This is a genomic window from Staphylococcus epidermidis (genome assembly GCF_006742205.1).
GTDB lineage: Bacteria > Bacillota > Bacilli > Staphylococcales > Staphylococcaceae > Staphylococcus > Staphylococcus epidermidis.
Window position 1 is genome coordinate 57,672 of sequence record NZ_AP019721.1, and the last position, 115,343, is coordinate 173,014.

104 protein-coding genes and 2 pseudogenes (2 of these 106 cut by a window edge) are annotated in these 115,343 nt (G+C 32.8%); 69 read left to right on the forward strand and 37 right to left on the reverse strand.

Going from position 1 to position 115,343, the window contains the following annotated elements; translation table 11 throughout:
* Both lpdA and FNL83_RS00280 read left to right on the forward strand, forming a co-directional pair.
* Window positions 1-773, forward strand: partial view of a dihydrolipoyl dehydrogenase gene (gene lpdA / locus FNL83_RS00275; protein ID WP_049374229.1) — the 3' portion only. The gene continues 649 nt to the left of window position 1, outside the view; the window shows 773 of its 1,422 coding nt (coding positions 650-1,422); its start codon lies beyond the left edge, outside the window; the stop codon is at window positions 771-773.
* Between the two features lie 227 nt (window positions 774-1,000).
* On the forward strand, window positions 1,001-1,663 hold the full coding sequence (locus FNL83_RS00280; RefSeq protein ID WP_057504655.1) for a CadD family cadmium resistance transporter: 663 nt from the start codon (window positions 1,001-1,003) through the stop codon (window positions 1,661-1,663).
* Window positions 1,664-2,170: 507 nt separating this feature from the next.
* Here FNL83_RS00280 and FNL83_RS00285 read toward each other — a convergent pair.
* Window positions 2,171-2,845, reverse strand: a complete 675-nt coding sequence (locus FNL83_RS00285; RefSeq protein ID WP_001105987.1) for an IS6-like element IS257 family transposase — start codon at window positions 2,843-2,845, stop codon at window positions 2,171-2,173.
* 282 nt (window positions 2,846-3,127) lie between these two features.
* On the opposite strand from FNL83_RS00285, the gene FNL83_RS00290 reads away from it, so the two are divergent.
* The 7 genes from FNL83_RS00290 (at window position 3,128) to merB (ending at window position 9,134) form a co-directional block, all read left to right on the forward strand.
* Window positions 3,128-4,474, forward strand: coding sequence for a dihydrolipoyl dehydrogenase family protein (locus tag FNL83_RS00290; protein ID WP_000163428.1), 1,347 nt, complete (start codon window positions 3,128-3,130; stop codon window positions 4,472-4,474).
* Window positions 4,475-4,773: 299 nt separating this feature from the next.
* The gene (merR, locus tag FNL83_RS00295; RefSeq protein WP_000425271.1) at window positions 4,774-5,181 is read left to right on the forward strand and encodes an Hg(II)-responsive transcriptional regulator MerR; all 408 of its coding nucleotides are present in this window, start codon (window positions 4,774-4,776) and stop codon (window positions 5,179-5,181) included.
* Window positions 5,182-5,197: 16 nt separating this feature from the next.
* Window positions 5,198-5,551 carry a TlpA family protein disulfide reductase gene (locus FNL83_RS00300; RefSeq protein WP_000746201.1) on the forward strand — a complete coding sequence of 118 codons (354 nt, stop codon included), beginning with the start codon at window positions 5,198-5,200 and terminating at the stop codon, window positions 5,549-5,551.
* Complete coding sequence (locus FNL83_RS00305) at window positions 5,548-6,228, forward strand: cytochrome c biogenesis CcdA family protein (RefSeq protein ID WP_000010351.1); 681 nt, start codon at window positions 5,548-5,550, stop codon at window positions 6,226-6,228. The genes FNL83_RS00300 and FNL83_RS00305 overlap by 4 nt, the downstream gene beginning before the upstream one ends.
* A 134-nt stretch (window positions 6,229-6,362) precedes the next feature.
* Window positions 6,363-6,701 carry a hypothetical protein gene (locus FNL83_RS00310; RefSeq protein ID WP_000968575.1) on the forward strand — a complete coding sequence of 113 codons (339 nt, stop codon included), beginning with the start codon at window positions 6,363-6,365 and terminating at the stop codon, window positions 6,699-6,701.
* A gap of 57 nt (window positions 6,702-6,758) precedes the next feature.
* Window positions 6,759-8,402 (forward strand): mercury(II) reductase, encoded by a 1,644-nt coding sequence (gene merA / locus FNL83_RS00315; RefSeq protein WP_057504652.1) that lies wholly within the window; start codon window positions 6,759-6,761, stop codon window positions 8,400-8,402.
* Window positions 8,403-8,483: 81 nt separating this feature from the next.
* Window positions 8,484-9,134: an organomercurial lyase MerB gene (merB, locus tag FNL83_RS00320; RefSeq protein WP_000790334.1), complete on the forward strand. Its 651-nt coding sequence runs from the start codon at window positions 8,484-8,486 to the stop codon at window positions 9,132-9,134.
* Between the two features lie 194 nt (window positions 9,135-9,328).
* Here merB and FNL83_RS00330 read toward each other — a convergent pair whose 3' ends face one another.
* Window positions 9,329-9,844: a hypothetical protein gene (locus FNL83_RS00330; protein WP_000377077.1), complete on the reverse strand. Its 516-nt coding sequence runs from the start codon at window positions 9,842-9,844 to the stop codon at window positions 9,329-9,331.
* Window positions 9,845-10,031: 187 nt separating this feature from the next.
* Between FNL83_RS00330 and FNL83_RS12155 the strand changes: the two genes are divergently transcribed.
* Both FNL83_RS12155 and FNL83_RS00340 read left to right on the forward strand, forming a co-directional pair.
* The gene (locus FNL83_RS12155; protein WP_001802814.1) at window positions 10,032-10,289 is read left to right on the forward strand and encodes a hypothetical protein; all 258 of its coding nucleotides are present in this window, start codon (window positions 10,032-10,034) and stop codon (window positions 10,287-10,289) included.
* Between the two features lie 111 nt (window positions 10,290-10,400).
* Window positions 10,401-10,595, forward strand: a complete 195-nt coding sequence (locus tag FNL83_RS00340; RefSeq protein ID WP_000261373.1) for a hypothetical protein — start codon at window positions 10,401-10,403, stop codon at window positions 10,593-10,595.
* A gap of 65 nt (window positions 10,596-10,660) precedes the next feature.
* On the opposite strand, the gene FNL83_RS00345 is transcribed toward FNL83_RS00340, so the two are convergent.
* On the reverse strand, window positions 10,661-11,335 hold the full coding sequence (locus FNL83_RS00345) for an IS6-like element IS257 family transposase (protein WP_002409346.1): 675 nt from the start codon (window positions 11,333-11,335) through the stop codon (window positions 10,661-10,663).
* A 199-nt stretch (window positions 11,336-11,534) separates the two neighbouring features.
* Between FNL83_RS00345 and FNL83_RS00350 the strand changes: the two genes are divergently transcribed.
* The 3 genes from FNL83_RS00350 (at window position 11,535) to FNL83_RS00360 (ending at window position 13,671) form a co-directional block, all read left to right on the forward strand.
* Window positions 11,535-12,164, forward strand: a complete 630-nt coding sequence (locus FNL83_RS00350; protein ID WP_001053439.1) for a hypothetical protein — start codon at window positions 11,535-11,537, stop codon at window positions 12,162-12,164.
* A 14-nt stretch (window positions 12,165-12,178) separates the two neighbouring features.
* Window positions 12,179-12,421 (forward strand): hypothetical protein, encoded by a 243-nt coding sequence (locus FNL83_RS00355; protein ID WP_000931963.1) that lies wholly within the window; start codon window positions 12,179-12,181, stop codon window positions 12,419-12,421.
* 398 nt (window positions 12,422-12,819) lie between these two features.
* Window positions 12,820-13,671 (forward strand): IS3 family transposase, encoded by an 852-nt coding sequence (locus FNL83_RS00360; RefSeq protein WP_000832687.1) that lies wholly within the window; start codon window positions 12,820-12,822, stop codon window positions 13,669-13,671.
* Window positions 13,672-13,770: 99 nt separating this feature from the next.
* Here FNL83_RS00360 and arcC read toward each other — a convergent pair whose 3' ends face one another.
* The 6 genes from arcC to FNL83_RS00390 form a co-directional block, all read right to left on the reverse strand.
* Window positions 13,771-14,700 (reverse strand): carbamate kinase, encoded by a 930-nt coding sequence (arcC, locus tag FNL83_RS00365; protein WP_000036756.1) that lies wholly within the window; start codon window positions 14,698-14,700, stop codon window positions 13,771-13,773.
* Between the two features lie 19 nt (window positions 14,701-14,719).
* Window positions 14,720-15,718, reverse strand: coding sequence for an ornithine carbamoyltransferase (gene argF / locus FNL83_RS00370; RefSeq protein ID WP_000793596.1), 999 nt, complete (start codon window positions 15,716-15,718; stop codon window positions 14,720-14,722).
* A gap of 37 nt (window positions 15,719-15,755) precedes the next feature.
* The gene (locus FNL83_RS00375; RefSeq protein ID WP_000272781.1) at window positions 15,756-16,445 is read right to left on the reverse strand and encodes a Crp/Fnr family transcriptional regulator; all 690 of its coding nucleotides are present in this window, start codon (window positions 16,443-16,445) and stop codon (window positions 15,756-15,758) included.
* 41 nt (window positions 16,446-16,486) lie between these two features.
* Window positions 16,487-17,908 (reverse strand): arginine-ornithine antiporter, encoded by a 1,422-nt coding sequence (gene arcD / locus FNL83_RS00380; protein ID WP_000344142.1) that lies wholly within the window; start codon window positions 17,906-17,908, stop codon window positions 16,487-16,489.
* A gap of 85 nt (window positions 17,909-17,993) precedes the next feature.
* Window positions 17,994-19,229 carry an arginine deiminase gene (arcA, locus tag FNL83_RS00385; protein WP_000249804.1) on the reverse strand — a complete coding sequence of 412 codons (1,236 nt, stop codon included), beginning with the start codon at window positions 19,227-19,229 and terminating at the stop codon, window positions 17,994-17,996.
* A 268-nt stretch (window positions 19,230-19,497) separates the two neighbouring features.
* Entirely contained in the window at window positions 19,498-19,944 is a 447-nt protein-coding gene (locus FNL83_RS00390; protein ID WP_000711815.1) for an arginine repressor, read from the reverse strand.
* Between the two features lie 571 nt (window positions 19,945-20,515).
* On the opposite strand from FNL83_RS00390, the pseudogene FNL83_RS12160 reads away from it, so the two are divergent.
* Window positions 20,516-21,198, forward strand: a pseudogene (locus FNL83_RS12160) (type I restriction enzyme endonuclease domain-containing protein); the annotation flags it as partial.
* Between the two features lie 270 nt (window positions 21,199-21,468).
* Here FNL83_RS12160 and FNL83_RS00410 read toward each other — a convergent pair.
* Both FNL83_RS00410 and FNL83_RS00415 read right to left on the reverse strand, forming a co-directional pair.
* Window positions 21,469-21,900, reverse strand: a complete 432-nt coding sequence (locus FNL83_RS00410; protein ID WP_000475804.1) for a universal stress protein — start codon at window positions 21,898-21,900, stop codon at window positions 21,469-21,471.
* A gap of 881 nt (window positions 21,901-22,781) precedes the next feature.
* Window positions 22,782-23,108: a hypothetical protein gene (locus tag FNL83_RS00415; protein WP_000916431.1), complete on the reverse strand. Its 327-nt coding sequence runs from the start codon at window positions 23,106-23,108 to the stop codon at window positions 22,782-22,784.
* Window positions 23,109-23,123: 15 nt separating this feature from the next.
* Between FNL83_RS00415 and FNL83_RS00420 the strand changes: the two genes are divergently transcribed.
* Both FNL83_RS00420 and FNL83_RS00425 read left to right on the forward strand, forming a co-directional pair.
* On the forward strand, window positions 23,124-23,798 hold the full coding sequence (locus FNL83_RS00420) for an IS6 family transposase (RefSeq protein WP_001106065.1): 675 nt from the start codon (window positions 23,124-23,126) through the stop codon (window positions 23,796-23,798).
* A gap of 419 nt (window positions 23,799-24,217) precedes the next feature.
* A complete protein-coding gene (locus FNL83_RS00425) occupies window positions 24,218-24,991 on the forward strand; it encodes a tandem-type lipoprotein (protein WP_002505142.1) in 774 nt (257 codons plus the stop codon).
* Window positions 24,992-25,251: 260 nt separating this feature from the next.
* On the opposite strand, the gene FNL83_RS00435 is transcribed toward FNL83_RS00425, so the two are convergent.
* Together FNL83_RS00435 and FNL83_RS00440 are read right to left on the reverse strand one after the other, a co-directional pair.
* Complete coding sequence (locus FNL83_RS00435; RefSeq protein ID WP_002437584.1) at window positions 25,252-25,647, reverse strand: radical SAM protein; 396 nt, start codon at window positions 25,645-25,647, stop codon at window positions 25,252-25,254.
* 12 nt (window positions 25,648-25,659) lie between these two features.
* Window positions 25,660-25,797: a hypothetical protein gene (locus tag FNL83_RS00440; RefSeq protein WP_002437588.1), complete on the reverse strand. Its 138-nt coding sequence runs from the start codon at window positions 25,795-25,797 to the stop codon at window positions 25,660-25,662.
* A 160-nt stretch (window positions 25,798-25,957) separates the two neighbouring features.
* On the opposite strand from FNL83_RS00440, the gene FNL83_RS00445 reads away from it, so the two are divergent.
* From FNL83_RS00445 to FNL83_RS00500, 11 genes are all read left to right on the forward strand, one after another.
* On the forward strand, window positions 25,958-26,863 hold the full coding sequence (locus FNL83_RS00445) for an ABC transporter ATP-binding protein (RefSeq protein WP_002437590.1): 906 nt from the start codon (window positions 25,958-25,960) through the stop codon (window positions 26,861-26,863).
* Entirely contained in the window at window positions 26,838-27,959 is a 1,122-nt protein-coding gene (locus FNL83_RS00450; protein ID WP_002437591.1) for an ABC-2 family transporter permease, read from the forward strand. The genes FNL83_RS00445 and FNL83_RS00450 overlap by 26 nt, the downstream gene beginning before the upstream one ends.
* Complete coding sequence (locus FNL83_RS00455; RefSeq protein ID WP_001830486.1) at window positions 27,925-28,536, forward strand: hypothetical protein; 612 nt, start codon at window positions 27,925-27,927, stop codon at window positions 28,534-28,536. Before FNL83_RS00450 ends, FNL83_RS00455 begins: the two co-directional genes overlap by 35 nt.
* Before the next feature lie 80 nt (window positions 28,537-28,616).
* The gene (locus tag FNL83_RS00460; protein ID WP_002455935.1) at window positions 28,617-29,282 is read left to right on the forward strand and encodes a response regulator transcription factor; all 666 of its coding nucleotides are present in this window, start codon (window positions 28,617-28,619) and stop codon (window positions 29,280-29,282) included.
* Window positions 29,270-30,361 carry a sensor histidine kinase gene (locus FNL83_RS00465; RefSeq protein ID WP_002455936.1) on the forward strand — a complete coding sequence of 364 codons (1,092 nt, stop codon included), beginning with the start codon at window positions 29,270-29,272 and terminating at the stop codon, window positions 30,359-30,361. The genes FNL83_RS00460 and FNL83_RS00465 overlap by 13 nt, the downstream gene beginning before the upstream one ends.
* Before the next feature lie 507 nt (window positions 30,362-30,868).
* Complete coding sequence (locus FNL83_RS12165) at window positions 30,869-31,009, forward strand: hypothetical protein (protein ID WP_002437594.1); 141 nt, start codon at window positions 30,869-30,871, stop codon at window positions 31,007-31,009.
* A 275-nt stretch (window positions 31,010-31,284) separates the two neighbouring features.
* Window positions 31,285-32,646, forward strand: coding sequence for an SLC45 family MFS transporter (locus tag FNL83_RS00475; protein ID WP_001830488.1), 1,362 nt, complete (start codon window positions 31,285-31,287; stop codon window positions 32,644-32,646).
* 545 nt (window positions 32,647-33,191) lie between these two features.
* Window positions 33,192-33,677: an immunodominant staphylococcal antigen IsaB family protein gene (gene isaB, locus FNL83_RS00485; protein ID WP_002455937.1), complete on the forward strand. Its 486-nt coding sequence runs from the start codon at window positions 33,192-33,194 to the stop codon at window positions 33,675-33,677.
* A gap of 422 nt (window positions 33,678-34,099) precedes the next feature.
* Window positions 34,100-36,163, forward strand: coding sequence for a heavy metal translocating P-type ATPase (locus FNL83_RS00490; RefSeq protein ID WP_002437601.1), 2,064 nt, complete (start codon window positions 34,100-34,102; stop codon window positions 36,161-36,163).
* A gap of 14 nt (window positions 36,164-36,177) precedes the next feature.
* On the forward strand, window positions 36,178-37,611 hold the full coding sequence (locus tag FNL83_RS00495) for a multicopper oxidase family protein (RefSeq protein ID WP_002437604.1): 1,434 nt from the start codon (window positions 36,178-36,180) through the stop codon (window positions 37,609-37,611).
* A 19-nt stretch (window positions 37,612-37,630) separates the two neighbouring features.
* Window positions 37,631-38,113, forward strand: coding sequence for a YdhK family protein (locus tag FNL83_RS00500; RefSeq protein WP_001830525.1), 483 nt, complete (start codon window positions 37,631-37,633; stop codon window positions 38,111-38,113).
* Between the two features lie 471 nt (window positions 38,114-38,584).
* Here FNL83_RS00500 and cstB read toward each other — a convergent pair whose 3' ends face one another.
* Together cstB and FNL83_RS00510 are read right to left on the reverse strand one after the other, a co-directional pair.
* On the reverse strand, window positions 38,585-39,913 hold the full coding sequence (gene cstB / locus FNL83_RS00505) for a persulfide dioxygenase-sulfurtransferase CstB (RefSeq protein ID WP_002485357.1): 1,329 nt from the start codon (window positions 39,911-39,913) through the stop codon (window positions 38,585-38,587).
* 18 nt (window positions 39,914-39,931) lie between these two features.
* Window positions 39,932-41,002 carry a DsrE/DsrF/DrsH-like family protein gene (locus tag FNL83_RS00510; protein ID WP_001830526.1) on the reverse strand — a complete coding sequence of 357 codons (1,071 nt, stop codon included), beginning with the start codon at window positions 41,000-41,002 and terminating at the stop codon, window positions 39,932-39,934.
* Window positions 41,003-41,140: 138 nt separating this feature from the next.
* Between FNL83_RS00510 and cstR the strand changes: the two genes are divergently transcribed.
* Together cstR and FNL83_RS00520 are read left to right on the forward strand one after the other, a co-directional pair.
* Window positions 41,141-41,401, forward strand: a complete 261-nt coding sequence (cstR, locus tag FNL83_RS00515; protein WP_000456194.1) for a persulfide-sensing transcriptional repressor CstR — start codon at window positions 41,141-41,143, stop codon at window positions 41,399-41,401.
* A gap of 14 nt (window positions 41,402-41,415) precedes the next feature.
* A complete protein-coding gene (locus FNL83_RS00520; RefSeq protein ID WP_002455948.1) occupies window positions 41,416-42,156 on the forward strand; it encodes a sulfite exporter TauE/SafE family protein in 741 nt (246 codons plus the stop codon).
* A 60-nt stretch (window positions 42,157-42,216) separates the two neighbouring features.
* On the opposite strand, the gene arsC is transcribed toward FNL83_RS00520, so the two are convergent.
* The 5 genes from arsC to arsD form a co-directional block, all read right to left on the reverse strand.
* Entirely contained in the window at window positions 42,217-42,612 is a 396-nt protein-coding gene (gene arsC, locus FNL83_RS00525) for an arsenate reductase (thioredoxin) (protein ID WP_001830465.1), read from the reverse strand.
* 18 nt (window positions 42,613-42,630) lie between these two features.
* On the reverse strand, window positions 42,631-43,920 hold the full coding sequence (gene arsB / locus FNL83_RS00530) for an arsenite efflux transporter membrane subunit ArsB (protein ID WP_002455949.1): 1,290 nt from the start codon (window positions 43,918-43,920) through the stop codon (window positions 42,631-42,633).
* Between the two features lie 2 nt (window positions 43,921-43,922).
* Complete coding sequence (locus FNL83_RS00535; RefSeq protein ID WP_002437624.1) at window positions 43,923-44,237, reverse strand: ArsR/SmtB family transcription factor; 315 nt, start codon at window positions 44,235-44,237, stop codon at window positions 43,923-43,925.
* A 149-nt stretch (window positions 44,238-44,386) separates the two neighbouring features.
* Window positions 44,387-46,111: an arsenical pump-driving ATPase gene (gene arsA / locus FNL83_RS00540; RefSeq protein ID WP_002494543.1), complete on the reverse strand. Its 1,725-nt coding sequence runs from the start codon at window positions 46,109-46,111 to the stop codon at window positions 44,387-44,389.
* Window positions 46,098-46,445, reverse strand: a complete 348-nt coding sequence (gene arsD, locus FNL83_RS00545; RefSeq protein WP_002455950.1) for an arsenite efflux transporter metallochaperone ArsD — start codon at window positions 46,443-46,445, stop codon at window positions 46,098-46,100. Before arsD ends, arsA begins: the two co-directional genes overlap by 14 nt.
* 520 nt (window positions 46,446-46,965) lie before the next feature.
* Here arsD and FNL83_RS00550 point away from each other — a divergent pair.
* The 8 genes from FNL83_RS00550 to FNL83_RS00585 all read left to right on the forward strand — a co-directional run bounded on the left by FNL83_RS00550 (window position 46,966) and on the right by FNL83_RS00585 (window position 54,137).
* Complete coding sequence (locus tag FNL83_RS00550) at window positions 46,966-47,286, forward strand: ArsR/SmtB family transcription factor (RefSeq protein WP_002437630.1); 321 nt, start codon at window positions 46,966-46,968, stop codon at window positions 47,284-47,286.
* An 87-nt stretch (window positions 47,287-47,373) separates the two neighbouring features.
* Window positions 47,374-48,258, forward strand: coding sequence for a permease (locus tag FNL83_RS00555; protein ID WP_002455951.1), 885 nt, complete (start codon window positions 47,374-47,376; stop codon window positions 48,256-48,258).
* A 13-nt stretch (window positions 48,259-48,271) separates the two neighbouring features.
* On the forward strand, window positions 48,272-48,400 hold the full coding sequence (locus FNL83_RS12285; RefSeq protein ID WP_002437634.1) for a hypothetical protein: 129 nt from the start codon (window positions 48,272-48,274) through the stop codon (window positions 48,398-48,400).
* Window positions 48,401-48,752: 352 nt separating this feature from the next.
* Window positions 48,753-49,538, forward strand: coding sequence for a tandem-type lipoprotein (locus tag FNL83_RS00565; RefSeq protein ID WP_002437636.1), 786 nt, complete (start codon window positions 48,753-48,755; stop codon window positions 49,536-49,538).
* 317 nt (window positions 49,539-49,855) lie between these two features.
* Window positions 49,856-50,611: a tandem-type lipoprotein gene (locus tag FNL83_RS00570; protein WP_002455952.1), complete on the forward strand. Its 756-nt coding sequence runs from the start codon at window positions 49,856-49,858 to the stop codon at window positions 50,609-50,611.
* 343 nt (window positions 50,612-50,954) lie between these two features.
* Window positions 50,955-51,716 (forward strand): tandem-type lipoprotein, encoded by a 762-nt coding sequence (locus FNL83_RS00575; protein ID WP_002437638.1) that lies wholly within the window; start codon window positions 50,955-50,957, stop codon window positions 51,714-51,716.
* Between the two features lie 356 nt (window positions 51,717-52,072).
* Complete coding sequence (locus FNL83_RS00580; RefSeq protein WP_002455953.1) at window positions 52,073-52,960, forward strand: mechanosensitive ion channel family protein; 888 nt, start codon at window positions 52,073-52,075, stop codon at window positions 52,958-52,960.
* 364 nt (window positions 52,961-53,324) lie between these two features.
* The gene (locus FNL83_RS00585) at window positions 53,325-54,137 is read left to right on the forward strand and encodes an HAD-IIB family hydrolase (protein ID WP_002437642.1); all 813 of its coding nucleotides are present in this window, start codon (window positions 53,325-53,327) and stop codon (window positions 54,135-54,137) included.
* Window positions 54,138-54,400: 263 nt separating this feature from the next.
* On the opposite strand, the gene FNL83_RS00590 is transcribed toward FNL83_RS00585, so the two are convergent.
* Entirely contained in the window at window positions 54,401-54,985 is a 585-nt protein-coding gene (locus tag FNL83_RS00590; protein ID WP_049387528.1) for an EF-hand domain-containing protein, read from the reverse strand.
* Between the two features lie 385 nt (window positions 54,986-55,370).
* On the opposite strand from FNL83_RS00590, the gene FNL83_RS00595 reads away from it, so the two are divergent.
* Complete coding sequence (locus FNL83_RS00595; protein ID WP_002455955.1) at window positions 55,371-56,273, forward strand: hypothetical protein; 903 nt, start codon at window positions 55,371-55,373, stop codon at window positions 56,271-56,273.
* 311 nt (window positions 56,274-56,584) lie between these two features.
* Window positions 56,585-56,770, forward strand: a complete 186-nt coding sequence (locus FNL83_RS00605; RefSeq protein WP_002437650.1) for a hypothetical protein — start codon at window positions 56,585-56,587, stop codon at window positions 56,768-56,770.
* A gap of 244 nt (window positions 56,771-57,014) precedes the next feature.
* On the opposite strand, the gene FNL83_RS00610 is transcribed toward FNL83_RS00605, so the two are convergent.
* The 3 genes from FNL83_RS00610 to FNL83_RS00625 form a co-directional block, all read right to left on the reverse strand.
* Window positions 57,015-57,425: a DUF1433 domain-containing protein gene (locus FNL83_RS00610; RefSeq protein WP_002437653.1), complete on the reverse strand. Its 411-nt coding sequence runs from the start codon at window positions 57,423-57,425 to the stop codon at window positions 57,015-57,017.
* A 539-nt stretch (window positions 57,426-57,964) separates the two neighbouring features.
* A complete protein-coding gene (locus tag FNL83_RS00620) occupies window positions 57,965-58,324 on the reverse strand; it encodes a hypothetical protein (protein ID WP_001830474.1) in 360 nt (119 codons plus the stop codon).
* 317 nt (window positions 58,325-58,641) lie between these two features.
* The gene (locus FNL83_RS00625; RefSeq protein WP_049387527.1) at window positions 58,642-59,622 is read right to left on the reverse strand and encodes a tRNA dihydrouridine synthase; all 981 of its coding nucleotides are present in this window, start codon (window positions 59,620-59,622) and stop codon (window positions 58,642-58,644) included.
* A 198-nt stretch (window positions 59,623-59,820) separates the two neighbouring features.
* Between FNL83_RS00625 and lqo the strand changes: the two genes are divergently transcribed.
* Both lqo and FNL83_RS00645 read left to right on the forward strand, forming a co-directional pair.
* A complete protein-coding gene (gene lqo / locus FNL83_RS00630; RefSeq protein WP_002455958.1) occupies window positions 59,821-61,305 on the forward strand; it encodes an L-lactate dehydrogenase (quinone) in 1,485 nt (494 codons plus the stop codon).
* Window positions 61,306-62,077: 772 nt separating this feature from the next.
* On the forward strand, window positions 62,078-62,845 hold the full coding sequence (locus FNL83_RS00645) for an SDR family NAD(P)-dependent oxidoreductase (protein WP_002437663.1): 768 nt from the start codon (window positions 62,078-62,080) through the stop codon (window positions 62,843-62,845).
* 582 nt (window positions 62,846-63,427) lie between these two features.
* Here the strand turns inward: FNL83_RS00645 and FNL83_RS00650 are convergent.
* Both FNL83_RS00650 and FNL83_RS00655 read right to left on the reverse strand, forming a co-directional pair.
* Window positions 63,428-64,569 (reverse strand): IS3 family transposase gene (locus FNL83_RS00650; protein ID WP_099835063.1). Its coding sequence is split into 2 segments (ribosomal slippage): window positions 63,428-64,299 and window positions 64,299-64,569, totalling 1,143 coding nucleotides; the frame shifts between segments, so codons are not numbered across the junction.
* Window positions 64,570-64,685: 116 nt separating this feature from the next.
* Window positions 64,686-65,180 carry an isoprenylcysteine carboxyl methyltransferase family protein gene (locus FNL83_RS00655; RefSeq protein ID WP_002437668.1) on the reverse strand — a complete coding sequence of 165 codons (495 nt, stop codon included), beginning with the start codon at window positions 65,178-65,180 and terminating at the stop codon, window positions 64,686-64,688.
* A 237-nt stretch (window positions 65,181-65,417) separates the two neighbouring features.
* Between FNL83_RS00655 and uhpT the strand changes: the two genes are divergently transcribed.
* Window positions 65,418-66,797 (forward strand): hexose-6-phosphate:phosphate antiporter UhpT, encoded by a 1,380-nt coding sequence (gene uhpT, locus FNL83_RS00660; protein ID WP_002455961.1) that lies wholly within the window; start codon window positions 65,418-65,420, stop codon window positions 66,795-66,797.
* Window positions 66,798-66,875: 78 nt separating this feature from the next.
* On the opposite strand, the gene FNL83_RS00665 is transcribed toward uhpT, so the two are convergent.
* From FNL83_RS00665 to FNL83_RS00680, 4 genes are all read right to left on the reverse strand, one after another.
* Window positions 66,876-67,631 (reverse strand): response regulator transcription factor HptR, encoded by a 756-nt coding sequence (locus tag FNL83_RS00665; RefSeq protein WP_002455962.1) that lies wholly within the window; start codon window positions 67,629-67,631, stop codon window positions 66,876-66,878.
* A gap of 11 nt (window positions 67,632-67,642) precedes the next feature.
* Window positions 67,643-69,181, reverse strand: a complete 1,539-nt coding sequence (locus tag FNL83_RS00670; RefSeq protein ID WP_002437672.1) for a sensor histidine kinase — start codon at window positions 69,179-69,181, stop codon at window positions 67,643-67,645.
* Window positions 69,178-70,152: a hexose phosphate-binding lipoprotein HptA gene (locus FNL83_RS00675; RefSeq protein WP_002437673.1), complete on the reverse strand. Its 975-nt coding sequence runs from the start codon at window positions 70,150-70,152 to the stop codon at window positions 69,178-69,180. Before FNL83_RS00675 ends, FNL83_RS00670 begins: the two co-directional genes overlap by 4 nt.
* Window positions 70,153-70,344: 192 nt before the next feature.
* Window positions 70,345-70,686 carry a hypothetical protein gene (locus FNL83_RS00680; RefSeq protein ID WP_002437674.1) on the reverse strand — a complete coding sequence of 114 codons (342 nt, stop codon included), beginning with the start codon at window positions 70,684-70,686 and terminating at the stop codon, window positions 70,345-70,347.
* Window positions 70,687-71,249: 563 nt separating this feature from the next.
* Here FNL83_RS00680 and FNL83_RS00685 point away from each other — a divergent pair.
* The 8 genes from FNL83_RS00685 (at window position 71,250) to FNL83_RS00755 (ending at window position 84,835) form a co-directional block, all read left to right on the forward strand.
* On the forward strand, window positions 71,250-72,101 hold the full coding sequence (locus FNL83_RS00685) for a trypsin-like serine peptidase (protein ID WP_002455963.1): 852 nt from the start codon (window positions 71,250-71,252) through the stop codon (window positions 72,099-72,101).
* Window positions 72,102-72,306: 205 nt separating this feature from the next.
* Window positions 72,307-72,459, forward strand: coding sequence for a beta-class phenol-soluble modulin (locus FNL83_RS00690; RefSeq protein ID WP_002437676.1), 153 nt, complete (start codon window positions 72,307-72,309; stop codon window positions 72,457-72,459).
* A 418-nt stretch (window positions 72,460-72,877) separates the two neighbouring features.
* Entirely contained in the window at window positions 72,878-80,245 is a 7,368-nt protein-coding gene (gene aap, locus FNL83_RS12140) for an accumulation-associated protein Aap (protein WP_232045699.1), read from the forward strand.
* A 256-nt stretch (window positions 80,246-80,501) separates the two neighbouring features.
* Window positions 80,502-80,654 (forward strand): beta-class phenol-soluble modulin, encoded by a 153-nt coding sequence (locus tag FNL83_RS00730; protein WP_002437688.1) that lies wholly within the window; start codon window positions 80,502-80,504, stop codon window positions 80,652-80,654.
* A gap of 338 nt (window positions 80,655-80,992) precedes the next feature.
* Window positions 80,993-81,664: a dethiobiotin synthase gene (gene bioD, locus FNL83_RS00740; RefSeq protein WP_002437691.1), complete on the forward strand. Its 672-nt coding sequence runs from the start codon at window positions 80,993-80,995 to the stop codon at window positions 81,662-81,664.
* Window positions 81,657-83,012 (forward strand): adenosylmethionine--8-amino-7-oxononanoate transaminase, encoded by a 1,356-nt coding sequence (gene bioA / locus FNL83_RS00745; protein WP_002437694.1) that lies wholly within the window; start codon window positions 81,657-81,659, stop codon window positions 83,010-83,012. The genes bioD and bioA overlap by 8 nt, the downstream gene beginning before the upstream one ends.
* A 10-nt stretch (window positions 83,013-83,022) precedes the next feature.
* A complete protein-coding gene (locus tag FNL83_RS00750) occupies window positions 83,023-84,156 on the forward strand; it encodes an aminotransferase class I/II-fold pyridoxal phosphate-dependent enzyme (RefSeq protein WP_002437695.1) in 1,134 nt (377 codons plus the stop codon).
* Entirely contained in the window at window positions 84,149-84,835 is a 687-nt protein-coding gene (locus tag FNL83_RS00755; protein ID WP_002484649.1) for a 6-carboxyhexanoate--CoA ligase, read from the forward strand. The genes FNL83_RS00750 and FNL83_RS00755 overlap by 8 nt, the downstream gene beginning before the upstream one ends.
* A gap of 107 nt (window positions 84,836-84,942) precedes the next feature.
* Here the strand turns inward: FNL83_RS00755 and FNL83_RS00760 are convergent, their stop codons facing one another.
* Together FNL83_RS00760 and FNL83_RS00765 are read right to left on the reverse strand one after the other, a co-directional pair.
* Window positions 84,943-85,260 (reverse strand): staphostatin A, encoded by a 318-nt coding sequence (locus FNL83_RS00760; protein WP_001830557.1) that lies wholly within the window; start codon window positions 85,258-85,260, stop codon window positions 84,943-84,945.
* A 17-nt stretch (window positions 85,261-85,277) separates the two neighbouring features.
* The gene (locus FNL83_RS00765) at window positions 85,278-86,465 is read right to left on the reverse strand and encodes a cysteine protease staphopain (protein WP_002437704.1); all 1,188 of its coding nucleotides are present in this window, start codon (window positions 86,463-86,465) and stop codon (window positions 85,278-85,280) included.
* Window positions 86,466-86,957: 492 nt separating this feature from the next.
* Here FNL83_RS00765 and gehD point away from each other — a divergent pair, with 492 nt between their 5' ends.
* Together gehD and FNL83_RS00775 are read left to right on the forward strand one after the other, a co-directional pair.
* Window positions 86,958-88,889, forward strand: coding sequence for a YSIRK domain-containing triacylglycerol lipase GehD (gene gehD / locus FNL83_RS00770; RefSeq protein WP_025987120.1), 1,932 nt, complete (start codon window positions 86,958-86,960; stop codon window positions 88,887-88,889).
* A 141-nt stretch (window positions 88,890-89,030) separates the two neighbouring features.
* Window positions 89,031-89,815: pseudogene (locus FNL83_RS00775) on the forward strand (tandem-type lipoprotein).
* 144 nt (window positions 89,816-89,959) lie between these two features.
* On the opposite strand, the gene FNL83_RS00780 reads toward FNL83_RS00775, so the two are convergent.
* Genes FNL83_RS00780 through FNL83_RS00790 form a run of 3 tightly spaced genes read right to left on the reverse strand, consistent with a single transcriptional unit; the run spans window position 89,960 to window position 93,293 of the window.
* Window positions 89,960-90,841, reverse strand: a complete 882-nt coding sequence (locus tag FNL83_RS00780) for a CobW family GTP-binding protein (RefSeq protein WP_002437714.1) — start codon at window positions 90,839-90,841, stop codon at window positions 89,960-89,962.
* Window positions 90,811-92,193: a nucleoside recognition domain-containing protein gene (locus FNL83_RS00785; protein ID WP_002437716.1), complete on the reverse strand. Its 1,383-nt coding sequence runs from the start codon at window positions 92,191-92,193 to the stop codon at window positions 90,811-90,813. Before FNL83_RS00785 ends, FNL83_RS00780 begins: the two co-directional genes overlap by 31 nt.
* The gene (locus FNL83_RS00790) at window positions 92,187-93,293 is read right to left on the reverse strand and encodes an NAD(P)/FAD-dependent oxidoreductase (protein WP_002437717.1); all 1,107 of its coding nucleotides are present in this window, start codon (window positions 93,291-93,293) and stop codon (window positions 92,187-92,189) included. The genes FNL83_RS00785 and FNL83_RS00790 overlap by 7 nt, the downstream gene beginning before the upstream one ends.
* Before the next feature lie 256 nt (window positions 93,294-93,549).
* On the opposite strand from FNL83_RS00790, the gene FNL83_RS00795 reads away from it, so the two are divergent.
* The 5 genes from FNL83_RS00795 (at window position 93,550) to FNL83_RS00815 (ending at window position 101,311) form a co-directional block, all read left to right on the forward strand.
* A complete protein-coding gene (locus tag FNL83_RS00795) occupies window positions 93,550-94,545 on the forward strand; it encodes a metal ABC transporter solute-binding protein, Zn/Mn family (RefSeq protein ID WP_002437720.1) in 996 nt (331 codons plus the stop codon).
* A 413-nt stretch (window positions 94,546-94,958) separates the two neighbouring features.
* A complete protein-coding gene (locus tag FNL83_RS00800) occupies window positions 94,959-95,864 on the forward strand; it encodes an FAD:protein FMN transferase (protein WP_002456311.1) in 906 nt (301 codons plus the stop codon).
* Between the two features lie 82 nt (window positions 95,865-95,946).
* A complete protein-coding gene (locus FNL83_RS00805; protein WP_002437728.1) occupies window positions 95,947-98,964 on the forward strand; it encodes an NADH-dependent flavin oxidoreductase in 3,018 nt (1,005 codons plus the stop codon).
* A gap of 28 nt (window positions 98,965-98,992) precedes the next feature.
* Window positions 98,993-100,369, forward strand: a complete 1,377-nt coding sequence (locus FNL83_RS00810) for an MFS transporter (protein WP_002437731.1) — start codon at window positions 98,993-98,995, stop codon at window positions 100,367-100,369.
* 168 nt (window positions 100,370-100,537) lie between these two features.
* Window positions 100,538-101,311: an acetoin reductase gene (locus tag FNL83_RS00815; RefSeq protein WP_001830577.1), complete on the forward strand. Its 774-nt coding sequence runs from the start codon at window positions 100,538-100,540 to the stop codon at window positions 101,309-101,311.
* Between the two features lie 127 nt (window positions 101,312-101,438).
* Here the strand turns inward: FNL83_RS00815 and FNL83_RS00820 are convergent, their stop codons facing one another.
* Window positions 101,439-102,128 (reverse strand): ABC transporter ATP-binding protein, encoded by a 690-nt coding sequence (locus FNL83_RS00820; protein WP_001830566.1) that lies wholly within the window; start codon window positions 102,126-102,128, stop codon window positions 101,439-101,441.
* A 14-nt stretch (window positions 102,129-102,142) separates the two neighbouring features.
* A complete protein-coding gene (locus FNL83_RS00825) occupies window positions 102,143-102,589 on the reverse strand; it encodes a hypothetical protein (protein WP_001832584.1) in 447 nt (148 codons plus the stop codon).
* 187 nt (window positions 102,590-102,776) lie between these two features.
* Between FNL83_RS00825 and cntK the strand changes: the two genes are divergently transcribed.
* The 11 genes from cntK to pflA all read left to right on the forward strand — a co-directional run.
* On the forward strand, window positions 102,777-103,616 hold the full coding sequence (cntK, locus tag FNL83_RS00835; protein WP_001830571.1) for a histidine racemase CntK: 840 nt from the start codon (window positions 102,777-102,779) through the stop codon (window positions 103,614-103,616).
* A complete protein-coding gene (cntL, locus tag FNL83_RS00840; protein WP_001830574.1) occupies window positions 103,613-104,428 on the forward strand; it encodes a staphylopine biosynthesis enzyme CntL in 816 nt (271 codons plus the stop codon). The genes cntK and cntL overlap by 4 nt, the downstream gene beginning before the upstream one ends.
* Complete coding sequence (gene cntM, locus FNL83_RS00845) at window positions 104,421-105,713, forward strand: staphylopine biosynthesis dehydrogenase (RefSeq protein WP_002437743.1); 1,293 nt, start codon at window positions 104,421-104,423, stop codon at window positions 105,711-105,713. The genes cntL and cntM overlap by 8 nt, the downstream gene beginning before the upstream one ends.
* A 50-nt stretch (window positions 105,714-105,763) precedes the next feature.
* A complete protein-coding gene (cntA, locus tag FNL83_RS00850) occupies window positions 105,764-107,362 on the forward strand; it encodes a staphylopine-dependent metal ABC transporter substrate-binding lipoprotein CntA (RefSeq protein ID WP_001830462.1) in 1,599 nt (532 codons plus the stop codon).
* Between the two features lie 12 nt (window positions 107,363-107,374).
* On the forward strand, window positions 107,375-108,310 hold the full coding sequence (gene opp1B, locus FNL83_RS00855; RefSeq protein WP_001830582.1) for a nickel/cobalt ABC transporter permease: 936 nt from the start codon (window positions 107,375-107,377) through the stop codon (window positions 108,308-108,310).
* Window positions 108,307-109,185, forward strand: coding sequence for a staphylopine uptake ABC transporter permease subunit CntC (gene cntC / locus FNL83_RS00860; RefSeq protein WP_002437750.1), 879 nt, complete (start codon window positions 108,307-108,309; stop codon window positions 109,183-109,185). The genes opp1B and cntC overlap by 4 nt, the downstream gene beginning before the upstream one ends.
* Window positions 109,172-109,987 carry a staphylopine uptake ABC transporter ATP-binding protein CntD gene (cntD, locus tag FNL83_RS00865; protein WP_001830532.1) on the forward strand — a complete coding sequence of 272 codons (816 nt, stop codon included), beginning with the start codon at window positions 109,172-109,174 and terminating at the stop codon, window positions 109,985-109,987. Before cntC ends, cntD begins: the two co-directional genes overlap by 14 nt.
* Window positions 109,980-110,729: an ABC transporter ATP-binding protein gene (locus tag FNL83_RS00870; protein WP_001830579.1), complete on the forward strand. Its 750-nt coding sequence runs from the start codon at window positions 109,980-109,982 to the stop codon at window positions 110,727-110,729. The genes cntD and FNL83_RS00870 overlap by 8 nt, the downstream gene beginning before the upstream one ends.
* A gap of 11 nt (window positions 110,730-110,740) precedes the next feature.
* Window positions 110,741-111,931 carry a staphylopine family metallophore export MFS transporter CntE gene (gene cntE, locus FNL83_RS00875; protein WP_001830562.1) on the forward strand — a complete coding sequence of 397 codons (1,191 nt, stop codon included), beginning with the start codon at window positions 110,741-110,743 and terminating at the stop codon, window positions 111,929-111,931.
* A 740-nt stretch (window positions 111,932-112,671) separates the two neighbouring features.
* Window positions 112,672-114,918, forward strand: a complete 2,247-nt coding sequence (gene pflB / locus FNL83_RS00880) for a formate C-acetyltransferase (RefSeq protein ID WP_001830559.1) — start codon at window positions 112,672-112,674, stop codon at window positions 114,916-114,918.
* A 21-nt stretch (window positions 114,919-114,939) separates the two neighbouring features.
* Window positions 114,940-115,343, forward strand: partial view of a pyruvate formate-lyase-activating protein gene (pflA, locus tag FNL83_RS00885; RefSeq protein WP_001830511.1) — the 5' portion only. The gene runs 352 nt beyond the window's last position; the window shows 404 of its 756 coding nt (coding positions 1-404); it begins with the start codon at window positions 114,940-114,942; the stop codon falls past the right edge of the window.

Consider the following 115,343-nt stretch of genomic DNA (forward strand, 5'->3'; position numbering starts at 1 on the left):
ATCCTATCCTAACAAAAACAGTAAAACGTCATTTAAAGGAAATTGGAATCACTGTTATAACGGATGCCCTTGTTCAAGGTGGAGAAAATACAGGCGATGAAGTTAACGTCCATGTTCAAGTTGATGGAAAGGAAGAAATTATTCAAGGTGATTATTGCTTAGTTTCTATTGGGAGAAAACCAAACACAGGTAAAATTGGTCTGGAAAATATCGGAGTAGTATTAGACGACCAAGGATTTATTAAGATAAATAACAAATGTCAAACAAACATTGAACATGTTTATGCAATAGGGGATTGTGCTGGTGGTGACCTCCTCGCTCATAAAGCTAGTTATGAAGCAAAGATAGCAGCCGAAGTGATCAGTGGTCAAAATAGTGTGATTGATTTTCAAGCGATGCCTTTTGTTATCTTCAGCGATCCTGAAGTAGCCTATACAGGTTTAACAGAGAAGGAAGCAAAGGAAAAAGGATACGAAACAGTATCCAGTCGTTTTCCATTCCAAGCAAATGCTAGGGCGTTATCTGTCTCGGATGCAGATGGCTTTGTACAAGTTGTAGCCGAAAAGAATACGAAAAGAGTGTTAGGAGTACAGATGGTTGGACCAGAGGTATCCTCTCTGATTGCAGAGGCTGTTTTTGCGATTGAGGCTGGGGCAAATGCGGAAGATCTTAGCCTTACGATTCATGCTCATCCTACCTTACCAGAACCACTTATGGAAGCAGCAGAAGGTGTGATGGGACATGCTATACATACGTTGAATAAAAAGCAATAATGTGAATGCAGGCCAACCTGCACTTTTTCATAAGTGCAGGTTGAATTTTTATTAATGGATGGAGACTCATGCACATTTTGTATTGATAGATGTATTACTGTATAAAATTCCTGATGGTATGGATTAATCACTATTCATGAATTTCTAATGAACTGGGTTAATACAAATTATGAAATATATCCAATCGTTTTTCTGACTGTTTATGAACGATGAAGGAGTTGATATAAATGAATTTAATTTTAACTATTCTCTCTGCTTTAGGTTCTTTTATAGTAACCAATGTCGATGATATTTTTGTCTTGATGTTACTGTTCTCTCAAGCAAGGTCACAAGCTAAAACGGGTAACAGTGGAATAGTTAGCATGGAGTCGAAAGGAAACCGTATTTATCCAAGAGATATAGTCATTGGCCAATATCTTGGTTTTGCACTTTTAGTTTTAATCAGTCTTTTAGCAACATTTGGAGTAACACTCATTCCTGATCAGTGGGTAGGTTTGCTAGGATTAATACCGATATATCTAGGAGTAAAACTCTTTATAAAGGGTGAAGAAGAGGATGAAGGTAACATTCTTTCCAGCTTAAACAAATTTAATAAGTTCTATTTAAGTGTAGCCTTTATCACATTCGCCAATGGCGGAGACAATATTGGAATTTATGTTCCATTCTTTTCTACCTTAAATAACAACCAACTGATAATTACAGTTGTTACTTTCTTTATAATGGTTGCTGTCTGGTGTTTAATTGGCTATCGTCTAGCAAGGTTCAGATATGTTTCTGAAACACTTGAGAAATACGGCCGCTGGATTATCCCAATTGTGTTTATAGGATTAGGAATATATATTATGGTGGAGAACGAAACTTTCCGCGCCATTTTGAGTTTAGTGAATTAAAAATTTCTCAAAAGTACCTCTGATTTACAGTAGGACTTTGATATTTAGAGTAAATATTTATCCTCTGACAAATAATTCTATGGATACGCTCATCTATATTTTGCTTAGCGTACAAAATTTCCGAAATGTTGGCTGTACCCCAATAAGCAATTAGAATATTATCAAAATTGTTAATTAAGAATAGCCCTCGAAAAAATCGGGGGCTTTGCTTTTGGCATAAGACGGCCAAAACAAAGCCGAACCAAAAGGAGTGAATGTGATGTGCATAACGCATACACATCACATTCACATTAAAACTAAATTCAAAATGGAGGGAAAGTGAAGATTCACTTTCCCTTTATTTTCATTTTTAGAATTTATTTTTTTGTGTTGAAACGCTCACACGTACAATCAAAGATTGTACTTTTAACAAGCCTACTCAATCTTACAAGGGGCAATAAAACTTTTTAGGTTCTGTTGCAAAGTAAAAAATATAGCTAACCACTAATTTATCATGTCAGTGTTCGCTTAACTTGCTAGCATGATGCTAATTTCGTGGCATGGCGAAAATCCGTAGATCTGAAGAGACCTGCGGTTCTTTTTATATAGAGCGTAAATACATTCAATACCTTTTAAAGTATTCTTTGCTGTATTGATACTTTGATACCTTGTCTTTCTTACTTTAATATGACGGTGATCTTGCTCAATGAGGTTATTCAGATATTTCGATGTACAATGACAGTCAGGTTTAAGTTTAAAAGCTTTAATTACTTTAGCCATTGCTACCTTCGTTGAAGGCGCCTGATCTGTAATTACCTTTTGAGGTTTACCAAATTGTTTAATGAGACGTTTGATAAACGCATATGCTGAATGATTATCTCGTTGCTTACGCAACCAAATATCTAATGTATGTCCCTCTGCATCAATGGCACGATATAAATAGCTCCATTTTCCTTTTATTTTGATGTACGTCTCATCAATACGCCATTTGTAATAAGCTTTTTTATGCTTTTTCTTCCAAATTTGATACAAAATTGGGGCATATTCTTGAACCCAACGGTAGACCGTTGAATGATGAACGTTTACACCACGTTCCCTTAATATTTCAGATATATCACGATAACTCAATGCATATCTTAGATAGTAGCCAACGGCTACAGTGATAACATCCTTGTTAAATTGTTTATATCTGAAATAGTTCATACAGAAGGCTCCTTTTTGTTAAAATTATACTATAAATTCAACTTTGCAACAGAACCATTTGCGATACAACGAGGCGACATTAGCCGTTAATTTGCTTAACTGTAGAAGATTTAAAAGAACCCCTTGCCATATATTTAACAATGTTGTCCGGGATAACAACACAGTGAATCCACCGTTTAGTTAAGATGATGGATTTTTTCAAACTGTGGATGAGGTACAGAGTTTCATTAGATAAAAACAGGGAAAACTTATTAAAGAGTGATTTCTGTGAGGAGGATAATGATGACAAAGAAATACGATCTTATTGTGATTGGTACAGGTTCTGCGGGGTCAATCACAGCAGCAAAATGTAATAAAGCCGGCTGGAATGTAGCTATGGTAGATGACAGGCCGTTTGGAGGCACGTGTGCACTACGTGGATGTGACCCAAAAAAGGTTCTACATGGTGCTGCCGAGCTTATTGATTGGAACAAACGGATGGTTAAGAATGGAGTACCGTCTGAAGTCTCCATCAACTGGAAAGATCTTATGAATTTTAAAAGAACCTTTACAGATGATGTCCCGGAAAAAAAAGAGGAAGCATTGAATAAACAGGGAATCGATACGTATCATGGCAATGCATCTTTCGTGAGTGAGGACAAACTTGAAGTGAATAAAGAAGTGCTCGAGGGGAGTCATTTCTTGATCGCTAGTGGTGCGAAACCTACCCCTTTACCCATAAAAGGAGAAGAACATCTTACTTATAGTGATGAGTTTTTGGAGTTGGATGAATTACCACAAAGAATCGTCTTTGTTGGTGGTGGGTATATTTCGTTTGAATTTGCTCATATCGCGGCACGTGCTGGATCAGAAGTTCATATTATCCATCGAGGTCAAAGACCTTTGGAGAATTTTGATATAGATCTTGTAGATATCCTTTTAGAAAAGTCGAAAGAGATTGGCATACAGGTACATCTTCAACATTCCGTTGAATCCATTGAAAAAGAACAAGGAAAGTTTCATGTGTACGCTCGAAAAAAAGAGGATATAACGCGGTTTGAAGCAGACATTGTTATTCATGGTGCTGGACGGGTCCCTGCCTTAGATATGAATCTTGAAAAAGGGAATATAGAAAGGAAAAAACATGGTGTCCATGTTAATGAGTATTTGCAAAGTGTAAGTAACCCGAATGTCTATGCAGCTGGAGATGCTGCAGCAACGGATGGCTTGCCCCTCACACCTGTAGCCAGTGCAGATTCTCATGTCGTAGCATCTAATTTATTGAAAGGGAACAGCAAAAAAATTGAATATCCCGTGATTCCATCTGCTGTATTTACCGTACCTAAAATGGCATCGGTAGGTATGAGCGAGGAGGAAGCCAAAAACTCTGGCCGGAATATTAAAGTAAAGCAGAAAAACATCTCCGACTGGTTTACGTATAAACGGACAAATGAGGACTTTGCTGCGTTTAAAGTGCTAATTGACGAGGATAGTGATCAAGTTGTCGGTGCTCATTTGATTAGTAATGAAGCCGATGAACTAATTAACCACTTTGCAACAGCCATTCGCTTTGGAATTTCAACCAAAGAATTGAAACAAATGATATTTGCCTATCCAACGGCAGCTTCGGACATTGCACACATGTTGTAAGTTTGCGTTTTGTGAGATGTTTATAAACCACTTTATCGTCTAATCTTGTTATATGATCTTAGAATCAAAAAGAAAATAACTTTTTTGACAGCCACATTTTTCAACGGAAGAATGTGGCTTCTTGGCGTGAAGAGCAGATATCTTTATTCTTAAACTTCTAAAAAAGCTTATGTGAACACTTGATAAATAAGGTTTTTTATCTGACCTATTTTATAAGATTATTCTATAAAAGAAAAAATAATGTATGACTTGACCGTGTACTATGGTACAGGGTTTATACTTTTTATTGAGGTGACAATATGGAGATGAAAATCAGTGAATTGGCTAAAGCGTGTGATGTGAATAAAGAAACCGTTCGGTATTACGAGCGGAAAGGATTGATAGCCGGGCCTCCCAGAAACGAATCAGGGTATCGAATATATTCAGAGGAAACAGCAGATCGGGTACGGTTTATTAAACGAATGAAGGAATTGGATTTCTCGCTAAAGGAAATCCACCTGTTGTTTGGTGTGGTTGATCAAGATGGGGAGAGATGTAAAGATATGTACGCCTTTACCGTTCAAAAAACCAAAGAAATCGAGCGGAAAGTGCAGGATTTGTTACGAATCCAACGGTTATTAGAGGAATTAAAAGAAAAGTGTCCAGATGAAAAGGCGATATATACCTGTCCTATTATTGAAACGTTAATGGGAGGGCCTGATAAATAAATGGGGGAAGATTTGAATGAAAAAACGCATTTCCTTCACCGCTATAATGACGGTGTTGTTAATCGGTTTAACAGCTTGTGGAGCAGAATCTGATACCGCGAATGAATCAAAGGTTCAAGACATTCAAGGAAATCCAGTCAGCCTACCTAATGAGAAACCCACACTCATTTATTTTATGGCAACCTGGTGTCCATCTTGTATATACAATGAGGAAATCTTTAAGGAAATTCATCAACTAAACCCGAACGATGTTCAATTGATCACAGTTAGTTTAGACCCTAACACAGATACAAAAGAAAGCTTTGCGAAATTTAAACAGGATTATGGCGGGGATTGGCCCCATGTTTTAAAGATAGGAGTGGAATTATGAGTTTTTCGTTTCTCTTCATTCTGACCGCTGGAATGGTTGCGGCCTTTAATCCTTGTGGTATCGCCTTGCTTCCTTCTTATATCTCCTATTTAATTGGAGGCGAAACAAAGGATCATTCGTTCCGCTATGCAATTTTTAAAGGATTAGGGCTTGGTGGAGCGATGACCACGGGGTTTTTAACGATTTTTGTATTGGCTGGTTTGTTGATAGGAGGATTGGGAAGCGCACTAACAGGGATTTTTCCGATTCTTTCATTGGTTATGGGTATACTCATTGCTTTATTGGGGTTGGGCATGCTATTTGGGAAGCATTTGCCGATTAAAATAGGATCTTTTCAAGTCAAGCCAGGGAAATGGTCTATCTATTTTTACGGAATAGCCTATGCCGTGACATCACTTGGTTGTACCTTGCCAGCCTTTATGTTGGTGGTCTCTGCATCGCTGAATGACAATAGCGTAACGGCCGTGATCATCAAGTTCATCATCTACTCCCTTGGTATGGGAATTGTGGTGACAGCGATCACGATGGTCTCATTGATTTCACGACAATTGGTACAGAAGTTTCTGCACAACTATATGGGTTCTATCCAAAAAATAGCAGCTGTTGTGATTTTCCTCTCCGGTTTGTACATGGCTTATTACTGGTATTTCGGTTCTGGTGGCATTTGTACATTTTAAAATCCAACCGATCAGGTGTAACAAAAAATAGATGAAAGATGTAAAAAAGCTAAACGAACAAATTTCAAGTTAGGCTATAGGCCATGTATGTACCTTAACCAAAGAATAAAATTTTTTTAGAAAGAGTGGTGAGAATGATGGATGAGAATCGCTCGAAAGGTAACCGCTGGGGTGTTTGGGCCTTTTTCGGAATATTATTGGTTCCTTTATTGGTTCCTTTACTTTGTTGCGCAGGACCGATTCTCCTTGTTGCATTAGGGAGCACAGGTATTGGTGCCCTCTTTGCTGGTGCGACAGGAAATTGGTGGTTGACCGGCATTTTTGCAGCATTGGCCATTGTTATGATTGCTCTGATCCTCAGCAAGTTGTTGAAGAACAAATACAATTCTCCTGAAGGCAATGGAAAAACAAAAAATAAAACGGATTGCTGTACGCCTCCAGAGAGCGTGGATCGGAAACATGAGACAAGATAAATATGAGATAAATGTACAGAACTGTCTATCAAACTTTAAATAGAAAGAGGGATTCAAATGACTCAAAATTCATATAAAATACCCATTCAAGGCATGACATGCACAGGCTGTGAAGAACATGTAACCGAAGCATTGGAACAAGCCGGAGCTAAAGGTGTTTCGGCCGATTTCCGACGCGGTGAGGCCATTTTTGAACTCAGCGATGATCAGATCGAAAAGGCTAAGCAAAATATTTCGGCAGCCGGCTATCAACCCGGAGAGGAAGAAAGCCAGCCCTCTGAAAACAGTGTAGATTTCAATCGGGATGGCGATTACGATCTTCTGATTATTGGTTCCGGCGGTGCGGCGTTTTCTGCAGCTATCAAGGCCAATGAAAACGGGGCGAAAGTGGCCATGGTAGAACGGGGAACCGTCGGGGGGACCTGCGTTAACATCGGTTGTGTACCGTCAAAAACCATGCTTCGTGCCGGTGAAATAAACGGTCTCGCCCAAAACAATCCGTTTACCGGACTTCAAACGAGTACCGGTGCTGCGGACCTTGCCCAATTGACCGAACAAAAAGATGGATTAGTCAGTCAAATGCGTCAAGAAAAATATATAGACTTGATCGAAGAATATGGATTTGATCTCATTCGTGGCGAGGCCTCGTTTATCGACGATAAGACGATACAAGTGAATGGACAAAACATCACGTCTAAAAGCTTTTTAATCGCAACGGGGGCTTCTCCGGCTGTTCCGGAAATCCCGGGAATGAATGAGGTTGATTATTTAACAAGTACATCCGCACTCGAATTAAAAGAGGTTCCACAACGATTGGCAGTGATCGGTTCTGGCTATATCGCAGCGGAATTAGGTCAAATGTTTCACAACCTCGGAACAGAAGTGACTCTCATGCAAAGAAGCGAGCGTCTGTTTAAAACCTACGATCCTGAAATTTCCGAAGCCATCGATGAATCCTTAACTGAGCAAGGACTTAACCTGATCACTGGGGTCACTTATCAAAAGGTTGAGCAAAACGGTAAGTCGACAAGCATTTATATTGAAGTGAACGGTCAAGAACAAGTCATCGAAGCCGATCAAGTCCTCGTGGCAACAGGAAGAAAGCCGAACACAGAGACTTTAAACCTTGAATCAGCAGGTGTGAAAACAGGGAAAAAAGGCGAAGTGCTGACCAATGAATATTTGCAAACGTCGAATAACCGAATATATGCCGCGGGCGATGTGACCCTCGGTCCGCAATTCGTTTATGTTGCAGCTTATGAAGGCGGGATTGTGGCAAATAATGCGTTGGGTCTAGCGAAACGCAAAATCGATCTTCGCTTTGTTCCCGGCGTAACCTTCACCAATCCATCGATCGCCACAGTCGGCTTGACTGAACAACAGGCAAAAGAAAAAGGTTACGATGTCAAAACATCGGTCCTTCCGTTGGACGCTGTACCGCGGGCCTTAGTCAATCACGAAACAACAGGGGTCTATAAACTTGTAGTCAACGCCCAAACCCAGAAATTGATCGGGGCGCACATTGTGAGTGAAAATGCTGGAGATGTGATTTATGCGGCAACGTTAGCGGTTCAATTTGGATTGACCATTGAAGACCTTACGGATAGCTTTGCGCCTTATTTAACGATGGCTGAAGGATTAAAGCTTGCAGCCTTGACGTTTGATAAAGACGTATCGAAATTATCTTGTTGTGCAGGCTAATGGTTCCTTTTGATTCTAATGCTATGTTGCAGGAGGCACTTAAAACAATGAAGTGGAGAAAATATAAGGAGGAATAAGCTTATGAAAAATATTTCAGAATTCTCAGCCCAACTTAATCAAACTTTTGATCAAGGGGAAGCCGTCTCTATGGAGTGGTTATTCCGTCCGTTGCTAAAAATGCTGGCGGAGGGCGATCCAGTCCCCGTTGAGGACATCGCGGCGGAGACCGGGAAGCCCGTCGAGGAAGTTAAGCAAGTCCTACAGACTCTACCTAGTGTGGAACTTGATGAGCAGGGCCGTGTCGTCGGTTATGGCCTCACACTGGTCCCTACCCCCCATCGCTTCGAGGTTGATGGGAAGCAACTATATGCATGGTGCGCCCTTGACACACTTATGTTCCCAGCACTCATCGGCCGGACGGTCCACATCGCTTCGCCTTGTCACGGCACCGGTAAGTCCGTACGGTTGACGGTGGAACCGGACCGCGTTGTAAGCGTCGAGCCTTCAACAGCCGTTGTCTCGATTGTTACACCAGATGAAATGGCCTCGGTTCGGTCGGCCTTCTGTAACAACGTTCACTTTTTCAGTTCACCGAGTGCAGCCCAAGACTGGCTTAACCAACACCCTGAGTCGAGCGTTTTGCCCGTTGAAGATGCCTTTGAACTGGGTCGCCATTTGGGAGCGCGTTATGAGGAGTCAGGACCTACTAATGGGTCCTGTTGTAACATTTAATCTTAGGCAATTACGCCTGCGTCAATCTTGGCCTTACGATGATGTCCTGTAACCGAAGCTCTATCTAGTGAAACCAATTTTATGGGAAACCAAATAAATAAAAAGATCAATTGCTTGTGCCTATATCGGGGAGTTAATAAAGCGAGAAAGTGGATTCTTGAATATAGGAGTAAATAAGGTGCCAAAATGGCACCTTATTTAAAATATGTAACGCCAAGGTCTGCCGTATTATATTGCATTGGAAAAAGAAAACCTTCTGTATAAGGAGATGTTATATGATATTTGGTAAACTGTTCGGCAGTTTGGGCGTAGAAAGCTTTTGCTCCTTGAACATCACGTTTGCCAGTTACAATGTCATTTAACAAGTTTAAAGATAAAAAATTCATCGCTTCCTCATGACACTTTGCTGATGCCTCACCTGTAGTTCGATCTAAGTAGACACTTCCATCAAAAGCGGCAATCGCATCATATAAGTGTACGGGCACTTTATAATCGATGGTCTGCTTAAGGAAATCAAGGTGAGGGGTAGGGAAGTTATGAGGGACTGGATCCTTATATACTATCGTGCGTTTCCATGGCCCGCTATTGTACCAAATTAATCGTCTCATTGTTGCTTCCTGGGGATATCCATACTTACTAATTATGGTTTTTGCCCCTTCCAACGGTGGTCCCTGCCAATAGGACAAAATGTGATTTAAATGACTATCCATTGCCATACCTCCTAAACATTTGCCTAAAAGCATTGTATGCCCAATAAATGAATTTTAGGTAAATGTATATTTAATGATCGGCAGATTGCAGTAAATAACGAATGCCTGCAATGCAATTAACATGGGATTTAACACTGGACAGTAATTTTTTTGCTGGGATTTTGCTATCAGATAGCTTTTCTTAGTGATGATAGGATATGTTGACCAAATTGGCCGTGAGATTGGAGGGGTGGTTTTTATGGTTAGTTGTTGTTCAATCGATCCATACACTGAATTCGAAGTCATTATTATTGGTGCCGGGGTGCCGGAGGTTTCTCTTGCCTTTCATTTGACTTCATACGGCATAAGGACGGCACTTGCGGATGAACAGAACGTGGATAACAGATTAAAGGACTTTTTAAGAACTTTTCAAGAATTGATTGAGCGCGATTCGGGTATGCCGTGAACGTTACAGGCAATAAAAGAAGATATGCACCTCATCCTTTTTGACGGTACCATTACCCTTGAAGGTGAACATGCTGTCCGTATTGATGAACACAAAATTCGGGGGGATCGTATGGTCGTACCATTTGATACGTTTAAACAAATAGGAAAACCTAGAAACCAAAACGACATCCATTTTAAAAACGATCCTTTTCAAAGAGTTACGAATGATTTATGGATCACGAATCCCTCATTGTCAGAAGTGGATCAAGAACAAATATGGCAGACTGGAGACTATTTTTCAAAACACCTTCAGAACATTGAATAAATGAAGGGTTCTGTTGCAAAGTAAAAAAATATAGCTAACCACTAATTTATCATGTCAGTGTTCGCTTAACTTGCTAGCATGATGCTAATTTCGTGGCATGGCGAAAATCCGTAGATCTGAAGAGACCTGCGGTTCTTTTTATATAGAGCGTAAATACATTCAATACCTTTTAAAGTATTCTTTGCTGTATTGATACTTTGATACCTTGTCTTTCTTACTTTAATATGACGGTGATCTTGCTCAATGAGGTTATTCAGATATTTCGATGTACAATGACAGTCAGGTTTAAGTTTAAAAGCTTTAATTACTTTAGCCATTGCTACCTTCGTTGAAGGCGCCTGATCTGTAATTACCTTTTGAGGTTTACCAAATTGTTTAATGAGACGTTTGATAAACGCATATGCTGAATGATTATCTCGTTGCTTACGCAACCAAATATCTAATGTATGTCCCTCTGCATCAATGGCACGATATAAATAGCTCCATTTTCCTTTTATTTTGATGTACGTCTCATCAATACGCCATTTGTAATAAGCTTTTTTATGCTTTTTCTTCCAAATTTGATACAAAATTGGGGCATATTCTTGAACCCAACGGTAGACCGTTGAATGATGAACGTTTACACCACGTTCCCTTAATATTTCAGATATATCATGATAACTCAATGCATATCTTAGATAGTAGCCAACGGCTACAGTGATAACATCCTTGTTAAATTGTTTATATCTGAAATAGTTCATACAGAAGACTCCTTTTTGTTAAAATTATACTATAAATTCAACTTTGCAACAGAACCTTATTGCATATCTTTTTAGCCATATCACTGATAGGGTGAAGCGTATCATAAGTGATGGTAAAAAATATGAGTAAGTAGATGAAGAGTGAAAATCAGATTAATTAATAATAATGTATCAAATTTAAATAAAGGGGTTTTTAAGTATGAATTTAAGAGGTCATGAAAATAGACTTAAATTTCATGCGAAATATGATGTGACACCTATATCACATTTAAAATTATTAGAAGGTCAAAAGAAAGACGGTGAAGGCGGCATACTGACAGATAGCTATTACTGTTTTTCATACAGCTTAAAAGGTAATTCTAAAAAAGTTTTAGGTACGTTTAATTGTGGTTATCATATTGCTGAAGATTTACTAAAATTATCAAATCAAGATAAATTACCTTTATTTAACCCGTTTAAAGTAATTAATGAAGGTAATCAATTGCAGGGCGTAACGAATAAAGGTAATTTAAATATTAATAGGCAAAGAAAACAGTATAATGAAGTGGCTTTACAGCTTTCAAATGCTATTAATTTAATCATAATTTGTTATGAGGATAATATTAAAGAACCACTTTCAACGATAAAATACGAAACCGATAAATATTATTATAGTGAACCATATGATAGTAAAATAAAAGCAGTAAATACTATTATAGGTAATTTGTTTGATAAGAAATTAGTTGAGAAGATATCTGAAATTAATGTAAATCAGAAAATTAGAAAATTTGATTTTTCATTACTCACTAATAAAATTAAAAAATATAAGATACAAAATAATTTTGAATAAGTGGATGTAAGCAAATGTTAAATATAGAAGTTAGTATTAAGGATACTCAAGATATTATAAATTATTTTATTGAATGTGACGTTAATGATAACTATTATGAAAGTGAGCAAAGAAGCAGTCTCGGAAAGTTAGCTTTAGAATTGGACAAAGTAAGTAATCAGTTAAACAATGAAAATATTGAAGATATGAAAAAGATAATTGAAAAAGTAGCAGAAGCAAATAGAGTTATCGCTAAATCTTCTTTAAGAAAAAATTGAGTGTTTTAGTAAGATGATTGAAGTTGATAATAAAATCTACTAATCAAAAGAAATTTTAAATATATATTGAGTTAAAACTTGAAAAACTTATGTCTAAATGAAGAAACATCGCTTATACAGGGTATCGCATATTTTGCCTTAAGTTCAAAACTGTCAAACCTATAAATCCTCAAAGCCCCCCCTTTAAGTTCAAATACTATACATATAATAGAATCACAACGAAAAGCACGTCATAACTGTACTGTTTATTCTGTACAGTAGGTATTAAACTATTAAATAAGTATAAAATTAAACGAAAGCCAAGCAATAATGTAGACTGACCCCAATTAGTGGGAATTATATAAAAACATTTTCGTTGAATTCATATTAAAATGAATCATACGGAGGTGTTTTTTTCTATGAAAAGAGTTTCTTATTCAGTAGAAACAAAGTATAAAGCAGTTGAAATGAAAGCAGCAGGATTTTCAAAAAAAGAAATTATGAAAGAATTAAATATTAGAAATAGAACACAAGTGAAAACTTGGTGGCGATGGTATCGAAATGGGGAAAGTTATAGATTTTTACAACATGTTGGTAAACAATATACCTACGGTTATCGTAAGATTACAGCATTGATTAATCAATGTTATACATCACCAATTAATCATAAGAGAGTACAGAGAATAATGCAGAAGCATCATTTAAACTGCCGAGTTAGACCTAAAAAGACGACAAGAATAGGTAAACCGTATTATAAAACGGACAATTTATTACAAAGACAATTTAAAGCGAGTTGTCCAATGGAAGTATTAACAACCGATATTACTTATTTACCATTTGGTCATTCTATGTTGTATTTATCTTCGATAATGGATATTTATAACGGAGAAATTGTGGCGTATAAAATAGATGATAAACAAGACCAAAGTTTAGTTAATGATACATTAAATCAAATCGATATACCTGAGAGTTGTATATTACATAGTGATCAAGGCAGCGTTTATACATCTTATGCTTATTATCAATTGTGCGAAGAAAAAGGCATTATCAGAAGTATGTCCCGAAAGGGAACACCTGCCGATAACGCCCCGATAGAAAGTTTCCATTCCTCGCTAAAGTCTGAAACTTTTTACATCAATAATGAGCTTAATCGCTCTAATCATATTGTAATAGATATTGTCGAAAAGTACATTAAAAACTATAATAATAATCGAATTCAACAAAAACTAGGCTACTTATCCTCTGTAAAATACAGAGAATTAATAGCCTAGAACATGGTGTTTTTATTAAGTTCCCGTTTTAAGGGTTCAGTGCCCTAGGATTATAGGCTCTTTTGTTTATAAAGGTAATTGAACTAAAGTATTATAATTTCAATTCTTAATTAATGTTCCTATTTTACCGTCTAAAGCGTCCCCTAATCCTGCTAGAGATGTAATCAAAACACTGCCTTTAGTATTTTTTTCAAGAAATTGAAGTGCAGCTTCAACTTTTGGGAGCATACTTCCTTTAGCAAATTGACCATCAGAGATATGTTTTTTCATTTCATCCACAGACACTTCATCGAGACCTCTTTGGTTTTCTTTTCCATAGTTAATGTAAACATGGTCCACAGCAGTTAATATGATTAATTGATCAGATTGTAAATGTGCTGCTAATAAAGCACTCGTTTTATCTTTATCAATAACTGCATCAACACCTGTATAAACTTCATTTTCCTTAATTACTGGAATTCCACCACCGCCGGCAGCGATAACTAGTGTTCCATGAGTGATTAATGTTTCTATACTATCTAACTCAACTATACTTATAGGTTGTGGGGAAGGGACAACGCGACGATAGCCGCGTCCAGAATCTTCTACAAAAGTATAACCTTTTTCTTTCGTAAATTTATCAGCCTGCTCTTTTGTATAAAATAATCCAATTGGTTTAGTAGGGTTATTGAAAGCAGAATCATCGCTTGCAACTTGAACTTGTGTTACTAGCGTAACAACTTCTTTATCTATGCCCATTGAATGAAGTTCGTTTTGTAAACTTTCTTGCATCTGATAGCCAATATAAGCTTGACTCATAGCACCACATTCAGGGAAAGGAAAAGGAGGACCTTGTTTGTGTTCCGCCGCATAATTTAAACCTAAGTTAATACTTCCAACTTGTGGACCATTACCATGACTAATTACAATTTCGTATCCTTTATCGATTAAACTTACTAGAGATTTAGATGTACTTTTTAATAAATCTAATTGTTCTTTAGGCGATTGTCCTAAAGCGTTACCACCCAAAGCTACGACGATTTTAGACATATTTATATCCTCCTTTCATTTACTCTCCTAATGTTGCTACCATGACTGCTTTTATTGTATGTGCTCTATTTTCTGCTTCTTGGAAAACAACTGATTGTTCACTTTCAAATACTTCATTTGTTACTTCCATTTCAGTTAGACCATATTTTTCTTGAATTTGTTTACCGATTATTGTTTCAGTATCATGGAATGATGGTAAGCAATGTTCAAAAATTGTATGTGGATTACCTGTTTTTTTCATTAATTCTTTAGTTACACGGTATGGTTCTAATAATTTGATACGTTTTTCCCAAACTTCATCAGGTTCACCCATAGATACCCAAACATCTGTGTAAATTACATCAGATCCTTTGACACCTTCATCAATATCGTCAGTTATAAGGATTTCACCACCGTTTTTGTCAGCTATATCATTACAACGATTTAATAATTCATCAGTTGGATTTAGTTCTTTAGGACATACAAGATGGAAAGTCATGCCCATGATTGCTGCTCCTTGCATTAAGGCATTTGCAACGTTATTACGTCCATCTCCAACATATGTGAAGTTAATTTCATTATATGGTTTTTTCAATACTTCTTTAGCTGTTAAAAAATCAGCAAGTACTTGTGTAGGATGATCTTCATCTGTTAAACCATTCCATACGGGAACGCCAGAATATTTTGCCAAATCCTCAACTACTCTTTGTGAGAATCCACGATATTCTATGCCATCATACATTCCACCTAAAACACGAGCAGTATCTTTGGTAGACTCTTTTTTACCCATTTGAGAACCTGTTGGCCCAAGGTATGTTACATGTGCACCTTGATCATAAGCCGCTGTTTCAAATGCACATCGAGTGCGTGTTGAATCTTTTTCAAAAAGTAGAGCGATATTTTTACCTTTCATTTTTTGTTGTTCTATTCCTGCATATTTTGCGCGTTTAAGATCTTCAGATAAATTAAGTAAAAATTCCATTTCTTTTTGTGTGAAGTCTAACAAAGTTAAAAAGTTTCTATTTCTTAAATTTTTCATTTTGAATATCTCCTTTTCAATTAATATTTTATTCATGTTATTTTTTTATAATCCAATTTCTTTTATCTTGATATATAATATTTTCTATTTTTAATTCTCTGATTATTTCACCAGTAGTTTTTCTGTTAAGTCCAGATAAATTACTTATTAATTGAACAGTCATAATTTGTTTTAATTCATAGAATTCTCCATTATCATCCCCAATTGAAAGGCATAAAATTTGTAGTATTCTTTCAATTCTTTCTTTAGCTGAATTAGCTCTTAACGCCATAATATATTCTACTTGAAATTGAATAGTCTCATTAAGTTTCTTGAAGAGACTTTCAAATATTTCATTATGCTTTCTACATAAATACTCAAGTAAATCTTTCGGTAAAGTTAATATTTTACAATCTGTCAAAGCTGTACATATTTCATATGGTGCAGGGGTTTCATTAAATATGAAGTTCATTGGAAATATATTTTCGTCTTTACTTAATCTTAAATAATTGTCACCAGTAATATTAGAAGATTCATGTAAAATACAACCATTTACTAAAAAGTATACAAATTTTATTTGATCAGTTGAATGATATATGACTTGTCCTTTTTTATATTGATAAAGTGTTAAATCCTCTTTATAAGGTCTAACAATACTAACAGGAATATTTAAGTATGATGCTAATTGTTTAAGATTATTATCAAATTCATATTCTGAATTTTTAATATAAATATTTTCTTCATACATAACTATAAACCCCTTAAAAATTACTTAGTTTAAATCATAACTTAAAATACAGAAATATTACCTGTAATCAAACGAACTATTCCTATTATTGCAAGTACAATGATGAATATGAATAACGTATAATCCAATTTTGTCAAATGTTTGTTATTATCCCTTTGTACGTAGCTGTATACGAGTAATCCAGGTATATATAACAACATCGTTAATAGTAAATAATCTAATCCAGCTGCATAAACCAACCAAATTGTGTAAATAGATGCAATAATTCCTATTATCCATTGTTTTAAATTAGCTTTAGATTTATTTTGAATAGTATATTTAACCTGGTAAAAAGCACTGAGTGTATATGGAATTAAGATTGCACTTGATGCAAGTGAAAACGCAAACTGATAGGCACTATCTGTAAACAACATACTAATTAAAAATAACTGAACTAATATATTAGTAATAATTAAAGCGTTGACCGGAGCTTTATTCTTATTTTCTTTAGCAAACCATTTCGGGAAAAGTCCATCTTTAGCTACAATGAATGGTAATTCACCAGCTAGTAATGTCCATCCTAACCAAGCTCCTAAAACAGAGATAATTAAGCCTATATTAACTAACACTGAACCCCAATGACCTACAATATGTTCTAATACTTGTGCCATTGATGGATTAGCAAGTTTTGAAATTTGGTTCTGCTGAATGACACCTTGGGCTAGTACAGTCATTAAGAAATAAATGACTAGCACAGAAATCAAACCAATAACGGTAGCAGTTCCTACATCTTTTTTAGACTTTGCACGTCCAGAAAAGACAACGGCTCCTTCAATCCCTGTGAATACCCATACAGTTACTAACATAGTACTTTTTACTTGTGCCATTGTATCTCCCCAACTAAAAACGCCAACACTTCCACTAGTCATACCATAAAAACCGGATTTAAAAGTACTGAAGTTGAATACAACTATCATGCATATAATAACTAGAAATATAGGTATTAATTTAGCTACTGTAACAATACTATTTATAAACGCTGCAGTTTCTACACCTCTAAGTATTAAAAAATGTACACCCCATAATAAAATTGATGCTATGATAATACTTGGAAGTGTGTTACCTCCTTTAAATATAGGGAAAAAGTTACCCACAGCTGACATTAATAGGGTTGCATAAGCCACATTACCTAGAAATGCTGCAAACCAATATCCCCAAGCACTTGAAAAACCAATAAAATCTCCAAACCCTGTTTGAGCATAACTATAAATTCCTCCATCAAGATCTGGTCGCTCATTTGTTAAATTTTGAAATACGAAAGCAAGAGAAATCATACCAATAGCAGTTATTATCCAACCGATAATTATTGCAAGTCCACCAGCTTGGCCACCCATATCTGAGATGATATTGAATGCACCACCGCCTATCATAGAGCCTATGACTAAACCAATTAAGGAAGTTTTACCTAATTTATTTTCATCCATATTAATCTCCCCTAATAAAGGTGGTAAAAATCTTGTTATTTGATTTAATGAATGAATTACTTGTGACTTTTACCACCTTTCAAATTTAAATATCTTCTCTAAATAACGGCTGACTCATACATCTTGGGCCTCCGCGTCCACGTACAAGTTCACTACCAGTAATTTCAATCACTTTAATTCCTTTGTCGCGTAAAAGTTGGTTTGATACATAGTTGCGATCGTATGTCACCACAACCCCTGGTCGAATACATAATGTGTTTGAGCCATCATTCCATTGTTCACGTGCACCATCAATAACGTCGCCATTACCTGTTGGAATAAAGTCCACTTTTTCTACTTCTAAAACTTCAGCAAGTGTTTCACGTAACTTGCTAGAACGAGTAATTTTTATATCGTCCTTACCATCATTTTGTTCTATGGTAAATATATTCATATTATTTTCTTCTTTAAATATTGCTGCATGTACTGTAAACTTATCGTAGTCAATCATAGTTAGTACTGTATCTAGGTGCATAAATGTACGTGTATTAGGTATTTCAATAGCTACGATTTTTTTAAAACTTGTGTTTGCATCTTTGAAAATATTACGTGCTAACTTTTCTATTGCTTGAGCTGATGTACGTTCTGATATACCAATAGCTAAAACATCTTTCGATAATACTAATTCATCTCCACCTTCAATATTAAATGGTGAGTTACGATCTAACCATACTGGTACATCTTTATCTTTAAATCTTGGATGATGTTTCAGTATATATGTCATAAAAATAGATTCTCTACGTCGTGCTCTCCAATACATTCTGTTAATTGTCATTCCTCTACCAATTGAAGCTTGGGGATCTCTTGTAAAATAAAGGTTGGGCATTGGATCTAAGTAAAATGGATATCTATCATCCATATATTCTACTAAATGAGTTGTTTCAAGTTGAATTTCTTCTTTACGTACGCCAGCCATGATTTTATTTACAAGTTCTTGGTCAGATAACTTTGAAAAGAATTCTTTAATTTCAGTTTCATGACCTAATATTGTCTTTTTAGATTCTGTTAATATATCGTTTATGAAGTTCTCGCGTACTTCTGGCTCAGTAATAGATTCTGCTGCAAGTTTTTCTAAATAAACTACTTCGATTCCTTCATCTCTCAAAGTTTGAGCAAATTTGTCATGCTCTTCTTGTGCAACTTTTAAGTAGGGAATATCATCGAATAATAAACCACTTAAATGATCAGGTACTAAATTTTCTAATTCTTTTCCTGGTCTTTTTAACAACACAGTTTTCAATTTGCCTATTTCACTATTTACTTGAATGGGTCCTTGTACCATTTCAAATTCCTCCTTTGCTTTATTACATTCACATTATAAAACGCTTTCAAAAAACATCGTGTGATTTAATTCACAATTGTTTAGGGAGGGTTTTCACATATATAGATTTATTCAATGCAAAATTTTGTATGAATATGTATTTTGTACTATATAATAGTGAATAATTTGAAAAATCTCATTGTTAAAACCTTATCTTATTCAAACAAAAAGATTTTTTACTCATTTTTTTGTATTAGTAATCATTCCTATTAATATAATCATTTAATTTTTAAGGGAATAATTGATAACAAACAAATTCTGCTATTTCATTTGAAGAAGTCAAAATCATCAAAGTATCGTTACCTCCAATAGTTCCTAATATTTCTTTCATTTGTAATTGATCTATGTAATAACTTATACTTTGAGCAAAGCCAGGAGATGTTTTTATTAAGACATAGTTATTTAGCGTTATAAATTCAATAATCTCATCACTAAATATTTCTAATTGTTTTTTTGCACTTAATTGATTTGTTTGATTTATTTTCTTGTAAATATACTTTTTATTTTCAACAGGGATTTTGTAAATTTCTAATTCTTGTAAGTCACGAGAAATAGTTGTCAAGCTATAGTAAACTCCAAAATGTCTTGCCATGTAATCCACTATTTGTTGTTTTTTATTAAACTGATTCTGTTGTATAACAGTTAAGATAAGATTTAAACGTTTTTCTTTTTTCATTTTTATTAACCCCTTTATTATTTTTGATTATGAAATAGATTTTAAATAACTGTATAAAAATCACTTATAAATATCAATTTACAAATAATTTTGAAATAGTGGATGCTTTAATTATAAGTAGATTATTTTACGCTTAAAAGGAGAGATTAATTAGAATAGATTATAGTTATCATAATTATAAAATCAAAATTTTAAGTAACATTAATGAAATATAATAAAAATAATTTGCGTAATAATAGCGAAATGTGTAAATTGTAAATGTCAGGTAATAACAAAACATGTTAGGTGAGAATGTCTTACAGTTACATTTACTATGTATAAATAAAATAATAACATTAATAGTGAGAGTTAGGTAATAACCACAATATCTCATAAAAGAAGTTTGGAAAAAGGCATTGAAATAAAAAGTAGTTTATAAGTTGAAGATATTTAGGTATGTATTAGAGCGCTTTATAAATAAATAGGTTTATACATAGAATTACAAAAATAATATAAAAATAGAATCTAATACATGATAAAGAAAGGGTTAAAATAATCTAGTTCAACTTTTGGATTAGTGGTTGTATTTTAACTTGATACAGACTATTCTATTTTTTTTCTAAATAATGTGATTCAAGATATGCTATATCATCTTGATTAATCTAAATTTAATTCAGAGAAAAAGTCTGAACGTTATTATAATTATACGATTTCAAATACGATGGATTATGTGATTAGTTTAGGTGAAGATGAACGTCAACGTTTTATTAAAACGGTCACAGAATGAGGAAAAGCCTTTGCGCTTTGTGATACAGAACCGAAAGCGCAAAAGCTCAATGATGAAATTGTCTTCTTTAAAGCCGTTAAAGCAGGACTTGTTAAATTGTTACAACCATCAAAAGAAGGAAAAATATATAAGACACTTGCTAAAGTTGAAGCAGAGATTAATCATCTTGTGTCACAATCTGTGGTTACGGAAGAGGTAAAGAATTAGGGTTAAATTCTGACAAAATTGATTTTTACGATACTTTAATCTCACATGAAACAGAAAAAGAAGTTATAGGTGATAAAAATCTTAGAGCAATTGCCCATGAATTAACAAAAATTGTGAAAGAAAATATGACTGTAGATTGTGATAAGAAATCAAGTAGTAGAGTTAATAAGAGGAGATCAGTAAAAAGATTATTGAAGAAATACGGATATCCATCTGACTTAGAAACAATAGCAATCAATCAAGTGGTTGAACAAGCAGAGATGATGGCTAGTAATCAGTAAGAAAAACTAATAAAACATACTAAGATTAGCTATGAAAAAATCTATCGTCATAGATTTCTTCATAGCTAATCTTAGTATGTTTTTAGAAAAGAAAATTAGTGAAAAAACTTTACTTATCATTTATTAGTTCGGTGTGCTCATATCACATCATAATATAAGCTATTATGCCGAGAAAATTTTAATAAAAAAATAAAAAAAACCTAAATACTCTCTCGATTTGTGAGAAAGTATTTAGGCTTTTTGAATTAATAAATTTCTTACTTCTTATGTTTATTTAACAATTAGTACTGGGACAGAACTTCTTTTAGCAATCTTATGTGTAACATCTCCTAAAACATGTTTAATATTCAAATCGACTCTATGATTACTCATAATTACTAAATCAAATTCACCATTATTTATATCTCCAGAAGTAATTTTTTCTAAGATTGTATCTTTAATATGCCCAAAATCTACATCTATTTTATATTGAATATCTCTTTTTTCTAATTCACGTAAAAATGGAGTGAGTTTTTTTTCTTTTTCTCTAATAATATCTTCTTTATGCTTATTATAATATTTGACACTAATTGCAAGATCATTTTCTGTTACAACGTGATAAATTACAACAACTGAATCTTCATCGATGACTTTTTCTAAATAGTCAGGGATAGCACTAAAATCATTTTCGAAATCATAGGGTAATAATATATTTTTGAACATCTACACCAGCCTCCTATTACTTATATACCCTGAATATATATGCTTATTCTGATTCTGTTGCAAAGTAAAAAATATAGCTAACCACTATTTGAAATTTTAAGATATTTTTTTAGAGCATTTAGAGATATTTATAGAATAATAAACAGGTTAAAAAGTAATAGGATTAATAGGATTTGGATAAAAAAATCAATCCTATTTATAGGATTGACGTCGACTAAAGCCTATGAAATCAACAAAAATAATAGTATTCAGACAATTTAAAGTGGTCTTGTAACAATTGTAAATAGTATGCAATATTAGAGGTTATAGTATCGATCAATTCTTATTTAATATTAACTATAAGTATTGTTATATCAGCGTTTATAATAATTTTAAAAAGAGCATGTAATCAAGGCGAGCATAAGATAATCCTTCAGCTATGCTGAATACCACTTAAGGTGGTACTGGATTTCCTTATGCTCATGCAAAATCCTATTTTGTTTGTAATATTTCAAAAAGTAAAACATACATTGTTAAAAAATAGGTTATTCTTTTCTTCACTTTTTACTTTAATTTCTTATTTTTATTTCCAAAATAGTCATTGTTAATAAAAATTATAGTACCCTTATTTGCAATTTTGAGATACTTTTTAGAGCATTTAGGGGTGTTTTATATATTATTTATTTAATGGCTCTTAAAAGACAAATATGAACTAAATTTAAAAATCAGAAAGACAAAACAAAATTTTTTGCTTAACCAGTGTCGAATTTTTTAGACACTGCCCATCTATATGCAAATTAAAAATTGGCATAAAATAGCTTAAAAATTTATCAACTTTTTAGTTCCTGCAGGGGCAATTTCTTTCAAAAAAACGCTAGCTTTTTGCTAACGTTTAAGAAAATTTATTTTTCTTCTTCAATTTCATCAATCATTTGATGATTGATTTCTTGTTCTTCACTTTCTGTTAAATCAAAAATTTCACTCGCTAAATACTCTTTTTTATTCCAAGTATAAAAAATTTGATAAATATATTCGGTCGGATCAACTTCTTTTAAGTAATCTAATTCTCCATTTTTTAATTTCTTTCTTGCGTCTTTAAATAGTCCAAAATAAACAAGAACTTGTTTTCCTTTTAACGCTTTATAAAATGCATCGAACACTTTTTGATTAATTAAATAGTCGTTATCCGGTTCTGTTGCAAAGTTGAATTTATAGTATAATTTTAACAAAAAGGAGTCTTCTGTATGAACTATTTCAGATATAAACAATTTAACAAGGATGTTATCACTGTAGACGTTAGCTACTATCTAAGATATGCATTGAGTTATCGTGATATATCTGAAATATTAAGGGAACGTGGTGTAAACGTTCATCATTTAACGGTCTACCGTTGGGTTCAAGAATATGCCCCAATTTTATATCAAATTTGGAAGAAAAAGTATCAAAAAGCTTATTACAAATGGCATATTGATGAGACGTACATCAAAATAAAAGGAAAATGGAGCTATTTATATCGTGCCATTGATGCAGAGGGACATACATTAGATATTTGGTTGCGTAAGCAACGAGATAATCATTCAGCATATGCGTTTATCAAACGTCTCATTAAACAATTTGGTAAACCTCAAAAGGTAGTTACAGATCAGGCACCTTCAACGAAGGTAGCAATGGCTAAAGTAATTAAAGTTTTTAAACTTAAACCTGACTGTCATTGTACATCGAAATATCTGAATAACCTCATTGAGCAAGATCACCGTCATATTAAAGTAAGAAAGACAAGATATCAAAGTATCAATACGGCAAAGAATACTTTAAAAGGTATTGAATGTATTTATGCTCTATATAAAAAGAACCGCAGGTCTCTTCAGATCTACGGATTTTCGTCATGCCACGAAATTAGCATCATGCTAGCAAGTTAAGCGAACACTGACATGATAAATTAGTGGTTAGCTATATTTTTTTACTTTGCAACAGAACCTTATTACTTATATAGGTGAGAGTATGATAAGTGAGAATGTACCATTTAAATAAGTTGTTAAATATGAGCATTAGCGATTATTAAAAAAGTAGAATTATGTTTAGGGAATTTTTAGCAATATCATTGATAAGGGGAAGCGTATAATAAGTAAAAATAATTGATGAACCACGCAGTTATACATAAATATGACTATGTGGTTTTTATACTATATAACCATAACAATTATATACAAAAATAATTTAAAATGAATGGGTGTTTATTGTTTGGTAATATAAAAGAGAAATTTGTATTATAACTCAATATTTATATGAAGATACCATGATTTTAGAAAAGAATTCAAAAACAGAGAGATGTGAAAATGTGAAACATTCTAAAAAGTTACTTTTATGCATCAGTTTTTTATTAATAACGATTTTTATTGGTGGATGTGGATTTATAAATAAAGACGATAGCAAAGAAACGGAAATCAAAAAAAGTTTTAATAAAAAGTTAAGTATGTATCCTATTAAAAACTTAGAAGATCTATACGATAAAGAGGGGTATCGAGATGAAGAATTTAATAAAAATGACAAAGGAACATGGGTAATAACTTCTAGTATTAATATTCAACAAAAGGGGGAAGGTTTAAAAACTAGACGAATGGTTTTATTTATGAATCGAAATACAAGAACGTCCAAAGGTAAGTTCATGATAACTGAAGTAAAAGAAAAAAGTGATATAGGATTTCAGACTCGAAAGAAAGAATATCCAGTCAAATTGATTGATAATAAATTCATTCCATCTAAACAAATAAAAGATGAAAAAATAAAAAAAGAAATAGAAAACTTTAAGTTTTTCTCACAATATGGCAATTTTAAAGATTTAAAAGATTATAAAGACGGTGAGGTATCTTATAATCCTAATGCGCCTAATTATTCAGCTAAATATCAACTCAGTAATAATGATTATAATGTAAAACAAATAAGAAAAAGATATGATATTCCAACCGAACAAGCCCCTAAGTTGTTATTAAAAGGTACAGGTGATTTAAAAGGTTCATCCACAGGTTCTAAAAATATTGAATTTACTTTTGTAGAGAAAAAAGGAGAAAATATTTATTTTACTGACAGTGTTGAATACACGCCAAGCGAGTAAGAAAAGCTCAAAATATTATCATCCATACTCATAAAAAATAGAACTGATGAGATTAATACGCTCATGAGTTCTATTTTTTATGTCAACAACTTTATTTCCATCATCACCCTAAATATTGCATTTGATATCCGATTCTCGGAGGGGGGATAATTAATTCCTTATCCATACCATCAATATTTTCATTATAATTTAACTTCTACGACGCCATGTGCACACGTAAGGATGCCATTTCGCACTTATTGACGTATACGATTCTTTTTTTAAAATGGAATGAATTTTTTTCTGATTAACATACCGTTAGTCATAATCACCAACTTATTCTTAAAGTTAGTTCTTATATAGGAAATAATTTCTAATATATCTTTTCTAATAAAGGGTTCTCCGCCAGTTAGAATAAGCGTATTCGGGTTGACGTCAATAATCTTATCAATTGCATATTTAACATCATTTGTACTTAAAATATCTTGTGATAAAGGAGAAGCAGATAGAGCACAATGACTACAAGAAAGATTGCATTTATTTGTAAGAGTAAAAGACACACTTAAATTATTTTCTTTATAAGTTTTTTCTTCATCTACGTAGTATCGTATTTCAAGCAATTCGTTAAAAAGCCGCTTTAAGTTATCTATCACATTACTTACATATTTATACTTCATAAAATCTCCAATTTAATTAGATTCAACCAATTTGTTTAAAACTTCAAAATATTTTCTACTTGTTCTTACCCATTGTCCATTGTTTAAGTTGACTAGTAAAACTTTATTTTTAAAGTAAACTTCATGTACATTTGTATTTTTGATATACATCTAATCACCTCGATATCAAGTTATCATTACTTTATCAATTTTCTATCAATTTAATTAATATTGACCAAACCTTCATAATTGTATACTTTGTGAATTTCCTAAAATTGATATATTATTGATTTCTTTTTGATATGTTGATATAAAAGGAGGCTAATTTTGGATGAATAAAATAGTTATCAAAGGTTTGAGTAAATCATATGATGGAAAGAAAGATGCGCTTAATTCATTGGATTTAGTAATTCCCAATGGTATGTTTGGTATTTTAGGAAGAAATGGATCTGGTAAATCTACATTAATGAATATTATTGCAACAATTCTTCAACCAAGTAAGGGAACAGTAACAATTAATGGTATTGAAATTAAGAATTCACAAAAGATTAGACAAATGATTGGTTACTTACCTCAAGATTTTGATTTTTATCCTAATATGAAAGTCTCGGAAGTTTTATACTATTTAGGTTTTTTATCTAAAATAAATCAAACGGATTTCGATAAATATGTAGATTTAATTCTTCGTAAGGTTAATCTAATTGATTATAAAAATAAAAAGGTTAAAAGTTTATCTGGTGGAATGAAAAAAAGATTAGGTATAGCGCAAGCCATTTTACATGACCCCAAAGTAATTATTGTCGATGAACCAACGGCGGGATTAGATCCAGAAGAAAGAGTAAGGATACGCAATTTACTATCTGATTTAGCTGAAAACAAAATTGTGATTATATCAACTCACATTGTGAGCGACATTGAATCAACTTGTAATAGGATTGCTATTCTAGATAAAGGAAGTCTTGTATATAAAGGTGACATACCATCGTTGATACAACAAAGTGATGATCATATTTATGAAATCAATCTATCCCCATCGGAGTTGGAATCATTCAGAGAAAATGACTTATTTATTACTAAAACTCAAGAAATTGAAAATAAATTAAAAGTTAGGTTTATTTCTGAAACAAAAGTTGCAAACGCTAAAAAAGTTAAAGCTGATTTTGAAGATGCTTATATGTATTTTTTAAAGAAACAACAAGGAGGTTTGAATCATGCGTCTATTTATAATGGAATTTAAACATTTAATGTTTAGTAAGACATTTCTATTTTATTGTTTATTGATTATTATATTCACGGTATTGAATTGTCAACAAGTCCTCAAACATCCTATTAATTCAGATGTATATCAACCTCAAAATATGACTATGTATTCTACTGATAAAAACATAATAATGTCAAATGAAATTAAAGAATTAAAGAACGAAGTACATCAAAATAACTTTAAAACGTATCAATTTGGATTTTTAAAGCAAAAAAAGTTAAATGACCAACAAATTTCTAAAATAAAGAAACTAATATCAAAAATGGAAAAAACGAATAATTTTCATCAGTTTAAAAATTATTCTAATAGCGTATCACATGTTGTTGGATGGGGATCTCAATATTCTAAAAATAATATCTCATTATTTGGAATTAAGAATATGAGTAAGAGCAAGTATGTTAAAGAGAAGAATATTATAAAAAATAAAGAGTACTATTATGGAGCATATAGTAGATATTTTTCAGATATTATGGGGGTAGTGATAGGAATACTTCCATTCTTTTTGGGAGCTCAAATGATTCTTCAAGACAAAAAAAGTAATGCCATTAAAACGATTCATTCTAAATCTATATCATCATACCAATTAATTTCTACACGTGTATTTACTATTCTTGTTTTGGCATATTTACCAGTATTATTAGTCTCAATATATTTTGTTACTTGTTTATCGATGATACATCAAATATCGATATTTTCTTTATTTATTTTTTATAAAATTTTAATCTTGTGGACATTACCCACTTTAATATTTACTATCGCGATGGGATTGTTTGTCACAATTATATTGAATTCTTATTTAGGTGTAATGATACAAATAGTAATTTGGTTTATCAATTTAAATATAGGTTCTCGTGCCATTGAGGGGTGCTATGGTTCTCTATTGATTCCTAGACATAATACTTTATTTAACGCAGTTTTTTTCTATAATCACTTCAATCAAATTTTAGCTAATAGATTTACATACTTTGGCTTAGGTTTACTTTTAATTCTACTTAGTACATATATATTTGACCTGAAAAGAAGAGGGGTAGGTTTTAATGGCAAAATTTTTACTAATAGATATCAAAACTAATTTAGTCAAACTTTACATGGGAATTTTAATTCTATTATTTGGTGGAATGTTTATTTTTGGTGTATCTAATCTTAATCATGAGAGAGTTACACAATACATTGAGTTAATATTTACTATACTAGGCATATTGTTATTTACTGCTATCTATTCTGTAGATCAAAACAAGAAGTCTAAGTTAACTATTAGTGCAAAGTGTCATGACTACCAATTCGTATTTATGCTTAGATTAGTTATAACAATCATCTATATACTGTTCTTAATTACAATCAATTTATTTATATTTTATTTATTTAACTCAAATATCATTGTTTTGAGAGATATGTTTATTGCTTTAACCAGTACTTTATTTATAGGATCAATATGTTTATTAACAAGTATTCTTAGTGGTAATACATTAAATGGCTTAATGTTTGGACTTGTATATTTCTTATTCTGCTTAGGATTTAGAAATCTAGGCTTTATGTATTTATTCTCAGAAACCTTTAACTTTCCATTTTATATAAAAATATTTCAATTTTTATTAGGAATTGTATTATTAATTCTTAGTTACACTATTATCAAAAAAGTACAAAATTAATACGTTTTGGAATCAAGCATTGTCATTTATAATTTCTAGCGTAACATGAATACTATAAAAACAAGCTTAGGTGATTTGTGATGTATAACATAATGATTGTCGACGATGAAGAAAAAATTGTGTCATTTATAGAAGAAAGTTTATACTTAGAAGGTTTTAACACTATTGTCGCTTATAATGGACGTGACGTTTTAAAGCAAATCGATGACAAAATTGATTTAATCATTTTAGATATTAAAATGCCGTATATAGATGGGTTTGAAGTTGCTCAATCACTTAAAGAGAGTAATATACCTATTATTTTTCTTACTGCTAAAGATAATCTTGATACTAGACTGAAATGTTTCTCGCTTGGTGCAAAGGATTACTTACCTAAGCCTTTCTATATGGAAGAACTTATAATTCGAATTAAAAATGTACTCAATCAAAGTCATTCTCAAAGTTTGTCTCCCAACATAAAAAAAACTAAAGAATTAATCATTTATTATGATACATATAGAATTGATGTAAATAACATGACGATAGATATTACAAAAAAAGAATTTGAAATTATAAAATTACTATCTTTAAATCCTCAATATTATTTTAGTAAAGAACAGATATATGATTCGATTAATTTAAATAAGACAGGAAATACTCAAGTTGTGGCTGAACATATACGTAAAATAAGAAAAAAGTTAAGTTGTTATAGTCGTTTTGAATACATCGATACAAAGTGGGGAGTTGGATATAAATGGCTAGAGTAGAAAGTTTAAAAAGAAAAATGACACGTCTTATCATAGCAATTATAGTTGTCAGTGTTGGATTAGTATTTTTACTACAAATTTTGCTTAATGTATTAGAATTTTCAAATTTTGGAAAGTCTTTATACACTAATTTTTGGAAACAACCGCATTACATTTTCTCTTTTACTAGCGCATGTATCAGTATTATGACTCCTTTGTTAATCATTTACGTGTTCACACAGTTTTTTTATAAAAAGTACATTACAACTAGTATTAATTATCTTAATGATACGATTCAGGGATTAAAAAATAACCACACTGATGTTGAATATAAGAAAATGAGTATTTCAGAATTTAATAAAGTGATTCAAGAAGTTGAGCATATACATACTTATCTTGCTAATAGTATTAAAGATCAATTATCTATTCAAAATAATTTTAAAAGAAAACTCGAAATTTTAGAACATGATTTAAAAACACCGTTAACTGTCCTTCAAGGTCATATTGAATTATTAAGAAAGATTAATCGTTCTAATCTGTCTCAGGAGGAAATACATTTCAAAATAAACAAAGAAGCAGACATTGCGTTACAATCTATTGATAGAATAAATAATCAATTACAAATACATATTAAGAACATCAACCTATTGCCAAACCATTCAGATACAATTCATGTTGATAAGGTAATAAAAATCATTAAAGAGAGCTATAATCAACAATACATATTAAAGGAGAGAGAACTGATTATTGATGTTGATCATGATTTCCCTTATCATACCTTAAGCATTAACAATCAAGTTTTATACCACGTCATCGATAATCTAATTAATAACGCCTTGAAATATGCTGAAAAACAAATATCTATAAAGTTTGAAGTTATAAACGACCATTTACTAAACTTCACCATAACCAATGATGGTAGAATATTTACTGAAGATGAACTGAATTCTGCCAAAGAATGGGGGACAAAAGGTAAAGAATCAAATGGGTCTGGTATTGGTCTGTATTTTGCTAATATTGTGCTTCAACAATATAATAGTGAACTTATTTTAGAAAATGAGAATAAGCATGCAAAAGTAAGTTTCAATATTCCTGTCTAACAAAGTTTATTAATTCTAAAAAATAAAGTTTGTATTTATTGCTAAGATTTAAAAGTATAAACACATCTGAATCTTATAGACATCTAGAGTTGATATCTTGATTCCTACCACATCACAATTATTATTGTGATTGAATTTGGTATTTTTTAAATTAGCAAAATAATTTTGAGAATATATAAAGCCATTTAAAGATTATTGAAAACAAAAAGTTAAAGTAATTATTAGTTTTTAATCATTTATTGCTACCCTTGGTTATTAACTACTAAAAGGACTAAGTGACCGTAATGAGTCGCTTAGTCCTTTTTATAATCCTTTTCCCAACTTCTTTAAGCAAGAATATATCCACTAATCGTCCACTGTCTACTCAGTCTATTTTGTCTATTCTTCAATTGTCCATTCTCCACCGCTCGGTCAAGGCTCAGTGATTGTTGTTCAATTAAGTCGATATAGGTTATTTCTTTCAATTAAGACTTCTAGGTTTGTACGCAACATGGTTCAGACAGTGAAATGATTATAGCAATTATCATAACAACTACAGCAATATTACGCTTTGTTCCAGGTGATTTTTTATTATTTGAATTTAAACTCACGTATACCAAACATTTCTCAACAATACTATATCATTTCATTTGGATAAGTAATGATTAATGATATCTTGAAAAAAGTCGTATCTGTATCACTCTTTAAAAAACACTGAAATAGCTTACTCAAGAATCTCTTCATCTTTGATTGCTTTAAAATATTGATGTCGATAAATTCAAGTTTAAAAATAAAATTTATTCAAAAAAGGTATTAAAGCTTGCTTAAAAATTGTGAAGTGTTAAAATTATTATTGAAAACGGTTCCAACGAATTGTTGTTTGCTATAGGTAGTTAATCAGTGAATTAATTAACTATATCGAGTAATAAATGGGAGAGATAGAAATGAATGATACAGATAGAATACATAAGGAAAACAAGTTAGAACAAGATATTACACTACCTTATTTAAAAAAAGCAGTTATTTTTTCAATTACTTTTGGTTTCTTTGGTGTAAATATGGCTTTTGCACTTCAATCAGCAATGATGGGGAGAATATTCCAAACGTTAGGAGCTAATCCTAATAATTTAGGATGGTTTTTTATTTTGCCACCTTTAGTAGGAATGATTGTTCAACCCCTTATTGGATACTACTCTGACAGAACTTGGACCAGATTTGGACGTCGTATGCCGTATCTGTTAATAGCTGGTCCGATTGGAGCAATCGTATTAGTCTTATTACCTAATGCAGGCTCATTTGGATTTGGATATGCTTCACTCATGGCTTTATCCTTTGGTGCGGTTATGACTTTACTTATGGATTTGACTTCAAATGCATGTATGCAACCATACAAAATGATTATTGGCGATATGGTAAACGAAAAACAAAGAGATATGGCATGGTCTTGGCAACAAATTTTTTCAAATTTAGGTGGTATTATTGCTACAGTATTACCATTTTTATTAACAATGTTGGGAATAAGTAATGTAGCACCTAAAGGTGAAGTACCAATGACTGTAAAATTAGCTTATTATATTGCAGCAGCAGTATTATTAATTGCTTCTATATGGACAGTTATCTCCGTTAGAGAATATGAGCCTAAAACGTATAATTATTATCATGGAATCAATGAGAACAATAGAAATAATAAATTAAACTTATTACAGTTATTAAAAAAAGCCCCTAAACAATTTTGGCAAATTAGCGTAGTTCAATTTTTTAACTGGTTTGCATTGATGTATCTTTGGACATATTCAACAGGTGCAATAGCAAAGAATGTTTGGAATGTGACAGACCCTTCTTCAGCCGGATATCAAGCAGCGGGAAATTGGTACGGCGTATTATACTGTATACAATTTTTGAGCTCAGTTATTTTTGGTTTTGTCATTGCAAGATCTAAACCATCCCAAAGAAAATTTTGGTATAGCTTTGGATTGGTTTTCGGTGGAATAGGTCTTATTTCAATATTCTTTATCCATAATCAATGGTTACTCATTTTTTCTTTTGTATTGATTGGTATTAATAATTTAACGATGAATACACAACCATTTACATTATTAACTGAGGCAATCGATGGAGAAAATTCAGGGGCATATTTAGGTTTATTTAATACAAGTATTTGTCTACCACAAATTGTAGCGTCTATAGTCAGTTTTGGACTGTATCCATTATTGGGAAGTTCAATGCCTGCGATGCTACTGCTTGCAGGAATCATGATGCTTTTAGGTGCAGTTTCAGTTAAATTTATTAATGCAAAATTTGAATAGATTAGTAAAGAAAAATTTAATGATATTGATAAGAGCGGAAATAAAGTGTTTTTCGCTCTTTTTTTATAAAAATTATTAGAATTGTGCAATAAACGTAGAAATGATGTATTAGTAATTAAAGTAGTTGAGATCCTACCATCATTGATAAGACTCTGAAATATCTTATCAATAATTTCTTCATTTTCGTTGGCTGTGAAATGACGTATTAAACCTTTTATAAATGATAAAAAATGTTGTGATTTCAAGCAATTGTGCACTAATCTGATTGTATTGATTCATGGTCTATAGCTAATATTTCTTTATTTAAAAAGACACTTCTGCCTCTCTTTAGCATTGAATGGATACATGACCTCATGCATTTCTGGGCTATTTAAAGTATTGTAATTAATAAATTTAAAAAACTTTATTTATTTCTCTTTATATGGCACAAGTAAATGTAAAAGTGCGATAATTGGTAAAATTAAATTTATTTATGTAATGTTATCGAAATATTGTAACATTAATGTAATAATATGGCCTGTAAGACAAATATGAGGAGGGTTTTTATGAAAAAAGTTTCTAAATTTATTTTAGCTAGTAGTTTAATTTTGGGCTTTTCCGTAACGCCCGAATTATTTAATGTCACTCAAGCACATGCGCAAGAATCTGTGAAACCTTATTATAATTATAGTGGTTACACAGCACATCAAAGTAACTTTATTCTAGATAAGAATTTTAAAACATCTTTAAAAGCTGATAACTTCAAGATTAATGGTTACAAGATTACTCAAAACGAATCAGCTAAAAATGATAAAGATGTATATGATCAAACATATTACGGGGTTTCTAATCATAAAGCGAATGGTGTTTTCTTCTCATTAGACGGTAAGTCAGTGAGCGAAAAAGAATTATTGAATCATTACGGTGAACCAAAGTCTACATCTACATCAGCATGGGGCAAAGAATATACGTATAAAATTGGAAATAAAGATGTAAGATTTTATGTTAATAGAAATGGATATGTCATTAAAGGACAAATCATTAGTGAATAGAGTAGGGTATCAATAAAGCAAGACGAGGCTGGGACATAATTCCTAGCAAAATAGCCAGTAAATGAGTTTTTTATAAATTCATTTACTGGCTTCTTTAAATAATGATCTAAACAATTTGCTTTTCTAGACCTACTTTGAAATGTGTTATTTTCTTTAAGAATATTAATTAATATATGATTTGTGTTGCTAATGCTAACCTTGGTCAGAGTGTATTGTCATGCGATAGTTCAGATGAGATCGTTTAATTAAAACCTTGTTTTAAACATCGATGACAAGGTCTAATGTAGGACGTGGAGACATCATTTTCGGAATGATATAAACAAATCTATAAAAAGAGATAAATCGAAACTATTTATACCCCGTTGGGGTATATGTTATAGTATAAGTAGTTTTACTATAACATTTTATTAGGAGGGGTTAATTTGAATAATAATGGTGAAGCGCATAATCATCAAAATCACATGAATCATTCTAATCAAATGCATCATGATAACCATGAATCACATAATCATCATAGTGGCCATGCACATCATCATGGAAATTTTAAAGTTAAGTTTTTTGTTTCATTAATTTTTGCAATACCTATCATTCTTTTATCGCCACTGATGGGTATTAACTTACCTTTTCAATTCACATTTCCAGGTTCTGAATGGGTAGTGTTAATATTAAGTACAATTTTATTCTTTTATGGTGGTAAACCGTTCTTGTCTGGTGGTAAAGATGAAATTGCTACAAAAAAACCAGGTATGATGACCTTAGTTGCCCTAGGTATTTCAGTAGCTTATATTTATAGCTTGTATGCTTTTTATATGAATAACTTTAGTAGTGCAACTGGTCATACAATGGACTTTTTTTGGGAATTAGCAACCTTAATTTTAATTATGCTATTAGGACATTGGATAGAAATGAATGCTGTCGGAAATGCTGGAGATGCTTTAAAGAAAATGGCAGAACTGTTACCTAATAGTGCTATTAAAGTTATGGATAATGGCCAACGCGAAGAAGTTAAAATATCAGACATCATGACTGATGATATCGTCGAAGTAAAAGCCGGAGAAAGCATTCCAACAGATGGTATTATCGTTCAAGGACAAACATCTATAGATGAATCCCTAGTCACTGGAGAATCTAAAAAAGTACAAAAAAATCAAAATGACAACGTCATCGGGGGTTCTATTAATGGGTCTGGAACAATACAAGTCAAGGTTACAGCTGTGGGAGAAGATGGATATCTTTCTCAAGTTATGGGACTTGTTAATCAAGCACAAAATGATAAATCTAGTGCTGAATTGTTATCTGATAAAGTAGCGGGTTATTTATTCTACTTTGCTGTAATTGTTGGCGTGATTTCGTTTATTGTCTGGATGCTCATTCAAAATGATGTTGATTTTGCATTAGAACGTCTTGTAACTGTGTTAGTCATTGCTTGTCCACATGCTTTAGGCTTGGCAATACCTTTAGTCACTGCACGTTCTACTTCAATTGGTGCACATAATGGTTTAATTATTAAAAATAGAGAGTCTGTAGAAATAGCTCAACATATCGATTATGTAATGATGGATAAAACTGGTACTTTAACTGAGGGTAACTTTTCTGTGAATCATTATGAGAGCTTTAAAAATGATTTGAGTAATGATACAATATTAAGCCTTTTCGCCTCATTAGAAAGTCAATCTAATCACCCATTAGCTATAAGTATTGTTGATTTTGCGAAAAGTAAAAATGTTTCATTTACTAATCCACAAGACGTTAATAATATTCCAGGTGTCGGATTAGAAGGTCTAATTGATAATAAAACATATAAAATAACAAATGTCTCTTATCTTGATAAACATAAACTTAATTATGACGATGACTTGTTTACTAAATTAGCTCAACAAGGTAATTCAATCAGTTATTTAATTGAGGATCAACAAGTCATTGGCATGATTGCTCAAGGAGATCAAATTAAAGAAAGCTCAAAACAAATGGTAGCTGATTTACTATCAAGAAATATTACACCAGTCATGCTTACAGGTGACAATAATGAAGTGGCACACGCTGTCGCAAAAGAATTAGGTATTAGTGATGTCCATGCACAACTCATGCCAGAAGATAAGGAAAGCATTATAAAAGATTATCAAAGCAACGGTAATAAAGTCATGATGGTCGGAGACGGTATCAACGATGCGCCGAGCCTTATAAGAGCCGATATTGGTATAGCAATTGGTGCAGGCACAGATGTTGCAGTGGATTCAGGTGATATCATACTTGTTAAAAGTAATCCATCAGATATCGTTCATTTCTTGACCCTTTCAAATAATACTATGAGAAAAATGGTTCAAAACTTATGGTGGGGTGCAGGTTATAATATTGTTGCTGTACCTTTAGCAGCTGGCGCATTAGCTTTTGTCGGGTTAATATTATCACCAGCTGTAGGAGCAATATTAATGTCTTTAAGTACAGTTATAGTAGCGATTAATGCTTTTACATTAAAATTAAAATAAAAGAGGTAAACCTTATGTATAATAAAGTTTTTGCAATTTTAATTATAATTTTTTCCATAATAATTATTGCGTCTAATGATACTTTCGCAGAAAGTAAGAATGACATGATGAACATGAAAGAAGATAAGAAAAATACAATGGATATGAAAAATATGAAATATCATGACGAAAGAAAGAAATTAAATTCTTCACAAGGAAAAAATGAAATAATATTTCCTGAAGTTGCAGAGTCAAAAAAAGATAACAATGGTTATAAAAATTATACATTAAAAGCTCAGGAAGGAAAGACAGAGTTTTACAAAAATAATTTTTCTAATACTCTAGGCTACAATGGAAATTTACTTGGACCAACTTTAAAATTAAAAAAAGGAGATAAAGTTAAAATTAAGTTAATAAATAACTTAGATGAAAATACAACATTTCATTGGCATGGATTAGAAATAAATGGAAAAGTGGATGGAGGGCCTTCTCAGGTTATAAAACCAGGAAAAGAAAAAACTATAAAATTTGAGGTTAATCAAGATTCTGCTACGTTATGGTATCACCCCCACCCCTCTCCAAATACAGCTAAACAAGTTTATAATGGCTTATCAGGATTATTATATATAGAAGATAGTAAAAAGAATAATTATCCTAGTAATTATGGAAAAAATGATTTGCCTATAATAATCCAAGATAAAACATTTGTATCTAAAAAATTAAATTATTCAAAAACGAAAGACGAAGATGGCACTCAAGGTGATACTGTTCTTGTGAACGGAATAGTAAACCCTAAACTGACAGCAAAAGAAGAGAAAATACGTTTGAGACTTTTAAATGGTTCTAATGCTCGAGATTTAAATCTTAAGCTAAGTAATAATCAAAGTTTTGAGTATATTGCTTCAGATGGCGGTCAATTAAAAAACGCTAAAAAATTAAAAGAAATTAATTTAGCTCCTTCAGAAAGAAAAGAAATAGTAATAGATTTATCTAAAATGAAAGGCGAGAAAATCAGTCTGGTTGATAATGATAAAACTGTAATTTTACCGATTAGTAACAAAGAGAAAAGTTCTAACAAAGGTAATACACCAAAAGTAAGTAAAAAAATAAAATTAGAAGGTATGAATGATCATGTTACCATTAATGGTAATAAATTCGATCCTAACAGAATAGATTTTACACAAAAGTTAAACCAGAAAGAAGTATGGGAAATTGAAAATGTCAAAGATAAAATGGGTGGTATGAAACATCCTTTCCACATCCATGGAACGCAATTTAAAGTTTTATCTGTGGATGGGGAGAAACCTCCAAAAGATATGAGGGGTAAAAAGGATGTTATATCTTTGGAACCTGGACAAAAAGCTAAAATAGAGGTTGTATTTAAAAATACTGGAACATACATGTTTCACTGTCATATACTTGAGCATGAAGAGAATGGAATGATGGGTCAAATAAAAGTAACAAACTAATCAATAGGGAGATTTTAATATGATGAAAAAAGATAAAGACACTAATGACCAAAAAAGTGAGAGCCATATGAAGCATAATGATGAAAGTAAAGTTCCTGAAGATATGACATCGACTAATGAGGGTGAATTTAAAGTAGGAGATAAAGTAACGATTACAGCAGGGCATATGCCAGGTATGAAAGGTGCAGAAGCTACTGTAAAAGGTGCGTATAAAACATATGCTTATGTTGTAAGTTATAAACCCACAAATGGAAATGAAAAAGTAAACAATCATAAATGGGTCGTAAACGAAGAGATCAAAGATGCACCTAAAGATGGATTTAGTAAAGACGATACTGTTAAATTAGAAGCAAATCATATGTCTGGTATGAAAGGTGCTACAGCCAATATTGATAACGTGAAAAAGACTACTGTTTACGTGGTTGATTACAAATCCAAAGATAATGGTAAAATCATTAAAAATCATAAATGGATGACAGGAAATGAGCTGAAAGCACGATAAAAATCTAGTTCTAGATTGAGAAATAAATAGATATAAAAATATCCTCCTTAATCAATAATTTAAATAACTTATTATTGTTAAGGAGGATATTTTTTAGTGTGTAAATTAAAAAGAATTTTAGAAGAATAACATTTATCAAAAAACTGTTCATTACCTTATTAATTGAAATTATATAATTAAAAACCGCATCATTAACCGATAAGCAGAAGCGTATCGTAAGTGAGGCGGGTTTTTTAGCCGCTTCTCAAAGGGGGGGACGAACGTATCATAACATATGAGGTTTATGAGAATTGCTGTTATGTTTTTGATCACATCAATAAATAAAAAAGATATGCACTATGTAAAATATTTATTAAATGATATAAAGCGAGGATACATAAATGATTTTTAAATAGATATGTATCCAATAATATAAAAAGGGACTATAAGCTATATCTAACTACTTATAGTCCTTTTTCATTAGTATAAATATTAAGAAAGGTGTATATCTTTGTAACCTTCATTTACATTAATAATGTTGTGATAACCTTTATGTTCTAAAATACCAATAGCTATCGAACTTCTAATGCCAGACTGACAGTGTACATAAATAACATCGTTTCTATTGAAAGGTAAATCTGTTTCTAAAAGTTTGCCGTGTGGTACATGAACCGCTTGAGATAAGTGGCCATTATTCCATTCATTATCATTACGTACATCTAATATATGTGATTCGTTACCTGTAATATCTTCACTATGAATGGAACGTGTTTGAATCTTAGATTGAGGTAATTGATATCCAGCAACATCATCATATCCAATGAGTTGTAAGGTGTGTGTTGCTTTTGAAACAAGGTGATATTCTCCAATCAAGTTAATTTCTTGATCATAGTTTAGATACCAGCCAATTTGATTGATGAAATTTTTATCATATGGAATATTGATTGTACCTTCAATATGTCCACCATGATAAGCCTCCTTACTGCGGAGATCAAAAGTTAATCTGTTTGTATTTGTAGCTGGATAAACCGTATAAGGTTGATATAAATTCATACCGAATTGATTAATTTTTTTCATTTGTGCAAAATGATGTGGTGGTGCAGGTTGGTCAGAAATTAGTTTATCGATAAAGGTAGCTTCGTTATTTTCAGAAAAAGCCCAGTTTGTTTGTTTTTCATAGCCAAGAGTAGATGTTGGAATAGCACCTAAAGATTTACCACAAGGACTACCAGCTCCATGGCCAGGCCAAATTTGAATGTAGTTTGGCAAGTCTTTAATACTTTCAATAGATTTAAACATTTGTTTAGCGCCTATTTCAGATGATCCTTCTACTTTAACAGCTTTTTCTAGTAAATCAGGTCTACCGATATCTCCTACAAAAATAAAATCACCACTGAATAGTCCCATTGGAACTTGTGCTCCAGCACCTTCATCAGTAAGTAAAAAACTTATACTTTCTGGCGTGTGACCAGGTGTATGAAGCACTTTTAATTTTATATTTCCTACATAAATATCATCATTATGTTGAACAAAATGAGTCTGGTTAGGCATATTTTTATAACCTAACGTGTCATCACTTTCACCCGATACATAAATACTAGCATTTAACTTTATAGCAACATCTCTAATTCCTGAAGCAAAATCTGCATGTATATGTGTTTCAGCTGCATGAGTAATGGTTAAACCTTCTTCATCAGCAACTCGAATATATGAAGATAAGTCACGAATAGGATCAATAATCATGGCTTCTCCAGTTTTTTGACAACCGATTAAATAAGATGCTTGAGATAAGTGTTTATCATAAAATTGTTTAAAAAACATAATATCATTCCTTTTTAATTATATAAATAAATTGTGATTAGCTTGTTCTGTATATCCTATATATGCACCTACGCCACCGTATTCTACATCATCGCGTAGTTCTTCTTTTGAAATGCCCATAACATCCATGCTCATTGTACAAGCAATAAGTTTAACACCTTGTTCAACTGCTTGATTGATAAGAGAAGGTAAATCATCGACATTTTTCTTTTTCATGACATAACGCATCATTAAATTTCCTACACCAAACATATTCATTTTTGAAATAGGCATTTTAATTGGTGAATTTGGAAGCATAAAGTCAAATAGTTTTGCGATACCTTTTTTCTTAATGCGTTGACTTTGAATTTTTTTAAGTGCATTTAAGCCCCAAAATGTGCAAAAAATGGTTACATCTCTACCTGCGGCTTTAGCACCATTAGCAATAATCATTGCTGCAACTGCTTTATCTAGCTCGCCGCTAAATAAAACAATCGTTGTTCCATTTTTTGTGTGCGTCACTTCTATATTTTTATTTTCTTCTTTTTGAATAATAGCGCGAATTTCATTACCAGAATCATTGAGTCTAACAAGTGTGTGTCCAGTTTGTTTGACCCAACTTTTAATATCATTTAAAAAACCGTGATCAGTCACAACAACTTCTATTTGATCACCAATAGCGATGTTTTTGATTTCTTTACTAATATTAACAATAGGTCCTGGACACTGTAGATTACTATAATTAAACGTCTTACGATTGTCTTTGATTTGAATTTCTTTATCTTTTTCTAATTTAAATGATTCATTATTATGTTGTTGTTCGTATGCGGTATAGCCTCCATCTAAATTCACCACATTGTATCCGCGTTGTGTAAGAAATTGACTTGCTTTTCTACTTCTATTACCACTTTTGCAATAAACATAGTAAGTTTTATTTTTACTTTGTTTAAAAGTCTCTATATTTTCAACTGAATGTAATAAAGCATTTTTAATGTGTCCTAATTCATATTCTTCAGGCTGTCGAACGTCAATTAATTGACCCTTAGAACCCAATTCTTGTAATTCTTTTTTAGTGAAATCATTAATGTGTTTTGTTTTATATTGTGACATAATTGCCTCCTTTTAAATACCTATGGGGGTATGTTATAACGGATTAGACAGTTTGTCAAATACCCCATTAGGTATTTGACAAACTAAAATTTAATCAATATGATGTAATTATTAAAAATTAATATGGAGTGAAATATATTGGAATATAATAAAAAGATGATTAATCGTATTCATCGCATACAAGGACAACTTAATGGTGTCATTAAAATGATGGAGGAAGAAAAAAATTGTAAAGATGTCATTAGTCAATTAAGTGCCTCTAAAAGTTCTATTCAACGTTTAATGGGTATTATCATTAGCGAGAACTTAGTAGAATGCGTCAAAATGTCTGAAGAAAATAGTGAAGATTCTCAGGCATTAATTAATGAAGCAGTTGAATTATTAATAAAAAGTAAATGATAATGGTGACTTCCATGATAATCATGTTACTCATTGGAATATTTGGAGGATTTATTTCAGGATTGGTTGGTATAGGGGGAGCAATTATCATTTATCCTATGCTTTTATTATTACCACCTTTGGTTGGTCTACCCACTTATAGTGCTTATATTGCTTCAGGATTAACCTCAAGTCAAGTGTTTTTCAGTACATTGAGTGGATCTTTTAAAGCATATAAAAACAAAGATTTTTCTAGAACGCTTGTACTTAATATGGGAAGTGGAATGATTATAGGTAGTATACTAGGTGCAATATTAGCGAATTTAATAAATGTACAGTTCGTTAATATGGTTTATATTATTATTGCATTATTAGCTCTTATTTTAATGTTTATTAAAGTCGCACCATCTACTAGTCATATTAAGTTTAATCGTCTACTTTTAATTACAATAGGTGGTATCATCGGTTTGGTATCTGGTATTGTAGGAGCTGGTGGAGCATTTATTATTATTCCAGTACTACTTGTTATATTTAAATTACCAATGAACACGGTGGTTACAAATAGTATTGTAATTGCGTTCATTTCTTCTATTGGAGCATTTATTATTAAATTATTACAGGGTTATATTCCTGTTAATAGTGCAATACCGTTAATTTTAGGTAGTATACTATTTACGCCTCTAGGTATGAAAATAGGACAAAAAATACCTGATTATATTCAAAAAATGATTGTAAGTATTTTAATCGTCATTGCAATCATTAAGTTGATTTTTTAAGAATATTATATGATAGAAAATCTATTAAAAGCGTCCCAATTATATTGAGACGCTTAAAGTTTATCTAGTTTTAAATGATTCAATAGCGGTTTTAATTTCGTCTCTAACACGTTGGAATTCTGACCAAGGTTTGCCTGCTGGATCATCAAATCCCCAATGTTCTTTTTTTACACTCGGCGGCAATATAGGACAATTCTTGTCAGCATCACTACATAAAGTTACTACTAAATCAGATTGATGTAGTATATTTTGGTCAATTAAATTAGAAGTATGATTTGATATATCAATTCCAACTTCTTTCATCGCTTCGATTGCTTTCGGATTGACACCGTGTGCCTCAATACCGCCAGAATATACTTGCCATTCGTCACCTAAGATTTTTTTACCCCAACCTTCAGCCATTTGGCTACGGCATGAATTACCTGTACATATAAAGTAAATTGTTTTTTTATCCATAAATAGTTTCCTCTTTTTTTAGAAAATAATAAGTGTTAGATATAACCCTAACAGTGTGATAAATAATACCGGAATCGTTATAATAATACCGATTTTAAAATATTGTCCCCAAGAAATTTTAACACCTTTTTGGGTAAGCACATGTAACCAGAGAAGTGTTGCTAACGAACCAATTGGTGTTATTTTAGGTCCTAAATCAGATCCGATAACATTTGCATAAATCATGCCTTCCTTGAGTATGCTTGTTGTTTGAGATTGACCAATCGCTATTGCATCTATTAAAACAGTTGGCATGTTGTTCATAATGGATGAAAGGAATGCGGATATAAAGCCCATGCCCATGATACTACTAAATAAGCCGTAACTTGAAATATTTGTTAGTACATCACTAAGAAGCGTTGTAATCCCCACATTTTTTAGACCAAATACCACAAGATACATACCAATAGAGAATAAAACAATATTCCATGGTGCACCTTTAATTACTTGTTTCGTATGAACAGCCTTAGATTTACGTGCTAATAATACAAATATTAAAGCAATGATACCAGCAATAATTGATACTGGAATGTTTATAAACTCACTTATTAAATAACCAACTAGCAATACGGTGAGTACAATCCACGAGATATTAAAAAGCTTTTTGTCCTTAATCGCTTCTTTTGGTTCTCTAATATTTACTGCATCAAATTTTCTTGGGATAGACTTTCTAAAATAAAGCCATAAGACAAGAATACTTGCGATTAAAGAGAATATATTAGGTATAATCATTTTACTGAAGTACTCAACAAACCCAATATCAAAGTAATCAGCAGAAACAATATTAACTAAATTACTAACAATTAATGGAAGAGACGTAGTATCTGCAATAAAACCACTAGCAATAATAAATGGGAATACCGCTTTTTTATCAAATCCTAAACTACGTACCATTGCTAAAACAATAGGTGTCAGTATTAAAGCTGCACCATCGTTCGCAAAGAAAGCTGCTACAATAGCGCCTAACAACATAATGTAAACAAACATTTTCAAGCCATTACCCTTTGATGCTCTCACCATATGTATAGCAGACCATTCAAAGAACCCAATTTCATCTAATATGAGTGAAATAAGAATAACTGCAACAAAAGTTAAGGTCGCATTCCAAACAATTCCAGTAACTTCTAGTACATCTGAAAAGCTTACAACGCCAGTGATTATAGCAATTACAGCACCAATTAATGCAGTAATACCAATATCTAGACCTTTAGGTTGCCATATAACAAAAATTAACGTTAATATAAAAATTGTGATTGCTAATATTGTCATTGTTAACATTCACCTTTCTCTACAGTTTCACATATACATGGGACAGTACTGGAACTCAATAGAGTGAGTCGTGATGTAATGTCATCTAATACAGCATGATTCAATTTATATAAATTTTTATTACCATCCTTTCTAGATGTAATTAAATTATTGTCTTTTAATACTTTCATATGATGACTTAATGTGGGTTGAGAAAAAGAAAAATGCTGTAATAAATCACAAGCGCATAATTCACCGCAAGATAACAAATCTAATATCTCAAGACGGCTACTATCAGCCATCACTTTCAAGTATTGCGATATTTCACTATAATTCAATTTTTTTCTCCCTTTCTACTTGGAATCTTTTATATCGTTAATAATTTTTATTGTCATTTGATAAATTACATACTTGCTTAACCCCTAAATTATTAACTGGTTTAAAATAGACTCTATTTATCATATAGTTCTCATTATAATCAATAATATCAATATTCTAATACTCGATAAGGTATGACAAAGTAATTATCAAGACTTTCATTTTTAATCTTGTTTATCCAAAATGATTCATCTTCTTTTTTGTTACTAAAAAGGTCATCACGTTGATTTAGCGTAACTAACGATTGATTAACAACCCACCAATTATGGCCTATATTAGCTCTATTTAAATCTTCTACTAAACGTTTAGATTCTAAATAAGGTGTTTTTTCTGCTAATGTTACGATTATCATCTGTGTTAAATTTTTATTTTGAATTTTGGGTAATAATGTTTCAACATTACTGGTAGTTTGAGTGGATTTTTTCTTTAATTCTCTATGATGATTTTCACTAGAATCAAGTAATAGCAAGGTATGGCCTGTAGGAGCTGTATCTACAATTACGTAATCCATGTCTTCTTGATTCTCCATAATGTCACTAAAGGCTTTGAAAAATGCTATTTCTTCTGTACAAGGTGATTTTAAATCTTCCATAATATAATCAATATCGTCTTGTGGTGTATCATCATTCACTGTTGCTAGTACTTCTTTTTTATATTTTTCTAATGCTTGTTCTTCATCAATATAAGCAGTATTTAAATTACTTGTGGTTTCAACATTAATTTCTTTAGTAGGGTCAGTAGTTGCTAAAAGAACACGATATCCTTTATTAGATAATACTGTAGCTAATTGCGTTGCTACTGTCGTTTTACCAACGCCACCTTTTCCCATTGTAAATAAATATTGAACTTTACTATTTTCAATTTCATCTATTAATTTATTGAATTGCGGATGATCTTCAACAATAAAGTCATCATTTTCAATTAAGTTATCATCATTTAATAGATTAGTTAAACTTTCTATACCTTCTTCTTTCTGCTTTTTATATGGAACGTAATAAGCATGATTGTTATTTAACCATTCAGTAAAATGATTAATGTTTTTATCTTGTTCTGATTTCATCTGACTCGAAATTAAACCGTGACTTTCTTCTATATAGTTGTTAATGATTACTTTGAATTTAGAAATTGACAGTTGTTGTAATTCTTGTTGCGCTCTTTGAATTTCATATATAGAAGAGTGACTAGGTCTCGCAACTAACATCATGGTCGTATCATCTTGGTTACGTAGTTTTTCAAGTGCTGAATTATATTTAACTCTATTTTCATTTAAACCTGATAATTGACCTAAGCAAGAAGCGTCATTACTCGTTGTATTTAAATAATCTGTCCATGCAGAAGGTAATTCAAGCATTCTCAAGGTGTGACCTGTTGGAGCTGTATCAAATATAATGAAATCAAATTCTTGTTCTAAAGTTTTATCGGATAAAAAATTTGTAAATTCATTAAATGCTGCTACTTCAACTGTACATGAACCACTTAACTGTTCTTTCATCTCAGCAAGCACATCTTCTGGTAGAATACCCTCATAAGGTTCTATAGATTGTGCTTTATAATCGTCTGCAGCAGCAATCGGGTCAAAATTGGCTATAGAGAGATTAGGTATAGGTTGATATTTAGTTAATTTATTAGATAATTCCATTTGAAATACATCTTGTAAATTACTAGCTGGATCAGTACTTACTAAAGCTACTTTCTTTCCATTCTCTGCTAAGTTTAAAGCAATAAAACTTGATATCGTTGTTTTGCCTACGCCACCTTTACCAGTAAAAAACAAATATTTTGTTAACTCAACGTTATCTAAATTCAATTTATTTAAGTACTTAACAGCATCCATCTCCACCACAGCATCCTCCATTTCTCATTTGATTAACTGTAATAATTTCATCGGCTTCTTCTTGGGTAATATAAGCGCCCGTTTTAGCTATATTGCCTTCTATAAAAGTGATTGGTAAAACTTCATCACCTTTTTCTTGAATTAAACGAATAACTTCTTTATTTTGAATAAATTCATTCGGATTATTGTTCATATTATAACGTTGAACTTCTATTTGATTTTGTTTTAAATATTCATTGATTTGGTTCGTCTTTATTAGTGTTTCATCCGGTTCAGGACCACATACCCCAGTAGAACAGCACATAGCTTCTTCGTATATTTCAATATTTAACATTATACTCACCTCATTAATTAATTTGCGATTATAGACTAACATCTATATAGATTAATGTCTATGTTTTTGGTTGAGTTTAAAAATTTTGATAAATTTAATTCTTAATAATACAATTTATGAAGAAATTATTTTAATATCTGTGAGAAATACCTAAGTTTATGTAAAATTATAGGTTTTTTTCTTGCGATAATATATATATTGATTTATATTTGATATATCAAGAAAAATTGATGTATTAAATGATATAAAACTACATTGACAATAAGAAAGTGTGATTGATTACGAGTAAATCATGCAAGTACTTTAACTTTTGGTTACTTTGTTAGTTATTTAAATCTTGTTATCCTATCAAGAGAAATCAATTTAAAAGAAGCTACAATATTATATGTAGAAGGAGTTCTTTAAAGGTAATATTACTCAGTATGGCGAATCAACAAAAAATGACTATAAACAAGCAATTCAAGAATTGAAATAAAGATAATATAAACTCAATGAAATATTATAAAAAGGATGGTCTTTTATGGAAGTTATTAAAACAAAGACTGATATGAGTGAAGATCAACAGTTTGACTTTTATGAAAAGATGTTTAATGCACTTGCCGATAAAATCAGATTAAAAATACTAAATCAAATTAGCCAAAGCTCTAATAAATCATTATGTGTGTGTGATTTAGAAGAGTTATTAGATATAAAACAATCTAAACTTTCTTATCATTTAAAAAAATTAGTAGATGCAAATGTTCTTATTGCTGAAAAGCATGGCACATGGAATTATTATAAAATTAATGAGCAACAAATACAGGTTGTTTTAAATGAAGATACTTGTTGTAAGATACTTTAAGTATCTTTTTTAATGTAGTATTAATCAATTTTTTTTGATTAATACATCAAGAAATATTGATTAATTAAATTTGGAGGCATTATACTCATGTTAGATTCAATTATGGAATTTATAAAAACATTTGTGATGTTGTTTTTTGAATTATTAACACTATTCATCATCGTGAGCTTTATTGTAAGTTTAATTCAACAAGTAGTTTCGGAAGAAAAAATCAAAAGATTTTTGAGCAAGCCTAATCAAGCAATTAGTTATGTATTGGGGATGGTGTTTGGTGCTATGACACCATTTTGTTCTTGTTCAACTATTCCAATACTTGCAGGTCTATTAAATTCTAAAGTACCTTTTGGTCCAGCAATGAGTTTCTTAATATCTTCGCCATTAATGAATCCATTAATGATATTTATGTTATGGGCCTTATTAGGTTGGAAAGTTGCAATAGTTTATTTTATTGTACTAGCAATCTTTAGTATCTTAACAGGTTTTGTATTTTCAAAAATGAATTTAGCCGAAACTTATAAAGGTGTAAATGTTAAAGGCGATGGATTTTTTGCTAATAAAACGGAATCTCGTTTTAAACAAGCATTAAATGATGCGTGGGCATTTTTATATCCAATGCTTCCTTACCTATTTATTGGTGTATTTATTGGAGCGTTCATATATGGATTTGTACCCGAAACATTTATTACTAAATATGCGAGTGGAGGTGGCATTATATCCGTATTTATTGCTTCTATTATAGGTATTCCTATGTATATTAGACCTGAAACAATGTTACCTATAGCTGAAGCATTAGCTTCAAAAGGAATGTCGCTTGGGACAGTTGTTGCTTTGATCATTGGTGGTGCTGGTGCAAGTATTCCAGAAGTTGTATTATTATCGAAACTATTCAAGAAAAAATTTGTAATCTCATTCGTTATCGCCATTTTAGTTGTAGCTATTTCTACAGGTTTGATGGTGAACATCGTTATTTAAAGGAGGTGAGATAATGGGAATCAAAGACGTATTAAAAAAATTAAAACCTCAGGAACAATCTTGTTGTTCAGTAGAAATTGAAGAAAAAAAAGAGAAGAATGAAAAAGAACAGCAGGATAATAACAATTGTTGTAACAATTAATTTAGAATTTTGTAAAAATAATATACCTCTAATAAATAAAAGAGCGACAAATTCCAATGTAATAGTATGGAATTTGTCGTTCTTTCGTTTCAGTTAAGGAAAATGATTTTGCTTGTTTAATATTCTTTAAGACTTATAACAAAAAGACGTTAATTGAAAACCACATCATTACCTATTAAGCAGAAGCGTATCGTAAGTGAGGCGGATTTTATTTATTAATTATGAAAGTAAAATAAAATTTGAATTACATCTTAAATGTATTATATATTCATTGTTTGGTAATATGTAGATGTTTAAGAATTTGATTTATATAATGTTTACCAATTTATGATAAATAGAAAGATGTGGAAATATGAAACATTCAAGCAAAATAATAGTATTTGTAAGTTTCTTAATTTTAACGATTTTTATTGGAGGATGTGGTTTTATAAATAAAGAAGATAGTAAAGAAACGGAAATCAAACAAAACTTTAATAAAATGTTAAACGTGTATCCAACTAAAAATCTAGAGGATTTTTACGATAAAGAGGGCTATCGTGATGAAGAGTTTGATAAAGATGACAAAGGAACTTGGATTATTAGATCTGAAATGACAAAACAGCCAAAAGGTAAAATTATGATCTCAAGAGGTATGGTTCTCTATATCAATCGCAATACTAGAACAACAAAAGGATACTTTTTAATTAGTGAGATAACAGAGGACAAAAATGGCTTTGCGCATAATAAAGATAAAAAATATCCTGTCGTAATGAAACATAATAAAATTATTCCAACGAAGCCTATACCAGACGATAAGTTAAAAAAAGAAATTGAGAACTTTAAATTTTTTGTGCAATATGGCAATTTTAAAAACTTAAAAGATTATAAAGACGGAGAGATATCTTACAATCCTAATGTTCCTAGTTATTCTGCGAAATATCAATTGAGTAATAATGACTATAACGTGAAACAATTAAGAAAAAGATATGACATCCCAACTAAAAAAGCACCTAAATTATTGTTAAAAGGGGATGGCGACTTAAAAGGGGCATCTGTAGGTCGTAAAGACCTAGAATTCACCTTTGTAGAGAATAAGGAAGAAAACATCTTTTTTACAGATAGTATTAATTTCAAACCGACTGAGCGTGATGAATCATGAACAGTACTGAATATAAAAAGTAACTCTGAAGAAACAAGTTCGGTATCTAAAATAGTTATGAAATAGAACATGCGAATCATAAAAGAGATAAAAGCTGAAGAAAAAACACTGCTAACATAAATAATGAGACATTGCCACGCTTTCAGTAAAAATTTAAAAAGTTTAACTAAAGACGATTGTGTAGTTAGTACAATCTTTGAATTGGATTCAATGAGTAATAATTTAATGAATAATCTGGACTAATTAATTTAGAAGCATATCAAAGTGAAGCATTTTGTAAAAGTATAAATAAAGTAAAATCAGAAAGATGTGAGCCAATGCGTTATCTAAAGAGAATAACTATATACATAAGTTTATTAATTTTGGTAAGTGGTTGTGGAAACAATAAAGAAGCTGAAATCAAACAAAACTTTAATAAAACGTTAAGTATGTATCCAATTAAAAATCTAGAAAACTTTTATGATAAAGAAGGTTTTCGAGATGAAGAGTTTGATAAAGATGACAAAGGAACTTGGATTATTAATTCTAAAATGATTGTTGAACCGAAAGGGAAAGATATGGAAGCAAGAGGGATGGTTTTACATATAAATAGAAATACGAGAACAACTAAAGGTGACTTTATTATAAAACGAATAACAGAAGATAATAAAGGAATACCTGATGTTAAAGATAAAAAGTATCCAGTAAAAATGGAAAACAACAAAATTATCCCAACAAAGCAAATTAAAGATAAAAAATTAAAAAAAGAAATTGAGAACTTTAAATTTTTTGTGCAATATGGCAATTTTAAAAACTTAAAGCATTATAAAGACGGAGAGATATCTTACAATCCTAATGTACCTAGTTATTCTGCGAAATATCAATTGAGTAATAATGGTTATAACGTGAAACAATTAAGAAAAAGATATGATATTCCAACGAATCAAGCTCTTAAATTATTATTGAAAGGGACAGGAGATTTAAAAGGATCCTCTGTAGGTTATAACCATCTTGAATTTACTTTTGTAGAAAATAAAAAAGAAAATATTTATTTTACTGACAGTATAAACTTTAACCCAAGTAGGGGGGATTAAGTATGTATCAAACTGAATATAAAATAAAACCGGGCAATATAAAAAGTAACTTTGAAGAAACAAGTTCGGTATCTAAAATGGTTATGAAATAGAACATGCGAATCATAAAAGAGATAAAAGCTGAAGAAAAAACACTGCTAACATAAATAATGAGACATTGCCACGCTTTCAGTAAAAATTTAAAAAGTTTAACTAAAGACGATTGTGTAGTTAGTACAATCTTTGAATTGGATTCAATGAGTAATAATTTAATGAATAATCTGGACTAATTAATTTAGAAGCATATCAAAGTGAAGCATTTTGTAAAAGTATAAATAAAGTAAAATCAGAAAGATGTGAGCCAATGCGTTATCTAAAGAGAATAACTATATACATAAGTTTATTAATTTTGGTAAGTGGTTGTGGAAACAGTAAAGAAGCTGAAATCAAACAAAACTTTAATAAAACGTTAAGTATGTATCCAATTAAAAATCTAGAAAACTTTTATGATAAAGAGGGCTATCGAGATGAAGAGTTTGATAAAAAGGATAAAGGAACTTGGATAGTTCATTCTGAAATGACCATTGAACCAAAAGGAAAGAGTATGGAAACTAGAGGAATGGTTTTGTATATCAATCGAAATACTAGAACAACAAAAGGGTATTATTTTATAAATGAAATTACAGATGATAGTAATGGTAGACCAAAAGATGATGAAAAGAGATATCCTGTAAAAATGGAACACAATAAAATTATTCCAACGAAGCCAATACCTAATGACAAACTAAAAAAAGAAATTGAAAACTTCAAATTTTTTGTACAATATGCCAACTTTAAAGATATTAATGATTATAAAAACGGGGATATTTCATACAATCCTAATGTTCCTAGTTATTCTGCGAAATATCAACTGAATAATAATGACTATAACGTGAAACAATTAAGAAAAAGATATGATATTCCAACGAAGCAAGCACCTAAATTATTGTTAAAAGGTGATGGCGACTTAAAAGGCTCATCTGTAGGTTCTAAAAATTTAGAATTTACTTTTGTAGAAAATAAAGAAGAAAATATATTTTTTACAGATGCAGTACAATTCACTCCTAGCGAGAATGATGAATCATGAGTAAAACAGATTATCAAATAAAACTTGGTAATATAAAATGTAATTCTGAATAAACTAGCTCAGTATCCAAAATCATTTCTGAAATTGAAAAAGCGAATAATAATGGTTTGGAAAAATGTCAAAGGTCATTCGATGGATGGTTTTTTATGAGTTCACCTAGAAGTGACTGAAAATAATCAGTAGTCTTAAGATGATTTTTCATATGGAAATTCATAAAGCATCCTTCATCACAAAGTGAAGGATGTTATGTTTATTTATAAGTGTTATATTTAGAAATGACTTACTGCTCATTATCTATAAAGATTTATACATTGAAAATATTGATTGTTTTAACAATAGGAGGTCATGTTGTTATTATGAGTCAGTTTAAGGACACATTATATAAACTATTTGAGCCAATGATGAAAATAGAGTTCTATCAAAATCTATTGGTTAATCTTTTAATTATACTTGCTTATATCTTGATGGGTATGATTGTAATTGCGATATCAAGAAAGTTAGTTACTAAATTTTTCAACGTTAATGAAAAGAAAAAGAACCGTCATAAAATTAAAAGAAGTGAAACACTATCCACATTGATTCAAAATTTAATAAGTTATGTCGTATGGTTTATTGTCCTTACGTCAATACTTTCACGTTTCGGTATTAGTGTATCAGCAATTTTAGCAGGAGCTGGAGTTGTTGGTGTTGCCGTTGGTTTCGGAGCACAAACAATTGTAAAAGACATTATTACTGGTTTCTTTATCATATTTGAAGGACAGTTTGATGTAAGTGATTATGTTCAAATTAATGCATCTGGGGTAACAATTGCTGAAGGTACGGTTAAAACAATTGGTTTAAGATCAACACGTATACAATCAGATACTGGAGAAATTTATACATTACCTAATGGTATGATTAGTGAAATAGTCAATTATTCTGCTACAGATGTTTCACCTATTGTGATGATACCGATTTCTCCAAATGAGAATTATAAAGTGATAGAAGAGAAATTATTAACATTTTTACCTACATTAAAGAATAAATATGACATATTTGTATCTGCACCAGATTTACTTGGTTTAGACAGTGTTGATGGCAATGAAATGGTGATTAAACTTTTAGCACATGTTAAGCCCGGAATGCATTTTCCAGGACAACGTTTGCTTCGTAAAGAGGTCATACAATACTTCAGTGAAGAAGGCATTCATATTCCAAAACCAACACTTGTAAAACTTGATAAAGAATTGAATAAAAAAGAATAGTCTGCAGATTTAATTTTTATATGAAAATTCATAAAGCATCCCTCATCGTAAAGTGAAGGATGCTTTATTTTTATTATGATAGGTCATGAGTGATAGTGATTTGAAAAACATAGTTGAGTAAAGTTGTTATAACGTTATCATGTATGAAATTGTTTATAGATAGATGACAAAGCTATTTTATTGATACTATAAATATAACCGTGAGACATATAAAAGAAGGTTTTAAATCCTACTACCAACATAGAAGCTTTTAATCTGAAATTCTACAAATTAAAAAAGCAATTTTGTCCTATTTTCGTGTTTTGTTTAAATTTTTAGAGTGTAATTATAATTATCATTTAAGAATGATACTGGAGGAATGAAGATGACAAATCGTTTAATATTATTCGACTTTGATGAAACTTACTATAAACATCGTACTAATCAAGCAGATATTCCTTATTTAAAAGAAATGGAAAGTTTATTACAGAATATAACTGCTAAAAACAATGTCATTACGGCGATTTTAACAGGAAGTACTATAGAAAGCGTACTGCAAAAAATGAGTAAAGTTAATATGTCATATAAACCTCAACATATTTTTTCAGATTTAAGTTCTAAAATGTTCACATGGAATAACTGCGAATATATTGAATCTGATGAATATAAAAACGAAGTGTTGATAGAACCGTTCTTATTGGAAGATATATTAGATATATTAAAACACGTTTCTTCTAAACATAAAGTAGAGTTTATACCGCAAAGAATTTTTCGAGAAAATGAAACATTGTATAATTTTTATTTCTATTCTTCGGGTGACACGCATTTAGATAAAACAATTTTAGAAGACCTCAGTCAATATTCTAAGACAAGGGACTATACGATGACATTTAATCGTTGTAATCCTTTAGCAGGTGATCCTGAAAATGCTTATGATATTAATTTTACTCCAAAAAATGCAGGTAAATTATATGCCACAAAAATTTTGATGAATAAATATGGCGTTCCAAAAGAATTGATTATTGGCTTTGGTGATAGTGGTAATGATGAAGCGTTTTTAAGTTATTTAGATCACGCAATGATTATGTCTAACAGTCAAGATGAGGAAATGAAGAGTAAATTTAAAAATACAAAATATCCTTATTATAAAGGTATTTATACACATGTACGTGAATTTATAGAATATGAAAATGTTTAAATATGGAATTATTGGAATAGGAGAGGTGGCAAAAGTATAAGTTGAGGTTACAAATAAGGTAATTCTTCTTTATTAATTGAATGTCTTCTATATATTTAATGAATTTTCGATATATGTGTTTTTCGCATTGATTTAGTCATTGAAATTAAAATATATACACACGTTCTATAAAAATCAAAAATAGGGAATAAGACAACACATTTTTCTTATTCCCTATCCAAGTATCACTGAGTTTAATTATTTACTTATTTTAATCAGTTTAGTTAATAATTACCGCCCTGTCCTTTTGCACGTGCTTCAACTTGTCCTCTTAAAAATTTCATATACTCGTTAGATTCTTGAGCACTTTCGTGAATTGTCGCAGCTTCATCATCTGACATATTTCTAGCATCTTCTGCTGTATATTTAGGATGATGTGCTTCGTTAGTTGTGCCACCTGCAGATGGTTGGAATTTCCCTTCTTTTGCAAAACGATCTAAAGTAGGCGTCATTTCATCCATAGTAATCGTGCCATCTTTATTTACATCTGCTCTATCGATTTCATCTGCTAAAATTTGAGCTTCTTCATCATTAACGTTAAAAGCTTCTCTTAACCGCTTTGCTTTTTCGCTAAGTGTTTTAGTTGATGTCTCATTTGATACTTCGTTTGTTTGGCTATCAACTTGATTTTGCATTTCATCTTGTGAAATTGTATTTTCGTGAGTATTTTTATTTGAAGTCTGAGTCTCTTTTGAAGCTACATCAGTGTTTGCTTTTGAATCTTTATAATGACTGTATCCCAATCCCCCTGCAAATCCTAGCATCACAATGAGAAAAAATAAAATAAATCCTTTTAAAAACGTTTTCAATTAACCGTCCTCCACCCTTTTGAACTTCATTTATATTGTTATATTAATTTATTTTCTAACGCATTTCTATTGTTAATTTAAGGTATATAAATATTAGTTTAAAAAGTATAAAAGCATGTTTTCTGAATTCTTCTCATATTTATTGCTTCTAAATTTATATTTTTAAATATTGTGCAATTTATTTTAGAGATTTGTAGCAATTGTAATTGTTATAAATTAAAATGTATTTAATAACGATAATTAAAAATAAAGAGAGCAATAGTGAATTCGTAAATTAACGTTATTAAACTATGGATTTAGTAAACGTGTAAAACCAGTTGAAATATGAACACCATATATATAAATACAACAGTGATGATTTCATTATTTAAAGGAGAGAAACGAAATGAAAAGACACTTTTTAGCAATCGGAGCAATTACAATAACAACATTACTTGCGGGATGCGATTTTGGAGATTTTGTAGGACAGTATCAGTCTGATAAGCAATCAGAAAATAGTAACACTCAAACCGAGCAAGCTGCAAATAATAAAAATTCAAACTCTAATAATGGTCATTCAAGTAATAACAATGAGTCTAGAGGTAGAGTGGAAGATTTAACTCAATCGCAGAAGGTAGCATTAGCTATCAATGATCCCTCAGTTTCTCAATATGTCGTTAATGCAAGTGAATTAAGGAATCATTCATTTTATGCAAATTATAACGGCGGAGGCCAACGTAAAAGTATTCATACGTATAAGTTGGAATCATTACCCAAAAAAGTAGAAGGTGCACCTAATGATATGACATTCTATACTGCAAAACCATCTAAAGGGTCATTTGTTACGCTTATCGGTATTGGTAATGAAAAGGTATTAATTGCAGGCACACAAAGTTCAGGTACATATCAACAATATGCTCATTCGGAAGCAGCAAGAGAATTAGATTTACATGAATTATTAGATAAATACGGTAAAAGTTCAAATTATAAAAATCTAGCAAATCAAATTACGTTTACACAAGGTCAATCATCAAATGCAAGTGAATATACATCAGATGAAGGGACGTCTAATAATGATGCATCTAATGATGACAAAGTTACTCGTGATAATGTAATAGATAAAGTTGAAGCGTATGAAGGTCATCAGCTAGATACCGATACGTATACATTTAAAGAACCCGAACAGAACGTAGACGGAGATTGGGGATTTTCTATTTTAGATAAGGAAGGCAACCTCGAAGGTTCTTATATTGTGACATCTGATGGTGAAGTTACAAAATACGATGAAAACGGGGAAGAAATAGAGTAAAAGTACAGTCAATTGTCGAAATTAAAAATTTAGAAAATGGAAATATTTCCCAGGAAATTGACAACGTTAGCATATTAAAAGCTAGCGTTGTTTTTGTATGCTTAACATTAATTCTCCTTTGTATTCTTTAATTATTATTTTTCTAAGCACTTTAAATTTACTTGTTGGATGGTTTGAAAAATATTCAAACACATATTGATTGAGCAAAGATTTTTAGTTTTATGGCTTTTAAAGTTCAATGCCAATGATACAATTGGAATAAAGCAAAATGTTTAGTAAAGTCAAAAATGAAGAGGGGATAAATTATTCAAATGAATCATTTTGGTAAGCTTCATCGTATATCATTAATATTAAATATTATGTTTTTAATACTCATGCCTAAAATCTATAGTTTTGATAATATTTATTTATCAATAATTTGGACTTTGTTAGGCATAGCAAATGCTGTCTACTTATTGATTAAGCAAAGACAAGAAAACACCATTAAACGTAAATAAATTAAAAATAACTCACTTATTATGATGTGCACTCCAGAAGTTGGCCTAAAATCTATCTTTATGGGGTGTTTTTTATGATTGAATATGATAAATTTTATTTTAAAATTAAAGTTTTTCAAGAATATCTAAATGGTTAAAAAACAAAGTAAAAAAATCATCAAAGGCTTGCCTCCTAAAAAATTATAGAAGACAAGCCTTTAAAATATTACACTAAATTATACTTCTTGTGGTTCAGTATAAATTTTTAGCGTTCTTTCTTTTTGTCTAAATCTTTTTTGATTTCATTTGGGGATCTAGATTCATTAGCCGGTTTAAGCAATTTAAATATTTTAACGTCTGCTGTAAGTCCGCCTCCAAATTGATAATTGTTTTCAGGTGATGCAAATGCAACAAATTCATCTTCTTTATTGTTATTGATATAGCCTTCAATAATAGCATCACCCATTGGTCCCTGTTCTAAACTTGTGAAATGGACAGATTTGATAGTATTAGGTTTTTTGGTGTTGTATTTAAGATAAAGCGTGATACGTTCTTGTTGCTCTTTGTAGTAGATTTCTTTTTGTTTTGCTTTTTCGTCATATTTCATTTTGAGGTAGACACCTCCAAAAATGATTAATATAACACTAATAAAGATCAAGATTTTCTTTTTTGACATAGAGTAGCTACCTCTTATTTGTGATGAATGAGTGTAGGATTCATACATAATAAAGATTTGACATATGGAATACTTGCAGAAGAAGCATAATAATATTAGTTCTAAACTATCATGAATCAAAGTATCTAAATATCACATTCTATATACTAAATGCTTGGTATTAAAATAAGACAAGGTACATTTCATTAACTGTACTTTGACTAAACTTATGTTATACCTGTACTTTATATTCAACTTCACTTTTTTTCTTATCAAAATACGGTACAACAAATATTACAAATAAAGCACATCCAATAGCTAACAAAAAACCTAAATTTTCCAATTTATTCACTCCTTATTTTGTGTACAATATCAACACTATTATTCTTCAGAAATACTCTTAATTAATATTATTGCATCATCAAGTAACATACTGATACCTAATCGACCTGCTGATGAATCAAATTTGAAATAAGAATATTTAATTTTGCCACCAACTGACTATATGTTAAGAATTCTTTAGACATTTATTTGTGCTATAGTCCTTTCTTTATATATATTTATTGATATAACTTTATTGATTTAATAGTTGTCTTTTCTGGAAGGAAGTTATATTTAATATTGATTGTAAGTCCGACGGGTTTTTTATTAATATCTAAACGATAATAACCAATAGGCCCACCACCTTGGTTATCTGTCGCATTTTCGAAATCGGCTTTTTTTATAGTTTTTAAAAACTGATATGTCTGCTTATCTTTAGCAATCTTATGAAGTTGCTTTGTGTCATGATGTTGTATGGATTGATTTAATTGTTGTTCACTAGAGTGAATCACCCACATGTCGAAGAAGAAAAAGTTAATAACAACATAACTACAGGCTTGGATAAAGAGAATAACAACTATAAAAATCAATCTTTTCATTGATATGCACCTTATTTTTAATGAAATATTTGCTTCTTATATTTAATTTATCATAATATTGTTCAGTTTAACTTAAAATTCACGATGTTCAATATATATTCATCATTCTATATTTTGTATAAAAAGCATGGACTATATTTAACAGTTTGCTCATTTACTTTTCGGCCCACTATATGTTTAAGTAATCAGTCTAAAACTTATTTTTATGTCACTTTTGTAAATTGCTCGAGATTTACTACTACTTAATATTAAACAACCTCCCTCTGACTCAACAGGGGAGGTTCATTTATTGTTTATTATACTTACCGCTCGCATACTTATACTTCTGAACGTGCATCCATACGTGCTTCAAAAGTATCGAGTAGTTCTCTTGCTTCGGCAATGGATTGGGTGTTCATTAATTGATGGCGGAGTTCGCTAGCGCCTCTAATGCCGCGTACGTAGATTTTGAAGAATCTGCGTAAACTTTTGAAGTGTCGGGCTTCATCTTTATCATATTTTTCAAATAAAGAGAGATGTAAGCGTAATAAACCTAATAATTCTTTGCTTGAATGTTCGCGTGGTTCCTTTTCAAATGCGAATGGGTTATGGAAGATCCCTCTACCAATCATAATGCCATCAATACCATATTTATTTGCGAGTTCTAGACCAGTTTGTCTATCGGGGATATCACCATTGATAGTTAATAGTGTATTTGGCGCAATTTCATCACGTAATGTCTTGATTGCTTCGATTAATTCCCAGTGTGCATCTACTTTACTCATCTCTTTACGGGTACGTAGATGAATGGATAAATTTGCGATATCTTGTTCGAAGACGTGTTTTAACCAGTCTCGCCATTCATCGATATCGTAATAACCTAAACGTGTTTTTACACTGACCGGTAGACCACCTGCTTTAGAAGCTTGAATGATTTCGGCTGCCATTTCAGGTCGTAGAATTAAGCCGGATCCTTTACCTTTTTTCGCAACGTTTGCGACAGGGCAACCCATATTTAAATCTATACCTTTAAAGCCCATATCCGCTAAGCCGATACTCATTTCTCGGAATTGTTCTGGTTTATCGCCCCAGATGTGCGCTACCATTGGTTGTTCGTCGTCACTAAAAGTTAAGCGTCCGCGCACACTATGAATACCTTCAGGGTGACAGTAACTCTCAGTATTGGTAAATTCAGTAAAAAATACATCTGGTCTCGCAGCTTCACTGACAACATGCCGAAAGACAATATTTGTCACGTCTTCCATAGGTGCCAGAATAAAAAACGGACGTGGCAATGTACTCCAAAAATTTTCTTTCATGATTTATTTAAACCTTCTTTATAATAATGATCTCGAATTTTTACGCATGATGATATTACCACAAAACTCACATAGCTGACTACAACTTTTAAATAAATGATTACTGAGTTTTCGCGCTTAATTGTTTAATAAATGTTTAAAGTGGTAAAGTCTATATATGTACTATTTTAATATATAAATTTAGAAAGGAACATGCACATGAGTGAAGCAAATCATAAAAACATCGTTGTTGTAGGTGCAGGAATTATTGGTACGTCAGTAGCGACAATGCTTTCAAAAGTAAGTCCTAACTGGCATATCGATATGTTTGAAAGACTAGAAGGCGCTGGTATTGAAAGTTCAAATGAAAATAATAATGCTGGGACAGGCCATGCGGCATTATGTGAATTAAACTATACAGTTGAACAAGATGATGGTTCAATTGATGCATCTAAAGCGCAAGAAATTAATGAACAATTCGAATTATCTAGACAATTCTGGGGTAATTTAGTTAAAAATGGTGATATTTCTAATCCTGAAGAATTTATCCAACCATTACCTCATATCAGTTTCGTTATGGGACCAACAAACGTTAACTTTTTAAGAAAACGTTATGAAACACTAAAAACACTTCCAATGTTCGATACAATCGAATATACAGAAGACATGGAAACAATGAGAAAATGGATGCCATTAATGATGGAAAATCGTGAACCAGGTCATCAAATGGCAGCAAGTAAAATTGATGAAGGTACAGATGTGAACTATGGTGCGTTAACACGTAAGTTAGCACATTACTTAGAACAAAAATCTAATGTTTCATTAAAATACAATCATGATGTTGTAGATTTAACACAAAGAGAAGATGGCAAATGGGAAGTTGTCGTTGAAAATAGAGAAACTAAAGAAAAAGTAACTAAAATAGCAGATAAAGTGTTTATTGGTGCTGGCGGTCACTCTATTCCGTTATTACAAAAATCTGGCGTTAAACAAAGAGAACACCTAGGTGGTTTCCCAATCAGTGGTCAATTCTTAAGATGTACAAACCCAGATATTATTAAACAACATGCGGCTAAAGTTTACAGTAAAGAGCCTCAAGGTAAGCCACCAATGACTGTACCACACCTTGATACACGTTATATCAATGGTAAACAAACATTATTATTTGGTCCATATGCGAATATCGGCCCTAAATTCTTGAAATTCGGTTCAAATCTAGACTTATTCGAATCAATCAAACCATATAACATTACTACAATGTTGGCTTCAGCAGTTAAAAATGTACCTTTAATTAAATATTCAATTGATCAAATGATCAAAACTAAAGAAGGTTGTATGAACTATTTAAGAACATTTATTCCTGATGCTAAAGATGAAGATTGGGAACTTTACACTGCTGGTAAACGCGTTCAAGTTATTAAAGATAGTGAACAACACGGTAAAGGTTTCGTAGTATTTGGTACTGAAGTTGTCAATTCAGACGACAATTCTATGATTGCATTATTAGGTGAATCTCCAGGGGCTTCAACATCATTATCAGTTGTATTAGAAGTTTTAGAGAAAAACTTCGCTGATGACAAAGAAGCATGGGAACCTGTTGTTAAAGAAATGGTACCAACATACGGTCGTTCATTAATTAATGACGAAAAATTAATGAGAGAAACACGCCGTGAAACTTCTAAAAACTTACATTTAAATAGATAAGTATTTTAAAAATAGAATTATATGTCACGAAATAATGACATGATGTGTGCACCTCGTAGCATTAGGTAGAAAGTCTAATGTTACGGGGTGTTTTTTATAGGAAATAGGAAGGAGGTGCGATTTAATTGAATAAGGAAGTATGTGCGATAGTGAGGCATAAAGACAAAATGTGAACAATGTGATTTCATCTTAAAAATGAGAATGAAAGAGATGAATTAATGCGAAAATGTGAGGATAAACAAAGTGCTCAGTATTGAGTGTCTTATTATTTTAAAAGGTGAAACTCAAGTTCATTTTTGATGAAATTAATTGTTGAATATTTAAGTTGAACAAAAGAGTGTGAGTTCGTTTTATTATAAATAGCATTGATTTTTTATTAATTAAGTAAATAAAATAAAAACATTAATTTTATTGTTCGAGACATTTTGTTTTGGTACTATAATATTGTAGTTATTTGTTAAGTTTACAACAAAAATGATTGACGCATAACGTTGTTAAAACTAAGTATCTATCTTTGTTATTCGAAACCATCTTAATATGTGATATATTGAGACAGAATCATCATTCATTATCATAATTTTTAAAATTTGAAGTAAAATTCTTGCTTTCAAACATATCTTTGCAATGGTAATGAAGAACAATTTTAAATTGTGACACAGAAGTGATTTCAGATTTAAGGATTATCATACATAAGCTAATGAAAAATTGTTATTTTTTATGATATTTTCATGATTTTAAAAACAGTTTTGAAAATCGAGAAAGGTGATTGACGATGGTAAACATTATGGAAAAATTTAAATTAACTGGTAAGGTGGCAATGGTCATTGGAGGTGCAACTGGCATTGGTAAAGCTATGGCAGAGGCATTAGCACAAGCAGGGGCAAATATCGTTATCGCTGATTTGCAATCCAATATTGGTCAAGAAACAGCCACAACTATATCTACACAATCAGGTGTTAAAACCACATCATTAAAATTAGATATAACTCATTCAGATGAAGTAAATCAAATTGTTGATTATGTAGTAAGGGAATATGGAAAAATAGATATTCTTGTCAATAACGCTAGTATCTCAATTCAAGATGATACTGAAAATATTTCGTATGAAGAATGGTTAAAAGAAATCAATTTAAGCTTAAATGGAGCATTCTCTGTAGCGCAAACAGTAGGACGTCAAATGATTGAGAAGGGTAGTGGTTCGATAATTAATGTCTCTTCAGTATTAGGATTGATTGCTAATAAAACGCAAGACCAGAGCTCTTATGAAACGTCTAAAGCCGGTGTGACGATGCTGACTAAAAGCTTAGCTAGAGAATGGTCTAGATATGGAATTAAAGTAAATGCAATTGCCCCTGGTTACATGAGAACAATCGAAACGGAAAAGATACTAAATGATAATACTGAAACAAATACAACGCCTATGGAACGAGTAGGTGAGCCTGAAGAATTAGCTGGAATAACAGTTTATCTTGCTTCTGATGCATCATCGTTTACTCAAGGTAGTGTATTTAATATTGATGGCGGTTATTCAGCATTATAATATCAGTAATAGTTGAGAATGTGAAGATACAAATTAATAGGAGTCTTTATCTACCTTTAATATTGTATTAACAATTGAATCGTTTTTGTGTATTATTTTTTAGTAAATATATTTAATCGAAAGCATCGAATTTGTTTGGTAAATAAGAACAGAGTGACTTTGTAATCATCATTCAATCTATTGAGTATGTTTCATATCAGAGTATTTAAATATTGACAAATCTCAAGATTTAATATTGGGATTTATCTTTTTTGTTTAGGAGAAGATGATTTTAGCGCTTTAAATGTCTATTGATACCCAATCAAAGTTAATATGGGTTGTTGATACAAAGGTAAGTGTTCAGGTTGTCTGACGTAAGACATAGGGCACACTAAAAATGTGCATCCTTATTCCTAACAGTAACGTTATATCTAGCAAACGGGTTTATCGAAACGTTATAATAAAATCATCAGTTATATCCTTGCGATAAAAAATACCTACAATCATGTATGTTTATATGCCGCACTTTTCAAAAATTCACTTTAAAGATGTGGCATAAGGCACTGAACCCTTAAAACGGGAACTTAATAAAAACACCATGTTCTAGGCTATTAATTCTCTGTATTTTACTGGGGATAAGTAGCCTAGTTTTTGTTGAATTCGATTATTATTATAGTTTTTAATGTACTTTTCGACAATATCTATTACAATATGATTAGAGCGATTAAGCTCATTATTGATGTAAAAAGTTTCAGACTTTAGCGAGGAATGGAAACTTTCTATCGGGGCGTTATCGGCAGGTGTTCCCTTTCGGGACATACTTCTGATAATGCCTTTTTCTTCGCACAATTGATAATAAGCATAAGATGTATAAACGCTGCCTTGATCACTATGTAATATACAACCTTCAGGTATATCGATTTGATTTAATGTATCATTAACTAAACTTTGGTCTTGTTTATCATCTATTTTATACGCCACAATTTCTCCGTTATAAATATCCATTATCGAAGATAAATACAACATAGAATGACCAAATGGTAAATAAGTAATATCGGTTGTTAATACTTCCATTGGACAACTCGCTTTAAATTGTCTTTGTAATAAATTGTCCGTTTTATAATACGGTTTACCTATTCTTGTCGTCTTTTTAGGTCTAACTCGGCAGTTCAAATGATGCTTCTGCATCATTCTCTGTACTCTCTTATGATTAATTGGTGATGTATAACATTGATTAATCAATGCTGTAATCTTACGATAACCGTAGGTATAGTGGTTAGCTTTACATAATTCAATGACTTTTTGTGTTACGGTATCATTTTTATAGGTTTTGTTTTTCCATCGGTAATATGTTGATTTAGGTATGTTTAATACTTCTAGTATCAATTTGATTGAATATTTTACTTTTAATTGATCCACTAAATCTATGACTACTGTTGGTACCACTTCCTTTCCAATGCCTTGTACTTTTTTAAAATATCCAATTCTATATCTTTTCTCTTATTTTCTAATTTTAATTGTTCTACTTCTGACAGCTCTTCTAATCCTTTACCGTAGGTATATTGTTTACCAACTTGTTGTGAAAATCTATAACTTTCCCCATTTCGATACCATCGCCACCAAGTTTTCACTTGCGTCCTATTTCTAATATTTAATTCTTTCATAATTTCTTTTGTTGAAAATCCTGCTGCTTTCATTTCAACTGCTTTATACTTTGTTTCTACTGAATAAGAAGCTCTTTTCATAGAAAAAAACCTCCGTATGATTCATTTTAATATGAATTCAACGAAAGTGTTTTTATATAATTCCCACAAATTGGGGTCAGTCTAATAATGAATTTCGTGATTGTAGGCTTTTTATTTTATATATTCATTAATTTCTCTTCTTGACGGATACGTACAATTAAAAAATAAGCATATGGAACTAATAAGAGTGTTGTGTATGTAGCATTTGTTAGTAGTAATACACCAATTAATTCGGGAATGATATTTAAAAAATAGTTTGGATGTTTCGTTACTTTATATAACCCTGACTTAATAATAGGGTGATTGGGCAGTATAAATAATTTCAAAGTCCAAATACGACCTAATGTCTTAATAACTATAAATAGCATGATATAAGCGATGATCAATATGATTAAGCCAATGCCGTTAAGTAGACTAAATGTATCCTTACGAATGAATGCTTCTATAGCTGCACTCATGTAAATCAACACGTGAGTAATGGCTAGAAATTTTGAATTTTTAATACCATATTCCACGGCTCCATCTACCTTTAGCTGTTTTGCATGTTGCATTAATATCTTTAAGCTGATGAGTCGAATACAGAAAAAGATAAATAAGATAGTTAAAATCATGATGTCCTCCATTGTTTGTTATATAAATGTTCTTTTGCTCATACAATACAAAGTATTTTATATAGAAAATGTTTCAAATGCCATTAACTATTTATTAACTTTAGCACTAACTCACAACTCTTCTAACACCTCACATATTAAGTTCAGTTTTTTGGATAATTTAATACTTTTAAGGATATTAAGCGCTTACATTAATGTGATATATTTTTTTTAACGAAAATGATAGGGGTGTTAGGGATGAACTTTTTTGATATTCATAAAATACCAAACAAAGGGATACCATTAGCTGTACAACGCAAATTATGGCTTAGAAACTTTATGCAAGCGTTTTTTGTCGTATTCTTTGTTTACATGGCGATGTATTTAATTCGAAACAATTTTAAAGCGGCACAACCGTTATTAAAAGAAGAAATCGGATTATCAACATTAGAACTGGGTTATATAGGATTAGCGTTTAGTATTACTTACGGTTTAGGAAAAACATTACTCGGTTATTTTGTCGATGGTCGTAATACGAAGCGTATTATTTCCTTCTTATTAATATTATCTGCGATTACAGTACTTATTATGGGATTTGTATTAAGTTACTTCGGCTCTGTGATGGGACTATTAATTGTACTGTGGGGGCTTAACGGTATATTTCAATCTGTGGGTGGGCCTGCAAGTTATTCAACGATTTCAAGGTGGGCACCTCGAACAAAGCGTGGACGTTATTTAGGATTTTGGAATACATCACATAACATTGGTGGTGCAATTGCTGGCGGTGTCGCACTCTGGGGTGCGAATACATTTTTCCACGGTAATGTCGTTGGGATGTTTATTTTTCCTTCTATTATCGCTTTAATCATTGGAATCGTGACATTATTTATTGGGAAAGATGATCCAGAAGAATTAGGTTGGAATCGTGCTGAAGAAATTTGGGAAGAGCCTATCGATCAAGAAAATATTGATTCTCAAGGTATGACTAAATGGGATATCTTTAAAAAATATATCCTGGGAAATCCAGTGATTTGGATTTTGTGTATCTCAAATGTTTTCGTATATATCGTGCGTATTGGTATTGATAATTGGGCGCCGCTATACGTATCAGAGCATTTACACTTTAATAAGGGTGACGCGGTTAATACTATTTTCTACTTTGAAATAGGAGCATTAGTAGCCAGTTTATTATGGGGTTATATCTCAGACCTTTTAAAAGGACGTCGTGCGATTGTAGCGATTGGATGTATGTTTATGATTACCTTTGTTGTGCTGTTTTATACGAACGCAACAAGTGTGACAATGGTCAATATTTCTCTATTTGCATTAGGCGCTTTAATCTTCGGTCCACAGTTACTCATTGGTGTATCTCTGACTGGCTTTGTTCCTAAAAATGCAATTAGTGTCGCTAACGGTATGACAGGTTCATTCGCATATCTATTCGGGGATTCAATGGCTAAAGTGGGTCTGGCTGCAATCGCTGATCCAACACGTAATGGTCTAAATATTTTTGGGTATACGTTGAGTGGTTGGACAGATGTCTTTATTGTATTCTATGTAGCTTTATTCTTAGGAATGATACTATTAGCCATTGTTGCTTATTACGAAGAAAAGAAAATTAGAAAATTAAAAATTTAAGATTAAGTGAATTTAAATATATACTCCCTACTATAAATTTTGTCATTATGGTAGGGAGCTTTTTCGTGATTGATTGCACTATTTTGATAGCTTATTATAATCACTTGGTGACATATGTAAATATTTTTTAAAATGATAGCAAAACATCTTATACTCAGAAAAACCTACTTTTTCAGCAATTTCATAATGCTTGTAGTGCTGGTCTAAAAGATGTAATGATTTTAAAATACGATAACGATTTAAATAATCAACTATCGTAATGCCTACATGTTCTTTAAACGTCCTCATGGCGTATGACTCACTTACAACAATAGGATTAATTAAGTCAAGAACAGTCACTTTCTTGTGATAATGTTGCTTGATTTGAGACAAAATTTGATTGACATAATAGTCATCGTAATCAATTTTTAATAATGGTTGAAAGGCAGTATAATATGCCGCGTCATCATTGGTAGAATGTGGACGTTCTAATAACCTTTGAACTAATATGTCTAGAATATGCTCTAATTGAGTGTGGTCTACTGGCTTTAGTAAATAATCAAGAACATGGTGTTGAATGCCGGCTTTCATATATTCGAAGTCGTCATAACTAGATAAAATGATAACTTGGCAATCAAGGTCTTTGATGTCATCTAGTAGGTCAACACCATTTTTTCGAGGCATTCGTATATCAGTAATGACGAGTTCAGGTTGATGTTGGCGAATTAAAGACAATGCTTCTACGCCGTCTGTGGCAGTGTAAATAGTTGTAAAATGATATTCCTTCCATGGAATCATTTGTTTTAAACCTTGTCGTATAATCCGTTCATCATCACAAATAACTACTTTAAACATCTTTATTCCTCCTAGACAAGTGGTATTTGGTAACACATTAATGTCCCTTGCTGGCTTCTTGAGAAAATGTGCAGACGTGCATATGTTCCATATTGAATCATGGCTCTATTATGTAAATGATTTAAACCTAGGTGTGTCGTATCAAAAACATCGTGATGAAGGGATTGGCGCACGTGTTCTAAATGTGATGGAGACATACCGATGCCATTATCATGAACCAGAATATGTAATTTGCGCTTCGTAAGTCTGATACGAATTGTTATCTTTAAAGGTTCACTATCACGACCATGCTTGATGGCATTTTCTACGAGTGGTTGAAGCATCATCTTACCAATTGTTTGATGTTGTACACCCTCAGTAGCATCGATGTAAAGCTGTATCATATCATCGAAGCGGATATTTTGTATGGCAACATACTGCTCAATGTAGCTTAATTCTTCTGCTAATTTGACTGTGTGCGATGCTGTGCGTAGAGAATAACGTAGCATTTGTGATAGTTGTTGTATGACTGTTTGTGCTACTTTGGGTGAAAGAGGAATTAAATATTGTATCGTTTGCATCGTATTGAATAAGAAATGGGGTTGAAATTGTCGCTCAATTTCTTTTAATTGTATATCACGTAAACGACGTTCGGTCTGTTCAATAGATTGTATTAATTGCTCATTTGATTCAAACAAGTCATAGATATAATTATTTATTTCCTCTAACTCACTATGTTTTTTTAACGGTTCGTAACTACCAAGATGTCGATTTTTAGCATCATCAATTTTTCGGACAATCGCTTCAATATCTTCAGATTGGCGCTTTGCCATTCTATCAGCGCTTATATATCCAAAAATAACAAGCAGAATAAGAACAACACCCATGACAACTAGTAATGCAATTCCATCTTCAATGGTTTCATGAATATCTTTATATATAATAAGATGCGCATGATGAGAATTGAGTTTTAAAGACTCGTTTATAAACCCAAACTGTGGTGGTTGATATTTTTGACCGATAGAGAATCGGTCGTCATTTGTATATAAAACAGTATCATATGAATCAACAATGAGTGCAGATTGTCCACTATTTTTCTTAATGTTTTTAAGTAGTGGTGTGCTTGACATATATATTTTAAGGATATAAGTATCGTCTTTAAAATCAATTCGATATTTTGATATTAAATACATCTTTGTTGTGTCTAATTGTTCATAATTGTTTGTGAAAGATTGTGAAGAACCTTTTAAATCGTAATACAATATCGCAGGTTGTTGATGGACTTGTTTTAATAGTTGGCGTTTCATCTTTGTGATATCAGTTGGATGTGATAAATCAACATGACGCCATTGTTTTTGTTGCTGCGTAACAAACGTATGAAAATGTTTGTCGATACGTTGTAATTCGGTTTGAGTTTGATAGGTATGCTGATGAATGGTGCGATGTTCGACCCATATATAAATAGCATAAAAGCTTATTAAACCAATAATCATCACCATAAATACTGGGAAAATCGTTGAGGCAAATAGCGAACGCCTTAATTGATGTCGGTACGGCTTATAGGTCTTCATTGAATCATCTCCAAAAATTGATGATGTGGAATATTGGATACACGTGATTGTGGGATTAGTGGAATATGATCCAAGTTTTCAATAGATGAGTGATTTGTTTCAGTCACGTCTTTACGTATTGATTTAGCATCAAATTCTTCTGCCAAACGTTGTTGTACAGAACGGCTTGTTAAATATTGTACTAACTTTTTACGTTTGGGATGAGGTTGTGCATTGTTAACTAAAGCAATACCATCTACATTTAACATCGTCCCCTCAGTAGGGTAAATGATTGAGATAGGGTATCCTTTTTGTTTCCACGTTCTAGCATCTTGTTCATAACTCAATCCAGCGTAATAAGCACCTTTAGCCACCTTTTCAATCACTTGAGAACTTTTAGATAACTGTACAGCATGGTGTTGAAATTGATGAACATCGCTTACTTGGTGACGCATATGATACATCGCACGCATATGTTGGTATCCTGTCGTCGTAGAATGAGGATTAGAATAAACGACACGCCCCTTTAGTGAAGACTGAAGTAAGTCTTTATATCCATGAATAGTCATATCACCTTGTAAATCTGTATTCACTACAATTACTGTTGGCATCAATAGAAAGCTCGTGACTAATGGGTTGTTAGAGCGATAATCCTCTATTTGTTTCAGTGTAGAACGATTATGGTAAGGAACAAAATCTTCTTGATGATCTATCATCTCTGATAACACGCCACCCACAAAGACATCCCCACGTTTAGAAAGTGCTTCTTTGTGAATATTAGATAGTAATACTTGAGTTGAGCCATGTTTGATTTCAACTTTCACATGTTCTCGCTTTTCAAAATCATTTAAAATCGGACGAATTAAATGTGATGGATAAGGAGAATAAACAATCAACGTACGTAAAGGATGAGGTGATTGTGAAGTCGATGTTGGAGCGCATGCTATCAGAAAAATGAGTAATAATAACAACGTATAAAGTTTAACTTTCATAATATCCCATCAATTCTATGTATTTTTATTACAACAATTTTACCAATAAATACGACATAAGTAATGTTAAATATTTTGCAATATTTGTAAGGGAGATGCAGGACTCATCAATATGTATTAAAAGTCTAGGATGACAAATTCTCATGAATTCATCGTCCTAGACTTATGTTTGGAATTGAGACAAGTATGAACTTAAGAAGACGTATTGTCTTGTATAAGATCTAAAATACTGTGATAGACACGTTGGTTATTATGATGATCTGTATAATCGAATATGCTTGATAGATTTTGATGCTCCATATTTTTAGGATTTTTAATATTATCTTCAATTAAAGAAATTAACTCTTTCTCTGTATGTGCTATATCGCCAATAAATGTATCTTTACTATTAAATTTATCCAAACAATAATCTTTGTTTTTAAAATCATTTTCAGTTATATGGTAATGTTTGTTCAATAATTCTAGTGAAATTCTTTCGTAATTTTGTGATTTTAAAACTCCATATTCCTTATTAAAAAAATTAATTTTAAGCATTTGTGCATCTCCTAAAATCTTAAATATTAATATATTTATAATATAAACTAATCATGCAATTGTTGGTTTATCTATAGAAACCAACCTAAAATAAGATTATAGCATAATAATGAAGTGCGCTATATATATATAAAATATGTAAAATTTAGACTTTCAAATTTTTGTAAAACTTTAATTATAGTATATAGTTCGTTAGAAAGGATTCTTTTGAATAATAATGGTATATTCAATTGTTTGTATGTTTGAAAAGTTTTATTAAGCTTACCAATATCAAAAGGTATGTAGTTAAACTCGATAACTATTGATAGTAAAGGGGTATTAAAAAAATTGTGTGAAGTGTGGAGAAAGAAACCCTTAATTACTGTGATAGTATGCTTATATACAAGAATTTTACGACACAGTTTTTTGAAAAAGGCACACTATCAAAAATTCAAATATATCATTATAATAAATGTTGTGGAAAATATAATATATTAAGGTTACTATCTTTTTGAACTGATACAGAAAATAAATTTTTAATAATTAGTATGTACTTTAATTTAAAAATAAAAAGGATGAATAAAATGAAATTTAAAAAATCACTCATAACAGCTTTAGCAACCATAACTTTGGTACCATCATTGATGATTTTAGATACACAGCATGAGGCAAAAGCAGTAGGAAATTATTATTACAATGGCATGGAAGATCATAATGCGAGTGCTGCATATCATAAAGCGAAGAAAGTTGATAATAGTCAAATAGTCATAAAACGTTATAACTATGCGCATAAAAATAAATATAAAGCAGTAGGAAGAGTATCGAACATGGATGGTTGGAAAGGTCCAGGCAAAGATAGTATGGGAACAGGATTTATGGTAGGCAATCATACGTTTGTAACCAATGCACATGTTGTAGATAAGAAAAATGGTCAAAGAACGAGTCCGAGTAAAATAAAATTTCAATTAAACAGAGACGGTAAAAAGATACCCTATCAATTTCATGCTAAAAAGATATATAAAATCCCTTCATACGATATGGTTGTCGTTGAAACTAAAGAAAATATGGCTCAAAAAGCTAACGTGCAACCACTTAAACTTGCAACCAATCAAAAAATTAAGAGTTTAAAATTTAACAAGAAATTATATTCTTTAGGATATCCAGTGATGAACGGGAACAATACATATGCATACTGGAATAAGTTACGTTTTTTACAAGAAGCATCGAATAAATCAGAACTCATGACAAAAGATAAATTTAGAGCTGGTGATTCAGGATCTCCTATGGTAGATAGCCAGTACGTTGTTTATGGGGTTCGTACGTATGGATATAATTTAAGAGGTAGTTCTAATCATCCTTATGCCCAACAAGAAGTTGCAGGTGCAGAATCATTATATGGTAATCCAAGAGATTTTATTCTTAAGCATAATAAGTAATACCACTCAAGATAATTCTACAATGCATTGCAGAATTGTTGAAACCCCTTATTAATTGTGTGCTAATATATAAAATTAAAGTATAAATCAAAATTACGTATAATGAACGATTGAGTTATTTACAAAAGTTTAAAATTGAGTTTAATTTGTATTAAAAAAGCAATGCTATTCTATAGATAACTTAATTAGGAGGAGGGAATACAACGTGGAACATGTTTCTAAATTAGCTGAAGCTATAGCTAATACTGTATCAGCAGCACAAGCAGAAGATGGTGCTGAGTTAGCAAAAAGTATCGTTAATATCGTAGCGAATGCTGGCGGTATTATTCAAGACATTGCACATGCATTCGGTTACTAAGTTATCACTTACATAATCTATTCATACTAACTACGTTTTATAAATAGAGCTAGATGCCTATAGGTATCTAGCTTTTTTGTATTTAATATTCATTTACTTGTAATTACAATACCATCATAAAGCTGTCTCTTTTTAACATTATTATTGATTATTCAAATGCTTGTAGTTTTATAAGTCGCATTATTATTTTTAAATATTTTCACTATTGAATGGATTTTGATCTTCTTTATAAAAAATAAATAAAAGGTTTAAAGTTAAATAAAATTTAAAAAATAATAATTTATACAAAATGCTATTTTTTTAATCATAAATAATATGTAAAGTATTGCGTTAAAATGTAAAAGAAGGTAACATTACATACTAGATACATAAAATATATGTATCTTACATTTAAAATTAAATACATGGGAGGTATAATATGGGCAAACGTAGACAAGGTCCTATTAATAAAAAAGTGGATTTTTTACCTAACAAATTAAACAAGTATTCTATAAGAAAATTCACTGTTGGTACGGCCTCAATATTACTTGGTTCGACACTTATTTTTGGAAGTAGTAGCCATGAAGCGAAAGCTGCAGAAGAAAAACAAGTTGATCCAATTACACAAGCTAATCAAAATGATAGTAGTGAAAGATCACTTGAAAACACAAATCAACCTACTGTAAACAATGAAGCACCACAGATGTCTTCTACATTGCAAGCAGAAGAAGGAAGCAATGCAGAAGCACCTCAATCTGAGCCAACGAAGGCAGAAGAAGGAGGCAATGCAGAAGCAGCTCAATCTGAGCCAACGAAGGCAGAAGAAGGAGGCAATGCAGAAGCACCTCAATCTGAGCCAACGAAGGCAGAAGAAGGAGGCAATGCAGAAGCACCTCAATCTGAGCCAACGAAGGCAGAAGAAGGAGGCAATGCAGAAGCACCTCAATCTGAGCCAACGAAGGCAGAAGAAGGAGGCAATGCAGAAGCAGCTCAATCTGAGCCAACGAAGACAGAAGAAGGAAGCAACGTAAAAGCAGCTCAATCTGAGCCAACGAAGGCAGAAGAAGGAAGCAATGCAGAAGCACCTCAATCTGAGCCAACGAAGACAGAAGAAGGAAGCAACGCAAAAGCAGCTCAATCTGAGCCAACGAAGGCAGAAGAAGGAGGCAATGCAGAAGCAGCTCAATCTGAGCCAACGAAGACAGAAGAAGGAAGCAATGCAGAAGCACCTCAATCTGAGCCAACGAAGACAGAAGAAGGAGGCAATGCAGAAGCACCGAATGTTCCAACTATCAAAGCTAATTCAGATAATGATACACAAACACAATTTTCAGAAGCCCCTACAAGAAATGACCTAGCTAGAAAAGAAGATATCCCTGCTGTTTCTAAAAACGAGGAATTACAATCATCACAACCAAACACTGACAGTAAAATAGAACCTACAACTTCAGAACCTGTGAATTTAAATTATAGTTCTCCGTTTATGTCCTTATTAAGCATGCCTGCTGATAGTTCATCCAATAACACTAAAAATACAATAGATATACCGCCAACTACGGTTAAAGGTAGAGATAATTACGATTTTTACGGTAGAGTAGATATCGAAAGTAATCCTACAGATTTAAATGCGACAAATTTAACGAGATATAATTATGGACAGCCACCTGGTACAACAACAGCTGGTGCAGTTCAATTTAAAAATCAAGTTAGTTTTGATAAAGATTTCGACTTTAACATTAGAGTAGCAAACAATCGTCAAAGTAATACAACTGGTGCAGATGGTTGGGGCTTTATGTTCAGCAAGAAAGATGGGGATGATTTCCTAAAAAACGGTGGTATCTTACGTGAAAAAGGTACACCTAGTGCAGCTGGTTTCAGAATTGATACAGGATATTATAATAACGATCCATTAGATAAAATACAGAAACAAGCTGGTCAAGGCTATAGAGGGTATGGGACATTTGTTAAAAATGACTCCCAAGGTAATACTTCTAAAGTAGGATCAGGTACTCCATCAACAGATTTTCTTAACTACGCAGATAATACTACTAATGATTTAGATGGTAAATTCCATGGTCAAAAATTAAATAATGTTAATTTGAAATATAATGCTTCAAATCAAACTTTTACAGCTACTTATGCTGGTAAAACTTGGACGGCTACGTTATCTGAATTAGGATTGAGTCCAACTGATAGTTACAATTTTTTAGTTACATCAAGTCAATATGGAAATGGTAATAGTGGTACATACGCAAGTGGCGTTATGAGAGCTGATTTAGATGGTGCAACATTGACATACACTCCTAAAGCAGTCGATGGAGATCCAATTATATCAACTAAGGAAATACCATTTAATAAGAAACGTGAATTTGATCCAAACTTAGCCCCAGGTACAGAAAAAGTAGTCCAAAAAGGTGAACCAGGAATTGAAACAACAACAACACCAACTTATGTCAATCCTAATACAGGAGAAAAAGTTGGCGAAGGTGAACCAACAGAAAAAATAACAAAACAACCAGTGGATGAAATCGTTCATTATGGTGGCGAAGAAATCAAGCCAGGCCATAAGGATGAATTTGATCCAAATGCACCGAAAGGTAGTCAAACAACGCAACCAGGTAAGCCGGGGGTTAAAAATCCTGATACAGGCGAAGTAGTTACTCCACCTGTGGATGATGTGACAAAATATGGTCCAGTTGATGGAGATCCGATCACGTCAACGGAAGAAATTCCATTCGACAAGAAACGTGAATTCAATCCTGATTTAAAACCAGGTGAAGAGCGTGTTAAACAAAAAGGTGAACCAGGAACAAAAACAATTACAACACCAACAACTAAGAACCCATTAACAGGGGAAAAAGTTGGCGAAGGTGAACCAACAGAAAAAATAACAAAACAACCAGTAGATGAAATCACAGAATATGGTGGCGAAGAAATCAAGCCAGGCCATAAGGATGAATTTGATCCAAATGCACCGAAAGGTAGCCAAGAGGACGTTCCAGGTAAACCAGGAGTTAAAAACCCTGATACAGGCGAAGTAGTCACACCACCAGTGGATGATGTGACAAAATATGGTCCAGTTGATGGAGATCCGATCACGTCAACGGAAGAAATTCCATTCGACAAGAAACGTGAATTCAATCCTGATTTAAAACCAGGTGAAGAGCGCGTTAAACAGAAAGGTGAACCAGGAACAAAAACAATTACAACACCAACAACTAAGAACCCATTAACAGGGGAAAAAGTTGGCGAAGGTGAACCAACAGAAAAAGTAACAAAACAACCAGTAGATGAAATCACAGAATATGGTGGCGAAGAAATCAAGCCAGGCCATAAGGATGAATTTGATCCAAATGCACCGAAAGGTAGCCAAGAGGACGTTCCAGGTAAACCAGGAGTTAAAAATCCTGATACAGGCGAAGTAGTTACTCCACCAGTGGATGATGTGACAAAATATGGTCCAGTTGATGGAGATCCGATTACGTCAACGGAAGAAATTCCGTTTGATAAAAAACGCGAATTTGATCCAAACTTAGCGCCAGGTACAGAGAAAGTCGTTCAAAAAGGTGAACCAGGAACAAAAACAATTACAACACCAACAACTAAGAACCCATTAACAGGGGAAAAAGTTGGCGAAGGTGAACCAACAGAAAAAGTAACAAAACAACCAGTGGATGAAATCGTTCATTATGGTGGCGAAGAAATCAAGCCAGGCCATAAGGATGAATTTGATCCAAATGCACCGAAAGGTAGCCAAGAGGACGTTCCAGGTAAACCAGGAGTTAAAAACCCTGATACAGGCGAAGTAGTTACTCCACCAGTGGATGATGTGACAAAATATGGTCCAGTTGATGGAGATCCGATTACGTCAACGGAAGAAATTCCGTTTGATAAAAAACGCGAATTTGATCCAAACTTAGCGCCAGGTACAGAGAAAGTCGTTCAAAAAGGTGAACCAGGAACAAAAACAATTACAACACCAACAACTAAGAACCCATTAACAGGGGAAAAAGTTGGCGAAGGTGAACCAACAGAAAAAGTAACAAAACAACCAGTGGATGAAATCGTTCATTATGGTGGCGAAGAAATCAAGCCAGGCCATAAGGATGAATTTGATCCAAATGCACCGAAAGGTAGCCAAGAGGACGTTCCAGGTAAACCAGGAGTTAAAAATCCTGATACAGGCGAAGTAGTCACACCACCAGTGGATGATGTGACAAAATATGGTCCAGTTGATGGAGATCCGATTACGTCAACGGAAGAAATTCCATTCGACAAGAAACGTGAATTCAATCCTGATTTAAAACCAGGTGAAGAGCGTGTTAAACAGAAAGGTGAACCAGGAACAAAAACAATTACAACACCAACAACTAAGAACCCATTAACAGGGGAAAAAGTTGGCGAAGGTGAACCAACAGAAAAAATAACAAAACAACCAGTAGATGAAATCACAGAATATGGTGGCGAAGAAATCAAGCCAGGCCATAAAGATGAATTTGATCCAAATGCACCGAAAGGTAGTCAAACAACGCAACCAGGTAAGCCAGGAGTTAAAAATCCTGATACAGGCGAAGTAGTCACACCACCAGTGGATGATGTGACAAAATATGGTCCAGTTGATGGAGATCCGATTACGTCAACGGAAGAAATTCCATTCGACAAGAAACGTGAATTCAATCCTGATTTAAAACCAGGTGAAGAGCGTGTTAAACAAAAAGGTGAACCAGGAACAAAAACAATTACAACACCAACAACTAAGAACCCATTAACAGGGGAAAAAGTTGGCGAAGGTGAACCAACAGAAAAAATAACAAAACAACCAGTAGATGAAATCACAGAATATGGTGGCGAAGAAATCAAGCCAGGCCATAAGGATGAATTTGATCCGAACGCACCGAAAGGTAGCCAAGAGGACGTTCCAGGTAAACCAGGAGTTAAAAATCCTGATACAGGCGAAGTAGTCACACCACCAGTGGATGATGTGACAAAATATGGTCCAGTTGATGGAGATCCGATTACGTCAACGGAAGAAATTCCATTCGACAAGAAACGTGAATTCAATCCTGATTTAAAACCAGGTGAAGAGCGTGTTAAACAGAAAGGTGAACCAGGAACAAAAACAATTACAACACCAACAACTAAGAACCCATTAACAGGGGAAAAAGTTGGCGAAGGTGAACCAACAGAAAAAATAACAAAACAACCAGTAGATGAAATCACAGAATATGGTGGCGAAGAAATCAAGCCAGGCCATAAGGATGAATTTGATCCGAACGCACCGAAAGGTAGCCAAGAGGACGTTCCAGGTAAGCCAGGAGTTAAAAATCCTGATACAGGCGAAGTAGTCACACCACCAGTGGATGATGTGACAAAATATGGTCCAGTTGATGGAGATCCGATTACGTCAACGGAAGAAATTCCGTTTGATAAAAAACGCGAATTTGATCCAAACTTAGCGCCAGGTACAGAGAAAGTCGTTCAAAAAGGTGAACCAGGAACAAAAACAATTACAACACCAACAACTAAGAACCCATTAACAGGGGAAAAAGTTGGCGAAGGTGAACCAACAGAAAAAATAACAAAACAACCAGTAGATGAAATCACAGAATATGGTGGCGAAGAAATCAAGCCAGGCCATAAGGATGAATTTGATCCGAACGCACCGAAAGGTAGCCAAGAGGACGTTCCAGGTAAACCAGGAGTTAAAAATCCTGATACAGGCGAAGTAGTCACACCACCAGTGGATGATGTGACAAAATATGGTCCAGTTGATGGAGATCCGATTACGTCAACGGAAGAAATTCCGTTTGATAAAAAACGCGAATTTGATCCAAACTTAGCGCCAGGTACAGAGAAAGTCGTTCAAAAAGGTGAACCAGGAACAAAAACAATTACAACACCAACAACTAAGAACCCATTAACAGGAGAAAAAGTTGGCGAAGGTGAACCAACAGAAAAAATAACAAAACAACCAGTGGATGAGATCGTTCATTATGGTGGCGAAGAAATCAAGCCAGGCCATAAGGATGAATTTGATCCGAACGCACCGAAAGGTAGTCAAACAACGCAACCAGGTAAGCCAGGAGTTAAAAATCCTGATACAGGCGAAGTAGTCACACCACCAGTGGATGATGTGACAAAATATGGTCCAGTTGATGGAGATCCGATTACGTCAACGGAAGAAATTCCGTTTGATAAAAAACGCGAATTTGATCCAAACTTAGCGCCAGGTACAGAGAAAGTCGTTCAAAAAGGTGAACCAGGAACAAAAACAATTACAACGCCAACAACTAAGAACCCATTAACAGGGGAAAAAGTTGGTGAAGGTGAACCAACAGAAAAAATAACAAAACAACCAGTGGATGAGATCGTTCATTATGGTGGCGAAGAAATCAAGCCAGGCCATAAGGATGAATTTGATCCAAACGCACCGAAAGGTAGCCAAGAGGACGTTCCAGGTAAACCAGGAGTTAAAAATCCTGATACAGGCGAAGTAGTCACACCACCAGTGGATGATGTGACAAAATATGGTCCAGTTGATGGAGATCCGATTACGTCAACGGAAGAAATTCCGTTTGATAAAAAACGCGAATTTGATCCAAACTTAGCGCCAGGTACAGAGAAAGTCGTTCAAAAAGGTGAACCAGGAACAAAAACAATTACAACGCCAACAACTAAGAACCCATTAACAGGAGAAAAAGTTGGCGAAGGTGAACCAACAGAAAAAATAACAAAACAACCAGTGGATGAGATTGTTCATTATGGTGGTGAACAAATACCACAAGGTCATAAAGATGAATTTGATCCAAATGCACCTGTAGATAGTAAAACTGAAGTTCCAGGTAAACCAGGAGTTAAAAATCCTGATACAGGTGAAGTTGTTACCCCACCAGTGGATGATGTGACAAAATATGGTCCGAAAGTTGGTAATCCAATCACATCAACGGAAGAGATTCCATTTGATAAGAAACGTGTATTTAATCCTGATTTAAAACCAGGTGAAGAGCGCGTTAAACAAAAAGGTGAACCAGGAACAAAAACAATTACAACACCAATATTAGTTAATCCTATTACAGGAGAAAAAGTTGGCGAAGGTAAATCAACAGAAAAAGTCACTAAACAACCTGTTGACGAAATTGTTGAGTATGGTCCAACAAAAGCAGAACCAGGTAAACCAGCGGAACCAGGTAAACCAGCGGAACCAGGTACGCCAGCAGAACCAGGTAAACCAGCGGAACCAGGTACGCCAGCAGAACCAGGTAAACCAGCGGAACCAGGTAAACCAGCGGAACCAGGTAAACCAGCGGAACCAGGTACGCCAGCAGAACCAGGTAAACCAGCGGAACCAGGTACGCCAGCAGAACCAGGTAAACCAGCGGAACCAGGTAAACCAGCGGAACCAGGTAAACCAGCGGAACCAGGTACGCCAGCAGAACCAGGTACGCCAGCAGAACCAGGTAAACCAGCGGAACCAGGTACGCCAGCAGAACCAGGTAAACCAGCGGAACCAGGTACGCCAGCAGAACCAGGTAAACCAGCGGAACCAGGTACGCCAGCAGAACCAGGTAAACCAGCGGAATCAGGTAAACCAGTGGAACCAGGTAAACCAGTGGAACCAGGTACGCCAGCACAATCAGGTGCACCAGAACAACCAAATAGATCAATGCATTCAACAGATAATAAAAATCAATTACCTGATACAGGTGAAAATCGTCAAGCTAATGAGGGAACTTTAGTCGGATCTCTATTAGCAATTGTCGGATCATTGTTCATATTTGGTCGTCGTAAAAAAGGTAATGAAAAATAATTTCATATAAAAACTTTCTGCCATTAACTTATTAGTTAATGGCAGTTTTGGTATATGATTATTAAGTATTGAAGTTATTGTGTTAAAACATTTTGAGGGTTAATTGTAAAACTCATATTATTAATTGCCGCTCAATTCAAGGCAATTAAAACATATTGTTTGAAATTAATTTGTGAATTTAGTCGATAGAGTGTTAGATTATTCTCAAATGAGTGTTATTCTACCATTGAATACGAAATGAGGGAGGGATAACTTAATGGAACACGTTTCTAAATTAGGCGAAGCGATTGTGGATACAGTAACAGCAGCACAAGCAGAAGATGGTGCTGAATTAGCAAAAAGTATCGTTAACATCGTAGCTAATGCAGGTGGCATCATTCAAGATATTGCTCACGCATTTGGTTATTAATATTGATACGCATATGAATGATTTTATTTATAATCATCTGGGACATCAATGATAGTCTCAGGTGTATTTTTTTGCAATAATCGCCATTGCTAGAATGAATCTTCTAATTGTCCTCTTATACAAATTATTTCTATCCTTATTTTGTAACAATGAATTCAAAAATTATGTTTATCTTCACATCTAAAATATGTAGCACGTACCATTTCTCGAAATTCTTTTACTTTCCTCATTTAATCACACACTTTACCTACTTATTGTTATCACTTGCAACCTTCATATTCTAAATGTAAACTTTAAAATGTAATAAGTTTACATTAAAGATAGGTGACATGATAAACATGAATATATTTGTAACTGGAACGAATACTGACATCGGTAAAACGTATGTCACTAAATATCTCTATAAAGCATTAAGAACGAGGGGATATCGGGTATGTATTTTCAAACCTTTTCAAACTGAAGAAATTGGTGGAGGTAGATACCCAGATTTAGAAATTTATAAAAACGAATGCGATTTAGACTATGACGTTACGTCTCTTTACACATTCAAAGATCCAGTTTCACCACATTTAGCATTCAAAATTGAAAGGCATCAGCAATTGAACCATCAAACAATGATAGACAAACTCGAATCACTAAAAGCACAATTCGATATGATTCTCATTGAAGGTGCGGGCGGTATTGCAGTGCCTATCTATGAATACAGTGACCATTTTTATATGACAACAGATTTAATTAAAGACACATCGGATTTCATTGTGAGTGTCTTACCTTCAAAGTTAGGTGCGATTAATGATGCCATCGTTCACCAGAAATATATTGATCATCAAGAACTTCCCCCGAACGTGGTAATCATGAATAACTATACTGATAGTGCTATTGAACAGGATAATTTACATACCATTGAAAAATTAATACACAAGTCTGTTTATACGTTAGGTCATCAAGCGACTCAAGAAAGCTTTTCCGAAGCATTTATACAACGAATTATAGGAGGATCCAATGGCTAATACACGAGAGTTAAATCATAAAGATGCACAGTATGTATGGCACCCATTCACACAGATGGGAGTCTATGCTAAAAATGACAATATTATTATTGAAAAAGGTCGCGGAAGTTATTTATACGATACTGAAGGTAATAAATATTTAGATGGTTATGCGTCATTATGGGTCAATGTGCATGGACATCAGCATAAAAAGTTAAATAAAGCTATTCATAAACAACTTGATAAGATTGCCCATTCTACGCTATTAGGTTCGTCTAATATTCCATCGATTGAGCTAGCCGAACAGTTAGTCAAATTAACACCAGATAGATTACAAAAAGTGTTTTACTCCGATACAGGGAGTGCGTCGGTAGAGATTGCTATTAAGATGGCTTATCAATATTGGAAGAATATCGATGCTGAACGATATGCGAAGAAGAATAAATTTCTTACATTACATCATGGATATCATGGAGATACAATAGGTTCTGTTAGCGTTGGTGGTATCGATAGTTTCCACAAAATTTTTAAAGACCTTATTTTTGAAAATATACAAATAGAAACACCGTGTTTATATAAAAGTAAGTACCGCAATGAAGCGGAAATGCTTAATTCAATACTGAATCAAATTGAAAATATATTATCTGAGAGAAATGATGAAATAGTAGGATTTATTCTAGAGCCACTTATACAAGGTGCAACAGGTTTATTCGTTCATCCGCATGGTTTTTTGAAAGCTGTAGAACAGTTATGTAGAAAATATGATGTATTACTAATTTGTGATGAAGTAGCTGTTGGTTTCGGACGTACGGGAGAAATGTTTGCTTGTAACCATGAAGATGTACAACCAGATATTATGTGTCTGGGTAAGGCGATTACAGGTGGTTATTTACCGTTAGCGGCAACTTTAACATCTCAAAAGATATATGATGCTTTTTTAAGTCAGAGTCACGGTAAGAATACGTTTTTCCACGGTCATACATATACAGGTAATCAGTTAGTTTGTTCCGTAGCACTTGAGAATATTAATCTTTTTAAAAAGAAGCATCTGATTGGGCACATTCAAAAGACATCTCAAACATTAAAGCAACGCTTAGAGGCACTTCAACCTCATAAAAATATTGGAGATATTAGAGGGCGGGGATTAATGTATGGTGTGGAATTAGTTGAAAACAAATCAACGCAGACACCACTCGATATTCCAACTGTAGAACTGATTATACGTCGATGTAAAGAGAATGGATTGATGATTCGTAATTTGGAAAATGTCATCACTTTCGTACCTATTTTAAGTATGTCTAATAAAGAAATTAAAAAAATGGTTAAAATTTTCAACAAAGCCTTACATCAAACATTGGGTAAGAAGTAAGAGGGGATTTATGGACATTAAAGCACAGTTAAAACAGATTCAAGATAAAGTTTTATATAGAGAGCTTCAGCCGATTCAGTCCGTAGAAAAACAATATATTTATATCAATGACCAATCTTATATTAATTTTACTTCGAACGATTATCTCGGTATAGGACAACTTGAATATCAACCTCAAAATTTCTTAGATTTTATAAAGACATATAGTATCCATCTATCAAGTTCTAGATTAGTGAGTGGCAACTCAGTCGTTTATCAGCAATTAGAACAGGCAATTAGCGAGCATTTTAATTTTGAAGACGCCTTAATTTTTAATAGTGGTTACGATGCGAATTTGGCGGTATTTAATATTTTTAAAAATAATAATGTTGTTATTTTTTCGGATCAACAGAATCATGCCAGTATAATAGACGGTATTAAATTAAGTGGTTTATCAAAAGTGATTTATCAACATTTAAACTATGATGACCTGGAAAGTCATTTAGCACGGCACACCAATCCAGATGTTCAAAAAGTAATTGTCTCTGATAGTGTGTTTTCTACTAATGGCACTAAAGCAGATATTAATAGGCTAGTACATCTCAAGCAACGTTACAATGCGATTTTAATTATTGACGCATCTCATAGTTTAGGATTAAATCTCTTTGAGTATCATGCAGACATTGACATAGTTACTTCAAGTTTATCTAAAGCGTGGGGAGCCCATGGTGGCGTCATATTCAGTTCAAAAGATATAAAAGATTTAATCATTAATAAAGGTCGTTCGCTTATCTACTCGAGTAGTTTACCTAGCTATCATTTGTATTTTATTCAAGTGAGCTTACAACATGTGATTGAAGATACATACAGACGAGAGAAGTTGAATGTACTTAGTGAATATTTTAATCACCAATTCATGGAATTATTTCCCGATCAACCATTATCTAATACACCTATCAAAAATATCGTTTGTGATAGTTTGGCTTCAGCACAAGCACAATACGACATGTTATTTGAACATGGTATATTTGTCAGTTATTTAAGGTATCCAACAGTGTCACAGCCAACATTAAGAATTTCATTATCCTATTTTCATGACACAGATGATATTGATCGACTTTTCAATGTAATGAAACAATACGATGAAGGTGATAGCTATGTATAGTATAAAAATGCGTGCAAGCCACGAAGATATTCATATTAGCGGTGCTGAAACAATGTGTGAATTTGAGGATTTAGAAAATTATTTAAAAAAATATTTTAATAAAGCCTTTAATCATGAAAATGGAAATATAGATTTCTTAAATTTGAAAATTGAAAAGGTTAAGGCACCGATTCAAACGTTAGTAGCATTACCAGTGGTTGAAAATCTAAACGATACTTTAACACAATTAGCAAAACAAACAGGTGTTTCTGAATATGCGCTAAACAAAGGGTTAGAATTTATAAAAAATGATATTACTTATACTGGAGCCATTATTCTATCTGCACAAACCGGACAACGACTTGATAGCACTGAACAACGAGGTATCAGGGTAACACAATTAGCATTTAAAACATGCAAATGTAATGGAGAAATATCAGAAAGAGTAAAAGATGCACGTGCACTTGCAACTTGTATCAATGCATTTGAAGGTGTAAAAGCAGAACTATGTGTATCAGACGATTTGCATTACACGACTGGATATTTTGCGTCGCCTAAGTTAGGATATCGTAGAATCTTTAATATTAAAGAAAAAGGTACGCGTCACGGAGGAAGAATTATCTTCGTAGACGAAGGAATAAATTTAAATGAATATGTTTCCTTTTTAGAAACAGTACCTAAAGAAATCATAGAAAAATAAGTAATAATAAACACTCCCAGTAAAGAAAGCATTTAAAATGTGACCTTTACTGGGAGCTTTTTAGTTATATCATATTATTTTTTAATGAAAGAGTTACAGGGTATAAATTATTTTGTAAACGTGATTTTAGGCGAAGTACCTAAGCCTTCTTTACTTATAGCATTAAAAACCAATTTTTTTGAATTAATAAGAATCATTTCAATAATGATATTCGGATTGTCTACATTACTTAAAATTATTTTTCTGGAATCTTCATTTATTAACGTACAAACGTAATTAGGTGTTATCTCTTTATTAAATGTAATATTTAATGGTGAAGTTTCTACTTCTACAGGGTGCCAAATACCTTCTAATGTATGGAACCAACAAATTTCTTGATATTTTGAATCATCACTTACGATGTTAATGTTGTTGTAATTATGCATAAGCACACCTTTCTATATTAATAACCATAAATTGATGCATACCATTCATAGTGATCGCCATTTGATACTGGAATGATATTACTATGTGCATCTTGAGTCATGAGACCATTGTCCCATGGGTTCCAAATTAAAATGACTTTTTGTCCGTTGTTAACTTTAGCATTACCAGCCACAGCCATGGCATGTCCAGCGTGAATACCATCGCTTGATTCAACACGCTTACCTAATACAGCTATACCTTGATTATTAGTTGTTAATTGGTCTACTTCATTATATGAAGTCATTCTATTAAGATATTGAGTATTTCTGCCTTGTGATCTACCAAAACGAAGCATCTCGTTAGATGTTAGTCCTGTAAATTGGAAGTCGTGACCTCTTAAATTAGGATGTAAATATCTCATTACTGATTCTGCATTATATCGATTTGTATTATATGTGGCATTGAGTAGTGCTGACATGGTATAGCCGGCACACCAACTATTATACCCTTGTGTTTCTCGTATTCTGAAATTCTTTAATTGATTTACATATTCTGCGTACATTTCATTTCGTGTACTTTGATATTCTAAAGTTGGTTTTGTTACTGATGCAGTTTGTTTAAAATCATTTAAATCTTTAGGTTTAGTGGATTCAGTGGCATTTTCATATGTTTTTTCATTATTACGTGGCGTTTTAAGCACAAGTGTCACTTTACCATCTTCAGTAAGTGCAAAATATCCTTTTGTATTAGTCAAAATTGTTATCTTTTGATTTTTATATTGGTTTAATATTTTAGAAAGAAATGGAGAAACATTAATGGAATAATTGTTTTGCTGTTTTGAAGCTTTAGAATTTGAAGGATTAGGAGAAATTGTTACTACATAAACGACATCTCCTTTTTTATTGAGCACTGGATAATAATAATTGCCGTCGCTTTCCTTATTAAATTTATAAATTTTAAAAGGTTCACCAAGTGTATACGATGTTGCTTTGTGGTTGGAAGCTTTATCTAATAAAGCTACACGAGATAAATATTGTTCTTCAGCAAGTTTGCGAACTGCATCTGGAACGTCTTTATTACTGACAGTGACTTTAGTTGTTTTTTGGTTTGCACCATTCTTTTGTGGTAACGAGTCGGCGTGAGCACTATTGAAAAATAGGCCAAGTGCTAAACTTAGCGTAAAAGCAAGCATAATGGTAATCATATAACTTAATTTTTTCTTCATAAAAAGTACTCCTTTACTAAAGTTTTTGCAACTCTTTCACATCGAATATAACATTTATTTTAAAATATAATTCATTTATTTCCTAAACGTTAAGTTATAATACTTATACGTTAAAAATATAAATTGAACAAAATTAAATTGATATAAATTATAATGGAATAATGGATGGATTTAGTGACATGATGTCTATACTTTTAACACGACTATGAAGCAAATGTTTATAATTATCACTTCTAATTATTATCAAGTGTTCATGCTTCTTCATCATGTGTAATGAAAAACATTTTCAATATGTTATCAATCATTTTTAATATTGTGTATACACATAATAATTATATGTAAGTATTGATTATTTTTAATAATTCAAAATGTAAAGTTTACAAAGTTTTAATAAATAAACTAAAGTAATTTATATTTTTATGTTAATATATATATACATAACAGTTATATTTTCATCTTTTATAGGGGAAAAAACTTATAGAGGTGATTTTTTTGAAAAATAATAATGAAACAAGAAGATTTAGCATTAGGAAGTACACGGTGGGAGTCGTGTCAATCATTACTGGGATTACAATATTTGTCAGTGGTCAGCATGCTCAAGCTGCTGAAATGACACAATCATCATCAGATTTTAACGAACAGTCACAACAAACAGAACAAGTTGAACACAAAGAAGATACAACTCATTTATCATACGAATTGAATCAAGAGGGTGACACAGCTAGCCAATCAAAGACTAATCAAGAGAACCAATCTGATGGCAATGTACAAAAAAAGAGTAATCAAATACAACAAGATTCAACACAAACGTCACCATTAAATGACCAAAAACAAACTTCAATGGAACAACAATCAAAAGACAATCATGTTACCCCAAATTCACGTCAGGATACATATCCAAAAGGCCAAAATCAAGATGATAAAGGCAAACAACAGTTTAAAGATAATCAACACTCACAAACAGGACATCAACCTAATACTCAAAATCAAAATAATGATCAAGATTCATCAGATAAAAAGCAACACCCATCTGATCAAACTCAAGACTCATCTTCAAAAGGAACACAACCTAAACAATCACAGTCTATAGAAGATAGAGATAAAACAGTAAAACAACCATCTTCTAAAGTACACAAAATAGGTAACACAAAAACTGATAAAACAGTTAAAACAAATCAAAAAAAGCAAACATCATTAACTTCACCACGCGTTGTGAAATCAAAACAAACTAAACATATCAATCAACTTACTGCGCAAGCGCAATATAAAAATCAATATCCAGTCGTGTTTGTACATGGATTTGTAGGTTTAGTCGGTGAAGATGCATTCAGCATGTACCCAAATTATTGGGGTGGTATTAAATATAACGTGAAACAAGAACTTACAAAATTAGGTTACCGAGTTCACGAAGCCAATGTAGGGGCATTTAGCAGCAATTATGACCGTGCTGTTGAACTGTATTATTATATTAAAGGTGGACGAGTAGATTATGGTGCAGCACATGCTGCAAAATATGGTCACAAGCGTTATGGCAGAACATATGAAGGCATCATGCCTGATTGGGAACCAGGTAAAAAGATACATCTTGTTGGACATAGTATGGGTGGCCAAACGATACGCTTGATGGAACATTTTTTAAGAAATGGAAATCAAGAAGAAATAGACTACCAACGTCAATATGGTGGTACGGTATCTGATTTGTTTAAGGGTGGACAAGATAACATGGTGTCTACGATTACTACATTAGGAACACCTCATAATGGCACACCTGCTGCAGATAAACTAGGGTCGACTAAATTTATCAAAGATACAATTAATAGAATTGGAAAAATTGGTGGAACTAAAGCGCTCGATTTAGAACTAGGTTTTTCTCAATGGGGCTTCAAACAGCAACCTAATGAATCATATGCTGAATATGCAAAACGTATAGCGAATAGTAAAGTTTGGGAGACTGAAGATCAGGCTGTAAATGATTTAACAACTGCTGGAGCAGAAAAGTTAAACCAAATGACGACATTGAATCCTAATATCGTCTATACATCATACACAGGTGCTGCAACACATACTGGACCATTAGGCAATGAAGTACCGAATATTAGACAATTCCCGCTATTCGATTTAACAAGTCGTGTGATAGGTGGAGATGACAATAAAAATGTTAGAGTAAATGATGGCATAGTACCTGTGTCTTCTTCACTACATCCAAGTGATGAAGCATTTAAGAAGGTAGGTATGATGAACCTAGCAACTGACAAGGGTATTTGGCAAGTGAGACCCGTACAATATGATTGGGATCATCTAGATTTAGTCGGCTTAGATACTACTGATTATAAGCGAACTGGAGAAGAATTAGGTCAATTCTATATGAGTATGATAAATAATATGTTGAAAGTCGAAGAGTTAGATGGTATCACACGTAAGTAGTGATTAAAAGAACGATAACATCCTCATTAAATATATGATTACGGTACATTTAATGAGGTTTTTTGATTGTTTCGTCGAAAAAAATATATAAATAAAATGTATATTTAATAAATGTATATAATAATAGAGAGATGTTAAAAGATGAAATATTATGGGAAGTGCATTTCTTACATAAGCATTTTAATATTAACGTTTTTTATTGGCGGATGTGGATTTATGAATAAAGAAAATAATAAAGAAGCAGAGATTAAAGAAAGTTTCCACAAAACATTAAGTATGTATCCAATTAAAAATTTAGAAGATTTATACGATAAAGAAGGCTATCGTGATGAAGAGTTTGAAAAGAGAGACAAAGGGACATGGATTATTAATTCAGTCATGAATATTCAGAAAAAAGGTCAAGCGATGGAATCTAGAGGCATGGTTTTATATATGAATAGAAATACTAGAAAGACGACAGGTCATTTTTATACTAGTATTACCACAGAAGATAAAAAAGGAAGAGTTCATAATAAAGAAAAAAATACCCTGTTCAACTAAAAAACAATAAAATTGAACCGACTAAACCTATCGACGATGAAACATTAAAAAATGAAATTAAAAACTTTCAGTTTTTCTCTCAATATGGGAATTTTAAAAATTTAAAAGACTACAAGAATGGAAATGTGTCTTATAACCCAAACGTACCAAGTTATTCGGCAGAGTACCAATTAAGTAATGAAGATGACAATGTGAAACAGTTAAGAAAGAAATATGATATCCCTACAAAAAAGGCACCTAAACTAATATTAAAAGGGGATGGTGATCTTAAAGGTTCATCTATAGGTTATAAAGAAATCGAGTTTTCTTTTGTCGACAACAAAGAACAAAGCATCTACTTTGCGGATAGTTTGGAATTTAATCCAAGTGATGTAAATAATGAGTAAAAGTAAGCATGGAATCAGTTCAAAAGCGCAAACGTTAATAAAAGACGAACAATAGAAATAAGTACCAAAAACCTCTAAATGAACAAAAGGCATTTAGAGGTTTGTTTATGTATAAAGTTAAACTGATGATTGAGAGATGTGCTTTTATAAATCAAGTTGTATTTGTTTTAAATGTTTTCCTATAACAATGAGATACAATGGTACATCAGCTTTAAGTTGAATGGGAGATAATTCTATATTTCCTTGTGCATACTGTACTAAATAAACGTGTTGCTGATCTGAAAAACGAACAAACCCTTTGACACGGTAAACATCTTGAGGCAAGTTATCTAACGCACTAATCATTTCTTCTTTTGTTTGTAGCCTAGGATTTTCAATGAATTGATGATTTATATTACTATGCAAAGTGCCACATGCATTTGAATTTATATGTGTTGGTTCTAGCAGTGATTTTAAATTTAATTCTCCAAATTGACCAACTTGAATATTGGCATCGCTATTGAGACGCTCGAGTTGACGTAGCAAGCGGGCGGTTTCTTCCACCTCTATCTTATCTATTTTATTAACAAATAAAGTCGAACAATGACGAAGTTGTTCATAAAATAGAGCTGCAATGTCTTGTGGATAAGATTTAATTCGTGAATACATGCTTGCATCAATAATTCCCACCATACTCCTTAAAGTGATAAAAGGTGCAAGTACGGGTGTGAAGCATGCATCGACGACAGCTAGTGGTTCAGCTACACCACTGCATTCAATAAAGATGATATCTGGTTGATATTTTAAGTATAGTTCATGTAGTTGTTGTGATACGTCTGATTTCATCACACAACAAATGCATCCTTCAGTGATTTCACTCATAGGTACTTCAGGACGTTCTATAAGTTGGCCATCAACACTTCTTTTTCCAAATTCATTCATAATAACAGCAGGATTTAAGTTGTTTTCAAGTGCATCAGCGATTAAATGATTTATTGCTGAGGTCTTGCCACTTCCTAAAAAACCACCGATAATAATGATTTCCATAACATCACTCCTAAGTCTGAAATTTTAGTTATGCTTAACATTGCTATGACTAGTATGGTGACGCAAATTGTGGACGATACCATTTGTTTCATTATCATTTTAATTCCTAGAATTGAACCGAGTCGACGCATGAGCATAGTCATTGTTACTGAACATGCTGTAAATGTTGAACTAAAAAAGACTAGCAACAATAATTGGAATGCGGAAAGTCTTTGAATTAAAGTACCGCCATTCATATTAAACAACAACATCCCATCCTTACGTATCATTGAAAACAGAATACCTGGTGCAAGCTGTGTAGGTACATCTAGTAGCCATAATAAAGGTATGAATGCATTTGATATAAAAGTCAAAATAGGCGTAAGAGACAATAGACTTACAATAAGGCAAATTCCTATAAAAATAGGTAAGGCTTGTACAATAAACATTTGAATACTTTTCCACGCTGCTTTTAAGAGTAGGTTTGGTTTAGGCCAACGTACGAGTTGTCGTTGAAAAACTGATGGTGTTGTTATAGATGTTCGGTGACTATACCACAGCTTGTTATGTATGATTCCTCCTAAGAAAACCATGCCTATGTATGGCAAAAACAACCAAGAGCGGTGGCTTGCGTTGAATATCGATAATGTCGCACCAATTTGATAACTACATGCAGTTCCGAAACTTACCAAGCTCATACATTGTACTTTTGTACAACGATGACATTGATGTGTAGCTTGAGTAATGGCAGCAGCATTACATCCAAATCCTTCTAACAAGGGTATGATATCTGATCCATGAAGACCAAGTCTCATCATCGTAGGTTCGATAGACCAAACGATATAATGCTTTAAATGAGTTATATCTATAAGAGCTGTAGATAAACTAATCATGAAAACAACTGGTAACGCCCAGACGAATGAATATGTACCTAAAGAAATGACACCATAATGACCGAATAAAATATGTTGTAGCTTATTTTCTTGAAATAATGATATTTGGGATAGTTTAGTTAACCAGTGTGACACGTAGTATTGTAATCCGTCTGAAACGTGATAAGACAAGTAGATGGGTAAAGCAAACATAAGTACAATAAAGCACCATCCACAAATAATATTGTGAAATTGAGGATGGTATGCTTTGCTCTCCTTAACAAAAGTCTCTAACTTTTTAATCATATTTAAACTATGGAGTGGAGATGAAAGAATAGCATGTTGTAATGAAATATCTAATTGATGTTTGATAATGTAACGTTTTAATAAAGTTTGCTGACTGGGAGTTAATTTGTCATAGTCTTCAATAATCAACTCATGTGCGTCATCTGGGATATCAGAAAACGTTCCATCACGTAAATTAAATGTTACTGTTAACATGTGCAATTCACATCACAACAATGATAATCGTCTAGATACATATTTTTTTGACGATACGACTGAATTAATGATGTGTCTTCAGGTAAGTCTTCGCGTAGGCTTACTAAATGAGCTAATACTGCAAAACGTGCTCTGAATTTATATATGTAACAAAGGATAGCATTTTGATGACGTACAGTAGCACCAATTAAAAATACATTAGGAAACTTTGTAGATTCGTCCAATTCTGTTAACTGAATTTCTGATTGTCGTATTTGAAATAGTTGCTCTATTAAAGGATTTTGGGTGACATCAAATCCAGTTGCGATAATCGGTTCAGTATGAGAGTGAACAATATGCCCATTATCAAAGTGTATCTTATAGGAATGATCTTGATATGTTATTTTGCGTGCCTGGTAGCCAACATGCATTTCGATTAATGCACCCTCTTGTATAGCGTTACGCAATCGCTGTTGAGTATACGGTGATAATCTTATACTTGGGTCTGCAACTTCCTTTTTAAGTCCAGTTTTAGATGTATATATTGATATTCTTGCGCCTGTTTGACTAAGGTTTATGGCTGCATCAAAAGCACTCTCATTACCACCAATGATTGTAAAAGCATCACCTTTTAATTGAGTGAATGTTTGAATTTCACTGTAATGAAGTCTATATGAAAAAGGATGATATGGGAATGAATAGTCTCCAGTTGCTATAAATATATAATCTGCTGTATACACGCCATAGTCCGTTGATACATGATATATACCATCTATGTATGTTACACGTGAAACATTGGTATTTGTTTTGACATTTAGATTGTAATGCGTAGCTACTAGTGAGAGGTATTCAGCATAACGTTTTCCAGATAAATGTTCTTCATTGAAAGTGAAGGCAGGTGATGTATCTTTAGCTATTGCATTCATATCTGGCATGCCAAAATCATTAGTTGTAAATGATGGTGTGATGGTCTTTGTTGATAGAGGCCAATGTTTAAATGAATGACCGATGGATCCCTTTTCCACAATTAGAACATCTTTAATATAGAATTCTTGTAAAGTGATTGCCATACCCACACCAGCTGCGCCTGCGCCGATGATAATGACGCGATGATGAGACATGATAGTACATCCTTTCTGAATTTATTTCTGTAAAACGTAATTATTACGATTTAAAAGTATAGCGATAATGCTATTACTTTTCAAATGAAAAAGTAATAGTAGTTTATGCAACTGCGTGATTATATTGTGCATAAATGTATCAAATAGAAAACTTTTGCTTTTTTCAGACTTTTTAGAGATTAAATATTACCGTTGACAATAATAAAAAATAATGTAAATATTAAAGCGTAACAATTTCGATTTAGGAGATGTACACATGTATAAAAAAGGTTTAATTTTATTTTTTGTAGCAGTACTAACATTGGCACTTGCTGCTTGCGGTAAAGATAGTCATAATCAGTCATCTGATCATAAAGGAAAATTAGATGTGAAGACAACAGTCTATCCACTTAAATCATTTGCACAGCAAATTGGTGGTAAATATGTAAATGTTGAATCGGTTTACCCTAAAGGCGTAGATCCACATACATATGATCCAAGTCAAAAACAAATGGTAGATATTGGGAAATCAGACTTATTCTTATATACTGGTGATAACTTAGATCCCGTAGCTAAGAAAATCGCTAAAGCTATAAATGATAAAGATAAAACACTATCACTAGAATCGACTTTAGATAAAAATAAAGATTTATTAAAAGGCGAAGAACATGAACATGAGCACGGAGAAGGTCACGAACATGGTGAATCACATGAAGATGAACACGAACATGAACATCATCACCATGGAAAATACGACCCACACATTTGGTTGGATCCTGTAGTAAGTCAAAAATTTGCTAAAGCGATTAAAGATGAATTGATTGAGAAAGATAGCAAACATAAATCTTATTATGAAAAGAATTACAACCAACTAGTTAAAGAGTTAAAAGACTTAGATAAAGATATGAAACATGCTGTGAAAGGTAATGAAGATAAAACTGTTTATATTTCACACGACTCTATAGGTTATCTAGCTGAACGCTATCATTTTGAACAAGAAGGCATTGAAAATATGAATGCGGAAGAACCAAGCCAAAAAGATTTAACAAATATTGTTAAACAAATTAAAGAAGATAAAGTGAAAAATATTTTAATAGAAGAAAATGTATCTCATAAAGTAGCAGATACGGTAAGAAAAGAGACAAATGCTAAAACAATTAAATTTTACAATATGGGATCACACACAAAACAACAAGATGATGACAACAATACTTACCAATCATTTATGAAAGAAAATATTAAAGCTATTGAAAAAGCCCTACAAAATGAATAAATCTATTTAAAATATAAAAAAGACGACATCAAAGAAACATTGACAGAAATGATATGTTCAGATGTGGAAGTATTTTCGTTTGACTGAGTTGATTACTTGGGAATGTTAAAGGCTGTCAACTCTAGTTAGTTTTGTGAGAGTGGAATAAAGAATTCTGTATGGATTCTGTTCCACTCTTTTTTTATTAAAAAGATTCAAAGAAGCATAATTTAAAAGAGTAAAATTTATTCTTTGATTAATATTTGATATAATTGTGAACATTTAAATAAGCAAAAACCAAATATTTGAAATTATGTTAATGTAAATGTAGATATTAAAGTAATCATTTTTATTTAAAAGTAGATTTTAATTTTTATATACATATTAGCGTTGTGGAATAGGTGGAAAGGGGGAGTCAAAAGGTGAAAACGCTAATGATTAAAGCAATGGGGACGGTGATACGTTTATCGATTGAACATCAACATCCGGATACATTACTTCAAGAAGCTGAAATAAAAATTCGTGCTTGGGAATCACAATTTAGTGCTAATGATCCGAAATCAGATTTGATGAATGTGAATCAACATGCAGGTATCGCACCAGTCAAGGTTAGTTCTGAAATCTTTAACATGATACGTTATGGTTATGAAACTACATTATCTTCTAATTTTAAGATGAACATTTTGATAGGGCCACTAGTCAAATTATGGAAAATTGGTTTTAAAGATGCATTGAAACCTAAAGAAGTGGATATACAACGTGCTTTATTGTGTATGAATCCTGAAAATCTTGTTCTAAATTCAAAAACACATGAAGTATTTCTTACACAATCAGGAATGGAGATTGATTTAGGAGCCATAGTTAAAGGTTATTTTGCTGATCAATTACAGCAATACTTTTTATCTCATGGTGTATCTTCTGCCATTATCGATTTAGGTGGTAATGTTTTAACAATTGGTAGACAACCCGAAACATTAGAAAAATGGCATGTAGGTGTACGTAATCCATTTCATAAGGATGCACTACCACTCGTTACATTAAGCGTAGCGCATCAATCAGTTGTCACATCAGGTATCTACGAACGCTACTTCATACAGGAAAATCAATTATTTCATCATATATTGGATTCAACAACAGGTTATCCTGTAGATAATGATATCGCTAGCGTGACAATCATATCTGATCATGGGATTGATGGCGAGGTATGGAGTACAATTTGTAGTTTTGGTCAGTCACAAAAAAATATTGAATTATTAAATCTCATTGACGGTATTGAAGGCATTATTGTGACAAGAGATGGAAGCGTTTTAATGACTTCGAAAATGCAAAAGTATTTATAAAAATTTAAAGAATACTCATGAAGAGTATTTTATTTTTAAGTAATAATGTGAAAATATTCACAAAAAACTAGGAGGATTTGCTATGAGTAAGGAAATATTCGATACTTTTAAATTTAAATGTGGTGCCGAATTAAAAAATAGAGTATTAATGGCACCCATGACTATCCAAGCTGGGTATTTTGATGGAAGTGTTACATCAGAAATGATTGATTATTATCAATTTAGAGCTGGTGATGCTTCAGCAATCATTGTTGAAAGTTGTTTTGTTGAAAATCACGGACGAGGATTTCCGGGAGCTATAGGTATTGATAATGATGACAAAATACCTGGACTCAAACGTTTAGCAGAAGCGATTCAAGCTAAGGGATCAAAAGCGATTTTGCAACTTTATCATGCCGGAAGAATGGCAAATCCTAAATTTAATGAAGGAGAGCAGCCGATATCTGCGAGCCCCATTGCAGCATTAAGACCTGATGCTGTACCACCTAGAGAAATGACACATGCTCAAATCAATCAGATGATTGATGACTTTGGAGAGGCTACACGTCGCGCTATAGAAGCGGGGTTTGATGGTGTCGAAATTCATGGCGCCAACACATACTTATTACAACAATTTTTCTCTCCACATTCTAATCGGAGACAAGATTCATGGGGAGGCAGTCGTGAAAAACGTACACGATTTCCAATCGAAGTTTTAACAAAGGTTCAACACGTCGTTGCTGAAAAAGAGGCTTCTCATTTTATTATAGGATATCGATTCTCACCTGAAGAAATTGAAGAACCAGGCATACGTTTTGAAGATACTATGTTTTTACTAAATACATTAGCAGAATATGAACCTGATTACTTCCATATATCAGCAAACAGTTATCAACGTACATCTATTGTGAATCAAGAAGATACAGAACCTTTAATTAATAAGTACATCAAAATGCAAAGTGCACAGTTGGCAAAAATTCCATTAATTGGTGTAGGTAGTATTGCCCAACGACAAGATGCAGAACATGCCCTTGAACTAGGATATGATCTTTTAAGTGTTGGGAAAGCCTATTTAGTGGAACCACAATGGACAGATAAAATTTCACAAAACGAAGAAGTAGAACAATTTGTCGATATACATGATCAGAAAGTACTTCACATACCATCCCCTTTATGGAAAGTAATGGACTTTATGATTTTAGATAAAGAAGAAGAGCATCGTAAATATGAAAAATTAAAAGCACTTCAAAATAAAAAAGTTAAATTTAACAAAGGTACGTATCATGTCTATGCAAAAGGTCATAATGGCAACTTACCTATGAAAGTCCAATTATCAGAAGATAAGATTGTAAGTATCGAGGTAGATGATAGCGGAGAGTCTGAAGGCATAGCGAACCCAGTGTTTGAACGTTTACCTCAAGATATTATCAATGGGCAAACACTGAATGTAGATGTCATTTCAGGTGCGACAGTAACAAGTGAAGGCATCGTGCAAGGTATTGCAGATGCAATTGAACAAGCAGGAGAAGACCCAGATATTTTACGGGCGCGTCCTAAACCAGTTGTTCAGTGGTCTGATGAGGTCGTTGAAGAGACGGCTGACGTCGTTGTAATCGGTACAGGAGGTGCCGGACTCAGTGCAGCTGCTACGGTATTAGATGAAGGAAAAGAAGTCATCATGCTTGAGAAATTTGCGGCTATAGGTGGCAATACTATCCGTACAGGTGGTCAAGTCAACGCTGCTGAGCCTAAATGGCAAAATGCATTCCCGGCACTTGCTGGTGAAAAAGAGACACTCATACAGTTATTAAATCATGATGAAAATGATATAGATGAAGCTTACATTGAAGATTTCAATACTTTAAAACGTCAAATTAAAGACTATCTTGAAAATAGCAGTAATGAAGATGAATATCTTTTTGATTCTGTCGAATTACATCGTATTCAAACATATTTAGGTGGTAAACGTAAAGATCGTAATAATGTCGAAATATCAGGTGATTATGATTTAGTTAAAACACTCACAGATAACGTTTTGGAATCTGTATACTGGTTGAAAGACAAAGGTGTACATTTTGATCGTTCGTTTGTAGATATGCCTGTGGGTGCTTTATGGCGTCGTGGTCATAAACCAATGAAAGCACAAGGTTTAGAGTACATTGAAAATTTAGGAGACTACGTTAAACATAATCATGGTCGTATTTTTACAGAAACTACTGCAGAAAAGTTAATCAAAGAAGGTAATCAAGTTGTTGGTATTGAAGCACGTAAAGCAAATGGTGCTAAAGTGAAGATTCATACACGTCATGGTGTAGTGTTGGCTACTGGTGGCTTTGGAGCGAATACAAAAATGCTACAACAATATAATACGTATTGGGATAATATTCCTGATGACATTAAGACAACGAATTCTCCTGCAATTACAGGTGATGGTATCCGTTTAGGTGTGCAGGCAGGCGCTGACATCGTAGGTATGGGATTCTCTCAAATGATGCCGATTTCTGATCCGAAGACAGGTGCATTATTTACTGGATTAATCGTAACACCTTCAAACTTTGTCTTCGTTAATAAGGAAGGACAACGTTTTGTTAACGAATTTGAAAGTAGAGATGTATTATCTAAGGCAGCATTAGAACAAAAAGACGGTATCTTCTATATTATTGCAGATGCAAATATTAAAGCACTAGCTATGAATACAACTGAGGACAAAATTAATCAAGAATTAGAAGACGGCACTTTAGTAAAAGCAGATACCTTAGAAGCATTAGCCCAAAAATTAAACATTGATACAACTACTTTTGTGAACACGATTGAAAGATATAATACCTTCGTAGAACAAGGACAAGATGAGGATTTCAATAAAAATGCATTTGATTTAAAAATTGAAAAAGCACCATTCTATGCGACACCACGTAAACCTGCAATACATCATACTATGGGTGGTTTAAAAATAAACACGCATGCACAAGTTATAGATGTTGAAGGTCATATCATTGAAGGTTTATATGCGGCTGGTGAAGTTGCCGGTGGTATTCATGCTGGTAACCGTTTAGGCGGAAATGCACTGGCAGATATTTTTACTTTTGGTCGCATTGCCGGTCAAAGTGCTGTAACGAAATAAATGACGGAAGAGTAGGAGGCCACTTACGATGAGCGAACAGTTTAATAAAGGGAAACAACTAATTGTAGCGATTATCTTAGGGATTCTCACATACTGGTTATTTGCACAGTCTTTTTTGAATATCGCACCACATGTTCAACGTTTTTATCATGTAGATATGAGTATTGTTAATATTGCGGTCAGTCTGACATCACTCTTAACAGGTGTATTTATAGTCGTAGCAGGGGGATTATCTGATAAAATAGGTCGAGTTAAAATCACAAATGCAGGTCTAATATTAAGTATACTTGGCTCTATTGCATTGATTATCTCGCATGCACCAATTTTATTATTATTAGGGCGTGTTTTACAGGGCTTATCTGCTGCATGCTTACTTCCAGCAACTATCGCGTTAATTAATTCTTTCTTCCAAGGTGAAGAAAGACAAAAGGTGCTTAGTTATTGGTCATTCGGATCCTATGGTGGAACAGGGTTAGCATCCCTATTTGCTGGAATTATAGCTACATTTATTGGATGGCGATGGATTTTCGTGTTGTCAATCATCTTTTCAATTATCGCCTTAATATTGCTTAGAGGTATACCAGAATCTAAAGATGAGTCTGCATATAATAAAAAATTTGATATCGTTGGAATCATTATTTTTGTTGTCATGATGTTAAGCATTAACGTAGTGATTACGCAAGGCGATAGAATTGGATGGTTAAATCCTCTTATATTGATATTAATTGCTATATTCATTGTGACATTAATTGCATTTTATATATTTGAAAAACGTCAAGATGAACCTTTTATAGATTTAAGTTTATTTTCAAATAATGTTTATATTGGAACAACATTAGCCAACTTGATGGTGAACATGGATATTGGTTCATTAGCATTATTTAATATTTATGTTCAAGACGATAAGCATTTATCAGCTGCACAAGCCGGTTTAATTACAATTCCATATATGCTGTGTAGTTTGTTAATGATTCGTGTTGGTGAACGTTTTATGCAAAAAAGAGGACCGCAATTGCCATTGATGTTAGGTCCGGTATCAATTACTGTTGGTATTATACTTTTAGCATTCACTTCTTTGCCTAATATGATTTATTATATTGTGGCATGTATTGGCTTTATCTTTATAGGTCTAGGATTAGGATTTTTTGCTACTCCCGCGCTATCTACTGCTGTATCTAATGTTCCAGCTGAAAAAGCAGGTACTGCATCAGGAATTATCAAAATGACTTCTACACTAGGTGCAGCATTTGGAATCGCTGTTGTGACAACAATATATACGGCATTATCTGTAAATCACCCGGCATATTTAGCAGCTACTATCGCATTTATCGTGGGTGCAGGTTTAGTGTTTATCGCATTTATTGCGGCGTATTGTTTAATTCCTAAAAAGAATGTAGATATTTAAAAGGTATATTGTTGCAGTAAAAAGCAGTGTTAGTAATTTGAAGTTGTATTTAATAATGCATAAAAACAACAACTTTTCGACAAATATATTAACAACATTTGACATTTCCCAATCTTATTACTACCACCATGTTTAAAGGGTAGATGATAAATAAGGAGGAAGATAGATATGAGTAAAACAGCAATTATAACAGGTGCAGCAGGTGGATTAGGTAAAGGTATTGCAGAACGTCTTGCTAACGATGGGTTTAATATAGTACTACAAGATATTAATGAAGCACTTCTATTAGAAACTGAGAAAGAATTCAAAGAAAAAGGTTATCAAGCTGTCGCATTCAAGAGTGATGTATCTAAAAAGAAAGAACAGGAAGAATTAGTTCAGTTCGCAGTTACAGAATTTGGTCAATTAGATGTCATGGTGAATAACGCAGGTGTTGATGCAGTGACGCCAATTTTAGAAATTGGGGAAGAGGAATTATCTAAGTTATTTAATATTAACGTATTTGGTACATTGTTTGGAATTCAAGCAGCTGCTAACCAATTTATTAAACAAAAAAGTAAAGGTAAAATTATCAATGCATGTAGTATTGCAGGACATGAATCTTATGAAGTACTCGGCACTTACTCAGCTACAAAACACTCTGTACGTTCCTTCACTCAAACAGCTGCTAAAGAATTAGCAGACAAAGGCATTACCGTAAACGCTTATTGCCCAGGAGTTGCCAAAACTGAAATGTGGGATCGTATTGATGAAGAAATGGTGAAACTTGATGATAGTCTAGAAATAGGAGACGCGTTTGAAGCATTTTCTTCAGAAATCAAACTTGGAAGATATCAAGAGCCATCAGATGTTGCGAACTTAGTATCATTCTTAGCTTCAAATGATTCTGATTATATTACAGGCCAATCCATTTTAACTGATGGTGGATTAGTGTACAGATAAGTTAGACACGATAAATAAATGTGTATAAAATTTATTAAGGCTTGCCTTTTCAATCGAGAAATATACGACGAAAGGGCAAGCCTTTTTGATGTTAAATATTGATGAAGTGATGGAGTGAAAGTACAGCTTAAGATTTCGTATTATCAGCTAAGGCATTTGCATATTTTTTAAAAGACCAACCTTTATTTTCTAAAATATCATGATAAAAAGGATTTTGACCTATAACTTTAATATCATCTGCTAGTGCTTCAACTTCGTCTAAATGATGTGTCGTCATGATGATTAAACATTGATCGGTCATTTGTTGTAATAAGTTGTGAATATCATATCTTGATTCTAAATCAATGTCTTCTGTTGGCTCATCTAGAATAAGTATTTTAGGCCGACTAAGTAGACCTATCATAATATTGACTTTACGTTTATTTCCCCCAGAAAGGTTAGATACTTTCACTTTTGTATCAGTAAAGTTTAATTGTGATAAATAAGAATGAAGTGTTTCATCTGAAATAGGATTTTCACAAAGTGACTTGAAAAACTCAATGTTCTCCATGACAGTCATATGCTCGAATAGTGCGATGTCTTGAGGGACATAGCCTACAATATGACGTATTCGACGTCTTGACAAATATTGATTGAAGTATTGAATACGTCCTTCGTCTGCATTCTCAATACCTGCAATTAAACGCAATAATGTAGATTTTCCAGCACCATTTTCACCTAATAAAATAGTAATTTTATGATTTTGAAATTGCATATCTAGGGAATCGAAAATATGCTTCTTTTTATAGCTTTTGGAAACATTTTGAATATCTATCATTGAATATGACTCCTTTACAATTGAATCCATAAATATATAATACCTATCGCTACCGTATAAATAATAGCCATGAATATACGGTGACTAAGAACATTAATTTTAAAAAGTAATAAAGCAATACCTGCCTCATAAAATAAAACTATAATCAGTGTTTTTAAGTAGAAAAGAATGCTTAATGGTTGATGCATTAAAAGGCTAATCATCAATAGCATGAGCATCAGTATGACCACATGTACACTGATATAAGTCAAGTATAGTTTAAGTTGACTATAAGGTACCAAATATAATCTTTCGAGAGGTGCGTTCTGTTTAAGACGTTGATGTAATAGGATTTGGATAACACTTACAAAGATGACGACAACAAATACAATGCCAATTGAAATGGATTGATGAGCATGTTTATTGATAGCTACACTTTTTATTTTAGATTGAGGTGTATGCGAATAATAAGATTGTTTCACTTTATTCTATTAATTGAAAATAATTATCATTTATATTGACAACTGCATGTGCCTCGTTTAATATAATTCTCAAATCGTAACAATTACGATTTGTTTTATGCAATTATTTTAAGTTATTGATTTTTATGAGGTTAATCATTTTTATTAACAATTTAATTTGAAAATTTACATTAAAAAGGAGTGTTTTATGCAACGTCAAGTGGTCGAATTTTCAAAATATAATCCATCTGGGAATATGACAATTCTTGTTCATTCAAAGCATCAACCGAGCGAATATGCTGCGATTGCACATCAGTTGATGGCGACAACACACATGTGTTGTGAACAAGTAGGGTTTATTGAATCAGTAAACTATGAAAATGGGGATAACTATCACTTGGTAATGAGTGGAAATGAATTTTGTGGTAATGCGACTATGTCTTACATTCACTATTTAAAAGAACGTTTATTGATACAGCATCAACAATTTCAATTAAGAGTTTCGGGGTGTTCTCATCCTGTAGAGTGTAAAGTTCATTCGCAACATTATGAAGTGACTATGCCAAAAGTACATCAAGTTAAGGAAAGATTTGTGAAATTAGGGGAACAGCAGTTTAAAGCATTTGAAATTAGCTATGATACATACATTCACTATGTGATGATGTGTGATGATGTAGATTTGGCAATAAAACAGTGCGTGGAAGATTTTGTCAGTGCGCAAACATGGCATCGACAATTTAAAACAATTGGTGTCATGCTTTTTCAACAAGATAAACAATTCATATATCCACTGATACATATACCTGCAATAGATAGCTTAATCTGGGAAAATAGCTGTGGTTCAGGAGCGGCTTCTATCGGTGTGTTGGTTAATTATCTAACAGATCATGATATTCAAGATTACCTAGTTAACCAACCCGGAGGCAGTATTATTGTCTCATCCAGAAAGTCTGGACAAAATGAATATCAAACAACGATTAAGGGTCAAGTTTCAACTGTCGCAACAGGACAAGCATATATAGAACAGGAGACAATGACGCAAATATGAATGAGCATACAAAAATAGAGAACCAATTACAATATTATTTAGAACAATTTACGTACTTACATCAACTCGTTTTGGAAGATAGTCGGCATATTGTTGATTTAGAAAATTTGATTGATGAATACAGTCAATGGATACTTCAACCTTTGGCAGAGCATCATTATTTAACATGGAATGATTTAGAAACAAAAATAAGCTTTACCAAGAAGCTTCAAGAGGTATCAGCAAAGTGTGTGAAACAGGTAGAAGTCATTCGAGCACAACGTTTGTTGAATGGTAGGGCCTCCACGTCAGGTTATTTCGAAAATATAGAGCATTGTATTAATGAAGAATTCGGAAGATGGCAAATTGGACAAAATGACAAGTTGTTACTGATTGGGTCGGGTGCATATCCTATGACATTAATTCAAGTTGCTAAAGAAACTGGCGCTGCGGTCATTGGTATAGATATAGATTCGGAAGCAGTTGATTTAGGGCAACGTGTCGTCAATGTACTAGCTCCAAATGAAGATATCGTTATTAGTAATCAAACAGTTGATCAATTAGAAGACATCCAATCTGTGACTCATATTATTTTCAGTTCGACGATACCTATCAAATATGACATTTTGAATGAACTTTACACATTGACGAATGATGAAGTTGTTGTAGCTATGCGATACGGTGATGATATGAAAGCATTGTTTAATTATCCATCTCAAGCAACTGACGAAACACAATGGCGATGTGAAGAACTACAAACACGACCGAAGCAGATTTTTGATATTGCACTTTATCGTAAAGTGGCATCAAAAGTTGGTGTTGAACATGTCTAAAATATTAATGGTTGGTAGTGGACCGGTCGCTATTCAACTTGCTCGACTATGTAACTTACATGGGGAACATATGGTTGATATGGTGAGTCGCGTTCATGCATCAACCAAATCTAAGAGAGTCTTTGATGCGTATCATCGTGACGGCTTTTTTTCAGTAATGACTCAAAATGATGCACATCAGTGTTTTTCAGGTAAGTTTACGGTTAGACATTTTTTTAAAGATGTTAAAGACATTACACAATATTATGACGTGGTGATTTTAGCATGTACTGCTGATGCGTATCGACCGATATTACAGCAATTATCTAAGTCCACATTAAAACGTATTAAACAAATTATCTTGGTCTCGCCAACATTAGGATCACATATGCTTGTTAAGCAAATACTAACAGATGTTCATTGTGAAGGTGAAGTGATTTCGTTTTCCACTTATCTAGGCGATACCCGAATATTTGATAAAGCACAACCGCATTGTGTCCTAACTACACGAGTTAAATCAAAATTATTCGTAGGTTCGACTCATTCTCAGTCTATTACGTTGTATAAGCTTAAGTCTTTATTCGACTATTTGAATATAGAATTAACAACGATGGACACACCGCTACATGCGGAGATACATAATAGTTCACTTTATGTACACCCACCATTGTTTATGAATCAATTTTCATTAAAGGCGGTATTTGAAGGGACGAAAGTGCCAGTATACGTATATAAGCTATTTCCAGAGGGTCCAATTACAATGACCTTAATACATGAAATGCGATTAATGTGGCAAGAAATGATGATGATATTAAAAAAATTAAAGGTACCCTCGGTCAATCTCCTGAAGTTTATGGTGAAAGAAAATTACCCTATACGTGATGAGACCATGCGCGAAGTTGATATTGAAAGCTTTGAAAATTTATCAGCTATTCATCAAGAGTATCTACTTTATGTGCGATATACAGCAATTTTAATCGATCCATTTTCTAATCCGGACGATCAAGGTGCATATTTTGATTTTTCTGCCGTACCATACAAACATGTTGATACTGATGAACAAGGAGTTATACATATACCACGCATGCCGAGTGAAGATTATTATCGTACTTTGATGATTCAAGCAATTGGAAGAGCATTAAACGTTGCAACACCGATGATTGACACATTGTTATTACGTTATGAAACTACCGTTAAACAATACTGTGATACACATTTACATCAACAACTATCAAAGCAATTCGAATTACATCATTTTAAACAGGATTTAGCGTTAGTGACGAACTACTTAACTTTTTATAAATAAAAAACGTAATAATATAAGTTTACATATTTTCGAAAAGAAAGAGGAAAACAATGAATAAACTCACAAAACTAAGTACAGTCATTTTTGTATCTGGGATTATTTTAGCCGGTTGTGGAAGTAACAAAGAACTAACAGAGAAAAAAGAGAATAAAGTATTATCATATACAACTGTCAAAGATATTGGAGATATGAATCCCCATGTTTATGGAGGTTCAATGTCCGCAGAGAGTATGATTTATGAGCCGTTAGTTCGCAATACCAAGGATGGTATTAAGCCATTATTAGCGAAAAAATGGGACATTTCACCTGATGGTAAAACATATACGTTTTATTTAAGGGACGATGTATCTTTTCATGATGGTACGAAATTTGATGCAGACGCAGTGAAGAAAAACATCGATGCAGTACAACAAAATAAGAAACTACATTCATGGTTAAAACTTTCAACACTGATTGATGATGTCAAAGTTAAGGATAAGTATACGGTACAACTACATTTGAAGGAAGCTTATCAACCTGCGTTAGCAGAACTAGCTATGCCACGACCATACGTTTTTGTATCGCCTAAAGATTTTAAACACGGTACAACCAAAGATGGTGTGAAATCATTTGACGGTACAGGACCATTTAAAATGGGTGAACACAAAAAAGATATATCTGCAGAATTTAATAAAAATAATCAATATTGGGGAGAAAAGGCAAAGTTAAATAAAGTAGAAGCAAAAGTTAAACCTGCTGGAGAAACAGCATTTTTATCAATGAAAAAAGGAGAAACCAACTTTGCTTATACAGATGATAGAGGTACAGACAGCTTAGATAAAGATAGTTTAAAACAATTAAAAGAAACCGGAAGCTATCAAGTAAAACGTAGCCAAGCCATGAATACAAAAATGCTTGTTGTTAATTCTGGTAAGAAAGATAGTGCAGTCAGTGATAAAGCAGTCAGACAAGCATTAGGTCACATGGTAAATAGAGATAAAATAGCTCAAGATATTTTAAACAAGCAAGAAAAGCCAGCCACACAACTATTTGCTAAAAATGTGACAGATATAAACTTTAATTTACCAACAAGAACATATGATAAGAAAAAAGCACAAGCGTTATTAGATAAGGCCGGATGGGTGCTTTCAAAAGATCGACAAGTTCGTCAAAAAGAGGGCAAAGATTTGAATCTTAAGTTGTATTATGACAAAGGCTCTTCCAGTCAAAAAGAACAAGCTGAATTCTTAGAGGCAGAATTTAAGAAGTTAGGTGTACAACTAGATATAAACGGAGAAACGTCAGATAAAGTAGCTGAACGTCGTAGTTCTGGTGATTACGATCTAATGTTTAATCAAACATGGGGGCTATTATATGATCCTCAGAGTACATTAGCAGCATTTAAGACGAAAACGGGATATGAAAGTGCAACATTAGGTATTAAGAATAAGTCACAACTGTACAAAGATATTGATGAGGCGTTCAAAATTCAAGATGCAAAGGAACGTTCAAAAGCGTATCAGCAAATTTTGAAACAAGTTGACGATGAAGGTGTCTTTATTCCAATTACTCACGGGAGAATGACTGTTGTTGCACCTAAAGATTTACAAAAATTATCCTTTACACAATCACAATATGAGCTTCCATTTAATGAAATGCAATATAAATAAAGGAGCGTCGTCATGGTTAAATTTATTATGAAACGTCTTACTCTCATGATTCCATTATTGATTGTAGTGACTTTTATGACTTTCATGATGACCTATCTCACGAACGAAGATCCAGCCGTAACAATTTTACATGCCCAAGGAACGCCTAATATAACGCAAGATTTAATAGCTGAAACTAAAGAAAAATATGGATTAAATCAACCGATATTCACGCAATATAAAAATTGGCTTGTTGATGCCTTGCAGTTTAAATTTGGAACGAGTTATATCACAGGGGATCCAGTATCTGAGCGTATGGGGCCAGCGTTTATGAATACATTAAAACTCACTTTGATTTCCAGTGTTGTGGTAATGATAACGTCTGTTGTACTAGGCATAGTGAGTGCTTTGACTAGTGGTAGATTTACAGATCGTGCTATACGTTCAATAGCTTTTCTACTAACAGCTCTGCCCTCATATTGGGTAGCTTCAATATTAATTATTTATGTATCTGTAAAACTCAATTTATTACCAACCTCAGGACTCACTGGTCCAGAAAGTTATATTCTTCCAGTCTTTGTTATTACGATTACCTATACAGGAATTTATTTTAGAAATGTCCGACGATCTATGCTTGAACAATTAAATGAAGATTATGTTTTGTATTTAAAAGCTAGTGGTGTACCTCGTCTGACAATGTTGCTGCATGTATTACGTAATGCATTACAGGTAGCCATATCTATTTTTTGTATGTCGATACCAATGATTATGGGAGGTCTAGTCGTTATTGAAAATGTATTTGCGTGGCCGGGTTTAGGACCATTAAGTATTAAAGCGATTACTGAACATGATTTTCCAGTAATTCAAGCATACGTGCTCATTGTCGCGGTGTTGTTTATTCTTTTTAATACACTTGCAGACATCATTAATGCAATATTAAATCCGCGTTTAAGGGAGGCAATGAAATGATTGTGTTACGTCGTCTATTTCAAGATAGAGGTGCCATATTTGCTATAGCTATTATTACAATCTACGTAGTGCTTGGAGTTTTAGCTCCTTTAATTACATTCTATGAACCGAATCACATTGATACAGCAAATAAATTTGCTGGTATAAGTTGGTCTCACTGGTTGGGAACAGACCATTTAGGTCGAGATGTATTAACACGGATAATATACGCCATAAGACCTAGTTTGTTATATGTATTTGTCGCATTGATTATTTCCGTTGTGATAGGAGCGATACTTGGGTTTATTTCAGGTTATTTCCCAGGTTATATCGATGCAATAATTATGCGTATATGCGATGTGATGTTAGCTTTTCCAAGCTATGTGGTCACATTGGCATTGATTACGTTGTTTGGCATGGGTGTAGAAAATATTATTATTGCATTTATATTGACTCGATGGGCGTGGTTTTGTCGCGTGATTCGAACCAGTGTAATGCAATATATTGAAGCTGATCATGTAAAATTTGCCAAAGTAATTGGTATGAATGATTTAACAATCATTCGCAAACATATTTTGCCACTAACCTTTACTGACATAGCGATTATTGCTAGTAGTTCGATGTGTTCAATGATATTACAAATGTCAGGATTCTCATTCCTTGGATTAGGTGTTAAGGCACCTACAGCCGAATGGGGGATGATGCTTAATGAAGCACGAAAAGTAATGTTCACACATCCTGGAATGATGATGACAACAGGTGTGGCTATCGTCATAATTGTGATGGCGTTTAACTTTTTATCAGATGCTTTACAAATGGCGATTGATCCTCGTATGTCCGCTAAAGAAAAACGACTGGCTCTGAAGAAAGGTGTGAAAGCACGTGACACTGCTTAAAGTAGCACATTTAGGAATTAAGGACACATGGTCAGATGAGACGCTCGTTGATAACGTGAATTTCACAGTTCAATGTGGAGAAACATTAGGTATTATTGGAGAAAGTGGAAGCGGAAAATCGATTACTTGTAAGGCATTAATAGGTTTAAACGCTCAACGTTTATCTGTAAGCGGAGATATCTTTTTTGAACATCAAAATTTAAATACAATAACTGAAAAGCAACTACGCAAAATTCGTGGTAAAGATATTGCGATGATTATGCAACAAGGAACACGGGCATTTGATCCTTCAACTAAAGTGGGAAAGCAAATGATTGAAACTTTGCGTGCACATACGACATTATCAAAGCAACAAATAAAACAAGAACTTATTCATTATATGACGTATATGAAGTTGAAAGATCCTCAGTCATTATTAAAAGCATATCCCTACATGTTGTCAGGTGGGATGCTTCAACGTATGATGATTGCACTAGCATTAGCATTGAAACCTAAATTGATCATTGCTGATGAGCCGACCACAGCATTAGATACCATCACACAATATGAAGTTATCAATGCTTTTAAAGATATAAAACATCATTTTGATTGCGCCATGATTTTTATATCTCATGACCTCACAGTGATTAATAAAATTGCAGACCGTGTTGTAGTTATGAGAGAAGGTCGTGTGATAGAAGAAGGTCGAACAAATATGGTATTACAACAACCTCGTCATCACTATACAGCTTATTTATTATCAACTAAAAAGACAATTTATGATTATTTTCAGTTTGTGCTGAGGGGTGATTTCAATGCTTAAGGTTCAAAATGTTATTAAATTTTATGGAAAAAAATCAATGTTTCGTGATAAACGTATTCCTGTAGTTAAAGGCGTGTCATTTGATTGTCCCACTGGTGCATCAGTAGCAATTATTGGTGAAAGTGGAAGTGGAAAGTCTACGTTGAGTCGTATGATTTTAGGACTAGAAAAACCAGATCAAGGACAAGTGACTTTGGACGGTCAGCCTGTTCATTTAAAAAAAGTGAGACGTCATCGAATTGCTGCGGTTTTTCAAGACTATACTTCTTCTTTGCATCCTTTTCATACTGTCAAAGATATTTTGTTTGAAGTAATGAATCAATGTCGATGTACATCGAAGGAGAATATGGAAGAGTATGTAACAGTGTTACTACGTGAAGTAGGGTTAAAATCTGATTGTTTGTATTGTTATCCACATATGCTTTCAGGTGGAGAAGCACAGCGTGTAGCTATTGCACGTGCGATATGTATGCAACCAGATTATATATTATTTGATGAGGCGATTAGTTCATTAGATATGTCTATGCAAACACAAATATTAGATTTATTGAAAAGGTTACGTCACTCACACCAGCTGAGTTATATCTTTATTACTCATGATATACAAGCTGCGACATATATATGTGATGACTTGCTTATTTTTAAAAATGGTTGTATCGAAGCTAGGACATCTATAAGTGAATTGCATAGGCAACAAAATGGTTATACAAGAGAACTGATTGATAAACAACTATCAATCTAAGGAGTGACAATATGAAAGGTGCCATGTCTTGGCCTTTTTTAAGATTATATATTTTAACATTGATGTTTTTTAGTGCGAATGCCATACTCAATGTTTTCATACCTCTAAGAGGACATGACTTGGGGGCGACGAATACTGTAATTGGAATTGTAATGGGAGCTTATATGCTAACGGCAATGCTATTTCGCCCCTGGGCTGGTCAAATTATTGCACGTATTGGTCCGATTAAAGTATTGCGTATTATATTATTGATTAATGCTATGGCACTGGTATTATATGGGTTTACAGGACTTGAAGGTTATTTGATTGCACGTATCATGCAAGGTGTGTGTACGGCATTCTTCTCAATGTCTTTACAATTGGGTATTATAGATGCTTTACCTGAGAAATATCGTTCAGAAGGTGTATCTCTCTATTCATTATTTTCAACGATTCCCAATTTATTAGGACCATTAATTGCAGTTGGGATTTGGCACGTGGAAAATATGTCCATATTTGCTATTGTTATGATTTTTATTGCAGTAACAACAACCTTATTTGGTTATAGAACTACTTTTGCAAATACACAAAAAGAGGTATCACCAAAAGACGAAGTCTTGCCTTTTAATGCAATGACTGTATATGTCCAATTTTTTAAAAATAAAGCACTCTTCTGCAGTGGTATGATTATGATCTTGTCATCTATCGTGTTTGGTGCGATGAGTACTTTTATACCATTATATACGGTTAGGGAAGGTTTCGCGAATGCAGGTATTTTCCTCACAATTCAAGCCATTACAGTAGTGATAGCTAGATTTTATTTACGTAAGTATGTACCATCTGATGGTTTATGGCATCACCGTTTTATGATGATTGTCTTAACGTTACTGATGGTTGCTTCAGTCATTGTAGCTTTTGGACCACATATAGTGAGTATATTTGTATATATAAGTGCAATCTTTATCGGAATAACACAAGCGCTCGTTTATCCTACATTGACAACGTATTTAAGTTTTGTCTTACCAAAGATAGGACGTAATATGTTATTAGGATTGTTTATAGCATGTGCAGATTTAGGGATTTCACTAGGAGGTGTGCTAATGGGGCCAATATCAGATACGGTAGGATTTAAATGGATGTATATTTTATGCGCTTTATTGGTTACTATTGCAATGACACTAAGTAAAATTAGACAAAGACAAAGTGTTTCAAAAGCCTCATAGCAAAACTACATAAAAATAATGATAAATTTTAAGGGAGCCTCCAGTTTGTCTGAGGTTACACTCCCGCACATGTAAAAAATCGATTTATTTACTTTGTTAAAACGAAAGAAATGAAATTGTATCAAACTTTTATTGCAATTGAATATTCACGCTTTTTGATTACAATAGAAGAAACTTTTACATTCATATCTTTTTAATTCTAGTTTTATGGCTTTTTAAAAAGAAAGAAGTTAATAATAAAGAGGTAAATTAAGAGCGTGGAAAATGAGATAGAGTAGAATTTATTTTGAATATAATCCCCATATGGCTTATGAGCTCTAAGTTGAAATGTCTATAAAATTTATGTGTTAGGACTCCCAAACGCACATTTATAATATCTATGATATGGATATGTTTCTCAATTTAGCCTTATTAGTAACAGAGATAAAAAGACTAAGCCAGTTTCTAATTTAATGATAGATAAACTATGCCTGAGACAATTGTTGTCTCAGGTTTTGTTTTACTTGTCATTATTATATAGTGAATTTTTCATACTATCAGGTTTAATAATAGAAGAAATTTTTCAGAAAACTGTTATGTAACAGGATAATTTATTCACAAACTGTTATAACTTCTGTCACAGGTTCGTAATTTATACAAACTTTAGTAGAAAATATGCCATAAATTATGTGAAATTAATCACATGTTTCGTGGTATACTACCGTTGAAAACGTTAACAATACGAAATGGAGGCGGAGAGTATGTTAGAAACAAATAATCATACTAATGCTTGGCAAGGATTTAAAACAGGTCGTTGGAATAAAAATATAGACGTGAGAGAATTCATACAATTGAACTATTCATTATATGAAGGTGACGATGAATTTTTAGAAGGTCCTACAAAAGCAACTGAAACTTTATGGGATCAAGTAATGCAATTATCAAAAGAAGAACGTGAGCGCGGTGGCATGTGGGATATGGATACTAAAGTGGCATCGACAATCACTTCTCATGACGCTGGTTACTTAGACAAAGATTTAGAAAAAGTTGTTGGTGTTCAAACTGAAAAACCATTCAAACGTTCTATGCAACCATTCGGTGGTATTCGTATGGCAAAAGCAGCATGTGAAGCGTATGGTTACGAATTAGACCCAGAAACAGAAAAAATCTTCACTGAATATCGTAAAACACATAACCAAGGTGTATTCGATGCATATTCAAGAGAAATGTTAAATTGTCGTAAAGCTGGTATTATTACTGGTTTACCAGATGCTTACGGACGTGGACGTATTATCGGAGACTATCGTCGTGTTGCTTTATACGGTGTAGACTTCTTAATGGAACAAAAACTTAAAGACTTTAACACAATGTCCACTGAAATGTCTGAAGATGTGATTCGTTTACGTGAAGAATTATCAGAACAATATCGCTCACTTCAAGATTTAAAAGAATTAGGACAAAAATATGGATTTGATATTAGCCGTCCTGCTACTAACTTCAAAGAAGCTGTGCAATGGTTATACTTAGCATATTTAGCTGCTATTAAAGAACAAAATGGTGCAGCAATGAGTTTAGGACGTACTTCAACATTCTTAGATATTTATGCTGAACGTGATTTACAAAATGGTGACATCACTGAACAAGAAGTTCAAGAAATCATTGACCACTTCATTATGAAATTACGTATCGTTAAATTCGCACGTACGCCTGAATATAATGAATTATTCTCTGGAGATCCAACTTGGGTAACTGAATCTATCGGTGGTGTAGGTATTGACGGCCGTCCGATGGTAACTAAAAACTCATTCCGTTTCTTACACTCATTAGATAATTTAGGTCCAGCACCAGAACCAAACTTAACAGTATTATGGTCTACACGCTTACCTGAAAACTTCAAAATCTATTGTGCTAAAATGAGTATTAAAACGAGCTCAATCCAATATGAAAATGATGACTTAATGCGTGAAAGCTATGGCGATGATTATGGTATCGCTTGCTGTGTATCTGCCATGAAGATTGGTAAACAAATGCAATTCTTCGGTGCACGTGCTAACTTAGCTAAAGCATTACTTTACGCTATCAATGGTGGTAAAGATGAAAAATCTGGCAAACAAGTTGGACCAAGTTATGAAGGTATTAAATCAGACGTACTAGATTATGATGAAGTTTTCGAAAGATATGAAAAAATGATGGACTGGTTAGCTGGCGTATACATCAACTCATTAAATATCATTCACTATATGCATGATAAATACAGCTATGAACGTCTTGAAATGGCTTTACATGATACAGAAATTATTCGCACAATGGCAACTGGTATCGCTGGATTGTCTGTGGCAGCTGACTCTTTATCAGCGATTAAATATGCACAAGTTAAACCTATCCGTAACGAAGAAGGTCTTGTAACTGACTTTGAAATCGAAGGCGACTTCCCTAAATATGGTAATAATGACAGTCGTGTTGATGAAATTGCAGTAGATTTAGTTGAACGTTTCATGACTAAATTACGTAGCCATAAAACATACCGTAATTCTGAACACACAATGAGTGTATTAACAATTACTTCAAACGTTGTTTATGGTAAGAAAACTGGTAACACACCAGATGGACGTAAAGCTGGCGAACCATTTGCGCCTGGTGCAAACCCAATGCATGGTCGTGACCAAAAAGGTGCATTATCTTCACTAAGTTCTGTAGCTAAAATACCTTATGATTGCTGTAAAGATGGTATCTCAAATACATTTAGTATCGTACCGAAATCACTAGGTAAAGAAGAAGCAGATCAAAATAAAAACTTAACTAGTATGTTAGATGGTTATGCAATGCAACATGGTCATCACCTCAATATTAACGTGTTTAATAGAGAAACATTAATTGATGCAATGGAACACCCAGAAGAGTATCCACAATTAACGATTCGTGTATCTGGATACGCTGTAAACTTCATTAAATTAACACGTGAACAACAATTAGATGTTATTTCACGTACATTCCACGAATCTATGTAATAAATTTAAGGTGGGAGCAAAATGCTTAAAGGACACTTACACTCCGTTGAAAGTATGGGCACTGTCGACGGGCCAGGACTTAGATATATATTATTTACTCAAGGTTGTTTGTTAAGATGTTTATATTGTCATAATCCAGACACTTGGAAGATTAACGAACCATCAAGAGAAGTGACGGTTGATGAAATGGTAAATGAAATCTTGCCGTACCAACCTTACTTTGAAGCTTCAGGCGGTGGGGTAACAGTCAGTGGTGGCGAACCATTACTACAAATGCCTTTCTTGGAGCAATTATTCAAAGAATTAAAAGCAAATGGTGTTCACACATGCATTGATACTTCTGCGGGCTGTGTAAATGATACACCAGCATTTAATCGTCATTTTGATGAGTTGCAAAAGCATACAGATTTAATCTTATTAGATAT

Bases quoted from the DNA above. Each gene is read 5' to 3' on its own strand.
- FNL83_RS00390 (WP_000711815.1), bottom strand. From the start codon at position 19,944: ATGAAAAAAGAAAAACGTTTAAATCTTATCTTAACTGTTATACAACAG.
- FNL83_RS00605 (WP_002437650.1), top strand. From the start codon at position 56,585: ATGAATCATTTTGGTAAGCTTCATCGTATATCATTAATATTAAATATT.
- FNL83_RS12285 (WP_002437634.1), top strand. From the start codon at position 48,272: ATGGGAATCAAAGACGTATTAAAAAAATTAAAACCTCAGGAACAATCT.
- FNL83_RS00790 (WP_002437717.1), bottom strand. From the start codon at position 93,293: ATGTCTCATCATCGCGTCATTATCATCGGCGCAGGCGCAGCTGGTGTG.
- FNL83_RS00495 (WP_002437604.1), top strand. From the start codon at position 36,178: ATGTATAATAAAGTTTTTGCAATTTTAATTATAATTTTTTCCATAATA.
- FNL83_RS00820 (WP_001830566.1), bottom strand. From the start codon at position 102,128: ATGATAGATATTCAAAATGTTTCCAAAAGCTATAAAAAGAAGCATATT.
- FNL83_RS00755 (WP_002484649.1), top strand. From the start codon at position 84,149: ATGTATAGTATAAAAATGCGTGCAAGCCACGAAGATATTCATATTAGC.
- FNL83_RS00355 (WP_000931963.1), top strand. From the start codon at position 12,179: ATGTTAAATATAGAAGTTAGTATTAAGGATACTCAAGATATTATAAAT.
- FNL83_RS00290 (WP_000163428.1), top strand. From the start codon at position 3,128: ATGACAAAGAAATACGATCTTATTGTGATTGGTACAGGTTCTGCGGGG.
- FNL83_RS00305 (WP_000010351.1), top strand. From the start codon at position 5,548: ATGAGTTTTTCGTTTCTCTTCATTCTGACCGCTGGAATGGTTGCGGCC.
- FNL83_RS00665 (WP_002455962.1), bottom strand. From the start codon at position 67,631: ATGTTTAAAGTAGTTATTTGTGATGATGAACGGATTATACGACAAGGT.
- merB (WP_000790334.1), top strand. From the start codon at position 8,484: ATGAAAAATATTTCAGAATTCTCAGCCCAACTTAATCAAACTTTTGAT.
- FNL83_RS00760 (WP_001830557.1), bottom strand. From the start codon at position 85,260: ATGCATAATTACAACAACATTAACATCGTAAGTGATGATTCAAAATAT.
- FNL83_RS00565 (WP_002437636.1), top strand. From the start codon at position 48,753: ATGAAACATTCAAGCAAAATAATAGTATTTGTAAGTTTCTTAATTTTA.
- merR (WP_000425271.1), top strand. From the start codon at position 4,774: ATGGAGATGAAAATCAGTGAATTGGCTAAAGCGTGTGATGTGAATAAA.
- FNL83_RS00550 (WP_002437630.1), top strand. From the start codon at position 46,966: ATGGAAGTTATTAAAACAAAGACTGATATGAGTGAAGATCAACAGTTT.
- cntM (WP_002437743.1), top strand. From the start codon at position 104,421: ATGTCTAAAATATTAATGGTTGGTAGTGGACCGGTCGCTATTCAACTT.
- arsD (WP_002455950.1), bottom strand. From the start codon at position 46,445: ATGTTAAATATTGAAATATACGAAGAAGCTATGTGCTGTTCTACTGGG.
- merA (WP_057504652.1), top strand. From the start codon at position 6,759: ATGACTCAAAATTCATATAAAATACCCATTCAAGGCATGACATGCACA.
- bioA (WP_002437694.1), top strand. From the start codon at position 81,657: ATGGCTAATACACGAGAGTTAAATCATAAAGATGCACAGTATGTATGG.
- FNL83_RS00300 (WP_000746201.1), top strand. From the start codon at position 5,198: ATGAAAAAACGCATTTCCTTCACCGCTATAATGACGGTGTTGTTAATC.
- cntK (WP_001830571.1), top strand. From the start codon at position 102,777: ATGCAACGTCAAGTGGTCGAATTTTCAAAATATAATCCATCTGGGAAT.
- FNL83_RS00410 (WP_000475804.1), bottom strand. From the start codon at position 21,900: ATGTTCAAAAATATATTATTACCCTATGATTTCGAAAATGATTTTAGT.
- cstB (WP_002485357.1), bottom strand. From the start codon at position 39,913: ATGTTTTTTAAACAATTTTATGATAAACACTTATCTCAAGCATCTTAT.
- isaB (WP_002455937.1), top strand. From the start codon at position 33,192: ATGAAAAAAGTTTCTAAATTTATTTTAGCTAGTAGTTTAATTTTGGGC.
- FNL83_RS00570 (WP_002455952.1), top strand. From the start codon at position 49,856: ATGCGTTATCTAAAGAGAATAACTATATACATAAGTTTATTAATTTTG.
- uhpT (WP_002455961.1), top strand. From the start codon at position 65,418: ATGAACTTTTTTGATATTCATAAAATACCAAACAAAGGGATACCATTA.
- FNL83_RS12165 (WP_002437594.1), top strand. From the start codon at position 30,869: ATGATTATAGCAATTATCATAACAACTACAGCAATATTACGCTTTGTT.
- aap (WP_232045699.1), top strand. From the start codon at position 72,878: ATGGGCAAACGTAGACAAGGTCCTATTAATAAAAAAGTGGATTTTTTA.
- argF (WP_000793596.1), bottom strand. From the start codon at position 15,718: ATGAAAAATTTAAGAAATAGAAACTTTTTAACTTTGTTAGACTTCACA.
- FNL83_RS00340 (WP_000261373.1), top strand. From the start codon at position 10,401: ATGGTCGTACCATTTGATACGTTTAAACAAATAGGAAAACCTAGAAAC.
- FNL83_RS00800 (WP_002456311.1), top strand. From the start codon at position 94,959: ATGATTAAAGCAATGGGGACGGTGATACGTTTATCGATTGAACATCAA.
- opp1B (WP_001830582.1), top strand. From the start codon at position 107,375: ATGGTTAAATTTATTATGAAACGTCTTACTCTCATGATTCCATTATTG.
- FNL83_RS00285 (WP_001105987.1), bottom strand. From the start codon at position 2,845: ATGAACTATTTCAGATATAAACAATTTAACAAGGATGTTATCACTGTA.
- FNL83_RS00475 (WP_001830488.1), top strand. From the start codon at position 31,285: ATGAATGATACAGATAGAATACATAAGGAAAACAAGTTAGAACAAGAT.
- arsB (WP_002455949.1), bottom strand. From the start codon at position 43,920: ATGACAATATTAGCAATCACAATTTTTATATTAACGTTAATTTTTGTT.
- FNL83_RS00575 (WP_002437638.1), top strand. From the start codon at position 50,955: ATGCGTTATCTAAAGAGAATAACTATATACATAAGTTTATTAATTTTG.
- FNL83_RS00555 (WP_002455951.1), top strand. From the start codon at position 47,374: ATGTTAGATTCAATTATGGAATTTATAAAAACATTTGTGATGTTGTTT.
- arsA (WP_002494543.1), bottom strand. From the start codon at position 46,111: ATGGATGCTGTTAAGTACTTAAATAAATTGAATTTAGATAACGTTGAG.
- bioD (WP_002437691.1), top strand. From the start codon at position 80,993: ATGAATATATTTGTAACTGGAACGAATACTGACATCGGTAAAACGTAT.
- FNL83_RS00870 (WP_001830579.1), top strand. From the start codon at position 109,980: ATGCTTAAGGTTCAAAATGTTATTAAATTTTATGGAAAAAAATCAATG.
- FNL83_RS00670 (WP_002437672.1), bottom strand. From the start codon at position 69,181: ATGAAGACCTATAAGCCGTACCGACATCAATTAAGGCGTTCGCTATTT.
- FNL83_RS00610 (WP_002437653.1), bottom strand. From the start codon at position 57,425: ATGTCAAAAAAGAAAATCTTGATCTTTATTAGTGTTATATTAATCATT.
- FNL83_RS00730 (WP_002437688.1), top strand. From the start codon at position 80,502: ATGGAACACGTTTCTAAATTAGGCGAAGCGATTGTGGATACAGTAACA.
- arsC (WP_001830465.1), bottom strand. From the start codon at position 42,612: ATGGATAAAAAAACAATTTACTTTATATGTACAGGTAATTCATGCCGT.
- FNL83_RS00520 (WP_002455948.1), top strand. From the start codon at position 41,416: ATGATAATCATGTTACTCATTGGAATATTTGGAGGATTTATTTCAGGA.
- lqo (WP_002455958.1), top strand. From the start codon at position 59,821: ATGAGTGAAGCAAATCATAAAAACATCGTTGTTGTAGGTGCAGGAATT.
- FNL83_RS00440 (WP_002437588.1), bottom strand. From the start codon at position 25,797: ATGTATATCAAAAATACAAATGTACATGAAGTTTACTTTAAAAATAAA.
- cntC (WP_002437750.1), top strand. From the start codon at position 108,307: ATGATTGTGTTACGTCGTCTATTTCAAGATAGAGGTGCCATATTTGCT.
- FNL83_RS00465 (WP_002455936.1), top strand. From the start codon at position 29,270: ATGGCTAGAGTAGAAAGTTTAAAAAGAAAAATGACACGTCTTATCATA.
- FNL83_RS00345 (WP_002409346.1), bottom strand. From the start codon at position 11,335: ATGAACTATTTCAGATATAAACAATTTAACAAGGATGTTATCACTGTA.
- FNL83_RS00785 (WP_002437716.1), bottom strand. From the start codon at position 92,193: ATGTTAACAGTAACATTTAATTTACGTGATGGAACGTTTTCTGATATC.
- FNL83_RS00805 (WP_002437728.1), top strand. From the start codon at position 95,947: ATGAGTAAGGAAATATTCGATACTTTTAAATTTAAATGTGGTGCCGAA.
- FNL83_RS00330 (WP_000377077.1), bottom strand. From the start codon at position 9,844: ATGGATAGTCATTTAAATCACATTTTGTCCTATTGGCAGGGACCACCG.
- FNL83_RS00450 (WP_002437591.1), top strand. From the start codon at position 26,838: ATGCGTCTATTTATAATGGAATTTAAACATTTAATGTTTAGTAAGACA.
- FNL83_RS00685 (WP_002455963.1), top strand. From the start codon at position 71,250: ATGAAATTTAAAAAATCACTCATAACAGCTTTAGCAACCATAACTTTG.
- arcD (WP_000344142.1), bottom strand. From the start codon at position 17,908: ATGGATGAAAATAAATTAGGTAAAACTTCCTTAATTGGTTTAGTCATA.
- FNL83_RS00445 (WP_002437590.1), top strand. From the start codon at position 25,958: ATGAATAAAATAGTTATCAAAGGTTTGAGTAAATCATATGATGGAAAG.
- FNL83_RS00510 (WP_001830526.1), bottom strand. From the start codon at position 41,002: ATGTCACAATATAAAACAAAACACATTAATGATTTCACTAAAAAAGAA.
- FNL83_RS00625 (WP_049387527.1), bottom strand. From the start codon at position 59,622: ATGAAAGAAAATTTTTGGAGTACATTGCCACGTCCGTTTTTTATTCTG.
- FNL83_RS00675 (WP_002437673.1), bottom strand. From the start codon at position 70,152: ATGAAAGTTAAACTTTATACGTTGTTATTATTACTCATTTTTCTGATA.
- FNL83_RS00460 (WP_002455935.1), top strand. From the start codon at position 28,617: ATGTATAACATAATGATTGTCGACGATGAAGAAAAAATTGTGTCATTT.
- FNL83_RS00655 (WP_002437668.1), bottom strand. From the start codon at position 65,180: ATGATTTTAACTATCTTATTTATCTTTTTCTGTATTCGACTCATCAGC.
- FNL83_RS00375 (WP_000272781.1), bottom strand. From the start codon at position 16,445: ATGTATGAAGAAAATATTTATATTAAAAATTCAGAATATGAATTTGAT.
- FNL83_RS00815 (WP_001830577.1), top strand. From the start codon at position 100,538: ATGAGTAAAACAGCAATTATAACAGGTGCAGCAGGTGGATTAGGTAAA.
- FNL83_RS00645 (WP_002437663.1), top strand. From the start codon at position 62,078: ATGGTAAACATTATGGAAAAATTTAAATTAACTGGTAAGGTGGCAATG.
- FNL83_RS12155 (WP_001802814.1), top strand. From the start codon at position 10,032: ATGATAGGATATGTTGACCAAATTGGCCGTGAGATTGGAGGGGTGGTT.
- cntE (WP_001830562.1), top strand. From the start codon at position 110,741: ATGAAAGGTGCCATGTCTTGGCCTTTTTTAAGATTATATATTTTAACA.
- FNL83_RS00765 (WP_002437704.1), bottom strand. From the start codon at position 86,465: ATGAAGAAAAAATTAAGTTATATGATTACCATTATGCTTGCTTTTACG.
- pflB (WP_001830559.1), top strand. From the start codon at position 112,672: ATGTTAGAAACAAATAATCATACTAATGCTTGGCAAGGATTTAAAACA.
- arcC (WP_000036756.1), bottom strand. From the start codon at position 14,700: ATGTCTAAAATCGTCGTAGCTTTGGGTGGTAACGCTTTAGGACAATCG.
- FNL83_RS00810 (WP_002437731.1), top strand. From the start codon at position 98,993: ATGAGCGAACAGTTTAATAAAGGGAAACAACTAATTGTAGCGATTATC.
- FNL83_RS00580 (WP_002455953.1), top strand. From the start codon at position 52,073: ATGAGTCAGTTTAAGGACACATTATATAAACTATTTGAGCCAATGATG.
- FNL83_RS00780 (WP_002437714.1), bottom strand. From the start codon at position 90,841: ATGGAAATCATTATTATCGGTGGTTTTTTAGGAAGTGGCAAGACCTCA.
- FNL83_RS00585 (WP_002437642.1), top strand. From the start codon at position 53,325: ATGACAAATCGTTTAATATTATTCGACTTTGATGAAACTTACTATAAA.
- cntA (WP_001830462.1), top strand. From the start codon at position 105,764: ATGAATAAACTCACAAAACTAAGTACAGTCATTTTTGTATCTGGGATT.
- cntL (WP_001830574.1), top strand. From the start codon at position 103,613: ATGAATGAGCATACAAAAATAGAGAACCAATTACAATATTATTTAGAA.
- FNL83_RS00310 (WP_000968575.1), top strand. From the start codon at position 6,363: ATGATGGATGAGAATCGCTCGAAAGGTAACCGCTGGGGTGTTTGGGCC.
- FNL83_RS00455 (WP_001830486.1), top strand. From the start codon at position 27,925: ATGGCAAAATTTTTACTAATAGATATCAAAACTAATTTAGTCAAACTT.
- FNL83_RS00620 (WP_001830474.1), bottom strand. From the start codon at position 58,324: ATGAAAAGATTGATTTTTATAGTTGTTATTCTCTTTATCCAAGCCTGT.
- FNL83_RS00750 (WP_002437695.1), top strand. From the start codon at position 83,023: ATGGACATTAAAGCACAGTTAAAACAGATTCAAGATAAAGTTTTATAT.
- FNL83_RS00500 (WP_001830525.1), top strand. From the start codon at position 37,631: ATGATGAAAAAAGATAAAGACACTAATGACCAAAAAAGTGAGAGCCAT.
- FNL83_RS00680 (WP_002437674.1), bottom strand. From the start codon at position 70,686: ATGCTTAAAATTAATTTTTTTAATAAGGAATATGGAGTTTTAAAATCA.
- FNL83_RS00795 (WP_002437720.1), top strand. From the start codon at position 93,550: ATGTATAAAAAAGGTTTAATTTTATTTTTTGTAGCAGTACTAACATTG.
- FNL83_RS00420 (WP_001106065.1), top strand. From the start codon at position 23,124: ATGAACTATTTCAGATATAAACAATTTAACAAGGATGTTATCACTGTA.
- arcA (WP_000249804.1), bottom strand. From the start codon at position 19,229: ATGGTACAAGGACCCATTCAAGTAAATAGTGAAATAGGCAAATTGAAA.
- FNL83_RS00435 (WP_002437584.1), bottom strand. From the start codon at position 25,647: ATGAAGTATAAATATGTAAGTAATGTGATAGATAACTTAAAGCGGCTT.
- FNL83_RS00595 (WP_002455955.1), top strand. From the start codon at position 55,371: ATGAAAAGACACTTTTTAGCAATCGGAGCAATTACAATAACAACATTA.
- FNL83_RS00360 (WP_000832687.1), top strand. From the start codon at position 12,820: ATGAAAAGAGTTTCTTATTCAGTAGAAACAAAGTATAAAGCAGTTGAA.
- FNL83_RS00350 (WP_001053439.1), top strand. From the start codon at position 11,535: ATGAATTTAAGAGGTCATGAAAATAGACTTAAATTTCATGCGAAATAT.
- FNL83_RS00280 (WP_057504655.1), top strand. From the start codon at position 1,001: ATGAATTTAATTTTAACTATTCTCTCTGCTTTAGGTTCTTTTATAGTA.